Here is a 98,618-nt window from a genome sequence, read left to right as displayed (position 1 = left end):
ATGCCGGTTCGCTGCCCGGCCAGGGCGGTCTTAGCCGCTTGGACGGCATCGATCGGATCGGACTTGCCCTGGAAGCGACGGGTTCTGCGGTCTGGACGGTCGACCTCGACGATCTCGACGCCTTCATCGTCGAGAACACGAGCCAGTCCGGCGCCATAGGCGCCGGTGCCTTCTACCCCGACCCGCAACAGCCGCCCGAACGAGTGCACCCACGCCAGCAGCGCCGCATATCCGGCCGGGGTGGCGGGGGAACTGCTCGGTGCCCAGAACCCGCCCACCGCATCGATGACGGTGGCGGTGTGGGTCTCCTGGTGGGTGTCGACGCCACCGACAACCTCGAGAACGGGCACGTCATGTGGTGTAAATAGCAGGCATTGTCGTCCTGTCGCTCGTGACCATGGGGCAGGTCGGCACGCACCGGCCGAGCGGACGGATACAACAGTGACGGGGCCTCTGGCCAGGCTCCTATCAGGTCACACCGCACGCCGGTGAGTGCACGCGAGCACCTCCCGACAGAAGCCGACAAATCCGTTGAAGACCCCAAGGTCAGTTAAGCGGTGGGGCAGATTCGTATCGTTGACCACGCTCGAGGCTCTTCTATTGTGATCCTCTGTCTCGACAACAGGAATGAATGATCACTGACAGCCACGAGCTCCCTCAAGACGCCGACCACACCCGCCGTCGTCGGCCACCCCTCACCGCTCAACCCCGACTAACTTCGAAGAGCCGCGATCCCGAGATAAGTAAAGGCGGCCGAGCAGGTCCGCCACGCCAGCGCTCCGGCCGCCACCGTGAGCCCAACTTCCAGATACGGCACCGCCCGGCGGGTGTCCTCGCCGAGGCGACCCCACCTGGTGACCAGCAGTGGAACGACTGGGCTGGCCAAGATCCCGGCAAGCACGGCGACGATCACCACAAGGGCCAAACCGTAGGGTAAGTGCGACTGCTGATAGTAGTTACGCAGGCGTCCTGGATCGCGCGCAAGCAGGCGGCCATGCGGTGGTGGTTGAGACCCCGAATCCCGCTCCGAGCTCGGCGAACGTCTCGCCCTTGCGCAGGTAGACCAGCACCAGCAGGGCCTTTACAGACCTGCGGAGGCATGGTTCGGCGTGCGGCTTCCCGTCCGCCGGATCAACTTGGGCGCGCACTGGGCATCCAGATACTGTGGCAGTCGCCCATACCTGGGCACCAAACGTGCGCCCACCTCTATCCCATCCCGGCCGAAATGATGCGCCACCGTTCGCGCTCCGTATTCCTCGCGAGAAGATAGCCCCAAGCATTGGCCCCATTCCGGAAGCTCATCTCTTCGCATTGCTCAAGCTTAAAGTCAACATACACCCTCACCACGTATTTGTATTTTTCGGGATCATAGGTGTCCAGCATAGGCTTGCCGATACTAACGTCTGTAATATTAATCCAGTTCGTCAGCGGGTTGTCGGCATCATTCTGCATTCGCTCCCAGTATTTGGGGAATGTTAATTTCTGGATCGTGTTTGTATCGCGCGCGATGATCGCGGCAAGAAATGTTTTTACAACGACATCGGCGGACGCATTGGCGGCCGGGGCAGAAACCGCTGGCCCCTTGGTGATGCGGCTACATCCGCCACAGCCCGATATAACCGGCACGCATCCGATGAGGGTCAGCGCAAGAGTTACGCGAAGCAGCCAATTCGACCTAATTATCACGCGCACCAACAGAGTCCAATCGAGAAGAATGTTCGTGTGGGCGCATGGGCTCCTCCGCAGTGCCATTGCGGAGGAGCCCATGCGTGTAGGGCGATCTAGTACATTACCCTGATCGCGTACACCTTCGCGTTAGGATGCTTGATTTTCACACCCGGGAATGAGACAGCGAGTTTCCGGTACTGGTACGGGTCTGAATGTTGAGCATATTCAACACCATTCCATGATCCCGACGTCACTCGACTGACTACCGCCGCGTGACCGAAGTCTAGACTCCCTCCATCCCAGTCCCAGAGGAGGATATCGCCGACCTTGACATTCTTCCAGGATGTGACCCAGAACGCTCGCTTTCGCACCTGCATGAAGTGCTGGAAGAAAGGAGTCGCTCCTGACCAGGAGTACGTGCGGCTCAAGCCTGGTGGCCAAGCCTGCCACCACCACCTCAGGTCACCCCGTTGCGATGGGTCAGGAACCTCGGCAGCAAGCATCGCTGCCCCGCCTCCGTAGTGCAAGGCCTTCGAGACGAAGTTCGTGCAGTCGTCGTGGAAGTCGGTGTCGTCGTTGTAGTGGCGAACCGCCCACGCGGCCGCTGCCTCGCGGTTTACCCAGCCTGCACCGCCGCTTCCGCCGCCAGCTCCGTCCCCGTAATCAGGGAAGCCGTCGCCATCGGTCGGCAATTCCATCCCGTCCCCTGGTATTTGGCCAGGAGTTCCGTCGGGATAGGCATTCAGATCAGGCGAAACCGAGACGAGACGGCTTCCTTGCCACGAATCTGTCACCTGGATATCGCTACAACCGTGAACGGAGAAACGATACGTGTGAACTGTTTGAGTTTGATCAGTGCCCGGATCCTCTCCATTCATTCCTGCATAGGTGTAAGCAAGTGATACTTCCGCATGGACCGATGCCGTGTGACCGTCGGACTCGTAGAAGATCAGGGCATTGTCGACAGAAACTGAGGATCCGGTTTGCTGGATTCCCTTCGCTGCAGACTTGGAGGCCCAAGTGGATAGATTGGGTTGCTGAGTATAGAGAATGGCTTTGAGCGAACTTGCTTCTACATGACCGTTCAACGCCTCATCTACTGACGCGGCCTTACGCTCCAGAATCGTATTGCGGGATTCTTCGTAGGCCTTGATTGCGCCGGTAAACTGCGCCTTATCTGTGCAGGTAGCGGCAGGAGGAAGGGGAACCGTTACCTCAGCGCCTTCCCAAGGGCCAGCACCAAATTGCGTTACAGCCCTTACTTCTGTCCTGTATTTACTTCCCCCCGCGAGGCCGCTGACTGCTATGAACGGATTCTGTGTCGACTGCGTTTTAACTACCACGGAAGTATCCGACAAAACGCGTACGTCATAAGAATCGATCGCGGCCATAGAGCCACGATCGACAGGATCGGCCCATGACGCCAGCAAGCCTTCGGCAGCGCCGCTAACATGTAGGTTCTGCACAGCGCTTGGAGGCGTTGGCGTTCGATAGCTCAACGCTACGTCGATATTCGACTGGGTGCCGAACTCGATCTGCTGAGCACTGTTGGAAGTTAGAATCAGCCAGTCGGATACCGCAGTCGACACGTCCAGGTTTGGTGACGTGATGGTGGCCGATCTATCAGGTTGAGATCGAAGGGCACCCAGCACATCCGTCGAGGTCGACGTCGATGTTACCTGTCCCGACAAGGACGTGATTCCCACTGTTGCATCTGTTGGACACGGAGAGGGCGTACAGGATGCGTTACCTAGACGCAGATTGGCCTGAACCGGTATGGAACCCGGCGGAATATCGGCCAAGCTTATTTTGATCACCGAGAGTCGAGCGTCCGCCCCGGTTCCGCCTACCTTTATTTTAGAGTCATCGACTAACGCGCAGGATTGCGTTGAGCATGCCTCTGAGCTAGCGTATCCGGTCTTGATCGAGAGGTTTTCTTGCCTCAAGACTATATTCTGCAGAGCCCCCGGATCCGGCAATTGGACAGGCCCAGGGACTGAGAAGGTTTGCGCAGGCGTCTTTGAAGTACAGACTTCGGCCGAGCATGCTTGTATCTGCCAGGAATATTTCGAACCTGATCTCACAGTATTGGGTGGGACCCGCATGTTAATGCGCTGATCTCCGTCTACCGTGCCATACCCAAGGGGAGTGGCCCCAACGGGATTTCCAGCTTCGTCGTAGAGGTAGAACTTTCCGGTGACTGGCTTGCCCGACGGGCGCGTAATCAACGCCGAAAGAACCGGTTGGCCGGGATCATCGAGCAGCGTCTCCATGCCCGTCGGCAGCATCGGTGCATCCGAAGTGATCCGGTAGGCAGGACTCTCAGTGCATGAAGGTGGAGTGATGCCGCTGCGGCATGCTTTGACGACGAACTTGAAGCTGGCCGGGTTGTCCAGGGTGAAGATCTTGTCCAGGACCTGGCCGGAGGGGATGTTGTTGTTGGTGGTGGTGCCGGGCACGCCGACGATGGTGCGGATTTCGTCGGCGGTCAGGACGCGCTGGTAGACGTGGATGTCGTCCACGGTGCCGTCCAGGTCCTTGGCGATAACCCGTCCGCGGCCGATCTCGAAGTTGCCTCGGGCGTTCCAGGTGGGTGTGTAGTCGTGTTCCCCGGCCAGTGCGCCGTCCATGTAGAGGCGGGCCTTGTGAGCCGCCTGGTCGTACTGGATGGCGACGTGGGTCCATTCGCCGATCTTCACCGCGTTGTTGGAGATGACCGCGACTTCGTGGATCTCGTTTGCGGTGTCCTGGGTGAGCAGGCTCAGCCACCAGTGCTTGTCGACGTTGCTGACCACGCTGGAGGCTTCCAGCTTCAGGGAGAAGCCGGGCTGGTTGACGCCCATCTGGGAGAAGACGGTCTGCGGGTCGGTGCTGCTGTTGAGTTTCACCCAGCCGGCCACCGTGTAGCTCTGGTCGGTGTTGAGTACCGGCTTGGTGGTGGTCCCGTACCCGCCGCCCGATACTTTGAGGGCTTGGCCAAGCTGGCCGGGCACGTGGTTGTAGGTACCGTTCAGCGTCAGCGGCAGGTTCTTGCCGGAGGAGTCTGCCGCGGTGGCGCCGCTGGTCTCATCGAGCTTCCAGTAGGCCGCCTCGCCCGCGGGCAGTTGGGGGGCCGGGGGCGCCATGGTGGAGTCGTTGACCGTCACCGTGTAGTCGAGGTTGGCCGTCTCCGGCACGCTCGACTTATAGGTCACCTTGACGTTGGTGCTGCGCGCGATGGCGTCGTTGCCGGTCATCGAGTCGATCGACTCGGCCGTCACGGTGGGGATCTCCGGTGGCAGCACCCAGTCCACGCTGAGCTTGGGCACGTTCTGGCCGAACAGTTGCGGCCAGAAGCTGTAGCTGTCGGTGTAGTACTTGGGGGCGGGGAACTCGGAACCCAGGCTCAGCATGAGCCCGTTGTTGGCCGTCCCGGACGCCCATGCCTGGGTCATCTTGGTCAGGTCCCAGCTCCACACCGATCCGGCCGTGTGCGGCATCGCGCAGGCGTCGACGACGGAGCGCCCCTCGGCGGTGGTGCTGGGCTGGTTGCTCCAGAAGGTGTTGTCGGCCACCCATGCGGAGGTGATCTGCTGGGCGACGACGCTTTGCAGGCTCACACAGTCGGTGCCGTTCGTGCGCAGCATCAGCTGCATGGTGGACTTGACCACCTGGCGCCCGGCGACAGGGGAGGTGTCGAAGGCCATCAGCGTGCGGGTGACAACATCCCCCGACGACGTCGAGTTCCACCGAGACGCCGTCCCGGAGCCGGTCTGGCCGTTGGGGGAGCGAATTCCGACCTCTTTGGTCACCCCGAGCGTCGTGGTGGGGTCCACCGTGACGGGATAGGCGGTGGCCGGGTCGGCCAGCCACTTGGTGTCTGGCTTCAAGACGAGCGTGGTCGTGCCGCCCTTAAACTCCACTGACGTCTTCACCGCAGCCTGGCGGCCCGGCGCTTCCTTGTTTGGGTGCTCGGTAGCCGCGTCCCACATCTGCGGGGTGGGAGCCGACAGGACTGTCTTGCCCTTGTCGTTTGTGAGGGCCAAGCCGCCGGTCTTGGTGACGTCCAGCTTCAGCTTGTCGGCCTGCACGGGGATGCGGAACTCGACCGGTCCGGTCGGCTTCTGGCGGAGCACCACGTTGTGCTGGAAGCCGGTCGGCAGCGCTGTCACCACCAGATCTGCGCCGGGGCCTGCCGCGTCTCTGTAGGTGGCGACGTTACCCTGCACGTCCGGCTTAGGCAGGTCCTTCAGCCACGACAGGGCCAGTTTCTGTCCCTTGTCACGTTCCATGGTGACGAAAGGCGCACCGCCGCCAAGCGACAGCGTCACATCGGCCTTGGACAGTTTGGGTTTGAGGCTACCGCCGGACTCCACCAGCGTGGTGTCGATCCACGCCCACGAGCCGTCGGCCTGCTTCAGCTGGGTCGGCCCGTCGTAGGTTTCCGTGGTCAGGTGGGCGTCAGGATAAGCCCAGGTACGTGAGGATTCGGTGTAAGCCGCCTCGACCGGTACGGGCTTGTTCTGCTTCTGGGCTTCCGCGATCGCATCTCGCAGAGGCTGGTCGGGATCTTTCCTCTTCGGGAAGGTAGTGGCGGTGTGCGTTGAGCCCTTGGAGGGTGCGGCCGGCTTTGGTTCGGCCTGGGCGATGCTGGTTCCAGCGACGAGCAGTGATGCTGACACCGACAGCACCACTGCAGCAGCGAGACCCTTGTTCCCCGCACGTGGTCTCGCATTGCGTAATAACTTGCTCACTTATCACCCCAATTGACAGGTTTCGGACAATGGCCCCTACTTTTATCCCAGCTTTACCTGGCGTCACAAGAGCAATCAGGAACGTGTCCCTCCGCACCCACGCCGCCACCGAGTGCAAGCTAAGTGGTCCCGGCCGTAAGTCCTTCGGGGGTTCACCCGGCTGTTGGTAGTGCGGCAGGCTGGTGGTCGCAGCCGGGGTGCTGCTGGGAGTGGCGCTCGTTCTGTTCGTGTCGCTCGATCCGGGCCATCAGGTCCTCGAGGTCGGCCGGAGTGAACTCCCATCTGAAGGGCCGGGCGGTCTCGTTGTAGCGACGCTCGAAGGCGATCAGCCGGTCTTCGACCTGGTCAAGATGGGTGAAGTCGTTGGGTGTGACGACCTTGCGCTGCACGATGGAGAAGAAGATCTCTGTTTGGTTCAGCCATGACGCGTGCACGGGGGTGTGCACCATCACCGCGTTGGGGAACCGTGTGGTGAGCCGGTCGGCGGCCGTCTTGCCGCGGTGGGAGGAGCCGTTGTCGACGACCCAGAAGACGCGTTTGGCGGAGGCGTAAGGCTCGACGTTCATGACCTTTTCGACCAGAGTCATGAACGGCATGATCCCGGTCTTGGCCGCACAATGCCCGGTAACTTGGGCGTGGTGGGCGTCGTATGCGGCCAGGTAGGCCAGCGATCCGCCCCGTTCGTATTCGTGGTTGACCCGCATCGTGCGGGCGATGCCGGGCGGCAGGGTCGGGTGACAGCGGCAGCGGGCCTGGATGGAGGTCTTCTCGTCGGAGGAGATCACGTACTCGTCATCGCCGAGTGGGTGCCCGTCCCAGATGCGCTGGTAGAGATTGAGTACCCGGGCGGCCTTGGTGGTGAAGTCCGCGTCGCGGACGAACACCCATGACTGGTGCTGCCAGGGTTTGAGCGCGGCGGTGGACAGAATCCGGCGGACGGTCGATGCCGAGATCGCCGGCACGATGGCCTGCTTGACCGCCTCGGTGGCCAGGTCGGTGCTGCTCCATCGCGACAGGGGGATCCCGGTCGCGGCCGGCAGCTGGCAGGCCAGAGCTTTGATTCCGGCTCGCTGGAGCGGGGGTGAGGTGGGGTGGCCTGCCCGGGCGGGGCCGGTCTTTCAGCACGATCTGGCGGGCACGGGGAACGGGCACGGAGGGCTCTCTGGAGATCGTTGACCGGGGCCCGGCGACCTTACCCCGGATCGCCCGCTCCCGCCATAATCGACACGCCGGGGACGGAAAAATGGGCCTCATGGCTGCCATCCCCGACTCGACCAAGACCTCCCTGGCCCAGCGGTTGCGCCAGCACGCCCGCGACCAGTGGCCCCAATTGGCCGCCCTGTACGTCCGCTACCACGGCCAGTTCGCCTACGTCGAGGGAGAACTGGCCGGCGGAGACCAGTTGCCTCTGCTCCGGCTCCGCTACGGCGGGTCGGCCTCCACCTGGGGCTTCGGCCTCTACCTCGCCAGCAGCGGTAAGTACGAGAACCAGATCCTGCCGACCGGACTACCCATCGGCACCGCCCAAGAAGCCCTCGACTGCGCCTGCGCCCTCTACCTCAACTACTGACCCTCGACAAACTTACGGGCGGGACCACTAAGTCCAAGAGCCGCATTTGCATGCACAGTTATGTCGTGGTGAACCAAGAGGTGCTCATCGAGTGCCGCGCCACCAGATTCGGCGCACAGCTGCGGTCACCCCCATCGCCAGCAGCAAGCTCATCAAGTGCCCAGCTCACACATGCCGAACGCGTCCACTTCGGGTTGGCCGCAGGGTGCTGCCTCGCCCGGCCCCAAGCTTCGGCGTGGGTTCCGACCCGGGGCCACTAAGCCTGTATCGAAGTCGGTTGGAGCCGTTCGTGGCGTTCAGCGTGCCCGCATAATCGGCGCGACCGTGAGCACCGCCCTGCGGTAGCTTGATCCACATGCTTGCCTACCCCGACAAGCCGAAACCCGGCGACAAAGTGGCGATCCTGTCCCCCGGCGCGGCCCTGCCCGAGATCTTCCCGGCACCGTATGAACTGGGCCTCACCCGCCTCCGCGAAGATTTCGGGCTCGAGCCGGTGGAGTACCCGACCACCCGCAGGCTTGGGTCATCGGCGGCCGCCCGGGCCGCCGACGTCAACGCCGCGTTCGCCGATCCGGAGATCAAGGCCGTCCTCACCTCCATCGGCGGCGAGGACCAGATCAAGGTGTTGCGTCACCTCGACCCGGCCATACTCCAGGCCAACGCGAAGCCGTTCTTCGGGATCAGCGACAACACCAACCTGTGCAACTACCTGTGGAATCTCGGCATCGTGTCGTACTACGGCGGCACCGTCATGACGGTCTTCGGCCGTGGCGGCCGGACGAACCCGCGGGCCGCCGAGGCGCTACGGGCCGCTCTGTTCACCCATGACGAGTACGACCTGCACCCTGCCGAGTCCTATACCGACGTGGACCGAGACTGGAACACTCCAGCGTTGCTGGAAAGTGAGCCGGACATGTTCACCGGCGAAGGCTGGCAGTGGCACGGCCCACGTCGTACCGTGACCGGTCCGTCCTGGGGTGGCTGCCTGGAGATCGTCGACTGGAATCTGCGCGTCGGCACCCACATTCAGGATCCCGCCACCTATGACGGCTGCGTGCTGTTTCTGGAGACCTCCGAAGAGCTCCCCGACGCGAGCTATGTGTATCGCGTGCTGATGTGCATGGGCGAGCGTGGCCTGCTTGGCCGGTTCGGCGCCGCCATCGTGGGGCGGCCCAAGGCGTGGTCGATGGACAGACCACTCTCCGCGCCTGAGAAAACGGAGTTCATCGCCGCCCAGCGCGATGCCGTGCTCAGGGCTTTCGCCGAGTACAACCCGGACATTCCGCTCGTCCTCAACGTGGACATCGGGCACACGGACCCACAGCTGGTCGTTCCGTACGGAGGCACGGTCACCGTCGACGCCATCACCGGCCGCATCGCCGCGCGGTACTAGGAGCCCTGTACGGCGAGCGAGCGTGATCCGGTGTGCCCGGATCACGCAACGGCGTAACGGCGAGCAGCCCCGCATCGCCGGAGGAGCGTCTCCCCGGACAGGGGCCGGCCGGAGTGCGGCGGGTGGCGGAAGGGCGGCCCGCCGTACAAGATCAGCCGCCGATGGCGGACATCGGGCGGGCCGGCTGGAGGAAGGACGGGTCGTCGATGCCGTGGCCGGCGCGCTTGCGGGCGACCGCGGCGACCCAGCGGGCCGCGAGCTCCTCGTCCGTGGCGCCCGAGCGGAGCGCCGACTTGAGGTCAGACTCCTCCGTGGCGAACAGGCAGTTGCGGATCTGGCCGTCGGCCGTCAGCCGGACCCGGTCGCAGGCGCCGCAGAACGGCCGCGTCACCGAGCCGATGACGCCCACGCGCGCGGGACCGCCGTCGACCAGGAAGCGCTCCGCGGGCGCGCTGCCGCGCTCCTCCAGGTCGTCGGGCGACAGGTCGAACGCCGACGACAGCAGGTCCAGGATCTCGTCCGCGGTGATCATCGTGGCGCGGTCCCAGCCGTGCTGCGCGTCGAGCGGCATCTGCTCGATGAAGCGCAGCTCGTAGCCGTGCTCCAGGCAGAAGCGCAGCAGGGAGACCGCCTCGTGGTCGTTGACGTCGCGCATCAGCACCGCGTTGACCTTGACGGGACTCAGCCCGGTGCGGTCGGCGGCGGCCAGGCCCTCGATCACGTCGGTGAAGCGGTCGCGATGGGCCAGGCGCTTGAACGTCTCCTGCTCCAGCGTGTCGAGCGAGACGTTGACCCGGTCGAGCCCCGCGGCGGCCAGCGGCTCGGCCAGGCGGGCCAGGCCGATACCGTTCGTGGTGAGCGAGATCTGCGGGCGCGGGGCGAGCGCCGCGGTGCGGGCGACGATGTCGACCAGCTCACGGCGCAGCAGCGGCTCGCCGCCGGTGTAGCGGACCTCGGTGATGCCCAGCCGCTCGACGCCGATCGTCACCAGGCGCACGATCTCGTCGGCGGTCAGCAGCTGCGCGTTGGGCAGCCAGTCGAGACCCTCCGGCGGCATGCAGTACGTGCAGCGCAGATTGCACTTGTCGGTGAGGGACACCCGAAGATCGGTCGCCACCCTGCCAAACGCGTCCTTCAACACCGGGGGTCACCTCCTTTTCACCCGTGATGCCAGCCTACGACGATCTCGACCTGGCAGCAGACTCGACCGGGCGTTCGAAGTGTACTTGTTCTACGGGAGACCGCCCTTCACGGGGTGCGGAGCCAGTGCAGGGCGGCGGTGGTCATGGTAGTGGTGCCCACCTCCAGGGTGGGCGAGATGACGGGCGCGAAGGCGGGGGAGTGGTTGGTGGGGATGTCGTCCGCGACGGTGCCCTTCTCAGAGGCGGCCGCGTACGCGGCAGGGTCGGCGCCGCCGAAGTACCAGTAGACCAGCGGTATCCCCAGCGGCGTGGCCAGGTCGCCGATGTCCTCGCTGGCCATGGACGGAGGCGCCTGGGCGACGTTGGCCGGGCCGAGGACCGAGCGGAAGACGTCGGCCGTGCGGGAGATCGCCTCGGGGTCGTTGCGGAGCACGGGAAAGGTGTCGACGGTGGAGATGTCGGGCTTGAGGGTGGCGCCGGAGGCGAAGGCCTCGGCTTCGACGATGCGGCGGACCGCCGCCAGCACCCGCGACCGCACGTCCTCGGCGTACGTACGGATGGTGACGAGGAGCTCCGCCTCGTCGGGGATGACGTTGTCCTTGCCGCCCGCGTTGAGCGCCCCGACGGTCACCACCGCGGTGTCGGTCCCGGCGATCTCCCGCGAGACCACCGTCTGCAGCCGCATCACGATCGCGGCCGCCATGACGACAGGGTCCACCGTCCGCTCGGGCATCGAAGCGTGGCCGCCCCGCCCGAACAGCCGCACCCGCAGCGCGTCGGTGGCCGCCAGCGCGTCGCCGGGGCAGTAGGCCACCCTCCCCGCGGGGATCGGCGTCACGTGCTGCCCCAGCACCACCTCGGGCTTGCCGAACCGGTCGTAGAGCCCGTCGGCGACCATGGCCTTGGCGCCCGCGCCGGCCTCCTGGCCCGGCTGGAAGACGGCCATGACCGTGCCCGACCACAGGTCTCTGCGCCCCGCCAGCAGCGTCAGCGCCCCCAGCAGGCAGGTCACGTGCATGTCGTGCCCGCAGGCGTGCATCACCGGAGCCTCGTTGCCGTGCTGGTCGAGCGCCGTCACCATGCTCGCGTACGGCAGGCCGGTGCGTTCCCTGACCGGCAGCGCGTCCATGTCGGCCCGCAGCAGCACCGTGGGCCCGGGCCCGTTGCGCATCAGTCCGACGACGCCCGTACGGCCGATCCCGGTGGCGACCTCCACGCCGAGGACCGCCAGCCGCTTGGCGACCTTGTCCGCGGTCTGGGTCTCGGTGAAGGACAGCTCCGGATTGGCGTGCAGGTCGCGGTAGCAGTCCTCCAGGTCGGCGCGCAGGTGGGCGTTGAGCCCGCGCAGCACGTCCTGCGTGCGTTCGTCCATGACGGATCCCCCTGTGATCACAACCAGTTGTTGCGGCGAAACGATCGGAACAGCACCACGCACAGCACGGCCATCAGTCCCAGCACCGCGGGGTAGCCGAACGTCCAGCGCAGTTCGGGCATGCCGATGAAGTTCATGCTGTAGATCCCGGCGATCATCGTGGGCACCGTGATGATCGCGGCCCAGGCGGAGATCTTCCGCATGTCCTCGTTCTGCCACATGCTGATCTGGCCCAGGTGCGCGTTCAGGATGGCGTCGAGCAGGTCGTCACTTGATCGGACGGACTGGGTCACGCGGTTGAACCGGTGCGCCACCTCGCGGAACAGCGGGCGGCTCATCAGGTAGTCCGACACGCCCTCGATGGGCTCGACGGCGTCGCGGAACTCCAGCACCTCCCGCTTGAGTGAGTAGATGCCCGCGATGGCGTTCACGCGCGGCCCCGACAGCACCTTGCGCTCCAGCTCGGTCACGTCTCCCGTGATCTCGTCGGCGACGCCCAGGTAGTCCTCGATCACCTGCTCCGTGATCACGTGGACGGCGCCCCAGACGCCGTGCGAGAGCAGCAGCGGCCTGGCGGACAGGCCCTGCCGGGCGGGCGTGATCGGGTCCCCCTGCCCGTGCCTGACGCTGATCAGCAGCGTCTCGTCGACCACCATGATCACGTCCCCGGTCTCGACGGCCGAGGTCTCGCTCAGGTACCAGAGCGTCTTGACCACGAAGACGGTCTGCTCGCCGTACTGGTCGAAGCGGGCGCGCTGCTGGGGCCCCAGGTTGACCGCGATGAAGGGGTCGATCGGCAGCGCGGCAAGTTCCTGTGGGCTCGGGTCGACGGCCTCGATCCAGAGGAAGCCGCCGGCGGGCGGGCTCTGGCGGCCGTCCGCCTCCCGCACGCCGTCCTCCGCGCACACCCAGTACCTGAGCACATTCCGACGATGACATGCCGGACCCTGGTTGAGCTGGGAAGACGCGCCGTGCACGCCGGGTGTACCCGGAAGGTGTCTAGGGTGGGCGGCGTGGCGTATGACGCGGTGATCCTGGCCGGGGGACGGGCCCGGCGGCTGGGCGGGCTGGACAAGCCCGGCCTGACGGTCGGCGCGCGGTCACTGGTGGAACGGGTGGTGGCCGCCGTGCCCGGCGCCCGGCGCGTGATCGTGGCGGGGCCCGAACGGGACCTGCCCGCCGTCCGCTTCGTCCGCGAGGACCCGCCGGGCTCGGGACCCGTGCCCGCGCTGCGGGCGGCCATGGCCGAGGTGGCGGCCGAGTGGGTGGCGCTGCTGGCCGGCGACCTGCCGTTCCTGCGCCCCGCGCACGTGGCGGCGCTGCGGGAGGCGGCTCACGCCGGGGCGGGAGCCGTACTCGTGGACGACGACGGACGCGAGCAGTGGCTGGCAGGCGTGTGGCGGGCCGAGGCGCTGCGCCGGGCGCTGGACGGGTATGCCGGTGAGTCCCTGCGCGGCCTGCTGGGGCCGCTGGAACCCGCGCGGGTGGCGCTGGCGGGCAGGCCGTGGTTCGACTGCGACACTGAAGACGATCTGGAGGAGGCTCACATGAACGTGCTGGCCGAGTGGACCGCGCTGGCCTGCGAGGAACTGGGCATCGACCCCGCCCGCGTGGACAGGGACGCGATCCTGGACCTCACCAAGGAGGTCGCCCACGGCGTGGCGCGCCCCGCCGCGCCGCTCACCGCCTACCTGCTGGGCCTGGCCCAGGGCGCCGGCACCGCGCCCGAGGACGCCATCGCCCGCCTGACCAGGCTCGCGGCCAACTGGGAGCGCGCGACGACCGAGACGTTGACGGACGACTGACACCCGTACGAACTCCTGTTGTCAACCCAGGCGTCCAATCCTGAAGATTTCCTGTGAATTTCGGATGGAACGCCATGTAAACGATTTCGGGAAAGCGGCCCTATCCAACTGAGGGAGAGCTATCGGACCTGGAGTCCAAAGAATGATGTTCCTGGGAAAAGGGCGACGCCGGGTGGTTACGGGGGCAAACCACCCGGCGTCGCTTCATCGGCGTTCCGACGGGGGCCCGGAACGCCGGCACCAGCACTCCGACGGGGGACCGGAGCGCTATGGCTAAAGCGTACACCTACAACCCATGGGATGCGTCAAGACTTAGTCACGACCCGATCTCGCGTCGGTGGTGCGGTATCTCGCTTTGGTTAGCTGCAGGGCTATCAAAGGTCGGGGCGGGGGCATCCTTCCCCCTCTCATTGGCCCCGATTACGGCTATGTATGGCAAAAAGACCGCGCCCGCGATGAAGAGCAGCCGATAGGGCCACGGCAAGGGCACCACCACGGCCAGGATCAGGCAGATCGTGCGGATGCCCATCTTGATGAGGTAGCTGATCTCACGCTTGTGGATGTCCGCACTCAGGGAAGGCTTGGCGTCCGTTACGCGGTGGACGTCTGGCTTCCTGCGCCACCCCTTCATATGGTCCACCGTAGACCTCGGACGAGCAGGGCGCGACGGCGCTCCGTGGCGGCGGGAGGGGTCATGCGATCATGGCCTTCAAGTAAGGAGGATGCGGAGATGACAGATCGAACGTATCGGGTCACCGAGATAGTCGGGACTTCGGGGGAGAGCGTTGACCAGGCCATCCGCAACGGCGTCGCGCGAGCCTCGCAGACGCTGCGCCACCTGGACTGGTTCGAGGTCACGGAGGTACGCGGCTACATCGAAGGCGGGGAGGTGGCGCACTTCCAGGTCGGCATGAAGGTCGGGTTCCGGCTGGAGGACGCCTGACGATGGACCACGGCCCCGCCCGTCACCGTGGGGGGACGCGCGAGGCCGTGGTCATCGGGTGACGGCGCTCAGCTGGCCTGGCTCACCGTCGACATGTTGAAGTCCGGAACCCGTACGGCCGGCATCACGGTCCTGGTGAAGTAGTCGTTCCACTCCCGTGGCAGCGTCTGCTCGCTCGCGCCCACCTCCGACAGGCGCCCCAGCAGGTCCACCGGGCTCTCGTTGAAGCGGAAGTTGTTCACCTCGCCCACCACCTCGCCGTGCTCGACCAGGTAGACGCCGTCGCGGGTGAGCCCGGTGACAAGCAGCGTCTGCGGGTCCACCTCGCGGATGTACCACAGGCAGGTCAGCAGCAGGCCGCGCTCGGTCGAGGCGATCATCTCCTCCAGCGTGCGGCCCCCTGAGGGGCCGTGCATGAGCAGATTGTCGATGCCCGGTGTCACCGGTAGCCCGCTGAGCTCTGCCGAGTACCGCGTCTGGGTGAGCGCGGCCAGACTGCCCTCGGAGATCCAGTCCGTGGCCGGCAGCGGCAGCCCGTTGTCGAAGACGGAGTTGTCGCGGCTGGAGGCGTGCGCGATCACGAACGGCGCGCACTCGATCCCCTGGGCCGCGGGATCGCTGGACAGCGTGACGGGCAGGGTGGCCAGCCGTTCGCCCACCCGGGTGCCACCGCCGGGCTTGGCGAAGACCGAGCGGCCGTCCAGGGCGTCCCTGGCGCCCGCCGACCAGGCCAGGTAGATCATCAGGTCGGCCACGGCGCTCGGCGGCACCAGCGTCTCGTAGCGGCCCGCGGGCAGGTCGATGCGCGTCTTGGCCCACTCGAGGCGCTGGGCCAGCGCGGAGTCGAGCGCGGCCACGTCGACGTCGGAGAAGTCGCGGGTGGCCACGCCCGTCCACGCCGAGCGCTTCAGATCGGCCGACTTGGCGTTCAGCTCCAGCCGTCCCGTGGGCTGGTCGTGCCGGAGCCTGAGCCCGGTCGACGTGCCCAGGAAGGTGGAGGTCAGCGAGTGCTCCGCGAAGCCGTACAACTTCCTGCCGCCTGCCTCCGCGGCGGCGAACGCCTCGCCGAGCGCGGGCGCGAACCTCTCGAACACCCCGATGTCGGTCGGCGTCACGGGAGCGTCCCACGAGGGCGACCGCGGCACGCCCGAGACGAGCGGCCTGGCGTCCTCGGCGGGCTGCGCGGCACGGGCGGCGGCGTCTGCCTCGGCCACCACGCCGGCCACCTGCTCGGGCCGTACGGCGGCGCGGGACACCACCCCCACGCCCTCGCCCGCGATCGAGATCACGGTGAGCCGGGCCGTGCGGGCCACGCCGTTCGTGGTGAGCGTGTTGCCCGCGAAGCGCAGGTTGGCCGTCGAGCCCTCGTCGGCCAGCACCACGCAGCCGTCGTTACCCGACAGCTCGAGCGCCTTCTCCACCAGCTCCTGAGGAGAGATCTGGACCGGCAAGCCGGACTGACTTGTTCGCTCGCTACGCTCGCTCACTTCCCACCCTCCTGCACGGTGTTGAGGATCCGGACGCCGCGGAACAGCGCCGACGGGCAGCCATGGCTGACCGGCGCGACCTGGCCCGGCTGGCCCTTGCCGCAGTTGAAGGCGCCGCCGAGCACGTAGGTCTGCGGCCCGCCCACGGCCTCCATCGACCGCCAGAAGTCGGTCGTCGTCGCCTGGTAGGCGAAGTCCCTGACCTGCCCGGAGAGCTCGCCGTTCACGATCCGGTAGGCACGCTGCCCGGTGAACTGGAAGTTGTACCGCTGCATATCGATCGACCAGGACTTGTCGCCCACGATGTAGAGCCCGTGCTCCACCCGCGAGATCAGCTCCTCGGTCGACGGGCCGTCGGGGGCGGGCCGCAGTGACACGTTGGCCATCCGCTGGATCGGCATGTGCTCCGGCGAGTCGGCGAACGCGCACCCGTTCGAGCGGCCGAACCCCTTCATCAGCGCCATCCGCCTGTCCAGCTGGTAACCGACCAGGACGCCGTCGCGCACGATGTCGAAGCTCTGCCCCGCCACGCCCTCGTCGTCGTAGCCGATGGTGGCAAGCCCGTGCTCCACGGTCCTGTCGCCCGTCACGTTCATCACCGGCGAGCCGTACACCAGCTCGTTGAGCTGGTCGAACGTGGCGAAGCTGGTCCCGGCGTAGGCGGCCTCGTAGCCGAGGGCCCGGTCGAGCTCGGTGGCGTGGCCGATCGACTCGTGAATCGTCAGCCACAGGTTCGACGGGTCGACCACCAGATCGTGGTCGCCCGCCTCGATCGACGGCGCGGCCAGCTTCTCGGCCAGCAGCTCGGGCAGCCGGGCCAGCTCGGCGGCCCAGTCCCAGCCGGTGCCCGTCAGGTACTCATACCCGCGGCCGACCGGCGGCGCGATCGTGGACATGTCGTCGAACCCGGAGGCCGAGGCCTTCATCGCGTTCAGCTTGGGATGCAGGCGGACCCGCTGCTGCGTGGTCACCGTACCGGCCGTGTCGGCGTAGAACTTCTGTTCCTTGACCTGCATGAGGCGGGCGGAGACGTGGTCGGCGCCCTTGAGTAGCCCGGCCGACCACTCGGCCAGCAGCGCCACCTTCTCCGCCGACGGCACCTCGAACGGGTCGACCTCGTAGGACGACACCCACACGGTCTCGGCGTAGGACGGCTCGGGCGCCAGCTCGATGGGCTCCCTGTTGATCGGCGAGCTCACCTCTGCCACCCGGACGGCCTGCTCGGCCACGGTCGCGGCGGCCTCCGGCGTCAGGTGGATCCCGGCGGCGAACCCCCAGGTGCCACCCTTGACCACGCGCACCGCGTAACCCAGATCGTCGGCGTCCATGGCGCCCTCGAGCCGGGTGTCGTAGAGAGACAGCGTCTCCGCTCTGACGCGTTCGAGCCGGAAGTCCGCGTGCTCCGCCCCCAGTTCACGGGCACGTTGCAGGGCGGCATCCGCCAGCTGCCGCAGCGGCAGCTCCAGGAAATCGGGATCGATCTGGCGCATGTCCACGATCCTAACCCTGTGATCTTGTACCCCCCGGACAAGTGGCTACCGGCGGGTAGCAGATAGCGTCTGGTGCCATGGCACGCTCTGTACTCGTCACCGGGGGCAATCGCGGCATAGGCCTCGCGATCGCCCGTGAACTCGCCGCGTCAGGCGACGCCGTCGCGGTCACCTACCGATCGGGAGAGCCGCCCGAGGGCCTGTTCGGCGTCCGCTGCGACGTGACGAGCAGCGACGACGTCGACGCGGCCTTCGCCAAGGTCGAGGCCGAGCACGGCCCGGTCGAGGTGCTCGTCTCCAACGCGGGCATCACCAAGGACACGCTGCTGGCGATGATGAAGGAGGAGACCTTCACCGACGTCATCGACGCCAACCTCACCGGCGCCTACCGCGTCGCCAAGCGCGCCATCCGGCCCATGATGAAGCTCAAGCGCGGCCGGATCATCCTCATCTCCTCGGTCGTCGGCCTCTCCGGTCAGGCGGGCCAGGCCAACTACGCCGCCTCCAAGGCCGGCCTGGTCGGCTTCGGCCGCTCCCTGGCCCGCGAGTACGGCTCGCGCGGCATCACGGTCAACATCGTGGCGCCCGGCTTCGTCGAGACCGACATGACGGCCGAGCTCGACTCGGCGGCCATCATCAAGAACATCCCGCTCGGGCGGCAGGCCTCGCCCGACGAGATCGCACACGTCGTCCGCTTCCTGGCCGGCGACGACGCCTCCTACATCACCGGGGCAGTGATCCCCGTCGACGGCGGACTGGGAATGGGGCACTGAGCATGGGAATCCTCGAAGGCAAGCGCATCCTCGTCACGGGCGTGCTCACCGACGCCTCGATCGCCTTCTCCGTGGCCAAGCTGGCCCAGGAGCAGGGCGCCACGGTCGTGCTGACCGGCTTCGGCCGCCTCAGTCTCGTCGAGCGCATCGCCAAGCGGCTGCCGGCGCCGCCGCCGGTCATCGAGCTCGACGTGCAGAACACCGAGCACCTGGACACCCTGGCCGCCCGCGTGGGCGAGCACGTAGACGGCCTCGACGGCGTCGTGCACTCCATCGGGTTCGCCCCGCAGACCGCCCTGGGCGGCAACTTCCTCAACACCACCTGGGAGGACGTCGCCACGGCCCTGCACGTCTCGACGTACTCCTTCAAGTCGCTCGCGGTGGCCTGCCTGCCGCTGATGAAGGAGGGCGGCTCGGTCGTCGGCCTCGACTTCGACGCCAGCAAGGCCTGGCCGGTCTACGACTGGATGGGCGTGGCCAAGGCCGGGCTCGAGTCCGCCAACCGCTACCTGGCCCGCGACCTGGGCAAGCAGGGCATCCGCGTCAACCTGGTCGCCGCCGGGCCGCTGCGCACGATGGCCGCCAAGTCGATCCCCGGCTTCAAGGAGTTCGAGGACAGCTGGCCCGCCAAGGCGCCGCTCGGCTGGGACCTGTCCGACACGGTCCCCGCCGCCAAGGCCTGCGTCGCGCTCATGTCCGACTGGTTCCCCGCCACCACGGGCGAAATCCTCCACGTCGACGGCGGCGTCCACGCAATCGGCGCCTGACCGCGTTTCTAGTTGTCTTCTGTACGGCGGGCCACCGTCGTACAGACCTTTTCTGAGTACTTCTGTACGGCGGGCAGTCCCCGTACTGACCTTTTTCTGCGTGCTTCTGTACGGCGGGCCGCCCCCACCGGCCGCCCGCCGTACTCCGGCTGAGGGCCCGCTGGCGGCGCTTCCGGCGAGTCGGTGACACTGCCCCGCCGCCACGGCGCCCACAACCCGTTCACCGAGGCCCTCCGTCGGCCGCCGTACAAGGGCGCCGACCTCCGCCGTCCCACACCTCGCCGACCCGGCCCCACGGTGCGCCCCGCACCCAACCCACGTCCCCAGGGGTTCGTCTCACGCCCCCGGGCTTGTCTCACGCACCTAAGTGCTCGTCTCACGCCCCCAAGCTCGTCTCAGGCGCTCGCGGCTTGGCACAGGCGTCCTGCGGTGGTGCTTCTGGGCGCAGAGACGGGTGTGGAGCTTCCAGGGGCTCGGGGCGGTGGGGGTTTTCAGGCGCCGGGTCGGTGAGGAGGCGTATGGCGGGGGCGGCGCCATGTGCGGCGGGGAGCGGAGACCGTGGTGCCCGCGTCAGGAGCGCCGTGGCGGCGGGCAAGTGTCACCGACTCGCCGGAAGCGCCGCGTGCGGGCCCTCAGCCGGAGTGCGGCGGGCGGCCGGTCGCGGCGGCCTCGCCGTACGCGAAAGTCTAGGAAAGCCGCACAGAGCCTAGGAGAGCCTAGGAGAGCGAGCCTAGGAGAGGCTGCTAAGAGAGTCGTTGGGCGAGGCGGTGGCGGCCGGTGGTGGAGCGGCGTTCGAAGGGGATGGATTCGCCGCGCTGGCGGCGCTGCTGGACGATGCGGGTGGCCGCGACCGCCGACAGCAGGAGGGCGATCGTGAGGGACGTCCCGATGACGTCCGAGGCCGGCGTGACGGGCCGCACCACGCGCTGGTCGTTGAGCGGCGAGGTGAGCTCCTGCACGTTGGGGTTGGGCCACAGCAGGTCGATGCGCGGCTGGTCGGTGTCGGCCGTCGGGTCGTCCGTGACCGGCTTCTCGGTCGTGTCCAGCAGGTACGGCTCATTCTGCGGCATCGTGGGCGCCTCGGTGGGCAGCACCGGCGTGTTCTGGCGGTGCGTCCGCCGGGGCGAGGCCGTCGGCGTGGGCTTGACGGTGGCCGGCTGCGAGCTGGTCGGCCTGGGCGTCAGGGTGGCGAGCACGCTCTGGTCGCCGCAGGCCAGCACCGGCAGGCACACCTCGCTGATGGCGTCGGGCAGCAGTTCGCTCTTGCGCGCCGAGGGCGTGGGCTTGGCCGTGGCGGTGGGCGCGACCTGGCCGACCGTGCCGAGCAGGCCGTCCGTGGCGCCGTCGACGCCCTTGGTGACGGGTTTGAGCGAGTCGCCGGTGAGGTTGTCGACCGTGCCCGTGACCGCGCCCACCACGTCACACAGGCCGTTGGTCACGCCTGAGAGCAGCCCGCCGCCCCGGCTGCAGTCGCGGGCCTCGGCGCCGGCCGCCGTGGCGAGTGCCGGGATCGCCGACAGCGCCATGGCGAGAACTCCGGCCGAGATCGCGGTCCTGCTCCGCATCCGTCTCCGTCCTCTCCCACATCGCTTCAGGAGAGAATCTTTATGGACATCCCGGGGGGAACGCAGGGGTTTTCCGGCCAAAGTTGCGATTCGGTATCGACTAGTGATACGCGAGTTGGACTCTCGTTCGGTGTCAGTCGAGTGAGGACACGTCATCCAGGGCCTCGCGAATCTCGATCGGGAGCACCAAGTCCTCGGCCAGGAGGGCGCCGCTGAGCTGGGCATGCGTGCGGGCGCCGACGATCGCCGAGGCCACGCCCGGCTGGTCGCGCACCCATGACAGGGCCACCGCCAGCGGCGAGACGCCCAGCCCGTCGGCGGCCGTCATCACCGACTCGACGACACGGCGGCTGCGCTCGTCCAGGTACGGCCGGACGAAGTCGGAGAAGTGCGGCGTGGCCGCGCGCGAGTCGGCCGGGATCCCGGTGCGGTACTTGCCGGTCAGCACCCCGCGCCCCAGCGGCGACCAGGCCATGACGCCCGCGCCGACGTGGGCGGCGGCCGGCAGCAGCTCCCGCTCCGGCTCCCTGGCCAGCAGCGAGTACTCCACCTGGGCGGAGATGATCGGCACCCGCCCGGGTCCGGACTGCTGGGTGATCGCGGCCGCGGCCAGTTGCCAGCCGGAGTAGTCGCACACCCCGGCGTAGACGGCGCGGCCGGAGGTCACGATGGCGTCCAGCGCCGCGAGCGTCTCCTCCAGCGGCACCTCGGCGTCGTAGGTGTGCAGCTGCCACAGGTCGACGTAGTCGAGCCCGAGCCGGGCCAGCGAGGCGTCCACCGCCGCGATCAGGTGGCGCCGGGAGGCGTCGCGCGGCCTGCGCCCCGCGGGCGTCACCACCGCCTTGGTCGAGACGACCAGTTCCGAGCGCGGCACCGAGTCGCGCAGCATCCGCCCGAGCAGCCGCTCCGCGTCACCGGCGGTGTAGACGTCGGCCGTGTCGACGAGCGTGCCGCCCGCTTCCACGAACGTGCGCAGCTGGGCCGCCGCCTCGTCCGCGTCGGTGTCACGCCCCCAGGTCATCGTGCCGAGTCCGAGTCGGGACACCGACAGTCCGCTCCGGCCGACATAGCGCTGCTCCATGATCCCGCCAGGGTACCGCCCGGGCCGCTGAAACGCCGTGATCGACGCCTGCGACACTTACGTGATGACCACCTTGCTGCTCGTCCGGCACGGCCTCACCCATCTGACGGGTCCCGTGCTGGCAGGCCGTACCCCTGGAGTGCATCTGAGCGAGGCGGGACAGGCCCAGGCCGAGGCGCTGGCCGAGAGGATCAAGGGCGTGCGGCTCGACGCCGTCGTGTCCAGCCCGCTGGAGCGCTGCCAGGAGACCGCGCAGGCGGTGGCGGCGACCAGGGGCATGGCCGTGGAGACCGACGAGCGTCTCGTCGAGTGCGGCTACGGCGCCTGGACCGGCCGCCCGCTGAAGGAGCTGGCGGAGGATCCGCTCTGGCCGGTCGTCCAGGCCCATCCCAGTGCCGTGACATTTCCGGAAGGGGAGTCCCTGTCCGATATGCAGCACCGGGCCGTGGCCGCCGTCAGGGACTGGAATCAACGCCTGGGGGAGAAGGCTGTCTACCTGGCCTGCAGTCACGGCGACGTGATCAAGGCCATCGTGGCGGACGCTCTTGGGCTCCACCTCGATCAATTTCAGCGGATAACCGCCGATCCTGCGGCCCTCACGGTGATTCGCTATGCCCCCTTGCGTCCCTTTGTTCTCAAACTCAACGATATGGGGGAATTGCGGTTCCCCGAGGGTTCGGAGGAGAAAGACGGGGGAGAAAACATCACCGGGAGCGATGCCGCTGTCGGCGGAGGCGCAGGAACCACGTAAGGTCAGGCTATGCCGGTCTTCGACTACGACCCACCGGAGAGGTTCGTGGCCGGTGCCTTGGGGCAACCGGGGGCGCGAGCCTTCTTTCTGCAGGCCAGGGCCGAGGGCAGAGTGACCACGGTTGCGCTGGAGAAGCTGCAGGTGGCGGCGCTCGCGGGCAGGCTCGACGAGCTGCTCGACGAGGTGCTGCGCCTGAGCGGAGGCACCGCCCACGTGCCCGCGATGGCGCCCACCGACCTCACCGACGACGCGCCCCTCGACGCGCCCGTCGACGAGGAGTTCAGGGTGGGCACGATGGCACTCGCCTGGGACGAGGAATCCTCGAAGGTGGTCATCGAGGCCCAGGAGATCATCGACGAAGAGGACGAGGAAGCGCCCGAGCCCGCCGTGCTGCGCGTGCGCATCACCGCGGGGGCCGCCAGGGCCTTCACCCAGCGTGCGCTGCGGATCGTGGCCGCGGGACGGCCGCCGTGCCCGCTGTGCGGCCAGCCCCTGGACGCCGAGGGTCACGTGTGCGTGCGACTCAACGGTTACCGCGGAGGTGAAGTGGCCTCGTGAGCGCCCCCGAGAGCGAGCCCGCAGTCCGGCCGTCGCCCCCGTCCGTCGTGCACGACGGGGCGCTCGAGTTGCTGCGCGACGGCCGCCTCGAGGTGGCGGGCCGGCTGGTCGAGGCCACCAACATGACGCTCTACTGCTCCATCGCGCTCGGCGAGCGCACCGCCGCCTGCGTGTACAAGCCGGTGCGCGGCGAGCGTCCGCTGTGGGACTTCCCCGACGGCACCCTGGCCGCCCGCGAGGTGGCCGCGTTCGAGGTGTCGGAGGCGACCGGCTGGGGCATCGTGCCGCCCACCGTCTACCGCGACGGCCCCTTCGGCCCCGGCATGTGCCAGCTGTGGATCGACACCGAGCGCGAGATCGACCTGATGCGCCTGGTGCGCAGCCGCAACCCGGTCGTGCGCCGGATGGCGGTCTTCGACGCGGTGGTCAACAACGCCGACCGCAAGGGCGGCCACCTGCTGCCGATGCCCAGCGGCCACGTCTACGGCGTCGACCACGGCGTGTGCTTCTCGGCGGAGGACAAGCTGCGCACCGTGCTGTGGCAGTGGCGGGGCAAGCCGCTGGCGCGCGAGGCGGTGACCATGCTGGCCAAGCTCGAGCGCGAGATCGAGGATGGCGCGCTCGGCCGCCGGCTGCGGGAGCTGCTCACCCTGGCGGAGGTCGAGGCCACCTGGTCGCGCGTCAGGCGGCTGCTCGACACCGGCGTCCACCCCTACCCGTCCGAGGACTGGCCGGCCATCCCGTGGCCACCCATCTGAGGGCGTTAAGTACTCTTTGCCTTGTGTGTACGGTGATCGTGAGGACCGGAGGGCCGCTGACCCTCCTGGCGGTGCGTGACGAGCTCACCGACCGGCCGTGGGAGGGCCCGGGCCAGTACTGGCCCGAGCATCCCGGGATCCTGGGCGGGCGTGATCTGAAGGCGGGCGGCACGTGGCTGGCCGTCGACTCCGCGGCCAGGCGCGTGGCCGCCGTGCTCAACGGGCGGGGAACCCCCGCGCCCGAGGCCACCAAGATCTCCCGCGGCGGCCTGCCGCTACTGGCCGCCGCCACGGGGACCATGCCCGAGGTCGAGCTCTCCCGCTACGACCCGTTCCATCTGCTCATTGCGGACCGGTCCCAGGCAAGCCTCTTCTCCTGGGACGGGGTACGGCTCAGCCGCCAGGACCTCCCGCCGGGCCTCACCAAGATCGTCAACGATGGAATCGTGCCGGTCGACCCGGTCTTCGAGACGTCCGCCGACTGGCTGGCGCAGGCCAGGGTCGAGCCCCGCGACGACCCCGCGGCGCTGATCGTCAGGCACGAGCTGCCCGACGGCCGGATCTACGCCTCACTGTCGGCCACGCTGATCACGATGGACGAAGAGGGCATGTCATACGACTTCGCCGAGCTGGATAGGCTCCAAGCATGAGATCGTGGCCCGCCCCGAACGTTCCCAAGCTCCCCGGTCAGAGCGTCCCGCTGCGGCTCTACGACACGTCGGCCAAGCAGGTCAGGCGGACCGATCCGGGGCCGACCGCGAAGATGTACGTCTGCGGCATCACGCCCTACGACGCCACCCACCTGGGCCACGCCAACACCTACCTGGCCTTCGATCTGGTGGGCCGGGTCTGGCGCGACGGCGGCCACGAGGTGCACTACACCCAGAACGCCACCGACGTGGACGACCCGCTGCTGGAGCGGGCCGAGCAGACCGGCATCGACTGGCAGGCGCTGGCTGAGCGGGAGATCGAGCTCTTCCGTACCGACATGGAGGCCCTGCGCATCCTGCCGCCGCGCGAGTACGTCGGCGTGACCGAGGTCGTGGGCGAGGTCGCCGACCTGATCGCGCAGCTGTCGGCCAAGGGCGTGACCTACGAGCTGGACGGCGACGTGTACTTCAGCGTCTCCGACGCGCCCAAGTTCGGCCAGGTGTCGGGCTACTCGCAGGCCGAGATGCTGGGGCTGTTCGCCGAGCGCGGCGGCGATCCCGACAGGCCGGGCAAGCGCGACCCGCTCGACTGGCTGCTGTGGCGGGCCGAGCGGCCCGGCGAGCCGGCCTGGGACTCCACGCTCGGCCGGGGGCGTCCCGGCTGGCACGTCGAGTGCACGCAGATCGCGCTGGCCAACCTGGGCCCGGGCTTCGACGTGGCGGGCGGCGGCTCGGACCTGATCTTCCCGCACCACGAGTGCGGCGCCTCCGAGGGGCACGCGGCCACCGGCGAGTGGCCCTTCGCCCGCTTCTACACCCACGCGGGCATGGTCGCGCTGGACGGCGAGAAGATGTCGAAGTCCAAGGGCAACCTGGTCTTCGTCTCCAAGCTGCGGGGCGCGCACGACCCGATGGCGATCCGGCTGGTGCTGCTCGCCCACCACTACCGCGCGGACTGGGAGTACACCCCGGACCACCTGGCCGCCGCCGAGGCCCGCCTGGCCCGCTGGCGCTCGGCCGTCGCGCTCGAAGCCGGACCCGACGCCGAGGACGTGCTGGCCACCGTCCGCGAACGCCTCGCCGACGACCTGGACGCACCCGGCGCCCTGGCCGCGATCGACGCCTGGGCCGACCGCGCGCTCGCCGCAGGCGGCTCCGACACGTCGGCCCCTGACCTGGTGCGCGACCTGGCCGACGCCCTGCTGGGCGTCGCACTCTGAGCAAGCCGTACGGCCTGCCCCTCCTCCCCGCGCCTATCCGGCGGGGAGGGCGGCGGCCAGGAAGCGCTCACGCTCGGCGGCGTCGAGGTGGTCGCTGAACAGCACGCCGTCCAGATGGTCCACCTCGTGCTGCAGCACCCTGGCGAGCACGCCGAGCGCCCGCACCTTGACGGGCTTGCCGAACATGTCCCAGCCGCGGGCCATCACCATGAAGGAACGTTCCAGCGGCCACCACACGCCCGGCGCCGACAGGCACGCCTCGTCGGCGATGATCCGCCGCTCCGACAGCTCCAGGCGCGGGTTCACCAGATGCCCCGACTTGCCGTCGCAGGAGTAGACGACCACCCGCACCGGCTCGCCCAGCTGCGGCGCGGCCAGCCCGGCGCGGCCGCCGCCCGCGCGGATCGTCGCGGTCAGGGACTTCACCAGCCCCCGCAGTTCCCGATCGAACTCCTTGACCGGCTCCGCCACCGAGCGGAGGACCGGATCGCCGAACACACGGATCTGCCGGACCGTCACACGCAACTCCCCGAAACGTCACGACGCGTCATCACGGAAAGGTTTCCCGGGCTCCGCGATCGCAATCGTTAAATTCATGTTGCCGCGGTGAAACACATGCATTGCCTGTTACACCGGTGAGACGGATGTAACGCCCGCACGGTCACAGATCGTCAGTGTGCGTAACGGGCCCTGTCTACGGTCGGCGCCATGACCAGATGGATAGCGCAGTGGCACCCCGACGACCCGGCCTTCTGGCAGACCACGGGCAGGTCCGTGGCCAGGCGTAACCTCCTGTTCTCCATCCTGGCCGAGCATCTCGGCTTCACCGTGTGGACGCTGTGGAGCATCGTGGCCGCCAAGCTCGGCTCGTACTCCTTCTCCACCGACCAGCTGTTCTGGCTCGTGGCGGTGCCCAACCTGGTGGGCTCGGCGCTGCGCATCCCCTACACCTTCGGGCCCGCCAGGTTCGGCGGGCGCAACTTCACCGTGGTCAGCGCGCTGCTGCTGCTCGTGCCCGCCGTGCTGCTGGGCGTGGCGGTCAGCGGTCCCGGCACGCCGTACTGGATGTTCCTGGTGATCGCGGCGACGGCCGGGGTGGGCGGCGGCAACTTCGCCTCCAGCATGGCCAACATCACCTACTTCTACCCGCGGGATCGGCAGGGCTCGGCGCTCGGGCTGAACGCGGCGGGAGGCAACATCGGGGTCAGCTCGGTGCAGCTGGTGCTGCCGCTGGTGATCGGGGCGTTCGGGCTGGCCTGGGCGGGCTGGTTCTGGGTGCCGTTCATCGTGGTGGCCGCCGCGTGCGCGTGGCTGTTCATGGACAACCTGTCCGCGGCGCGTGCCCGGCCGCGCGAGCAGCTCGCGGTGGCGGGCAACGCGCAGACCTGGATCATGTCGCTGCTGTACGTCGGGACGTTCGGCTCGTTCATCGGCTACTCCACCGCGTTCCCGCTGCTGGCCAAGTCGCTGTTCCCCGGGGCGCCCTGGCAGGCGGTGGCCTTCGCGGGGCCGCTGCTGGGATCGCTGATCAGGCCGCTGGGCGGCTGGCTGTCCGACCGGCTCGGCGGGGCGCGCGTGACGCTGTGGAACTTCGCGCTGATGGCCGTGGGAGTGGTACTCGCCGGAGCCGCCACCACGTCCGGGAGCTTCTGGATCTTCTTCCTGGCCTTCCAGGTGCTGTTCCTGACCGCGGGCGTCGGCAACGGCTCCACCTACCGCATGATCCCCGCCATCTTCCTCGCGCTGGCCGGGCCCGACCGGGTCGAGGACGGCAAGCGGCAGGCCGCCGCCGCCGTCGGGATCATCTCGGCGATCGGCGCGTTCGGCGGCTTCCTCATCAACCGCGGCTTCGGCATGTCCTTCGCCGCGACCGGCGGCCCTGCCACGGCGCTGCTGGCCTTCGGCGCGTTCTACGTCGCCTGCTTCGCGATCACCTGGTGGTGCTACGTCCGCACGGCCGGCGCGCCCCGCCTGGCCCACGCACGGGTCTAACACAGCGGTAACAGAAGGGACCCAGGGGTGAAACCACCCGAAAGCACTATCGAGGGCGTGACTTCACCGCCCGGCACCGCGCCTGTGATGACGCACTGCCCGTACTGCGCCCTGCAGTGCGCCATGGGCGTCGCCCTGCGGGACGGCCACGTGGAGATCACCTCGGACCAGGGACTGTGCCAGAAAGGCTGGACCGCGGGGGAGTTACTGACCAACGGCTCGCGCCTGACCACGCCCCTGCTGTACGGCCGGGCCGCCCCGTGGTCCGCAGTGTTGGACCACGTCGCGGACCGGGTGAGGGAACTGCGGGCCGAGCACGGGCCCGACGCCGTCGCGGTGTTCGGCGGGGGCGGGCTCACCAACGAGAAGGCCTACCTGCTCGGCAAGTTCGCCCGGGTCGCGCTGGGTACGAGCCAGATCGACTACAACGGCCGCTTCTGCATGTCGTCGGCCGCGGCGGCCTCGATCCGCGCGTTCGGCATGGACCGGGGGATGCCGTTCCCGACCTCCGACCTGGCCGGGGCCGACGTGGCGCTGCTCGCGGGCGCGAACGTGGCCGAGACCATGCCGCCGTTCGTGCGCAGGCTGCCGCGGCTGATCGTGGTGGACCCCAGGCGCACTCCGACCGCCCGGCTGGCGGAGCTGCACCTGCAGCCGACCCCCGGCACCGACCTGGCGCTGGCGCTGGGGCTGCTGCACCTGGTGGTGGCCGAAGGCCTCGCCGACTCGGCCTACATCGAACAGCGCACGTCCGGATTCGAGGCGGTGGCCACGTCGGTGTCCTCGTGGTGGCCCGAGCGGGTCGAGCGGATCACCGGGGTGCCCGTGTCCCGCATGCGCGAAGCCGTACAGCTCCTGAAAAATGCTGATAAGGCGTACATCTTGACCGGGCGGGGGGCCGAGCAGCACGCCAAGGGCAGCGACACCGTCTCGGCCTTCATCAACCTGGCACTGGCCCTGGGGCTGCCGGGGCGCACCGGGTCCGGGTACGGGTGCGTGACAGGGCAGGGCAACGGGCAGGGCGGGCGCGAGCACGGCCAGAAGGCCGACCAGCTGCCCGGCTACCGGCGCATCGACGATCCGGCCGCCCGCGCGCACGTGGCGGCGGTCTGGGGCGTCGAGCCGGACGAGCTGCCGGGGCCCGGCCGGTCGGCCTACGAACTGCTGGAGTCGCTGGGGACCGCGGGCGGGCCGCGGGCGCTGCTGGTGTTCGGGTCGAACCCGGTGGTGTCGGCGCCCGCCTCCTCCCGGATCGCCGAGCGGCTGCGGTCGCTGGACCTGCTGGTCGTGGCCGACGTGGTGCGGTCGGAGACCGCGGCGCTGGCCGACGTGGTGCTTCCCGTGACGCAGTGGGCCGAGGAGACCGGCACGATGACGAACCTGGAGGGCCGGGTCATCCTGCGCCGCCAGGCACTGTCACGGCCCGCACAGGTACGCAGCGACCTGGAGGTCATCGCCGGGCTGGCGCGACGGCTCGGGCACGACTTCCCGTCGGAACCCGGCGCTGTCTTCGACGAGCTGCGGCGGGCCAGCGCGGGCGGCGTCGCCGACTACGCGGGCATCACCTACGAGCGGATCGAAGCCGAGGGCGGCGTCTTCTGGCCGTGCCCCGGCGAGGACCTGGCGGGCACGCCGCGTCCCATGCTCGACCGCTTCGCCACCCCCGACGGCAGGGCGCGGTTCGTGCCGGTCGAGCATCGGCCCGCGGTGGAGGAGCCGGACGAGGAGTATCCGATCTACCTGACCACGGGCCGGCTGCTGGCGCACTACCAGTCGGGTGCCCAGACGCGCAGGATCGGGCCGCTGGTCGACGCCGCGCCCGAGCCGTTCGTCGAGCTCCACCCCGACCTGGCCGAGCAGCTGGGCATCGCGAACGGCGACCTGGTGCGCGCGTCGAGCCGCCGCGGCGCCGTCGAGTGCGTGGCCCGCGTCACCGACGCCATCCGGCGCGACACCGTCTTCATGCCCTTCCACTGGGAGGGCGCCAACCGGCTCACCAACCCCGCCCTCGACCCGGTCTCCCGCATGCCCGAGTTCAAGGTGTGCGCCGTCCGCCTGGAGCGGCGCGACGACGCGGCGAGCGGAGTGGAGGCCGGATGAGGCTCGTCGTGGTCGGCAACGGCATGGCCGGGGCGCGCCTGGTGACGGAGGTACGCGCCAGGGACCGGGACGTGCGCATCACCGTGTTCGGCGCCGAGACCGCTCCGCCGTACAACAGGGTGCTGCTGTCCAACGTCCTGGCCGGGAGCTCGGGGCCCGCCCAGGTACGCCTCCTCGATCCCTCCTGGTACGCCGAGCACGGCGTCGAGGCGGTCACCGGGGTCCGCGTCACCCAGATCGACAGGGACACGCGCACCGTCGTCGCCGAGAACGGGCGGCGCGAGCCGTACGACGTGCTCGTCCTCGCCACAGGCAGCGAGCCCATGGTGCCGCCGATCCACGGCGTCGAGCGCGCGCTGCCGTTCAGGACGCTGGACGACTGCCACCGCATCCTCGCCCAGGCGCTCCCCGGCCGCCGGGCGGCGGTCATCGGAGGCGGCCTGCTCGGCATCGAGGCCGCCCGCGGCCTGGCCGGGCGCGGCCTGCCCGTCACGCTGCTGCACCTGGCCGACCACCTGATGGAGCGCCAGCTCGACCCGGAGGCGGGCGTCGTGCTCGGCGAGACACTGGCAGGCGTCGGCATCGAGGTCCGAACCCGCGTCAAGGTCACCGATGTGCTCCAGGAAGGCGTTGCGCTGGCGGACGGGGACCTGGTCCCCGCCGAGGTCGTCGTGCTCGCCTGCGGCGTGCGGCCCCTCACCGGACTGGCGGCCGACGCGGGACTCGAGGTACGGCGGGGCGTCGTCGTCGACGACGAGCTGCGCACCGACGACCCGGCCGTCTTCGCGATCGGCGAGTGCGCCGAGCACGACGGCACCGTCTACGGCCTGGTCGCGCCCGCCTGGGAGCAGGCCGCCGTGGTCGCCGACGTCATCACCGGCCGCCCGGCGCGCTACCGCGGATCACGCCTGGTCACCCGGCTCAAGGCCCGCAGCGTGGAGCTGGCCGCGATGGGCGAGACCCACCTGGGCGACGAGCACGCCGAGGTCGTCCGCTTCACCCACCGCGCCGCCGGCACCTACCGCAAGCTCGTCATCCGCGACGACCGCCTGGTCGGCGCGATCCTGCTGGGCGAGAGCGACGCCGTCGGCACGCTCACCCAGCTCTACGACCGCGGCCTCAGCCTGCCGGGCGACAGAGCGGGCCTGCTGTTCCCCGGCCTCGCGGGAGCGGCGGAGGCCGACACGCCGGTCCGGATGCCCGACGCGGCCAAGGTGTGCCACTGCAACAACGTCACCAAGGGAGAGATCCGCGCCTGCTGGGAGGCGGGCGCCAGGGACGTGGCCGCCGTAGCGGCCGCGACCAGGGCCACGACCGGCTGCGGCACCTGTCGCGACGCGGTCGAGGGCATCGTCGGCTGGCTGTGTGATCAGGAAGGGGTGTCGGCATGACCCGCGTCGTCGTCGTCGGAAACGGACCCGCGGCGCACCGGCTGGTCTCGACCCTGGAGTCGAAGGGCTTCGAGGGTTCGATCACGGTGCTGGGGGAGGAGCCGCGCCCCGCCTACGATCGGGTGGCGCTCACCTCGTACCTGACCGGGACGCCGGTGTCGGAGCTGACGTTCTCCGAAATACGGGCCGATGTCCGCCTCGGTGCCCGCGTGGTGGGGATTGACAGAGATGCCCGGGAGGTGCGCACCGAGAGCGCGGCCGTGCCGTATGACGTCCTCGTCCTGGCGACCGGGTCGGCGCCGTTCGTGCCACCCGTGCCGGGGGCCTCAACCGCGTTCGTCTACCGGACCATCGACGACCTGGACGCCATCAAGGCGGCCGCGCACGGCTCGACGGCCGGGGTCGTGGTCGGCGGCGGGCTGCTCGGGCTGGAGGCCGCCGACGCGCTGCGCGGCCTCGGCCTCAAGACGCACATCGTCGAGCTGAGCCCCTGGCTGATGCCGCGCCAGGTCGACCAGGGCGGCGGCGCCGTGCTCAAGGGCCTCATCGAGACGCTCGGCCTGAGCGTGCACACCGGCCGCGGCCTGGACCGCGTCGAACCCGGCCAGGTCGTGCTCGACGACGGCACCGCCATCGAGGCCCAGGTCGTGGTGTTCTCCGCGGGCGTCAGGCCGCGCGACGAGCTGGCCAGGGCGGCCGGGCTCGACGTCGGCGAGCGCGGCGGCATCGCCGTCGACTCCGGCTTGCGCACCTCCGATCCGCGCGTCTACGCCATCGGCGAGTGCGCGCTGTTCCAGGGCATGGTGTACGGCCTGGCCGCGCCGTGCTACGCCATGGCCGAGATCGCCGCCGACCGGATCATGGGCGGGCACGCCTCGTTCGCCGGGGCCGACCTGTCGACCAAGCTCAAGCTGCTCGGGGTGGACGTCGCGCAGTTCGGCGCCATGTCGGGGGCGCTGGACGTGACCTACCTCGACCCGGTGGGCGGCGTCTACCAGAAGCTGTTCGTCTCCGACGACGCCAGGACGTTGCTCGGCGGGATCTGCGTCGGCGACGCCACGCCGTACCAGACGCTCAAGCCGCTCGTCGGCAAGCCGCTGCCCGCCAACCCCAGCGAGCTGCTGTTCGCCTCCGCGCCCGGCGAGCTGATCTGCTCGTGCAACAACGTGACCAAGGACGACATCGTCGAGGCCATCACGGCGCAGGGGCTGACGGACGTCCCGGCGGTCAAGGCCTGCACCGGCGCGGGCACCTCGTGCGGCAGCTGCGTGCCGATGCTGAAGCGGCTGCTGGTCGAGGGCGGCGTCAACGTGGGCAAGGCGCTGTGCGAGCACTTCGACCAGAGCCGGGCGGAGCTGTACGACATCGTCCGGGTCCGCGGCATCACCACCTTCTCCGAGCTGATCGCATCCCACGGCCGCGGCAGGGGCTGCGAGCTGTGCAAGCCCGCCGTCGCCTCCATCCTGGCCTCGCTCGGCAACGGCCACGTCCTGGACGGCGAGCAGGCCGCGCTGCAGGACACCAACGACCACTTCCTGGCCAACCTCCAGCGCAACGGCACCTACTCGGTCGTCCCGCGCATTCCCGGCGGGGAGATCACCCCCGACAAGCTCATCGTGATCGGCGAGGTCGCCCGCGACTTCGGCCTCTACACCAAGATCACCGGCGGGCAGCGCATCGACCTGTTCGGCGCCCGCGTCGAGCAGCTGCCGCACATCTGGCGCCGCCTCGTCGACGCCGGATTCGAGTCGGGCCACGCCTACGGCAAGGCGCTGCGGACCGTCAAGTCGTGCGTGGGCTCCACCTGGTGCCGCTACGGCGTCCAGGACTCCGTCGGGCTGGCCATCGCGCTGGAGCTGCGCTACCGGGGGCTGCGCTCGCCGCACAAGCTCAAGTCGGCGGTGTCCGGCTGCGCCCGCGAATGTGCCGAGGCCAGGTCCAAGGACTTCGGCGTGATCGCCACCGAGCACGGCTGGAACCTCTACGTCGGTGGCAACGGCGGCTTCAAGCCGCGCCACGCCGACCTGCTGGCCACCGACCTGACCACCGAGGAACTGGTGCGGACCATCGACCGGTTCCTGATGTTCTACATCCGCACCGCCGACCGGCTCCAGCGCACCGCCGCCTGGCTGGAGGAGCTGGACGGTGGGCTCGACTACCTGCGGTCGGTGATCGTCGACGACGCGCTCGGGCTCTGCGCCGACCTGGACGCGCAGATGGCCGCGCACGTGGAGGGCTACGCCGACGAGTGGCGGGCCACGCTCGACGACCCCGACAAACTGCGGCGGTTCGTGACGTTCGTGAACGCGCCCGAGGTGCCCGATCCGAGCATCACCTTCGAAACCGTCCGCGACCAGATCAAACCCATCCCTCTGGAGGTGATAAGTCCATGAGTGCTGTGCAGGAGTGGGTGTCCGTGTGCGGATTCGCCGACCTCCTTCCGGAACGCGGGGTTTGCGCCCTCGTTCACGGCCACCAGATCGCGATTTTTCGGGACTTCGGTGGCGGTGTCTACGCCCTCGGCAACCTCGACCCCTTCTCCGGGGCCCAGGTCCTCTCACGCGGCATCGTCGGCACCCGCGGCGCGGAGCCCACGGTCGCCTCACCCATGCACAAACAGGTCTTCTCCCTGTCCAGCGGTGCCTGCCTGGACAACCCGGCGATAGCCGTACCGACGTATCCGGCCCGCGTGAACGGGGGAGAGGTGGAGGTCCTCGCATGAGTCTGAGAGCCGGCAGGGCGCTGGAAGGCGAGAGCCTCGGGGAAACGCGGGCGTCGAGCTTGCGAGATGCCGAGCCCTGGCCGACGGCGGTATCGGAAGGGCGGCCGCGTGGGTGCTCGTGGGACCAGTGACCTGTCTGGCGGTCGAGTCCGCGGTGGCGGTGGTCGCCTGAGCGAGTGCCGGGGCGGCGGAATCGAAGGGCGGCCGCGCGGGTGCTCGTGGGACCAGTCACGTGGAGCGGCTGAGCCCGCGGTGGCGGTGGTCGCGTGAGCGAGGCGCACGGTCGTGGGTTTGCCTGGAACGAGTGGTTTATGGAGGTGGAGGCGAGCGTATGAGCGCGATGCCTGTTGAGGGGGTGGAGACGGCGCAGGACTCGTTGTCGGGGTTCACCGTGGGGGTGACGGCGACGCGGCGGCGTGAGGAGTTCTGCGCGTTGTTGGAGCGGCGTGGCGCCCGGGTGGTGAGTGCGCCCGCGATCCGGCTCGTGCCGTTGGAGGAGGACACCGACCTGCTGGCCGCCACCCGCGACAGCCTGGCGGGGCCCATCGACGACGTGGTGATCACCACGGGTGTCGGGTTCCGCGGGTGGATGGCGGCCGCCGAGGGGTGGGGGTTGTCGGCCGACCTGGCCGAGCACCTGGCCAGGTCGCGGCTGCTCACCCGCGGGCCCAAGGCCAGGGGCGCTGTACGGGCCGCCGGGCTTAACGACCACTGGACCCCGGCCACCGAGTCGTGCGGGGAGGTCAAGCAGTACCTGCTCGACCAGGACCTGCGCGGCCGCCGCATCGCGGTGCAGCAGCACGGCGAGCCGCTCACGGACTTCGTCGCGGCACTGCGGGAGGCGGGAGCCGAGGTGATCGAGATCCCGGTCTACCGGTGGCTGCCCTACCGTGACGCCTCGCCGCTGCGCCGCCTGGTCACGCAGACGATCACCGGAGCGGTGGACGCCGTCGCCTTCACCAGCGCGCCCGCCGTGCATGCCATGCTCCGCTCGGCCCGCGCGGACGGGCTGGAGGACTCGCTGCTCGCGGCCTTCTCCGGCGCCGTCGTGGCGGCCTGCGTGGGCCCAGTCACGGGCGAGCCACTCACCTCGCGCGGGATCCGCACGCTGCAGCCGGAACGCGCCCGCCTCGGCGCCCTGGCCCGCGCGCTCGCCCGCCACCTGCCCGAGTTCGGCGTGACCCGCCTCGTCGCGGGTGGGCACCGCCTGGAGATCCGCGGCCACGCCGTCGTCGTGGACGGCGAGCTCAAGCCGCTCCCGCCCGCTCCCATGGCGGTGCTCAAGCGCCTGGCCGACAAGCCCGGCCACGTCGTCCCCCGGGCCGACCTCCGCACAGTCCTGCCCGGCGGGCCGAACCGCGACTCGGCTGAGCACGCGGTCGAGATGGCCATCACCCGCCTGCGCCGCGCTCTCGGCCCCGCCGGCATCGTCGAGACGGTCGTCAAACGCGGCTACCGCCTCGCCTGCCAACGCCCCCTCCCATGACCCCACTCCCACCTCCCACCCCGGCATGGAGCCCGTGTTGGGTCCTGTGACTGGGGTGGTGCGGTGGTTGGTCAGGGTGCTTGGGGAGGTCGTGTGACTGGGGTGGTGCGGTGGTCGGTCTGGCTGCTTGGGGAGGTCGTGTGACTGGGGTGGTGCGGTGGTCGGTCTGGCTGCTCGGGGAATTCGTGTGACTGGGGTGGTGCGGCGGGGGGTATGGCCTGCCCTGGTGTTGGCGGCGCATGGCACGCGGAGTGCGGCGGGTGAGGCGACGCTGGAGGGGCTGGCGGCGTTGGTGCGGGGGCAGCGGCCGGGGCGGCGGGTCGAGCTGGCCTATCTGGAGATCAGCCGTCCTCGCCTGGCCGACGTGCTGGCGTCGATGGCGGGGCCCGCGGTCGTGGTGCCGCTGCTGTTGGCCGGGGGGTATCACATTCATCAGGACATCCCGGGCATCGTCGCGGACACGGGCGCCATCGTCGCCCGACACCTCGGGCCGCACCCGCTCCTGACCTCTGCCCTGGTGCGGCGGCTGGCCACCTTGCAGCCCGCCGATGCCGTCATTCTCGGGGCGGCCGGCTCCTCCGACCCGGGCGCGCTGGCCGAGGTGCGTGCTGCCGCCCGCATGCTGGCCGTACGGCTGGCGCGTCCCGTGACGGCGGCCTTCGCCTCCGCGGGCACGCCAACCCTGGCCGAAGCCATGGAGCGAGCCCGCTCGGGTCCCGCTGCTCGGGTGGTGATCGCGTCCTACCTGCTGGCGCCGGGATACTTCCACTCCCGCCTCGAAGCCGCCGGGGCCGACCTCGTCAGCCCGCCCCTCGGCCCCGATGCGTCCCTCGCCGGCCTGGTCTGGCACCGCTACGACGAGTCCCTGGGAAACCGCTCCGCCGCCTGAACCCGCCGACCGGGCTTGTGAAGCCGGGAACCGGGTCCCGCAGGCTGGTGAAAGCCGGTTTCCGTGCGTCGTGTCGGCGGGCAGCCCGCATCACCGGAGGAGCGTCTCCCTGGACAGACCCCGGCCGAAGTGCGGCGACTGGCGGTAGGGCGGCTTGCCGTACAAGCGAAAGATCCGCACTAAGCGCAAGGTCCGCAAAAGGCGCAAAGTCCGCACCCGAGCCAGGTCCGCACTAAGCGCAAGATCTGCAAAAGGCGCAAAGTCCGCACCCGAGCCAGGTCCGCACTAAGTGCAAGATCTGCAAAAGGCGCAACGTCCACAGTCGAGCAAGGTGCGCACAGAGCGCAAGATCTGTCCAAAGAGCAGGGACCGCATGAATTGGGAGATTCGCGCTCAGGGTGGGAGTTACGACTCCAGGCGGAGTTCGCGGACGATCTCCTCGGCGCTCGTGTCGCGCGGCGGGACCGAGTCGGCGCCGAAGAACAGTTCGTTGTAGGCGTGGCGGAAGCAGCCCGCGAGCAGCAGCCGGGCGCTGGCCTCCGGGTCGACGCGCTCGGCGACCCGTCCGAGCCGCTGCTCCGCCTTGAGGTAGGCCGACAGCGGCAGGGTCTCCGACCGGGGCCCCAGTTCCAGGCCGCGCACCACCTCCCTGAAGCGCACCGTCACGTTGGGGGAGGTGAACGCCGGCAGGGCGGCGGATTGCACTTCGAGGTAGTAATCAATGCCATACCGGATGACAGGCAGCAGATTATCGCTTACCCGCCCTTTTCCGGCGCGGTGCGAGAGGTCGTGCAGAATGCGGAGCCAGAGCGGCAGCCGGTCCTGGAGCAGGGCGAGGAAATGGTCCACCGATCCGCCGTTGCGGTCTTCCCGCAGCGAGAGGGCCATCTCCAGGACGCGCCGCCGCGTGTCCTGACTTCTCTGGTGCGGGTCTACATGGGAAGTCGCCATGGTTGGCCTAACGTGCGCAGTCACATGGGTAGGTTCAACGTGGCACTTCGGCGAATCGCCGAGGTTTATCGAGCCGTGTTTCTCCCGGTGATGGAATCGTTGCGGGCTGGCGATCCAACTTGGTGCAAAGTTGGATAGTCACCGATTATTACCCGAAATCTCGGGAAAATGCTGAATATCGCGCCTGAAGGTTAGCTGTCAGTATCGGGGTCGCGGTGGCGCAGGTACCGCTCGAACTCGGCGGCGATCGCGTCGCCGCTGGCCTCGGGCAGCTCCGCGGCGTCCTTGCGCTCCTCCAGCTCCTTGACGTACTCGGCGACCTCGCTGTCCTGGGACGCCAGCTCGTCGACGCCGTGCTCCCAGGCACGCGCCTCCTCCTCCAGGTCGCCCAGCGGCATCGGGATCGCCAGCACGTCCTCCAGGCGGTGTAGCAGCGCCAGCGTCGCCTTCGGGTTGGGCGGCTGCGCCACGTAGTGCGGCACCGACGCCCACAGCGAAACCGCGCTCAGCCCCGCCTCGCCGAAGGCGTGCTGCAGCACCCCCACGATCCCCGTGGGGCCCTCGTAACGGCTCAGCTCGAGCCCGGTCGAACGCGCGAGCGCCTCGTCGGTGGCACCGCCCAGGATCGGCACGGGCCGCGTGTGCGGCGAGTCGTTGAGCAGCGCGCCCAGCATCACCGCCATCCCGACGCCCAGCTCGCGGGCGATCTCGATGATCTCGGCGCAGAACGAGCGCCAGCGCATGTTCGGCTCGATGCCACGCAGCAGCACCACGTCCCGCTCGACGCCCGGCGGCCTGGCGTGCAGCAGCCGCGTTGTCGGCCACACGATCGACCGGGTCAGCCCGTCGCCCATCTCCACGACGGGCCGCGTGACCTGGAAGTCGTAGTAGTCGTCAGGGTCGAGCGCGATCAGCGGCTCGGCCTTCCAGGCGGACTCGAGGTGGGCGATCACACCGCTGGATGCCTCGCCGGCGTCGTTCCACCCCTCGAACGCGGCTATGAGCACCGGGTCGACGAGCTCGGGGAGCCCTTCGAGCTCGGTCACGTGTCGCCTCCTCTCCTCGCCATCGCGCTAAGCCTATGCGGTGAGGAGTGGTCCGTGTCACCGATCTAGCTCACCACGGCCTGCCGCCCATGACACGGGCAAGACACGGCAAGGAGTACGGCTGGCCTCAGCGCCCGCCAGGGGTCGTGTGCACGATGAGAACGTCGCATCCGGCGCGGTGCGAGACGTTGGAGGGCACCGAGCCGAGCAGCCGCCCCGCCAGGCTGTTGAGCCCTCTGTTGCCCACCACGAGCAGGTCCGCCTCGACCTCGCCCGCCAGCCGGACCAGAACGTCGACCGCGTCTCCCTGCTCGGCGGCCAGCACGATGTCCTGTGCCCCCGCCGCCACCGCGTGCTCCCTGGCCGCCCGCAGCGCGTCGTCGGCCGGGGTCGAGCCGCTGACCTTGTAGGCCAGGTCGCCGAGCCGGTCCGCGGCCGCCGTGCGCTCGCTCTCGCGCATGGGCACATACGCGCAGGCCAGGACCAGCGTGGCCCCCGTCGCCGCGGCCAGGCCTGCCGCCGCGGAGACGGCACGGAAGGAGGAGGTGGAACCGTCGGTGCCGACAAGTACGGTGCTGTAGGCCATCGGGAACCCCAATTGGACGTGATGTTCAATTGCTCGTCCAGCAGAATAGCGGCCCAAGAGCACCCGATAAGCTTGCCCCCATGAGCAACGTCCCGACCTTCAGAGAAGTGCTGTCCCAGCGAGTGATCGTCGCCGATGGGGCCATGGGGACGATGCTGCAGGCTCAGGACCCGACGCTGGACGACTTCCACGGTCACGAGGGCTGCAACGAGGTGCTCAACGTCACCCGCCCCGACATCGTCCGCGGTGTCCACGACGCCTACTTCGAGGTAGGCGTCGACTGCGTCGAGACCAACACCTTCGGCGCCAACTTCGCCGCGCTCGGCGAATACGACCTGTCCGACCGCGTCTACGAGTACTCCGAGGCGGGCGCCCGCATCGCCCGCGAGCGCGCCGACCACTGGTCCACCCCCGACAAGCCGCGCTTCGTGCTCGGCTCGATGGGCCCCGGCACCAAGCTGCCCACCCTCGGGCACCTGCCGTACGCCAACCTCAGGGACTCCTACCGCGACAACGCGGCCGGCCTGATCGCCGGCGGCGCCGACGCGCTGATCATCGAGACCTGCCAGGACCTGCTCCAGGTCAAGGCCGCTGTCATCGGCGCCAAGCGGGCCATCGAGGCGGCCGGCAAGGACGTGCCGATCATCGCCCAGGTCACCATCGAGACCAACGGCGCGATGCTGCTCGGCTCCGAGATCGGCGCCGCACTGACCGCGATCGAGCCGCTCGGCGTCGACCTCATCGGCCTCAACTGCGCCACCGGCCCCGCCGAGATGAGCGAGCACCTGCGCTACCTGGCGCGCCACGCCCGGCTGCCGCTGTCGTGCATGCCGAACGCGGGCCTGCCGGTGCTGACCTCCGACGGCGCCTACTACCCGCTGTCGCCGCAGGAGCTGGCCGACGCGCACGAGACCTTCACCCGCGACTACGGCCTGTCGCTGGTCGGCGGCTGCTGCGGCACCACCCCCGAGCACCTGCGCCAGGTGGTCGAGCGGGTCAACGGCCGCGCGCCCGCCGCCAGGCGCCCGCACCCCGAGCCCGGCGCCTCCTCGCTCTACCAGACCGTCCCGTTCCGGCAGGACACCTCCTACCTGGCCATCGGCGAGCGCTGCAACACCAACGGCTCCAAGGCCTTCCGCGAGGCCATGCTGGAGGGCCACTGGGACGACTGCGTGGAGATGGCCCGCGACCAGGCCCGCGGCGGCGCCCACATGCTCGACCTGTGCATCGACTACGTGGGCCGCGACGGCGTGGCCGACATGAAGGAGCTGGCCTTCCGCTTCGCCACGGCCTCGACCCTGCCCATCATGCTCGACTCCACCGAGCCCGCCGTACTGCAGGCAGGACTGGAGATGCTGGGCGGTCGCGCGGCCGTGAACTCGGTCAACTACGAGGACGGCGACGGCCCCGACTCCCGCTTCCAGAAGATCATGCGTCTGGTCAGGGAGCACGGCTCGGCCGTGGTCGCGCTCACCATCGACGAGGAGGGCCAGGCCCGCACCGCCGACTGGAAGGTGCGGGTGGCCACCCGTCTGATCGAGGACCTCACCACCAACTGGGGCAAGCGGGTCGAGGACATCATCGTCGACTGCCTGACCTTCCCCATCGCCACCGGCCAGGAGGAGACCAGGCGCGACGGCCTGGAGACCATCGAGGCCATCCGGGAGCTCAAGCGCCGCTACCCGAGCGTGCAGACCACGCTGGGTTTGTCCAACATCTCCTTCGGTCTCAACCCGGCCGCCCGCATGGTGCTCAACTCGGTGTTCCTCAACGAGTGCGTCAACGCGGGGCTCGACTCGGCGATCGTGCACGCCTCCAAGATCCTGCCGATGGCGCGCATCCCCGACGAGCAGCGCCAGGTCGCGCTCGACATGATCTACGACCGCCGCCGCGACGGCTACGACCCGCTGCAGCGCTTCATGGACCTGTTCGAGGGCGTCGACGCCGCCGCCATGCGCGCGGGCAAGGCCGAGGAGCTGGCCGCGCTGCCGCTGTGGGAGCGGCTCAAGCGGCGCATCATCGACGGCGAGCGCAAGGGCCTCGAGGCCGACCTCGACTCCGCGCTCGACCAGCGGCCCGCCCTGGAGATCATCAACGACGTGCTGCTCGACGGCATGAAGACCGTCGGCGAGCTGTTCGGCTCCGGGGAGATGCAGCTGCCGTTCGTGCTGCAGTCGGCCGAGGTGATGAAGGCCGCCGTCGCCTACCTCGAGCCGCACATGGACCGCCTCGAGGGCGAGACCAAGGGCCGCATCGTGCTGGCCACGGTCAAGGGCGACGTCCACGACATCGGCAAGAACCTGGTCGACATCATCCTGTCCAACAACGGCTACCAGGTCGTCAACCTGGGCATCAAGCAGCCCGTCAGCGCCATCCTCGAAGCGGCCGACGAGCAGAAGGCCGACGTCATCGGCATGTCGGGCCTGCTGGTGAAGTCCACGGTGGTGATGAAGGAGAACCTGGAGGAGATGAACTCCAGGGGCATCTCCGAGAAGTACCCCGTGCTGCTCGGCGGCGCCGCGCTCACCCGCGCCTACGTCGAGCAGGACCTGGCCGAGCTGTTCTCGGGCGAGGTGCGCTACGCCCGCGACGCCTTCGAGGGCCTGCGCCTGATGGACGCCTTCATGTCGCACAAGCGCGACGGCGTCCCGCTGCCCGCGCTGCGCGAGCGCCGCGTCAAGACCGGCGCCGTGCTGCAGCGCACCCCGGTCGAGGAGCTGCCCGCCCGCTCCGACGTGGCTCTCGACAACGCCGTACCGGCGGCGCCTTTCCACGGCGACCGCATCGTCAAGGGCATCTCCCTGGCCGACTACTCCGCTTTCCTCGACGAGCGCGCGCTCTTCCTGGGACAGTGGGGCCTCAAGCCCACCCGCGGCGGTGACGGCCCCGGCTACGAGGAGCTGGTGGAGACCGAGGGACGCCCGCGGCTGCGCATGTGGCTTGACCGCATCCAGACCGAGGGCCTGCTGGAGGCGGCCGTCGTCTACGGCTACTTCCCGTGCGTCAGCGACGGCGACTCGCTGATCATCCTCGACGAGTCCGGGGGCGAGCGGACCCGCTTCACCTTCCCGCGCCAGCGCCGCGACCGGCACCTGTGCCTGTCGGACTTCTTCCGCACCCGCGAGTCGGGGGAGACCGACGTGGTCGCCTTCCAGGTCGTCACCATGGGCGGCAAGATCGCCCAGGCCACCGGCGAGCTGTTCGCCAAGGACGCCTACCGCGACTACCTCGAGCTGCACGGCCTGTCGGTCCAGCTCACCGAGGCCCTGGCCGAGTACTGGCACGCCCGGGTTCGCTCGGAATGGAGCATCGGCGGCGGGGAGTCCCTGGACGACATGCTCAAGGTCAACATCCAGGGCTGCCGCTACTCCTTCGGCTACCCCGCCTGCCCCAACCTTGAGGACCAGGTGCAGCTCTTCCAACTGCTCGAGCCTGAGCGCATCGGGGTGTCGCTGTCGGAGGAGTTCCAGCTCCACCCCGAACAGTCCACCTCCGCCCTGGTCGCCCACCACCCCGAGGCCAAGTACTTCAACGTCTGACCCGGTCTGCGGCGGGTTTCTCTGCTCAGGCAGTGTGCTGCCGTACGGCAAGCAGCCCTGCCGCCACCCGCCGCACTTCGGCCGCCTCTGTCCAGGGAGACGCCACGCCAGCAGGCCGTGGCGGGCCGTCGTCACGACGCTACGCAACCCGGGCACCGAGGTCCCGGGTTGCCCGCCGTACACGACGCCGCCCCCACATCCCGGCGCCTGGAGGTGCTGGGACTTGGGACGTGCGGAAGCTTGTTCTCCAGCGGCATGGCAACTCCAGGACAACGATCTGCGTCTAACCGGCCGTGGAATCGCTGAACTCGGGGGATCCGCAGCACATCGGTGAGTACTGGCTGGCAGGACGGCTCGGCTCGGGCGGTCAGGGCGTGGTCTACGAGGCGTACGACGCCGACGGCCGCCGGGTGGCACTCAAGATGCTGCACGCGACCGGCGCTGACGGCAGCCGCGAGCGCTTCGCCAAGGAGGCGACGGCCGCCGGCAGGGTGGCGTCGTTCTGCACGGCCAGGGTGCTGACTTCCGACCTGGACGGGCCCAGGCCGTACATCGTCTCGGAGTACGTGGCGGGGCCGAGCCTGGGACAGGCGGTGCGCGACGGACGCAGGTTCACCGGTGACGACCTGCACCGGCTGGCCACGGCCGTTGCGACCGCCCTGACAGCGATCCACGAAGCGGGCGTCATCCACCGCGACCTCAAACCCGGCAACGTTCTGCTGGGCCCCGACGGCCCGCGAGTGATCGACTTCGGCATCGCGCGGACCCTCGACATGTCGCTGACCAGGACTGGCGAGGTGTCGGGCACGCCCAGCTACATGGCGCCCGAGGTGTACACCGGGCAGCGGGCGGGCGCTCCCGCGGACGTGTTCGCGTGGGGCGCGATCATGGTGTTCGCCGCCACCGGCAAGGATCCGTTCGAGGCCGACAACCTGGGCGGCGTCATGCACCGGGTGCTGTCGCAGCAGCCCGACCTCAGCGCGCTGCCGCCCCGTTTGGCCGAGCTGGTCTCGGTCGCGCTGCGCAAGGACCCGGCGACCAGGCCGACCTCCCGCGACCTGCTGCTCGCGCTGGTCACCGGCAACGGCGCCGACACCCGGGGGCTCCTGACCCAGGGCAGTCGCGCTGCCGAGGGCGTGCGCGGGCAGGGCGAGGGCGACCCGGAGCTCGGCACCATCGCCGAGGACGCCTACACCGCGCTCGGCCCGCAGGAGCGCGACCTGGCCGCCGAGGTGTTCCTGCGCCTGGTCGCCGTCGACGAGCACGGCCATGAGACCGGTAGGTCGGCCTCCCATGAGGAGTTGTTCGGCGGACGTCCCGAGCATGAGGCCGCCGCCGTCCGGCGCGTCCTGCGCGCGTTCGCGTACGTGGTCGCCGTGGAGAACGAGTCGGTCGCGCTATCACGTCCGGCGCTTCTGCGCGCCTGGCCGCGCCTACGCATGTGGGTGGACGCCGACCGCGAGGGGCTCGCCGTACTGAGCCAGATCACCGCTGCGGCGGGGCACTGGATCGAGTACGGCAGGCGCGACGGCGACCTGCTGCAGGGCAGCCGTCTGGAAGAGGCGCTCAGTTGGGCCGCCACGGGCCGCCGCCATGTGACGCTCACCCCGCGCGAGCGCGACTTCCTTCAGGCGGGCACCGCGCTGGCCAGGAAACGCGCCAGGCGCAGAACCCTGACCATCACGGCGCTGGCAGGACTGCTGGTGGTGTCGCTCGTGGCGGGCGGGCTGGCGCTGTGGCAGCGCCAAGAGGCGACGAAGCAGCGTGATGTTCTCACCGCCAAGCAGGTGGCCGCGGAGGCGGATCGGACGCGCACCACCGACCCGGTCCTGGCCATGCTGCTCAGCGTGGCCGCCTGGCGCGTCTCCCCGCAGAGCGAGGCCCGCTCCGCGCTGACGGCCTCGTTCCAGCAGCGCGAAACCGCTGCCTTCCGCGACCCGCAGGTCAAGGGCGTGGCCAGCAGGGCGCTCAGCCGCGACGGCCGCACGCTGGTCAGCGTCAGCGAGGGCGGCGTCAACGTGTACGACGTCCGCACCCACAGGCGCACGGGCGGCTGGCAGGGGCCGGGGCTGAACGGGCGCATGCGTCAGGACCCGGTGCTGAGCAGGACCGGCCGGCTTCTCATGCTGGCCACGTACGAGGAGTTCGGCGTCTGGGACCTCGCCACCGGCAAGCGGCTGCTCAAGCAGAGCTTCCCGCCGGGCACCGCGGACATGCACGTCACGATGGGCGAGGACGAGGCCACCCTCGCCGTCAGCTACGACAGCACCCTCGACCACCTGGTGGACATCCGTACAGGCCGGACGTTCGGCAAGGGCGCCGACCTGCCCAGCTGGGCCCCGCTGATCGACCGGACCGGCAGGCACCTGTTGCTCCCCGACGATGACGGCCTCGCCGAGCGCGCGCTGCCAGGTTGGACCCCGGAGCACCGCTACCCCGGCTGCCACAGAGCCCATCTGGTCGCGTTCTCGCCTGATGGCGCCACCCTGGCTTGCGTGGGTAGCGACATGGTGCTCGTGGACGCGGCCACCGGGCACCGCCGCGACACGCGCGACTGGACCTGCGACGTCTGCGGCGACTCCCTCTCGCAGCTCCGCTTCAGCCCCGACGGCCGTTACCTCGCCGCGTTCAGCAAGCGGAACATCCGGGTCTGGAAGGTCGCCGACCACGAGCACGAGCTGCTTTCCTACCAGGCCGAGGGCGAGCTGTCCGACGTCAGGTTCGACGGCACGACTCTGCGCTACCTGGTGGACGACACCGTCATCAGCGTGGACCTCGCCTCACGCGCGGCCTCGACCAAGGTGGGAGGCAGCGCCGTCCTCAGCCCCGGCAGCCAGTGGGCCGCGATCGGGGGCTTCGAAGCCAAGAACGTCCGGCTGTGGGACGTGCGCGGGCATAAGGAGGTCGCCCGGTTCCCCATCGAGGCCGGCGGCGCATCCCAGCTGCTGGTCTTCGACCCGGCAGGAAGGCGGCTCATCATCGGGCAGGAGTCGGGCAGGATCGAGCTCATCGACGTCGGCACCCGCAAGCGGATCTGGTCGATCCTCTCGCCGCACGCCGACAGCCAGATGCCGTCACGGGCCGCGTTCAGCCCCGACGGCCGGACCATCGCCCTCGCACTCGGCCCGCGCGGCCAGGTCGATGACTACCGGCTGGCGGTGCTCGACGCCGCCACCGGCCGCGTCCTGCACGACAGCCGCACGATCGGCGACGGCGGCCCGTACCTGCCCGACGGCAAGCGGCTCGCCACCGGCTCCGGCAGGTTCGTGGACGTCGCCACCGGCAAGCCGGTCGGGACGGGCTACGACACGTCCTGGATGGGAGGCGCGGGCGTCGCCCTGAGCAGCCGCGGCCTCATGGCCGTCGCCTATGACGAGATGGGACGCATCTCGCTCTGGGACCCCACCGGGCCGACGGCGGTGCGGCCCATGCTGGCCAGATCGGATGGCGCGAACGGCGCCCTGGTCTTTTCACCGGGCGGTGACCTGCTCGCGTCGGGCGGCGGGGACAGCGTCCAGCTCTGGGATCCCGTCAACAGGCGGCGGATCGGCGGCTCCTTCGCCACCCAGACGGTCCAGGACATCGACTCGCTGACCTTCAGCGCCGACGGAACCCGGCTGTACTACTCGGGCGACGGCGCCATCCTGGAGTTCCCCGTCGGGCCGGAGCAGGTCGCGGCGGCGGTGTGCGGACGCGTCGGTCATGGGCTGAGTGAGTCCGACTGGAACCGCTACTTGAAGGACGTTCCATACCGGAAGGTCTGCTAGCCCCGTTTTCCGCACGTCCCTTTTTCTGAGCTGCGCCCGATTACACCAGTGCTGGATCAGTTATAGAAGCTGATTTGCGACGAAGCGTCATGTACGGAAACGGGGCTGGCCGGCCGCACGGGGCGCCGACTTCCGCCGTCCCCAGTCTCACCGACTCGGCGCCCGCGCGTGCCCGCCTGCCATGCTTGCGGTCGCGTCCGGGGCCCGCCGGACCGACGCCTGCCGTGCCTGCGGGTCGGGTCGGGAGCCCGCAGTATCAGGGTGTCGTGGCACCGCGCGCGGTCTTTCTGGCGCCGGGTCGGCGGGTTGCAGGTTGGCGCTTTGTGTGGTGGGTGACCGTCGAGCGTGGTTGCCGGGTGTGTTGGCGAGCCCGCCGTATCAGGGCGTCGTGGGGCCGCGCGCGGTCTCTCGGGGGCCTGGGCGGCGGGACGTGGGGCGGTGAAAGTCGGCGGCTTGGGTGGCGGGGACCCGTGGTTTGGGTGCCCGTGGTGTGGGGCGTTGCGGCGGGAAGCGGGCCGGGCTCCTCGAGTGGGGGATCCGGTGCTGGGGGATAGGAGGTGTTTGGGCGGGGTTGGGGCGGGGGAGAGGGTGGGTTCTTTGTGGGGGGCGAGAATCGGGGTGAGGTGGGGTGGTAGGTGAATGTGGGGTGGGTGGTGGGAATGGCTCAGGCGTGGGCGGTTGTTAAATCTTGCCCTAGGGAAAGCGGGGGACGGATGGAAGCGGTCTTCTTCGACATGGACGGGCTGCTGGTCGACACCGAGAAGGTGTGGCTGGAGCTCGAGACCGAAGTGATGGCCACGCTGGGCGGCGAGTGGACCCCCGAGCACCAGTCGCATCTGGTCGGCGGGTCGATGGAGCGTACGGTCGCCTACATGCTGGCCGTCTCGGGCTCCGACGTGCACCCGCAGACGCTGCGGCAGTGGATGGTCGACGGCATGGTGGCCCGCCTGGCGCGCGGGGTGCGGGTCATGCCGGGCGCGTCCGAGCTGCTGGACGCGCTGCGTGCCGAAGGCGTGCCCGTAGCGCTGGTCACCTCGTCGCTGAAGGAGATCGCCGAGGCGGTGCTGACGTCCGTCGGGCGGGACAGGTTCGACGTGATCGTCACCGCCGACGACGTCGAGCGCACCAAGCCGGACCCCGAACCGTACCTGACCGCCTGCAGCCTGCTGGGTGTCCAGCCTGTGCGGTGCGTGATCCTGGAGGACTCGCCCAACGGGGTCGCCGCCGGGACCGCCGCCGGTTGCGCGGTGGTGGCCGTGCCGAGCCTCCTGCCGATCGAGCCTGCCCCCGGCCGCCTGGTGATCGACTCCCTGACCGAGATCACCACCGACGACCTCCGCGCCCTGGTCGCCGACCCCACCCGCTGACCCGAACCCGGTCGCGTACACGGGCTCCATCCCCGTACAGGCCCGGATCCCGCTGTCGCGGGCTGCGTCCTCGTGCAGGCCGGTGGGATGACCGTCGGTTCTGATTCGGCGTGTGAACCGACCTCGGGAGGTGGCATGCGGTCCGATGGTGACCGGAAGGAGGAGCTCGGGAGTAGGCATGCGATCTCGGAAGGCGCTGGTCGGCTCCCCGGGTGAGCTAAGCCGGTCGGTGGGCACGCGATGGCCGGGGGGACTGTCGAGTGGCGCAGGACGGTTGACGGCGTCGGATTCTCGGGGTTTCGACCCCTAGGGGGAAAGCCGTTCTCGTGGAGGAGGAGCAGGCGGGAGACGGCGTGCCAGGATGGAGTCATGGGTTTCAATCAGATCGCGTGGCTGCCGTTGTGCGTCGCTGTGACCGCCGTGGGACTGGTGTTCAGCTACCTGGCGTTGCGCCGCAGGGGCGTGGCGGCGGGGCTGCGGATGGCGGCGTGGTCGCTGCTGCCGATGGCCGCCTACCTCACGGGCGCGCTGCAGTCCATCTGGACGATCGGCGCCACGGTCGTCTCGTTCGTGACCAGCCTGATCTTCAACCCCTTGGTGTGGGCGGGCGTCGCGGTAACCGGGCTGTCGGTGGTGCTGTTCGTGGTCTCCGGCGTGATGCGCGGCAGGAAGCTGCGCCGCACCGACGGGGGCAAGCAGCCGAAGCAGGCCGAGGCGGTTCAGCCCTCAGCGAAACCAGCCACGCCGGCAGGGCGGCCCGCCGTACAGGCTCCGAAGAAGGATGATGATTTTTCCGACATCGAGGACATTCTCAAACGCCGCGGTATCAGTTGATTCCGTGACTGTCACAGTTCCGAGACTGAACCGGGACTGGCCGTAGACATTCACTTCAAGATCGATACGAATGCGTTTCGCGTCAATCACAGTTAAGCCACATCGTGCCCTCAGGGACTGGTCACTCCAGCTCAGGCCATAGATTCTGCCCACGGAGACCGCGACGCGCGGTCTTGGCAATCTTTGGCGCACTATCCTGACCGGACTCGTGCCGCATTCGGACGACGTCGTCTGGAATCCAGGGGGCAATTGGTATGACCGCACCGCTCGATGTTCCGGGCTCAGCCATCGAGGCTGGTCCGGAGACCGTTCTGGAGGGGGCGGAAACCACAGCCATCCGAGGGCGTTCCCTTGGACAGATCGCGTGGATGAGGCTCAAGCGTGACCGGATCGCGATGATCGGTGGCGTCGTGATCATCCTGCTGATCCTGGTGGCCGTCTTCGCGCCGCTGCTGGTGTCATGGCTCGGCCACCCGCCCGCCGAATGGCACCGTGATCAGGTCGACCCGAGCATCGGGGCGCCGCTGGGCAGTTTCGGCGGTATCAGCCACGACTTCCTGCTCGGCGTCGAGCCGACCACCGGACGCGACCTGTTCAGCCGCATCCTCTACGGGGCGCGCGTGTCGCTGCTGATCGCGTTCCTGGCCACGCTGCTGTGCGTGGTGCTCGGCACCGTGTTCGGGATGATCGCCGGTTTCTTCGGCGGCTGGATCGACACGGTGATCAGCCGGGCCATGGACATCTTCCTGGCCTTCCCGCTGCTGGTGTTCGCGCTGGCGCTGGCGGGGGTGATCCCGGACAAGGCCTTCGGCCTGTCGGGAGACTCGCTGCGGATCAGCCTGCTGGTGTTCATCATCGGCTTCTTCAACTGGCCCTACATCGGCCGAATAATCCGCGGTCAAACGCTCTCCCTGCGCGAACGGGAGTTCGTCGACGCCTCGCGGAGCCTGGGCGCGCGCAGCCACGTCATCCTGTTCAAGGAGATCCTGCCCAACCTGCTGGCGCCGATCCTCGTCTACTCCACGTTGCTGATTCCCTCCAACGTGCTGTTCGAGGCCGCGCTGTCCTTCCTGGGCGTGGGCGTGCGCCCGCCCACTCCGACGTGGGGAGGCATGCTGGCCGAGGCCGTCCACAACTACGACGTGGCGCCGAACTTCATGCTCTTCCCCGGCCTCGCGATCTTCATTACCGTGCTGGCCTTCAACCTGCTCGGTGACGGTCTTCGGGACGCGTTCGACCCGAAGGCCCGATGACCTCGTGAGTTTTCCGAAATGTTCAGGACTCCTACATTCAAGGGGTGTGCAAGGTCGATGAAGATGAGATCCACGGCGTCTGCGGTCGCACTGACCGCTGCTCTCGCCCTGGTCGTCTCCGCGTGTGGCGGTGGCGGCGGTAACAAGAACACGGGTGGTGGCGGCAAGGAGCCCACGAGCCAGTTCAACGCCGGCGTGGAGCAGGTCGTCAACCCATCCGACAAGACGGGCGGCACCCTGCACATGGGTATGCCCGGTGACTTCGACTCGGTCGACCCGGGCGACATGTACTACGGCTACGCCTGGAACTTCGCCCGGCTCTACACCCGGGCGCTGACGATGTTCAAGGCGGTCCCGGGCAAGGAGGGTCTGCAGCTCGTCGGTGACCTGGCCGAGGACGTCGGCAAGCCTTCCGACGGCGGTAAGACCTGGACCTACAAGCTGCGTCAGGGCATCAAGTTCGAGGACGGCACCCCGGTGACCTCCAAGGACGTGAAGTACGCCGTGGCCCGCGAGCTGGACAAGGACATCCTGCCCAGCGGCCCCACGTACTTTGGCGACATGCTCGTGACCGACGGCTACACCGGCCCTTACAAGATGAAGGGCAAGCTGGACAGCTGGAAGGGCGTCGAGACCCCCGACGACAGCACGATCGTCTTCCACCTGAAGAAGCCGTTCGGTGGGTTCGACTACCTGGCGATGCTGCCGCAGACGGCCCCGGTTCCCGAGGCCAAGGACACGGGCGCCAAGTACAAGGAGCACCCCGTCTCCACCGGCCCGTACATGTTCAAGGCGCATGAGCTGGGCAAGCGGATCGAGCTGGTCAAGAACCCCACCTGGGACGCCTCGACCGACCCCAACCGCAAGCAGCTGAACGACTCCGTCGAGGTGCTCCTCGGCCAGAACGAGGACGACCTGGACCAGCGTCTGCTGTCCGGCAAGATCGACATCAAGATCAACAGCACCGGTGTGGCGGCCAACGCCCGCAAGACGGTCCTGACCGACCCGAAGCGCAAGCAGTACGCCGACTCCGCGCCGCTCTCCCGTACCTGGTTCACCAACATCAACGGTGACGTGCCGCCGTTCGACAACATCCACTGCCGCAAGGCCGTGATGTTCGCCGCGGACAAGTCGGCCATCCAGGGTGTCTACGGTGGCCCCGAGGCCGGTGGCGACGTCGCGACCAGCCTGATGCCGCCGATGATGCCGGGCTACAAGCCGATCGACCCCTACAACGTCAAGGCGCAGCCGACCGGCGACATCGAGAACGCCAAGAAGGAACTGCAGGCCTGCGGCCAGCCCAACGGCTTCAGCACCACCATCTCCTTCCGCAACGAGCGTTCCGCCGAGAAGCAGACCGCCGAGGCGCTGCAGCAGTCGCTCGGCCGCGTGGGCATCAAGCTGGAGCTCAAGGGCTTCCCGCAGGGTGACTACTTCAAGCTGTACGCCGGCAAGCCGGACTACGCCAAGAAGAACGGCCTGGGCCTGATGGTCTACGGCTGGGGTGCCGACTGGCCGGAGAGCTTCGGCTTCTTCCAGCAGATCGTCGACAGCCGGGTCATCCGCGCCGCTGGTAACACCAACCTCAGCGTCAAGGACCCCGAGATCGACAAGCTCGTCGACCAGGCGGCTGCCGAGCTGGACGAGACCAAGCGCAACGACACCTGGGCGCAGGTCGACGCGAAGGTCATGGACGACGCGTTCATCCTGCCCTACGTCTGGGCGCACGGCCTGTTCTACCGGCCGCCGACAGTGAAGAACATCTTCGTCAGCCAGAACTGGGGCATGTACGAGTTCCTCACCCTCGGTACCCAGTAAGAAAGCCAGTTCGTACGTCGAAAGCAGGTGAAGGCTCGACGGCCGGGCTCACAAGGCCCGGCCGTCAAGGCCGAGATCAGTGGTCACATACATCATCAGACGGTTGATTGCGGCCGTCATGCTGCTGTTCGTGGTGAGCATCGCGACGTTCGCCATCTTCTTCCTGGTACCGCGCATGGCGGGCATGTCGTCAGACGACCTGGCCTCCCGGTACGTGGGTAAGGCGGCCAACGCGCAGGTCATTCACGACACCGCGATCAGGCTGGGCTTCAACGACCCGCTCGTCGTCCAGTACGGGCGCTTCGTGAAGGGCATCTTCACCGGCATCGACCGGAACTACGGGCCGGGCGTGGAGCACTGCCCCGCGCCCTGCCTGGGCTTCTCCTACGTCAACCAGAACCCGGTCCTGCCGGACCTGCTCGACCGCCTGCCCACCACACTCGGGCTGGCGCTGGGCGCGGCGGTGATCTGGGTGCTGTTCGGCGTGGCGACCGGCGTGCTGTCGGCGCTACGGCGAGGCAGCTTCTTCGACCGCTTCTCCATGGGCATCGCCCTGGCAGGCGTGTCGCTGCCCATCTTCTTCACCGGCATCGTCTCGCTGGCGATCTTCCGTGACCAGCTCGGCCTGGTGCCCGACGTCTCCGAACTCGAAGGCGCCGACCCGGTCACCTGGATGGGCGTCATGCTGATGCCCTGGATCACGCTGGCGTTCCTGTACGCGGCCGGTTACGCCCGCCTCACCAGAGCGGGCATGCTGGAAACCATGTCAGAGGACTACATCCGCACCGCCAGGGCCAAGGGCCTCAACGAGCGGACCGTAGTGATCAAACACGGGTTGCGCGCCACGCTCACGCCCGTGCTGACCATGTTCGGCCTCGACCTCGGCCTCCTGCTCGGCGGCGCCGTACTGACCGAGAGCACGTTCTCGCTGCCCGGTATCGGCAAGTACGCCGTGGACGCCATCAACAACAACGACCTGCCCCAGGTGATGGGCGTGACGCTGGTCGCGGCCACCTTCATCATCCTGGCCAACCTGGTCGTCGACCTGCTCTACGCGGTCGTGGACCCGAGGGTGAGGCTCGCGTGACCGAGAACCCCTTTCTCGACGTCAAGGACCTGAAGATCCACTTTCCGACTGACGACGGCCTGGTCAAGTCCGTCGACGGGCTGTCGTTCTCCGTGGAGCGCGGCAAGACGCTCGGCATCGTCGGCGAGTCCGGATCCGGCAAGTCCGTCACCAGCCTCGGCGTCCTCGGCCTGCACAAGCGGGGCGGGGCCAAGATCTCCGGCGAGATCTGGCTCGACGGCGAGGAGCTCGTCGGCGCCTCCGAGGAGCACGTGCGCGGCCTGCGCGGCAAGCGGATGGCGATGATCTTCCAGGATCCGCTGTCGGCCATGCACCCCTTCTACTCGGTCGGCGACCAGATCATCGAGGCCTACCGGATCCACCACAAGGTCACCAAGGCCGTCGCCCGCAAGCACGCCATCGACATGCTGGAGCGGGTCGGCATCCCCGAGCCGGGCCGCCGCGTCGACTCCTTCCCGCACGAGTTCTCCGGCGGCATGCGGCAGCGCGCCATGATCGCGATGGCGCTGTCGTGCGACCCTGAGCTGCTCATCGCCGACGAGCCCACCACGGCGCTCGACGTGACCGTGCAGGCCCAGATCCTCGACCTCATGCGCGACCTGCAGCGCGAGTTCAACTCCGCACTGATCATCATCACCCACGACCTGGGCGTGGTCGCCGAGCTGTCCGACGACATCCTGGTGATGTACGGCGGCAAGTGCATCGAGTACGGCACGACCGACGACATCTTCTACCGTCCCGAGCACCCCTACACATGGGGTCTACTGGGGTCGATGCCCCGCCTCGACCGCGAGCGCACCGAACGGCTGCTGCCCATCAAGGGCTCGCCGCCTTCGCTGATCAACGTGCCCAAGGGCTGCGCCTTCCACCCCCGCTGCCCGTACTCCGACCAGACCGAGGGCAGGTCGAAGTCCGAGGTCCCCGCCCTGCTCGAGACCGAGGGCGGCCACCTGGTGCGCTGCCACCTGAGCCGCCAGGAGCGGCACAGGCTGTGGGAGACCGAGATCAAGCCAGTGCTGGAGACGCAGTGACTAGCCAGAACGAGCCGCTTCTTTCCGTGCAGAACATGGAGAAGCACTTCCCGGTGACCAAGGGCCTGCTCAAAAAGCAGGTCGGCGCCGTCAAGGCGGTCGACGGGATCAGTTTCGACGTCTTCAAGGGCGAGACCCTGGGCCTGGTGGGCGAGTCCGGCTGCGGCAAGTCGACCACCGGCCGCCTGGTGACAAGGCTGCTCGAGCCGACCGGCGGCAAGGTGATCTTCGAGGGTGCGGACATCACCCACATGGGCCAGGGCCGGCTGCGCCCGCTCCGCCGCGACATGCAGATGATCTTCCAGGATCCGTTCTCGTCGCTGAACCCCCGCCACACCGTCGGCACCATCGTCGGCGCCCCGTTCCGCATCCAAGGCGTGCAGACCGAGCACGGCGTCAAGAAGGCCGTGCAGGACATCCTGGAGCTGGTCGGCCTCAACCCCGAGCACTACAACCGCTACCCGCACGAGTTCTCCGGCGGCCAGCGGCAGCGCATCGGCATCGCCCGCACGCTCGCGCTCAAGCCCAAGCTGATCATCGCCGACGAGCCGGTCTCCGCGCTCGACGTGTCGATCCAGGCGCAGGTGGTCAACCTTCTCGAAGACCTGCAGAACGAGCTGGACCTCACCTACGTGGTGATCGCCCACGACCTGTCGGTGGTCCGCCACATCAGCGACCGGGTCGCGGTCATGTACCTCGGCAAGATCGTCGAGATCGCCGACCGCAAGCAGCTCTACAGCTCGCCCATGCATCCCTACACCACCGCCCTGCTGTCGGCGGTGCCGATCCCCGACCCCAAGGCGCGCCGCGAGGGACGCGAGCGCATCCGCCTCACCGGCGACGTGCCCAGCCCGCTCAACCCGCCGCCCGCGTGCCGCTTCCACACCCGCTGCTGGAAGGCGCAGGAGATCTGCAAGACCGTCGAGCCGCCGCTCGAGGAGCTCGCCAGCGGCCACCGGGTGGCTTGTCACTTCCCGGAGAACGCCGCAGACGTCGCGAAGCCGGCTGCCGCCTCGGCGTGATCTTCTAGTACGGCAGGGCTTCGGGCCCGGTCTTCAGTGTGATCTTGTACGGCGGGCCGCCGCCTCCAGCCGCCCGCCGTACTTCGGCTTCGGGCCCGATCTTCGGTGTGATCTTGTACGGCGGGCCGCCGCTACCGGCCGCCTGCCGTACTTCGGCTGAGGGCCCGCGGCCGGCGCTTCCGGCGAGTCGGTGACTGTTGCTCGCCGTCACGGCGATTCGGTATGCGGGCACCACGGTCCCCCTGGCCCGCCGTACCCGGGATGTCAGGAAAGCGCGCCCGGGGTGATCAGGCCGGTCTCGTAGGCCAGGACGACCGCCTGGACGCGGTCGCGGAGGCCGAGCTTGGTCAGGACGTTGCCGACGTGCGTCTTGACCGTGGTCTCGCTGACCACGAGCTTGGCGGCGATCTCGGCATTCGACATGCCCTTGGCGATCAGGCGGAGCACCTCAAGCTCCCGCTCCGTCAGCCGGTCGAGCCGCGCCGGCGTGGCCTGCTCGTAGGCCGACGGCAGCCGGGTCGCGAAACGGTCGAGCAACCGCCGCGTCACCGACGGCGCCACGATCGCGTCGCCGGCCGCCACCACCCGGATCGCCTGCACCAGCTCGTCCGGCGGCACGTCCTTCAGCAGGAACCCGGACGCGCCCGAGCGCAGCGCCTCCACGATGTACTCGTCCAGGTCGAACGTGGTCAGCACGAGCACCTTCGGCACGTGCGCCCCCGAGGCGGCCTCCCGCACGATCCTGCGGGTCGCCTCGATGCCGTCGACGCCCGGCATCCGGATGTCCATCAGCACCACGTCGGGCAGCAGCGCCCTGGTCTGCTCCTGCGCGTCCTTGCCGTCGCCGGCCTGGCCCACCACCGTGATGTCGGGCTCGGCCTCGAGTATCAGGCGGAAACCGGTACGCAGCAGCGGCTGGTCGTCCACCAGCAGCACTCTGATCGTCATTGTCCGTCCTTCAACGGGAACCTCGCCCGCACCTCGAAACCGCCCCCTGATCGCGGACCGATGTTCAGAACTCCACCATAGAGGGCGACCCGCTCGCGGATGCCCACCAAACCGTGACCTTGCCGCTCGGACAGGGTAGCGGTTCCCGTGCCGTCGTCCTCAACCCGCACGTCGAGTTCCCGTTCGGCATGCCGTACGGTCACCACCGCCTTGGCGCCGGGACCGGCGTGCCGCAGGCTGTTGGTCAGGCCCTCCTGGATGAGGCGGTAGGCGGCCAGGTCGACGCCGGCCGGGATCGCGCCGGGCTCGCCCTCGATCTCCAGCCGGGTGGGCAGGCCCGCCTCACGCATCTGCTCCACCAGCCTGGGCAGGTCCTGCATGCCCGGCTGGGGGCCCAGCTCGGCGGGGGAGTCGGTGCGCAGGACGCCCACGATGTTGCGCATCTCGTTCATCGCCATCCGGCCGGTGTGCTCGATCGCCGACAGCGCCTCGCGTGCCAGGTCCGGATCGGCGGCCAGCACCTTGCGCGCCGCCGCGGCCTGCACGGTCATCACGCTCACGTGGTGGGCGACCACGTCGTGCAGCTCGCGCGCGATCCGGGACCGTTCCTCGGCCCGTGCCGCCCGCGTGTCGGCGGCGTGCGCCCGCTCCAGCCGCGCGGCCCTGTCCTTCAGCTCGTCCAGGTAGGCCCGCCGCAGCCGGATGCTGCGGCCCGCGCCCCAGACGGCCACCACCAGCAGCAGTACGACCAGATGCTTGCTCGGGCTCTCCGCCGCCTCGCCGAACCTGGCGCCCGCCACGTAGACCAAGACGGTCAGCAGCAGCGCCCCCAGCGCCACCGCCAGCCCCCGGTAGGCGGACACCGAATAGATCAGGATCAACCCGCCCAAGCCTGCCTGGCCAGAGCCGTACCCCATCACAGCCAGCAGCCACCCGGGCACCAGCCCCGCGCAGAACGCGGCCAGCGGCCACAGCCTGCGCACGGCCACCGGCGCGCACCCCAGCCCGACCAGCACGCCGCCGAACACGTCCGGGGCCTTGAGCTGCGGCGGCTGGTAGTAGACGAACATCGCCACGGACACCGCCGACGCCGCCACGGCCAGGACCGTGTCGTTCAGCAAAGCCCGGTCGATGCGCACGGCCCCACTGTAAGACCAGGTAAGAGCCCCAAGCCTCCTCCCAGGGGAGGAATCCCCCTCCCTGCGGCGATCTTCCCCCTTCTGCCATGAGGCAGGCGGCCTGCTGTACGACAGGCCGCCGACCGCACTCCGGCTGAGGGCCTGCCGCCGGCGCTCCCGGCGAATCGACGCACCTACCGCACCCCGCGCCCCCGAACCCACCTCGCTCGCCGTATGCGGCGCCGGGGTGGCCGGCCGTAGCAGGGAAGGGTTAGAGCTCGTCGGTGGCGGAGCGGCGGGTGCGGACGGTGTCGCCGGGCTGGCGGTCGGGGACCGGGGGCGGGGTGCCGCCGTATTCGGGGCAGAGGGACTGGTGGTCGCACCAGTCGCACAGGCGGGATGGGCGGGCGCGCCACTCGCCCGTCTCGAGGGCGCGCTGGATGGCCACCCAGAGGGCCTGCACCTTGCGCTCCGTGGCGCGCAGGTCGGCCTCGTCGGGCGCGTAGCGCAGCACCTCGCCGCCGCCGCCCAGGTAGACCAGCTGCAGCAGCCGGGGCACCTCGCCGCGCAGGCGCCACAGAACCAGCGCGTAGAACTTCATCTGGAACAGCGCCTTGGCCTCGAAATCGGGCCCCGGCGCGCTGCCCGTCTTGTAGTCGACGACGCGGACCTCGCCGGTGGGCGCCACGTCGAGCCGGTCGACGTAGCCGCGCAGCATCAGGCCGCTGTCGAGCACGGCCTCGACGTAGAGCTCGCGCTCGGCGGGCTCGAGCCGGGTCGGGTCCTCCAGCGTGAAGTAGCGGCGCAGCATGTCGCGCGCCTGCGCCAGCCACGCGGCCTGCTCCTCGGCGTCGGCGAACATCTCGCCGAAGGCCGGCTCCTCACCCAGCAGCCGCTGCCACTGCGGCTCCAGCAACTCCAGTGCCGCCTCGACTGAGCGGCGCGGCGCCGGCAGATCGTAGAGCCGCTCGAGCACCGCGTGGACCACCGTGCCCCGCACGGCCGCCTGGGAGGGCTTCTCCGGCAGTTGGTCGATCACCCGGAAGCGGTAGAGCAGGGGGCAGGTCATGAAGTCGCCCGCCCGGGATGGGGAGAGGGCTCCGATGATCTCGGGCTCGGTCAACGTCATGCACCGCACTCTAGGTCAAGAGCCCGACAGAATAGGGGGCACGAAACGAGGATCACGTGATCGGGCGCGTAGCATCAAGGGCAGAGGCGACGTCAGGAGCAGTGTGAGCGAGCAGGACCCGCGGCAGGAATTCTCCGGCTTCCGTATGGGCAAGCCCTTCGGCATCCCGGTCTACGTGTCGTGGACGTGGTTCATCGTGGCGGCTCTGATCACGTGGAGCTTCGGCGAGCAGTGGCGGCACATGCTGCCCGACCTCGATGTGACGGCCGTCTACGCGATCGCGTTCGTTTTCGCGGTGCTGCTGTACGTGTCAGTGCTGCTGCACGAGCTGGCGCACAGCGTGGTTGCCAAGTGGTACGGCCTGCCGGTGCGCCGCATCACGCTCTACCTGCTCGGCGGCGTGTCCGAGATCGAGAAGGAGCCGCCGACGCCGGGCAAGGAGTTCATGGTGGCGGCCGCGGGGCCCGCGCTGAGCCTGGGACTGGCGGGGCTGGGCGGGCTGGCCGACCTCCTGCTCGTCAACGGTGGCGGCATCCCCGAGGTGCTCGTCAGGCAGCTGTGGGTGTCGAACCTCATCGTCGGCGTGTTCAACATCCTGCCCGGTCTTCCGCTGGACGGCGGGCGGATGCTGCGGGCCGGGGTGTGGAAGCTCACCCGCAGCCCGGGCGCCGGCACCGTAGCGGCCGCCTGGGTGGGCAGGGCGCTGGCGGTGGCGCTGGTCGTGGTGCCGCTGGCCATGACGATGGCCCGCGGGCGCAACGCCGAGTTCACCAGCCTGATCTGGCCGCTGATCCTGGCCTCCTTCATCTGGATGGGCGCCAGCCAGTCGCTGCGCGTGGCGCGCATCAGGGCGCGCATCCCGCGGGTGCAGGCGCGCAGCCTGGCCCGCAGGGCGATCCCGGTCACGGCCGAGACGCCGCTGTCGGAGGCGCTGCGCCAGGCGGCGGAACGCGGGGCGGGCGCCATGGTCGTGATCGACCACGAGGGCCGTCCGGTGGCCATCGTCAACGAGGCCTCCGTCCAGGCCACGCCCGAGCACCGCCGCCCATGGGTGAACGTGGGCTCGCTGGCCAAGTCGCTGGAGCCCGCGATGGTGCTGTCGGCCGACCTGTCGGGAGAGCCGCTCATCGACGCGATGCGCGAGACGCCCTCCGCCGAGTACCTGCTCGTCGAGCGGAGCGGTGAGATCTACGGCGTGCTGGCCACTGCAGACGTGAACCGGGTTTTCAGCGGCGTCTGAATTGTCCCACTCGTCTAAGGGACGAGCCCCGGCTAGTGTCGTATCGAGTGATCGGCTGATTACCACGATTCGAGGATCCGTGGCCTGACCGATAGTGTTCGGTTTAGTCACGCTTGGCACACTTAGGGCGTGATCCAGCGGTTCATCGAATCGAGACGGTGAACGGGCGACAGCCCGCCGCCGTCTGGGTATGCGTATGGCTGGTGGCGCCGTGACATCGCCGGCTTCCGGGGAGGAGAGTTCAGTGACGGACCAGGGCTTCGGGGTGGTGCGTCCGCTTCCGGGGAAAGGGCTGGTCGCCCACACGGGCGGGCTGCTGCTCGTGTGTGACGAGACGGAGGCCGCCGGCACTGACCTGCTCGAGGCGTTGCGCGAGACCGTGGCCTCCGGCGGAGACGGCAGGGTGCTGGCCCGCAGGGCCGCCCAGGTGCTCGCCGCGAACATGGCCGACGACCCCGTCACGTGCGCCGTGGCGGGACCGGTGGGCAGCGGCTTCGCCGTACTGGTGAGCGGATCGGCGGCCGCGACCGTCACCACCGCCGATGGGGAGACGCGCCTGGCCGGCAGCGACTCCATGACGTGGGCCGACCGCCTGATCAACGGGCCGGTGCACAGCGTGCGACTGAGCTTGCCCGACGCCGGCGAGCCGCACCCGGCGGTGCGGCTGGACGGCGGCGTCGTGCCCGGCGGAGGCATCGTCTGCGACCTGTCCGACGCGGGTCCCGCCCCCTCGCGCCCGGCCACGGTCGACCTGCCCAACACGGCCCGCTTCGAAGACCCCGAGCTGTTCCAGCCGAGCCCGCCGCCACAGCCGGCACCGTACCCGATGCCCGAGCCGCCGATCAGCGTGCAGGGCCCTCCGCCGCAGGACTTCGCCGCGGGTCCCCCGTCGCAGGACTTCGCCGCAGGCCCCCCGTCGCAGGACTTCGTCTCGGGGCCGCCGAGTCAGGACTTCGTCGCGGGCCCGCCGTCGGGGCCGCAGCCGCTGATCCCGCAGGACCACCCGCCGTTCCTGCCGCCCCAGGAGCCGCCGCCGCTGCCGCAGCAGCCGGGCCACTTCCCCTCCTACGACGACCAGCCGGCGGTGGGCAACGGCACCGTGCCCGACCAGTACGAGCCCGCGCAGCCGCCGCCGATGGAGCAGCACTTCGACCAGCCGCCGATGGGCCCGCCCGAGCAGGGTCCGATGGGCCCGCAGGAGCACTTCGAGCAGCCCGGGCCGCCCCCGATCGAGCAGGAGCAGCAGGGCGACCGGCCCCTGGTCTACGGCGTCGACTGCAAGAACGACCACTTCAACGACCCGCGCGCGCCCTACTGCGCCGTCTGCGGCATCGCCCTGGTGCAGCGCACGCTCGTGCCGTACCGGGGGCCGCGGCCCTCGCTCGGCGTGCTCATCCTCGACGACGGCACGGCGCTGCCGCTGGAGACCGACTACCTGCTCGGCCGCGACCCCGAGCGCGCGCCCGAGGTGGCCGACGGCTCGGCCCGCCCGGCCAAGGTGACCAGCCCCGACGGCTCGGTGTCGCGCCGCCACCTGCGGGTCCGCCTCAACGGCTGGGACGTCAACCTGGTCGACCTCGGCTCGGTCAACGGCACCCAGATCCAGCCCCCGGGCGACCCGAACTTCTACGACATCCCGCCCAACGAGGACGTCACCATCGCCCCCGGCACCACCGTCCGCGTCGGCGTCTCCCGCACGATGCGCTTCGAGGGCCACCGGGGCTAACTTCTTCTCTCACGGCGGGCCGACTTCTTTCCTCGGCCCGCCGTAGCCTTTTGTGCGCTTGTGCGACGAGTCCTTGGTGCGCTTGTACGGCCAGTTCTTGGTTCGCTTGTACGGCGAGCCGCCGCTCACGGCCGCCCGCCGTACTCCGGCTGAGGGCCCGAGCCCGGCGCTTCCGGCGAGTCGATGACTGTTGCTCGCCGTCACGGCGATGCGTGATCCGGGCACCATGGTCTCTGGCGGGCCGCCGCATAGGGCGCCGACCTTCGCCGACCCACGTCCCGCCGCCCGGAAGCCGAGCCGCGGGTACGCCCGCAGGAGCGCAGCCGTGGGTGCCCGGAGGCGGGACCGTGGGTGTCTCGGCAGGAGCGGAGTCGTGGGTGTCCGGGAGTGGAGCTGGGGGTGCCGCCCTGGGGCGCTACCGGGGTGGGCAGGGGTTGTGGGGGTGCGGCTGTGGGGGTCCAGGCGTCGTGGCAGTGCGGTGGTGGGTGCCGGGGGTCCCGTAGGAGTGTGGTCGTGGGTTCTGGGGGGCGTCAGGGCTCAGGGGTGGGTGTCTGGGGTGTGCCGGGGATGGGGGCTAGGTGAAGCGGGTGAGGGCTCGGGCGAGGTCGGTGGGGGAGTTGACGCCGAGTTTCCAGTAGGCCTGGTTGCGGTGGTTCATGGCGGTGCGGAGGGCGATGCCGAGGCGGTCGGCGATCTCCCGGTGGGAGAGGCCGGCGGCCGTGAGCTTGGCCACCTGGAGTTCCCTGCCCGTGAGCGTGGGGGCCGCGAGGCCGCGTAGGGCGGGCGTGTCGGGGCTCTGGCAGGCGCCCGCCAGCGACCACGCCTCGGTGGCCGCCGAGCGCGCCGCGCGGCCCGACCCGGCGCCGGTGAGGAGTGCAGCGGCCTGGGCGGCCGCCTCGGCGGCGAACAGGCGCATCCCCAGGGACTCGAACCCGGCCGACACCTCCATGAGCCCCGCCGCGTCCCCGGCGGCCAGGGCGCGCGCGTGCCGGGCGGCCAGCCGTACCCGGGGACCGTCCTGGACGGCGGTCAGCTCCTCCAGCCGGGGCAGCGCCGAGACCGGAGACCCGAGCCGGACCGCGTCGTGCAGCGCCACCGACTCGAACGAGGCCAGCCCCGCCTCCCGGCAATCCGCGGCCGCCGCCAGCGCCAGCTCGACCGCCCGGTCCACCTCGCCGGAGGCGGCCGCGATCCACACCCGGGTCAGCGCCACCCAGCGCACGAACCCGGTCCACGTGGCACGGTTGCGCGCCAGCGCCTCCTCCAGGCTGTGCCGGGCGGCCGCCGCCTCGCCGCGCAGGGCGAGCACCAGCGCGTAGGCGCCCATGCACCCGCCCACGGTCAGCGCGGTCTCGTGGTTGGCGGGCGCGTGCAGGATCAGCAGCGCCGCGCCCAGCTCGCCGCGCAGCGTGGCCGCGTGCCCGCGTGACAGCGCCAGGCTGCCCTCGCCGCGCGACCAGCCCCGCTGCCCGGCCAGCTCGGCCCGCATGGAGGCGATCGCCTCGTCGGCCACGTTCAGCTCGCCGGCGAAGTAGCCGCACATCGCCCACGTCGAGTGCAGCGGCGACACCAGCGCCGGGATCTCGTCCCGCCACGCCGCGGCCCCGTCCAGCGCCTCCCGCACCAGTTCGACCGCCTCGGTGGTACGGCCGGCGTAGCAGAGCGCCAGCGCCCGCGAACTCAGCACCTGCGCCCGCGACCCGGCCCCAGACCTGACACGGGCACGTCCAGCCGCACCGGTCAGGGATCCGGCCTCAGACGGGGTGGCGGAGGCCTCAGGAGACCTGGCCGCGAGGAGGGTGTCGCTGAGGCGGAGCGCGGCGGCGGGGCGGGCGGCCGAAGCCGTCAGGGACAGGCGGCGGACCGCGAGCTCGGCGCGCAGCGCGGGCGAGGTGAGCGACTCCCCGGAGGTCGCCAGCAGTTCGAGCGCGTCGCCGAGCCGGTCCACGCCCCAGGCCAGGTTGCTGGCCCGCGCCAGGACGAGCCTTGCCCGGGTGGGCTCGTCGGCGGGCTCGGGCGTGGCGTCCAGGACGGCGCGCGCCCGGTCCGGCTGCTGCGCGTAGTCCAGAACGGTCGCCAGCTGGATGGCGGCCGCCGTGCCGCCGCCCGCGTCAAGAGCGGCCTGGCCGAGCCGGATCGCCGTCGGGTAGTCGTGCGCCGCCCACGCCAGCCGGCAGGCGGCCAGCAGCGGCTCGGGCGCCGCGCCGAGCCCCGCGGCCAGCCGCCACACCGTGATCCGCAGCAGGTCCTCCCCGCGCCGCAGCCCGGTCGGCTCCAGCGCCGCCACGAGATCCGCGTGCCGGCGACGCCGGCGCAGCGGCGGGCACCGTTCCCGCGACACCTCCCCATACAGCGGGTGGCCCAGCCGCACGACCTCGCGCCGCCCCTCCACGCCCACCCTGACCAGCCCGCGTTCCTCCGCCTCGAGCACCACCTCTTCCGTGCAGAGCTCCGACAGGGGCCGCACCCCGATCGGCTCGGCGAACGACACGTACTCCAGCGCCGCCTTCAGCTCCACCGACAGCGCGCCGATCCGCTCGTGGATCAGGTCGGCCAGCCGCGGCGCCATCGGCGGGTCGCCGGTCAGCTTCCACACGCCCTGGATGGGGTGGAGCGCTCCAGAGGCGCGCGCCGCCGCCACCGCCTCGACCAGGAACAGCGCGTTGCCCTCGGTGATCTCGGCCAGCCGCTTCACGGTCGCGTCGTCGGGCGGCCCGCCGAGCACGGCGGCCAGCACGGCCGCCAGGTCACCCTCGCTGAGCGGCTCCACGTCGAAGCGCCGCACGTGCCCGTCGCGCCACAGCCCGGTCACCGAGTCGGGCGCGGGCTCCCCGGTCCTGACCGTGGCCACCAGCCGGGCCTGCCCCGCCCGCACCAGCGCGCTGATCACCTCGGCCGAGTGGCCGTCGAGCAGGTGCGCGTCGTCCACGGCCAGCACCAGCACCCTGCCCTGGGCGTGCCGCAGCAGTTCCTCGCCCGCCCAGCGCAGCGTGTTGACCAGGTGCGGAGGGTGGTCGCGGGGGATCAGGTCGGCCAGCGCGCCGTTGGGGATGGCACTGGCCGCCTTGGTCGCCCGGATCGGCAGCAGCCGCACCTTCTCCGGGCGGAAGGCGCCGAGTACCTGCCCGGAAAGCCGGCTCTTGCCCACCCCGGCGGGGCCCGCGATGAGCACGCCCTGCGCGGTGGGGTCGCGCGCCAGCCGTACGAGGTGCTCCAGCTCCTGCTTGCGACCGGCGAACGGCCAGGTCCTCATAATCGGAGGTTACGCCCTTGATGCTCCGTATGTGATCGAATATCTTGCGTTCTGTGGCGCGGTGGGGGGCGAAATTCGACGTCGATTGCCCGGGATGCGATCGTCACACTCTGGCGCGTGAACCGGACGGCCCGCACAAGTCATTCCTGCCCGCCGAATTACGGCCGTATTCGCTGGCCGTCTGCCAGAGCTGCAGGCAGGTGCTCCTGCTGTTGTCGAGCGAGCCCGCGCCGGACGCCGACCCCGAGGATCTGCCCGCCAGGCCCGCCCGCGTGTTGTGGCCCAGCCCCGGCCGCGAGATCGGCCAGGACGTGCCGTCCGCGATCCGCGAGGAGCTCGTGCACGCCAGGACCTGCCTGCGCGCCGGGTCGCCCGCGGCGGCCGTGGTGCACGTCAGGCGCCTGCTCGAGGCGGTCTGCGCCGAGCACGGCGTCACCGGGCGCACGCTCTTCCACGCCCTGCGCGAACTGCGCAGACGCGGCGTGATCGACGGCTGGCTGCTGAACTGGGCCGAGGAACTGCGCGAACTCGGCAACGCCGCCGCCCACCTGGGTGGCCACAGCCTCGGCAGGGGCGAGGCCGCCGGCGCGGTCGAACTCGCAGAAGCACTCATCGATTACCTTTACCTCTTTTCCCCGAAATTTCGGGAATTTCAGGTACGGCGGGCAAAACCCCCGAAAAACCTCCAGAAAAGCATGGCCATGGAAACGGCGGCCACGAGGCTTCTCCGCAGAACCCGGACCCCATTCGTCGCCCATCCGTATTCCCACGATCCGGCCCATACCAAATCCCGTGGCGCGGTCGCCGAGGCGCTCGGCGTGCCCGCCCCCCGGATGCTCAAGGCCGTGATCCTCTACCTCGGCGAGCACGCCGTCCAGGCCATCGCCCCCATCGAGGGCCGCGTCGACGAGCACGCCCTGGCCGCGGCGTTCGGCGCCAGGCAGGCCAGGCTCGCGGAACGCGCCGATGTGGCCCGCTTCGGCGACGCCGTGGCCGCCGACGTGCTCAGCCCGCTGGCCCTGCCGTACCTGCCGTCGGTCATGGAGAGCGCCGTGGCCGGCCAGGAGAGCGTCTACGTCGCCAGCGGCAGGCACGGCCTGGAGCTGGAGCTGGCCCCCGCCGACCTGATCCGGCTGACGTCGGCCAGGACCGCCGCCATCGTGAAATGAGGACGCCCGTGCCCGACGTGAGCCTGGAAGGCGAGCCCGACCTGCTGTACTCCCTGGAGGAGTGGCTGCGCGACGTCGACGCGCTGCGCGGCCGGGTCAGGCTCGAGCAGCGCGCGCCCGCGCCCGGGCGGATGGGCGCCGACCCGGCGCTGCTGGTGACGGTCGAGTCCGACCGGCAGCGGGCCGCGCTCACGCGGACGGTGGAGCTGTGGCTGCGGATGCGCGGCGGCGAGGTGACGCTCAAGTTCCGCGTGGGCCCCCGCGTGACCGAGCTGGACCTGCGCGGCGACGTGGACCTCGACCTGGTCCTGCGCCAGGTCGACACGCTGATCAGGCAGGCGATCCGAGACGGCTGAAGGCCTGCACCCCGCGCAGCATCCGGGCGGCCGCCTCCAGCTCGCAGGCCGCCTCCAGCGCCCGTCCCGCCGCGGCCGACAACCGGCCGAGCAGGTGCTCGTCGCGCTCGCAGAAGCCGCGCCCGGCCGCCCACAGGTAGCCGTGGTCGAGCGTGGCCATCGGCACCGGCGTGGCCAGGAAGCCGGGCTCGCCCACCGACGGGTCGCGCGCCAGCCGTACCGGATCGGAGGACAGTGCCAGCTCCTTGAGCACCCCGGACTCGGCCAGCCACGCGCGCACCCGCAGCGGATCGCCTGGCGGCGCGAGGACGTGCAGCGGGTGTGCGGCCTCCCGCAGCCGATCGATCCGGACGAATCCGGCGTAGTCCACGGCCAGCACGGCCGCCGCGAAGGCGGTCAGCTCCGACATCAGCTCGGCGCCGTCCAGGCGGGAAAAGGCCGCGATGAACTCGATCCTGGCTGAAGGCATGGGAATCCTCGATGCGAGAGCGCGCATGGGCGGTGACTCGGAGTATCACTCCGCCGACGGCGCTTGACCAGACCTCAACCGGAAAGTCGGATTTTTCACATGTTCTTGGGACGAAGGCGGAGCCATTCCACGTCGTCGGCGTACGTGCCGTCCTGGGCGGGGAACAGCTCGCGCTGCAGGCCCTCACGGCTGAAGCCCGCCCGCGTCAGCACCATCTGGGAGGCGGTGTTCGCCACTTCGGTGCCGGCCACGATCCTGCGCACCGCGGTGTTGGCGAAGACCCACTCCACCAGCAGGTTCACCGCCCGCGTCATGAAACCGCGGCCGCGGAACTCCGGGACCAGCGAGTAGCCGACCATGCCCTGCCCGAGCACCTGCGTCACCTGCGCCAGCTGCAGGTGCCCGGCGAACGCGCCGGACGCGGCGTCTCTGACGGCCAGCTCGATCCGCTGGCCCGACGCCCACCAGTAGCCGGTGTAGCGCATGCGGCGCTCGTCGTCCTCCAGCGTCGACTCCCGGCCCACGGTGTAAGCGGCCACGCTCGGTTCGTTCATCATCCGGTGGTAGTCGGCGGCGTCCTCGATGCCGATCGGCGTCAGCCGTACCACGCCGTCGCTCAGCTCGCCGCCCGGGAAGAACGGCAGATACGGCTCGGCCGGCTCACCGGAGTCGCGCGGGACGCGCCCGAAGGTCACCAAATCGGCCAGGCGGCCGTCGCGCAGCCGCTTGGCGTCCCGCCTGCGGCCCTCCTCGTGGAAACCCGCCTTGAGGGCCACCCGGAGGCCGGCCACGTTCTCCACCTCCGTCTGGAGCTCCACCCGCTGCAGGCCGTGGTCGAGCGCCCACTCGGCCACCGCCCTCGCGGCCGTGCCGGCCACGTCCTGGCCGCGCGCCCACGGCGCGACCAGATAGCCCATCTCGGCGGAACCGTGGGCGTCGGGCGACCGCAGGCCGATCGCGCCCACGTAGGCGCCGTCGCGGGTGATCGTGAACTCCGCGCACTTGTCCGCCGCGATCTTCAGATACGCCTCGGCGTCCTGCCTGCCGTACGGGGAGGGCAGCAGCGGCAGGAAACGCTGAATCTCGGGGTCGTTGCAGGTCCGCACGATCGCATCGAGGTCCTCGGCGGACGGCGGCCGCAGCACGAGCGGGCCGGCGGAGAGCACTTGGCGCGGGAGCATCCTCCATAGATATCGCGCGTCAGGGCACGTCCGAAAGCCATTAACCTTGCCGCCATGGGTTTCCGCAGGCATGGGCCGTTTCAGGTGGGGGATCAGGTGCAGCTCACCGACCCCAAGAACAAGCGCCACACGATCACGCTCAAGCAGGACGGCGTCTACCACACGCACAAGGGCGCCATCCCGCACAGCGACTTGATCGGGCTGCCTGAAGGCTCCGTGGTGCGCTCCTCCGGCGGCACCCAGTACCTGGCCTTCCGCCACCTGCTGCAGGACTACACCCTGGCCATGCCGCGCGGCGCCGCCGTGGTCTACCCCAAGGACGCCTCGATGATCGTCGGCATGGCCGACATCTTCCCCGGCGCCCGGGTCATCGAGGCCGGCGTCGGGTCCGGCGCGCTGACCTGCTTCCTGCTGCGCGCCGTCGGGCCCGAGGGCCACGTCACCTCCTACGAGCGGCGTGACGACTTCGCCGACATCGCGCGCAAGAACGTGGAGAAGTTCTTCGGCGGCGAGACGGACAGCTGGCGCCTGGTGGTCGGCGACCTGGTCGAGGCCATCGACGAGATCGACGTCGACCGCGTGATCCTGGACATGCTCGCCCCCTGGGAGTGCGTGGACGCCGCCGCCAAGGCCCTGACGCCCGGCGGCGTGATCTGCTGTTACGTCGCCACGACCACCCAGCTGTCCAAGACGGTGGAGACGATTCGCGATCACGGGAGTTTCACCGAGCCGCACGCGTGGGAGACCCTCCTTCGCGACTGGCATGTCGAACAGCTCGCCGTACGACCCGACCATCGGATGATCGGGCACACGGGGTTCCTCGTCACCGCCAGGCGCATGGCGGACGGCGTCACGGCGCCGCCGCGGCGTCGACGACCGAAGGGGACCACGGAAGAACTATGACAATTTGGCCACGAGGGTGCGTTGGTGCGTGACACGGGAACAGATCGCCGTGTTCATATGCTGGGTGTATTAAACGCACTATTAGGGATTATTCGCCGAGTACTGATTGTCACTCTACGAACACTGCCCGGCCAGGTTACGGAGGGGCCCGAGATAGGTAAGGTCCTTAGTAGTCGCCCTCGACTGGGAAGGAGGTGACGGGGCGTGGCAGCTCGCGATGATGCTGAGGCTCGAGCCGCGCAGCGCGAACGGGAGGTCGCTGATCTCACAACACAGGTCTCCTTCCTCCAAGAGGAGATCACCGCGCTGAGGCGGAAGCTGGCCGAGTCACCCCGTCAGGCCAGAGTCCTCGAAGAACGTCTCCACGAGGCACAGGCGAATCTCGCGGCCGTGACAGGCCAGAACGAGCGCCTGGTGGCAACACTCAAGGAGGCCAGGGACCAGATCGTCGCCCTCAAGGAGGAGGTCGACCGGCTGGCGCAGCCGCCATCCGGTTTCGGCACCTTCCTGGAGGCCAGAGAAGACGGCACGATCGAGGTGTTCACCGGCGGACGCAAGCTGCGGGTGAACGTCAGCCCCGCCGTCGACGTCGACTCGCTCAGGCGTGGCCAGGAGGTCATGCTGAACGAGGCGCTCAACGTGGTCGAAGCGCTCGGCTACGAGTCCGTCGGCGAGATCGTGATGCTCAAGGAGATGCTGGAGGACGGCCAACGCGCCCTCGTCATCTCGCACGCGGACGAGGAACGCATCGTCCGCCTGGCCGAATCACTGGTCGGCCAGCCGATTAGGGCGGGCGACTCGCTGCTGCTGGAGCCGCGCTCCGGCTACGTCTACGAGCGCATCCCCAAGTCCGAAGTGGAAGAGCTGGTGCTGGAGGAGGTGCCGGACATCTCCTACGAGGAGATCGGCGGCCTCAGTCGGCAGATCGAGCAGATCAGGGACGCCATCGAGCTGCCCTACCTGCACGCCGACCTCTTCCGCGAGCACAAGCTCCGTCCCCCCAAGGGCGTGCTGCTGTACGGGCCTCCCGGTTGCGGCAAGACGCTCATCGCCAAGGCCGTCGCCAACTCGCTGGCCAAGCAGGTCGCCGAGCGCACCGGCCAGGAAGGCAAGAGCTTCTTCCTCAACATCAAGGGCCCGGAGCTGCTCAACAAGTACGTCGGTGAGACCGAGCGGCACATCCGGCTGGTCTTCCAGCGGGCGCGCGAGAAGGCCTCCGAGGGCACCCCGGTGATCGTGTTCTTCGACGAGATGGACTCGATCTTCCGGACCCGAGGATCGGGCGTGTCGTCCGACGTCGAGAACACCATCGTGCCCCAGCTGCTGTCGGAGATCGACGGCGTGGAGGGCCTGGAGAACGTCATCGTCATCGGTGCCTCCAACCGCGAGGACATGATCGACCCGGCGATCCTGCGGCCCGGCCGCCTGGACGTCAAGATCAAGATCGAGCGGCCGGACGCCGAAGCGGCCAAGGACATCTTCTCCAAGTACCTCATCACCGAGCTCCCGCTGCACCCGGACGACCTGGCCGAGCACAGCGACTCGCGCGCGGCCACCATCCACGGCATGATCCAGTCGGTCGTCGAGCGCATGTACACCGAGAGCGAGGAGAACCGCTTCCTCGAGGTGACCTACGCCAACGGCGACAAGGAAGTCCTGTACTTCAAGGACTTCAACTCCGGAGCGATGATCCAGAACATCGTCGACCGGGGCAAGAAGATGGCCATCAAGCAGTTCCTCGAAAGCGGGCAGAAGGGTCTGCGGGTGCAGCACCTGCTGACGGCCTGCGTCGACGAGTTCTCCGAGAACGAGGACCTGCCCAACACCACCAACCCCGACGACTGGGCCCGCATCTCCGGCAAGAAGGGCGAGCGGATCGTCTACATCCGCACGCTGGTCTCCGGAAAGCAGGGCACCGAGGCGGGTCGCTCCATCGACACGGTCGCCAACACCGGCCAGTACCTGTAGCCGTTTCATCGAAGGGCCGTGCGGGATCCTCTCCCGCACGGCCCTTTCGCTTGGGCCGCCGGCGCCCCTTCGCTTGTCCTGCCGTTCTGTCGCGCTGCTGCTGTACGGCAAGCCGCCCCACCGCCACCCGCTGCACTTCGGCCAGGCCTTGTCCAGGGAGACGCTCCTCCGGTGTTCTGTCGCGCTGCTGCTGTACGGCAAGCCGCCCCACCGCCAACCGCCGTACTTCGGCTGGGCCCTGTCCAGGGAGACGCTCCTCCGGTGATGCGGGGTTGCGCGCCGCCACGACGCACGGAACCGGCCTGGGCCGGACCCAGGCACCCACGAAGGCCCTCCCACGAGCCGGATACGCCGAAAGTCCTACGGCGGGTGAGGAAGACCGTGGTGCCCGGGTCATGGAGCGCCGTGGCGGTGAGCAAGCGTCACCGACTCGCCGGTAGCGCCGGTCGCGGGCCGTCAGCGCACGACGGCGGGCGGCCGGTGGGGCGGCTTGCCGTACCGGCTAGCAACCTGAGTTGACTATCGGAGGTGTAGTCAACTATGGTTGCTTGTATGCCCGAGGTTGAGAATCCCGCATCGCAGGACCCCGGTGACGGGCTGGCGGCCGTGGTGGCGTTGCGGCGCCTGGCCGACCAGCTGGAGGACGCCGCCGTCGAGCAGGCGATGCGTGCGGGATGGAGCTGGCCACTGGTCGCCGAGGCGCTCGGCATCACGCGCCAGGCAGTGCACAAGAAGCACGCCAAGCGGCTCATCGCCGCGGGCGTCACGCTGAGGAGACGACAGTGAGCGCGTTCGACAAGTACCTCCACACGATCATCGTCCAAGCGGGGGCCGAGGCACAGAAGGAGGGGTCGGCGACGGTCGAGGCGCAGCACCTGCTGCTGGCGATCGCCGCCAACTCCGGGAGTTCGGCCCAGCGGGTCCTGGCCGGGGCGGGGCTGGACGAGCGGGCCATCAGGGACGCGCTGGCGCGCGAGTTCGACCACAGCCTGGCCGTGGCCGGGGTGTCGCGCGCCGCCTTCGACCTGCCGCCCGCCACCCCCGACCACACCCGCGACCCGGACCTGGGCGCTTCGGCCAAGCTCGCCCTCGAGCGTGGCTTCGCCTCGGCCTCCCGCAAGCGGGACCTGCGCTCGGGCCACCTGCTCCTCGGTATCCTGCAGGCCGAGGTGGGCACTGTTCCCCGAGCCCTGGCCCTAGCCGGTACCGACCGCACCGCCCTCCTCGACGAGGTCCACCAAACCCTCACAAGCCCCACCCCCTAACCCTCAAGCCCAGCCCGTCGGCCTGCCCCCTCGCCCTCCGACCAGCGCTCCCGCCCGCCTCCCGCTGAGCGCGACCTGTCGCGCGGCCACACCCTCGCGGCTCGCGCCTCGGGCGTCGGGTGTGGGGAGTGGGGTGTGGGCGGGTGGTCTAGCTTCGCGCTTGGGCCGCTATCTCTTGCGCTGTCGCGCCTGGATGCCGCCCGCAATGCGTCCGCGCTGGAAGCCTGCGCTTCACGCAGCGGCAGGCGGTCACTCGCCCGTCGGCCGCTGACCCTCGCGCTGTCGCGCCTGGCTGGTCTCGCACTTCGTACGGGCTGGCGCTTCGCGCAGCGGCAGGCAGGCATTCGCGCGTTGCATGCTGGCCCTCGCGTTGTCGCGCTTGGCTGGCTCTCGCACTTCGCGCGGGCCGGCACTTCAAGTATTGGCCGGTCCTTCGGCGGCTCATGCACGCGTGGCACCTGCCGTCGCGGGCGGAATCTCGGGCGCAGCCGCCGATGGCGCTCACAGCCGCACCCAGGCAACAACCTCAGCCTGGCCAGGGCGCTGGGCCGGAAGCGGGGGGCGGCTTGCGTGCTCAGGACGCCACCCCCGTCCATCGGGCCCGGGACGCCACCCCCGTCCATCGGGCCTGGGACGCCGACCTTCAGGCCTCCGCTGCGAGCCGTAGTGCTTCGTGCGCCGCAGGCAAGGCTCTTGCGCTGACCAACCAAGACGACCCGCCGTGGATGCGGCGCGGTCGCGATGGCTCCTGCCCCGAAACGGAGGAGCCGGGTCCCGGGCATGCCCGGCTTCTCACCCCCCAAGTACCGCCAGAGAAAGGTGAAGTGATGACGAGCGACCAGCTAGCGCTGGACGTCGCAGGACTGCGGATGCGCTACGGCTCCACCGACGTCCTGCACGAGGTGACCTTCCGGGCCCGCCAAGGCGAAGTCCTGGCACTCCTGGGCCCGAACGGCGCGGGGAAGACCACCACGATCGAGATCCTGGAGGGCTTCCGGATGCGCTCGGCCGGCCGTATCCAGGTGCTGGGCACAGACCCGGCCAGGGGAGACGAGCGGTGGCGCGCCAGGCTGGGGATCGTGCTGCAGTCGTGGCGCGACCACGGCAAGTGGCGCGTACGCGAGCTGCTGGCCCACCAGGCCCGCTACTACCCCGACCCGTGGGACCCGGACAGGCTCATCGACGCGGTCGGGCTCACCGAGCACGCGGGCAAGAAGATCCGCACCCTGTCCGGCGGGCAGCGCAGGCGGCTCGACGTGGCGATCGGGATCGTGGGACGGCCCGAGGTGCTGTTCCTCGACGAGCCGACCGCCGCCTTCGACCCGGTGGCGCGCAGCGACTTCCACGACGTCGTACGGAGCCTGGACACCACGATCCTGCTGACCACGCACGACCTGGACGAGGCCGAGAAACTGGCCGACCGCATCGTCATCCTCGACGGCGGCCGCATCATCGCCGACGGCACCGCCGCCGAGCTGGCCCGCCAGATCGCCGGGCAGGACGAGGTCCGCTGGACGCTCGACGGGCGGCGCCGTGCCGAGTCGACGCCGGACTCCACCGCCTTCGTCCGCGAGCTGTTCGCCCAGTACGGCGAGCGGGTCAGGGAACTGGAGGTCCATCGGGCCTCCCTGGAGCAGACCTACCTGGCGCTGGTCCGCCAGGCCGAGAACGAGGGGACGAGGCGATGAATGCCTTCCGGCGCGGCCTGATCGAGCTGAGGCAGTCGTTCACCAACGTGGGCGACGTGCTCAACCACCTGCTGTGGCCCGTGATGACGCTGGCCGCCGTCTACTTCCTGCGCGACACCGGCTTCCGCGCCACCGGGCTGCCGCTCGGCACGCTGGCGCTGCCCAGCATCCTCGGGCTGAACGCGGCCATGGGCATGGTGAGCATGAGCCAGTACCTGACCGCCGACCGTGAGGACGGCACGCTGCTGCGGGCCAAGGCCACCCCGGGCGGCATGCGCGCCTACCTCGTCGGCAAGGTCGTCCTGGTGGCAGGGAGCGTCCTGGCCGATCTGGCGATCTTCCTGATCCCGGGCACGTTCCTCGTCGACGGGCTCCGCTTCGACGTCGTGGCGCTGGGCTGGGTGCTGGTGCTCGGGCTGGTCGCGAGCCTGCCGCTGGGCGCGGTGCTGGGATCGGCGTTCACCAGCGTGCGCAGCCAGGGGCTGCTCCAGCTGCCGATCTTCAGCCTGATCGCGATCTCCGGCATCTTCTACCCGGTCACCGCGCTGCCGGAGTGGGTGCAGGCCGTCGCCCAGGCGTTCCCGTTCTACTGGCTCGGCCTGGGCATGCGCTCGGCGCTGCTGCCCGATGCCGCGGTAGCCGTGGAGATCGGGCAGTCGTGGCGGCACCTGGAGACCGTCGCCGTACTGGGCGCGTGGGCGGTCCTCGGGCTGGTGCTGGCGCCGATCGTGCTGCGCAGGATGGCCAGGCGCGAGTCGGGATCCGTCGTGGCCGCCCGCCGCGAACGCGCCCTCCAGCGAGTGGTGTAACTGTACCGGTCAGCCGGTATAGTTTCAGGTGTGCCGAGACCGAGTTCGCGTGAACGCCTCCTCGACGCAGCCGGGGAAGTGCTGCTGACCCAGGGCGCCGGCGCGTTGACGCTGGAAGCCGTCGCCCAGCGGGCAGGAGTGTCCAAGGGCGGCCTGTTCTACCACTTCCCCACCAAACAGGCCCTCGTCGACGGGCTGGTGCGCCGCCTCACCGAGGCGTTCGACGCCGCGCTGGCCCAGGCGGGGGACAGACCGGGCGACTACCTGCGCTCCTACCTGGACGCCACTATCCCGGAGGAGCACACCGCCGTGCCCGCCGACCGGCTCACCGCGGCGCTCCTGGCCGGGATCCTGGTCGACCCGGCGGGCCTGGAGCCGCTCCGTCAGCGGTTCGCCGCCTGGCAGGACCGCCTCACCCGCGACGGACTCGACCCCGCCGCCGCCACCGCGATCCGGCTGGCCGTGGACGGCTGGTGGGCGGTCCGCATGTTCGGGCTCGGCGAGCCCGGGCCCGAACTGCACGCCCGCACCCGCCGCTACCTGCTGGAGCTGATCGAGCGTGCTCAGAACGACTAAGGCGCTGATGCTCGCCACCGACCTGGGGTTCGTCGCCTACTTCCTGGTCACCGGGTTAGGCCTCGTCCCGGCCGCGTGGGCGTTCGCCGACTACGGCGACCCGCTCATGGTGGCGTGGAACTGGTCCTTCCTCTGGATCGACCTGCTCGCCTCCGCCACCGGGCTGACCAGCCTGTGGCTGATGCGCAGGCGCTCGACCAGCGGCCCGCCGCTGATGCTCGTCTCGCTCGCGCTCACCATGGCCTCCGGGCTGATGGCGGTCGCGTTCTGGACCCTGCGCGGCGACTTCACGCTCCAGTGGTGGATCCCCAACCTCTACCTGCTGCTTTTCCCCTTGCCGGCCATGGCGCTGCTGGTACGGCGGGCCTTCTAGGCTGGCGATGTGCTCAGCAGCAACAGGCTCCGCATCCTGCTCGAGGTGTTCAGGACCGGCAGCATCGCCGGCGCCGCCCGGATACTGAAACTGTCGCCGTCGGCCGTCTCCCACCAGCTGTCCAAACTGGAGGACGAGGCCGGCGTCGGCCTGGTGGAACGCAACGCCCAGAGCCTGCGCCTGACCGAGGCGGGGCGGCGCCTGGCCATCCGGGCCCAGGAGGTCGTCGACATCATCGAGGCCGCCGAGAAGGACCTGCTCGCCCAGGCCCGGGTCGACGCGGGGCAGCTGCGGATCGGCTTCTTCGCCTCGGCCGGTTACCGGCTGCTGCCGCTCGCGCTGTCACGCTTCGCCGCCCGCTACCCCAGCGTCGCGCTCGACCTGGTGGAGGGCCAGCCGTACGAGCTGCTGCCCGACCTGGAGCGGGGCGCGCTCGACGTGCTGGTCGTCTTCGAGCACGCGCTCGACCCGTGGCAGTGCCCCGAAGGGGTCGAGGTGCTGCACCTGTTCGACGAGCCGCAGCTGCTGGTCGTCCCCACGGGCCACCAGGCCAGCCTCCGCCCCCGGGTACGGCTGGCCGACCTGGCCGCCGAACCCTGGATCACCACCTTCGGCGCCGAGCACCCGGTGTCGATCCTGGAGCGTGCCAGCACGCTGGAGGGCTTCACTCCGCAGATCCGCTGCCGCAGCGACCACTACGAGGTCACCATCGGCCTCGTCCGCGCCGGCCTCGGCGTCGCCCTGGTCCCCAGCCTCGGCCTCCAGGGCGTCACGGGCGTCGGGATCTGCCGCTTGGTCACCCCGCAACTCTTCCGCCGCATCGGCGTGGCCCGCCGACCCACCAACCCCAACCCCGCCGCCAGATCCTTCCTCGCCTACCTCCGCACCGCCGCCGCCCAACTCCGCAACTCCTTGGCCCCCGACCTCCGCTAACCCACCCTGCCACCACCAAACAACGCCCCGCCACGCATCCCAGCCGCGACATCCCCCTGAACCGACGCCCCTCCAGGCACGCCCACGCGCCCCGTACGGCCGGGCGACCAGCGCGCGGTTCAGGAGGGCTGGCAGAGCGACGGGAGCTGCGGCTAGGTGGTTTCTCCAGGCGTGGCGGTGGCGCTCTTCGCCCTGGTGGGGTCCACCCAAGGCGCCGCGTCGGCGAGACGTGGTACGCCGGTGTCCGGCGCCCCGTACGGCGGGCGACCGGAGCGCGTTGCGGGTATACCGCGCCGGGTTGGCGTTTTGGGTGGCTAGGGGTTGGGGGGTTGGGGGAGGTGGGAGAGGGTTAGGCCGGCTTGGCGTACTGCTGCGACGAGGGACTGGTCTGAGCCGGGTGGGCCCGAGGCGAGGACCGCGTAGGCCAGGCCGCCCATGATGCCGACGTCCGTGCGGATGCCGTCATCCGTGCCCGTCTTGTTGGCTATCCAGGCCGCCTCCTGGTCGTGGCGTACCAGGGCGGGGACCAGGCCGTGGTCGGTGTTGGCGAGCATCCACTCGCGCAACTGCACCTGCCAGCCCTGCCCGCCCGCCACCAGGGCCGCCAGGCCCGCCAGCTCCGACGCCGTGCCGAGCGCGAACGTCGGCGGGTCGGCGTCCGTGCGGGGCTCCCTGATGCGGTCGAGCAGGCGGGTACAGGTCAGGCCCAGAGCGGCCGCGGCGGCGTTGACGCGGTCCAGGCCCACGCGGCGGAGCAGCGCGTTCGTGGCGGTGTTGTCGCTGACGGCAGCCGTCAGCAGGGCCAGGTCGCCCACCGTCCACTGCCGCTGCGACAGCCCCAGCAGCAGCCCCGAGCCGCCGCAGTAGTCGTCGTCCTCCAGCGCCACGCGCTCCTCGGCGTCCAGGATGCCGCCCTCGAGGCTCATCGCCACCTCGGCCAGCAGCAGCAGCTTGCCCACGCTCGCCAGCGGCAACTCCACATCTTCATGTACGCCAAGGAGCAGCCCGCCCGGCTCGCCCACGGCCCGTACGGCTACCGCCAGCGTCCCCGGGCACTCGGCCGCGACCTCCGCGATCCGCGCCACCGCATCCACGTACCCTGCCTCCGTTCGTAGCGCCCCCTTTCCTTCCACCTCAGAGACCTCCACCGATCCTCATGGGGTCACCACGGTTCCAGGGCGGGCGGGGGTGACCGTGCCGTCCTGGACGGCGATCCGGCCCGCGACCACGACCGTGTGCAGCCCGACCGGCGGCAGCAGCGGCTCAGCGTACGTGGCGCCGTCGGCGATCGTGCGAGGGTCGAAGAGGACGAGATCCGCGTGCGCCCCGTCCCTGAGGACGCCGCGGTCCGTGAGGCCGAAGCGGTCAGCGGCCATGCCGGTCATCTTGTGGATCGCCGTTTCGAGCGAGATCAGGGACTGCTCCCTGACGTAGCGCCCGAGCACCCGCGGGAAGGTCCCCGCCAGACGCGGGTGCGGATGGCCGGGCTTGGGCACGCCGTCCGAACCGATCATGGAGAAGTCGCTGGCCAGCACCCGCCGCACGTCGTCCTCGCGCATCGAGTGGCTGATGATGGTCACCTCGCCGTCCTCCGCGAGCAGCAGGTCCGCCGCGGCGTCCAGAGGGTCGCCGCCCAGCGAGGCGATCGTGCGGCCCTCCACCGACGGGTTCCGTACGGCGCAGGCCACCGAGATCCGGTCCCAGCCGCCGTTGCCCACCGTGTTCTCCCAGCCGGGGACACCGTCCGAGATCGCCTGACGCATGCGGTCCCGCTCGGCGGCCGAACGCAGGCGGCGCAGCAGGGCCTGGGTGCCGCCGGAGTTGGCCCAGGGCGGGAGCATCGCCGACAGCGACGTCGACGCCTCCGTGTAGGGGTAGACGTCGCAGGTGAGGTCCATGCCCGAGGAGCGCAGCGAGGCGATCGTGACCAGCGTCCGCTCGGTACGGCCCCAGGCGTGCTTGCCCGCCGTCTTGTGGTGCGAGACGTGCAGCGCCGCGCCGCTCCTGCGGGCGATCTGCACCGCCTCCTCCAGCGCCTCCTCCACGCGCGCCATCTCGTCGCGCAGGTGCGTCACGTACGGCTTGCCGTGCCGCGCCGCCACCTTCGCCAGCGCGACCACCTCGTCCGTGCCGCCGTACGTGCCCGGCGTGTAGATGAGCCCGGTCGACAGCCCGGCCGCGCCCTGCGCCAGCGCCTCGTCGAGCAGCGAGCACATCATGTCCAGCTCGTACGGCGAGGCCGCCCGATCCTCGTAGCCCACCACGCCCGCGCGGAGCGTGCCGTGCCCGACGAGCGAGGCCAGATGGTTCGACCGGGGAGCGCTCCCATGAGCCGCCGCAAACCCCGAAAAGTCGCGAAAAATCGGGACGTCGCCGCCGAAGCCTGCCCGGCTGGACCCGCGCATGTCCGGAATCCGCTCCGGTAGCGCGGGAAACAGCCCGGACCCGCAGTTGCCGCAGATCTCCACGGTCACGCCCATCCGGACCGGCGCCACGGCCAGCTCCCACGCGTCGGGACCCAGCAGCGTCACCGCGTCGGAGTGCGTGTGCACGTCGATGAACCCGGGCGCCACGACCAGCCCCTCGGCCTCGACGGTCTCCGCCGCGGTCCGCCGTACCAGGTCGGCCCGCGGGGGAAGCAGCACCACGCGGCCCTCGCGCACGCCCACGTCGGCGGGACGCAGGGGAGAGCCGGTGCCGTCGGCGAGCAGGGCACCGCGTATCAACAGGTCGAGGTTCAAAGCACCTGCCCCAGGAAGGCGCGGGTGCGCTCGTGGCGCGGGCTGGACAGGACCTCGCGGGGCGGGCCCTCCTCGACGATCACACCGTCGTCGACGAACACCAGGTGATCACCCGCCTCCCTGGCGAAGCCCATCTCGTGCGTCACCACGATCATCGTGATGCCGCTGGTGGCCAGGTCGCGCATGACAGTCAGTACCTCCTGCACCAGCTCCGGGTCGAGGGCGCTGGTCGGCTCGTCGAACAGCATCACCTTGGGGTCCATGGCCAGGCTGCGGGCGATGGCCACCCGCTGCTGCTGGCCGCCCGACAGCTGCGCCGGGTAGTGGTGGGCGCGGTCGGCCAGCCCGACCCGGTCCAGCAGCTCGCGCGCCCGCTGGGTCGCCTGGGCGCGCGGGGTGCGCAGCACCGAGCAGGGACCCTCGATCACGTTCTCCAGCGCAGTCATGTGGGGGAACAGGTGGAAGCGCTGGAACACCATACCGATCTTCCTGCGCTGGAGGCACAGCTCCTCAGGCCGCAGCAGGTGCAGCTTGTCGCCCTGCTCGCGGTAGCCGATCAGCTCGCCGTCCACCCAGATCCTGCCCGAGTCGATCGTCTCGAGCCGGTTGACGCAGCGCAGCAGCGTCGACTTGCCCGAGCCCGACGGGCCCACCACGCACACCACGCCGCCCTCGGGCACCTCCAGGCTGACGCCCTTGAGCACCTCGACCGGCCCGAACCGCTTGCGGACCGACTGGATCCTCACCATGGTCATGACGCCTCACCCCGGCTGAACCGCTTCTCCAGGAAGTGCTGGCCCACGCTGGCCACGCTGGTCAGCACCACGTACCAGACGGACGCCACGATCAGCAGCGCGATCACCTCGAAGTTCCCCAGATAGATGCGCTGCGACACGGTCAGCAGCTCCGCGCCCGCGATCACCGACACCATCGACGTGGTCTTCAGCATCGAGATGAACTGGTTGCCCGTCGGCGGGATGATCACCCGCATCGCCTGCGGCAGCACCACCCGCCGCAGGATCTTCCTGTGCGACATGCCCAGCGACTCGGCCGCCTCCCGCTGGCCCGGGTCGACCGAGCGGATGCCCGCCCTGACGATCTCGGCCATGTAGGCACCCTCGTTGATCGTCAGGCCGAGGGCCGCCGCCACGAACGGCGTGATGACCATGTTGGCCTGCCAGTGCACGAACATCGGCCCGCCGAACGGCACGCCGATACCGATCACCGGGAACACCAGCCCGATGTTGAACCAGAAGATCAGCTGCACCAGCAGCGGCGTGCCGCGGAAGAACCACGTGTACAGGGCGGACGCGCCGCGCAGCACCGGGCTGTCCGACAGCTGCATCACCGCGGCCAGCACGCCGAGCGCCACCCCGAGCACCATCGACAGCAGCGTCAGCGCGATCGTCACCAGCAGCCCGCCCAGGATCCTGGGATCGAACAGGTAGTCGACGATCACGTCCCAGTGCAGGTTCTCGTTGACGATGATCGTGTAGGCCAGCCAGATCAGCACCAGCCCGGCCACCGCGGCGGCCACCATGCGGCCCGGCCGCCGCGGCTTGACCGCGTCGATCGGCAATTCGGTCATGACGCGCCGGTGTTGATCGTGACCTTCGGCACCGCGTTGGCGGCCGTGCCGTACTTGTCGAGGATCTTCTTGTACTCGCCGCTGTCGACCAGCTCCTGCAGCGCCTTGGCCACCGCGTCGCGCAGCGCCGGGTTGCGCTTGTCGATCGCGATGCCCCACGGGCCGGCGTCGTACTGCTCGGACAGCACGTCGTACTTGCCGGTGTCCTTGGCGTACATGTGGCCGACGGGGGAGTCGACGATCGTGGCCACGGTGCGGCCCGAGTCGATCGTGAGCAGGCCGGTCGGGGCGTCCTCGCTCTGCATGATCTGCATCTTCTGCGCGCACTTCTCGTTCTGCCGCATGCCGATGTCCAGGTTCGAGCTGCCCTTGGCCAGCACGACCTTCTTGCCGCACAGGTCCTCGAGAGTCTTGATGCCCTCGGGGTTGCCCTTCTTGACCATGATCGAGCCGCCGGCGTTGAAGTAGTCGACGAAGTCGACCGCCTTGCGGCGCTGCTCGGTGTCACTGAGCGAGGACATCGCGACATCCCACCGCCCGCCCTGCAGGCCCGGGATCAGGCCGTCGAAGGCGGCGTTGGTCGTCTTGACCGTCAGCCCGAGCCGGCCCGCGATGGCCGCGGCGAGGTCGATGTCGACGCCGGTCAGCTCCTGTGTACCCGGCTTGTACATCTCCATCGGCGGATAGCCTTCCGAGGTCGCCATCCGCAGCTCGCCCGACTGGCGGACCTGATCGGGCACGAGCTCCTTGGCGCTCTTGCCCGCCGACGACGCGTCCACGTGTGCGGCCGTGCCCGAGTTGGACCTGCCGCAGCCGGCGCTCAGCGCGCAGATCGCGGCGACCGCGATGACCAGGTGTTTTCGCATGGCCGACATGCTGACCGGACCCGTCTCGGCAGCCCAACGAACGTGAACGCTTACGGCTCTGACCCTCGAATCCGTCGATGCTCGTGAAAACCGCGACATCTCCGTTCTTAGGGTGGGCCGTCATGGAGAATCTCTGGCCACGTACCGCCACCTGGACCGGGGGAGAGCTGTCGATCGGCGGCCTGGGCGTGCGGGAGCTCGCCGAACGCCACGGCACCCCCGCCTACCTGCTGGACCAGGCCGACTTCGAGGCCCGCTGCCAGGCCTGGCTCGACGCCCTGCCCGACGGGGACGTCCACTACGGCGGCAAGGCGTTCCTGTGCCCGGAGATCGTCCGCTGGATCTCCCGCCTCGGGCTGTCGCTCGACGTGTGCACCGGCGGCGAGCTGGCCGTCGCCCAAGCCGGCGGGATGCCCCCGGAACGCGTCGTCTTCCACGGCAACAACAAGTCCGCCGAAGAGCTGCGCCGCGCGGTCGAGTGGGGCATCGGCTGCATCGTCGTCGACTCCTTCGCCGAGCTGGACCGGCTCGCCGAACTCGTCGGCGGCACCACGACCCAGCGCGTCATGATCCGCGTCACGCCCGGCGTCGACGCCGCCACCCACAAGGCCATCGCCACCGGCGGCGAGGACTCCAAGTTCGGCTTCTCGCTGGCACGCGGCGACGCGCTCCAGGCCGCCCGCCGGGTGCAGGACACCCCCGGGCTCGAGCTGTACGGCCTGCACTCCCACATCGGATCCCAGATCTTCGACACCACCGGGTTCGCCCAGGCCGCCGCGAAGATGGCGGCATTCGCCGGCGAGGTGGGCGTCGACCGGCTCGACCTCGGCGGCGGGCTCGGCGTCGCCTACCGGCCCGGCGACCCCGAGCCGCCCACGCCCTTCGACGTCGTCACCGCCCTGCGCAAGGAGATCGGCGACCTGCACTTGGCCGTCGAACCCGGCCGCTCCATCGCAGCGCCCACCACGGTCGCCCTCTACCGGATCGGCACGATCAAGGACGCCTACGTCAGCGTCGACGGCGGCATGAGCGACAACCCCCGCCCGGCCATGTACGGCTCGCCGTACACCGCCGCCCTCGCCTCCCGGCACTCGGACGCGCCGCCGCGGGAGGTCACGGTCGTCGGCAAGCACTGCGAGAGCGGCGACATCCTCGTCCGCGACCTGCCCCTGCCCGCCGACCTCGCGCCGGGGGACCTGATCGCGGTGCCCGTCTCGGGGGCCTACCAGCGCTCGATGGCCAGCAACTACAACCATGTGCCCCGCCCGCCGGTCATCGCCGTCCACGAGGGGGTCAGCAGGGAAATCGTCCGTCGAGAGACGGAATCCGATCTTCTGCGGCTTTACGTATGACTTTTCCTGTACGGCGGGCCGCTGCTCGGCTTCACGCCTGAGCTTCTTGTACGGCGGGCCGCCGCTCACGGCCGCCCGCCGCACTCCGGCTGAGGGCCCGCGCCCGGCGCTTCCGGCGAGTCGGTGACTGTTGCTCGCCGTCACGGCGCTTCGTTCCGCGGGCACCACGGACCCCCTGGCCCGCCGTACCGGACGCCGACTTTCGCCGTACATCTCCTCGCCGACGCGGCGCCTGGGAGTGCGCCCATGTATGCCAAGTGAGTCGTTATGCGGGCGGGGCGTTGGTGGGGGTGGGAAGGTGGCGATAGCCGTACGGATGGGTGGTTTCGGGGTGAAACGGGAGTGATGGGAGGGAACCAAAGGTAAAGGAGTGGCGTCCAATACCCGTGCACTCCCCCTCTCGATCGCGGCGCGCGCGGAGTGACGGCCGGCTGGCCGAACTCGACCTGCTGCGGTTCATCGCCGCGCTGAGCGTGGTCGCCTTCCACCTCCTCGTCGCCTTCGCCTCCGTCTGGGGCGCACGGCCCGCCGCCCTGTTCCCCGGGCTGGCGCCGGTGGCGGGGTTAGGCATCCTCGGGGTCGAGCTCTTCTTCGTCATCAGCGGGTTCGTCATCCTGATGACCGTGTGGGGGAAGGGGCTGGGGGCGTTCGCCTGGTCCAGGTTCGTCCGGTTGTATCCCGCGTACTGGCTGAGCCTGGCCGCGGTGGCCGCGCTCTACGGCGTGATGGGGGCCAAGGCGCTCGACCCCAAGCTGACCGGCGGCGAGTACGCCGTCAACGCCACCATGCTCCAGCGCCTGTTCAAGGTCACCGACGCCAACGGCGTCTACTGGTCGCTCTGGGCCGAACTCCGCTTCTACCTGCTGATGGCGATCCTGGTCGTCATCGGCGTCACCTACGGGCGCGTCCTGGTCTTCGCCGGCATCTGGCTGGCGGCCGCGATCGGCGCCGAACTCCTGGGCAACCCGGTGCTCAACGAGATCGTCATGCCCCGCTACGCGCCCTACTTCATCGCCGGCATGTCGCTCTACCTGATCCACAAGCACGGATCCCGCTGGCTGCCCTGGCTCTACGTCGTCGCCGGCTGGGCCATCTCCCTGCACTCCGCGCTCGAGCGCGTGCACAGCAGGATCAAGGTGGCCGGATTCGCCAACATGCCCGTCGGCGACGTCAGCGTCATCGTGACCATCACGCTGATCTTCGCCGCCATGTCGCTCGTCGCCCTCGGCGTGCTGCGGATGCGCCCCTCCAGGCTGCTCACCGCGCTGGGCGGCACGACCTACCCGCTGTACCTGTTCCACTCCGTCGTCGCGGTGGCCCTCATCCCCCTCCTGACCAAGACTTTGCCCGCGTGGGCCGTCGCCCTCGTGACCGTTCTGACCGCGATCGTCCTGTCCTACCTTGTCTACGCGCTCGCCGAGCGTCCCATCCAGCGGATACTCCGTCCGCGCAGACGCCAACAAACACCCGCAACGTCCGCCGTACAGGTTCAAAAGGCGTCGGTGCCATAACTCTGTGGCCTTGAGGCGCTGTGAAGGGCATAGGCTCGGGCATATAAACGGCGGATAGACAGAACCGGACTGTTCGGCCGGACTGTTCCCGGCGGGACGACGAGAGGTGCGCATGACGGTGCGTCGGGTGATGGGCATCGAGACCGAGTACGGCATTTCCGTACCAGGTCAGCCAGGCGCCAACGCGATGGTGACCTCATCACAGGTCGTGAACGCCTACCTGGCTGCCTCCGCGGCCCGGGCCCGCAGGGCCCGATGGGACTTCGAAGAGGAGAACCCGCTCCGCGACGCCCGAGGCTTCGACCTCGCCCGCGAGGTCGCCGACCCCAGCCAGCTGACCGACGAGGACCTCGGCCTGGCCAACGTCATCCTCACCAACGGCGCCCGCCTCTACGTCGACCACGCCCACCCCGAGTACTCCACGCCCGAGTGCACCAACCCCCGCGCGGCCGTCATCTGGGACAAGGCCGGCGAGCGCGTCATGTACGACGCCGCCCAGCGAGCCTCCGCCGTCCCCTCGAACGCACCCATCCAGCTCTACAAGAACAACACCGACGCCAAGGGCGCCTCCTACGGCTGCCACGAGAACTACCTGATGCGGCGGGCCACGCCCTTCGCCGACATCGTGCGTCACCTGACGCCGTTCTTCGTGTCGCGGCAGGTCGTCGTCGGCGCGGGCAAGGTCGGGATCGGGCAGGACTCGCGCGGCGAGGGCTTCCAGATCTCCCAGCGGGCCGACTTCTTCGAGGTCGAGGTGGGCCTCGAGACGACGCTGAAGCGCCCGATCATCAACACCCGCGACGAACCGCACGCCGACCCCGAGAAGTACCGGCGCCTCCACGTCATCATCGGCGACGCCAACATGTCGGAAATTTCCACATACTTGAAGCTCGGGTCGACCGCGCTCGTCCTCGCCATGATCGAAGACGGCTTCCTGACGCGCGACCTCGCCGTCGAGAACCCCGTCCAGGCGCTCAGGGCCGTCTCCCACGACCCCACCTGCCGCTACGAGATCGCCATGCGCGACGGCCGTAAGCTCACCGCCATCCAGCTCCAGATGGAGTACCTGGAGCAGGCCCGCAAGTACGTCGAGGAGCGCGGCACCGCCCAGGAGGAGCTGAACAAGGACATCCTCGACCGCTGGGAGTCCGTCCTCACCCGCCTCGCCGAAGACCCCATGCAGCTCTCGCGCGAGCTCGACTGGGTCGCCAAGCTCGAACTCCTCGAGGGCTACCGCACCCGCGACGGCCTGTCCTGGAGCCACCCGCGCCTGCAGCTCGTCGACCTGCAGTACTCCGACATCCGCCCCGACCGCGGCCTGTACAACCGCCTCGTCGCCCGCGGCCGCATGCAGCGCCTGGTCACCGAGGAGCAGGTGCAGCGGGCCGTCGAGAACCCGCCATCGGACACGCGCGCCTACTTCCGCGGCCGTTGCCTGCGCCAGTACAGCGAGTCGGTCGCCGCCGCCTCCTGGGACTCGGTCATCTTCGACATCCCCGGCCGCGAGTCGCTCCAGCGCGTCCCCACTCTGGAGCCGCTGCGCGGCACCAAGGCCCACGTCGGCGAACTCTTCGACCGCTGCCGCACCGCCGCCGACCTGGTAGCCGCCCTAACCGGCGACTCCTAACCCGCCGCGCAGCCCCGCCGCCAGTCGTGACCTTCTTGCGGCCATGACAGAGCGACGCCAGGCAGGCGGCGAGAGTGACGGGATCCTTACTCGACGCGCTGTGCGGGGCGATGCCGGTCGCGCGCGGCCTTCTCGCCGTGGAAGCTGCCGTCTTTCTCCTGACGTGTGGGTCGTGCTCGTCTCGCGGGGCTTTCCCTTGTCTTCTGGTACGGCGAGCCGTGCAGCCGCCACCCGCCGACCTGGGAGCGCGTCCTGCGGGGACGGTACGCATGGGTGGGTCGCGGGCCCGCCGTAACGCGGCACGAGGGGCGTGGCCGGTGGTGAGACCGCGACCGGGGTTCATGGCGGGGTCCCCCGTGTGGGGGAGGGGGTTCACTCGTTCTGGTGAGGGGTGGGTGGGGTGATTTCGGCAGGCTGGGGCGCATGAGACGGAGTTGGGCGCCACCGCTGGCCGTGGTGCTGGCAGCGGCGTATGCGATCCTGCAGGTCACCTGGCTGCTCACGGGCACGCCGACCTGGGTACTGAGCCACAGCGACCTCACCACACCCCGAGAGCTGGTGATCGGAGCCTGCCTGGCCGTCATCGCGGTGGTCGTCGCGCTGAAGGTCGTCGGCGGCCGGTGGCCGCTCGTGGTGGCCGCCTGGGCGCTGAGCCTGCTGCTGACCTGCTCGGCCGCGATGATCCTGCTCGACTTCGTGGGCGGGATCCTGCCCGGCCTCGGCATCCCGCACGACCCGGCCGGGCTCGCCAGCCGGGTCGCCTGCCTGGCCGTGGCCGCCTGCTCGGCTGTGACCGCGCTGTCCTACCAGCGGGAGCTGCGCGGATGCGCCCGCTGCAGCCGCATCCCGAGGCTGGCCGCGACCCCGCGCTGGGCCTACGTGGCCGCCTACGCCGCCGTGGCCGGGTTCGCGCTGCGGATCTTCGCCCAGGCGGCGCTCTTCGGGCCCGTCCCGTTCGAGGCGGGGCCGCAGACGCTGGTGTTCGAGGTCGGGTTCGGGCTCGGCGGGGTGCTGCTGCCTCTGGCCCTCGTGCACGGGTGGGGCAAGGTGTGGCCACGCTGGGTGCTACCGCTGGCCGGGCGCCGGGTGCCGCGCTGGCTCGTGGTCGGGCCCGGGTTCGCCGTGGCCGCCGCGCTGCTGGCCTACTTCGGTGCCGGCCTGGGCCAGATGATCCGGGAGACGATCGCCGGGACGCTCGAGATGCCCGTCTTCATGTGGACGGCCGTGCCCGCCTACGTCCTGTGGGGCCTCGGCATCGCCTTCGCCTCGGCCGCCTACTACCGCGTGACCAAGCCCATGTGCCCCGCCTGCAACACGTGAGAGGCCCAGGGCGGTACCCCTGCTTGCCGTACGAAGGAAATCTACAATGTAAAGGCAATCGCGCGAGTGCGATACGGTCGCCCCGCTGTACGGCAGGCCACGGCCACCAGCCGCCCGCGCGATGCCCAGGCTGAGCGTGGCGGCGGCGAGGGCTGAACCGCGCCAGCACGCCCGCCAGAGCTCGCGCCGGACAAGTAGCTGCGGAGCTGCGCCAGGAGCGTCATAGGCGGCCAGCGGGACTGTGATGAGCAGCACACCCTCGGTATGCAACGACACCGGAGTCTCCTGCGTGGCCGGGGCTCCAATATTGGATAGTGGTGCTATCCAGTTAAGTGGCCGAGATCGCAGGATGATCGGCGCGAAATGTCGCTCGGTTCGGGGAAGATATCCCTAGAGGGCAGTCCCCCGAAGCGGAGGTTCACATGGCAACCAAGGACACGGGCGGCCAGAAGCAGGCCGGCCGCCGCGACGCCGACGTTGAAGAGACCGAGGCGTCGACGACGTCAGACGTCCAGGAGCGGCAGGAGAAGCTCACCGACGACGTCGACTCGATCCTGGACGAAATAGACGAAGTTCTCGAAGAGAACGCAGAGGAATTTGTCAGGTCTTACGTCCAAAAGGGCGGAGAGTAGGGCAAAACGGACACTAAAAGCGGACTAAACGGGTGGAAACGCCGGAGGGGTTGAAGCGGTGCCCGGACTGCGGAGAGGTCAAGGACGTCTCCGAGTTCGGGCGTAACAAACGACTGGCCGATGGCCTCGCTCGCTACTGCAAGGCATGCTTCCAGGGGCGGCATGCCAAGAGCTATCGGCGGCGAGCTGCCGCAGCGGGGAAGGTGGTTCGCGAGCGCCTTGAGGTGCCAGAGGGGCAGAAGTTCTGTCCGCGATGTGCGGAGATCAAGCCTCGCGAGGAGTTCGGCCGAAATCGTGCGACCAAGGATGGGCTGACCAGCTACTGCAAGCCCTGCCACACGGTGGTCATGCGCGAAATCAAGATCAAGAATCACGGTAGCGAGCGCAACTACCTGCTGAAACACCGCTATGGCATCACCGAGGAGGACTTCGAGCGCATGCTCGCCATCCAGGGCGGCCTCTGCGCGATCTGCCGTGTCGTCCCGGGCACCTTCGTGGATCACTGCCACGACACAGGAAAGGTCCGTGGCATCCTCTGTTTCAACTGCAACAACGGGCTCGGCCACTTCCGCGACAACGAGGCCGACCTGCAGCTGGCAGCTCTGTATCTGATGGGCGAGCCCTATCGTCCGGACTTCGTGATCGTGCCAGAGCAGCGGACCAAGTCAGAAGCGCCGTCCCGGCGCTACCACCTGTCGCAGCGCTACCGGATCCGTGAGGCGGACGTCGACAGGATGATCGACGAACAGCACGGGCTGTGTGCGGTGTGCTGGTCGAGGCCGCCCGAGCACGTCGATCACTGTCACGACACCGGCGCGGTGCGCAAGGCGCTCTGCTTGCCGTGCAACACGGGGAGCGGTCAGTTCAGGGACGACCCTGATGTGGTGTGGCGGGCTCTGTCGTACCTCGAGCCTGTCTGCGAGGAGGACGCGCTGTCCGAGGACGAGCTGGTGGCGCTGGGCCGGGTCGAGGACGCGAGGTGTTCGGCCCTGATGGCGGGGGCTATGCCGATCTAGGCATGGTGTATTCGACGCCCACGCCGAGCAGGCGGATGGGGCGGTCGAGGGTGAAGCGGGCCAGGGCTGCGAGGGCGGCCGATTCGATGGGGTCCGGGTCGGTGGTGGGGGCTTCGAGCCTGGTCTGGCGGGTTTGCGTGATGAAGGGGACGAAGCGCACCTTGACCGTGACCCGGATGACCGTGCGGCCCGCGTCGACGGCCTCGGAGGCGAGGCGGCGGGCGAACGTGCGCACGTGGTCGGCCATGATCACGGGGTCGGAGATGTTCCTGGGGAACGTGGTCTCGTGGCTGTGGCCGCGCGGGACCCACGGGGTGTCGGTGACGGTGGCCTCGCCCTTGCCGAGCGCGAGGTAGCGCAGCCAGGGGCCGTTGGTGGGGCCGAACCGCCCGGCGAGCTCGGTGGGGTCGGCGGCGGCCAGCTGGTTGACGGTGTGCAGGCCCATGTCTGCCAGCTTCTTGGTGGTTTTGGCGCCGATGCCCCACAGGGCGGAGGTGGGGCGCTCGCCCATGACCTGCACCCAGTCGGCGCTGGTGAGTGTCGAGACGCCGGCCGGCTTGCGGAACTGGGCGGCCAGCTTGGCCTGGTGCTTGTTGTCGCCGATGCCGATGGAGCAGGTCAGCCCGGTCTTGTCGAGTACGGCCTGCTGCAGCTTCCGTGCGAGGGCGACGGGATCGTCGGTGTCGGCGCCGATGAACGCCTCGTCCAGCCCCCAGACCTCCAAGGTGACGGGGAAGTCCCGCAGCACGTCCATGACCTGGGCGGAGGCGGCCTCGTAGGCGGGCATGTCGCTGGGCAGGAAGACGGCGTCCGGGCATTTGCGCAGCGCGGTCCGCATCGGCATGCCGGAGTGGACTCCGTGCTCGCGCGCGGCGTAGGAGGCGGTGGCCACGACGGTCCGTGGCTGGGTGGGATCGCCGTTGCCGCCGACGATGACCGGCTGGCCGGCCAGCTCCGGGTGCCGCAGGATCTCGACGGAGGCCATGAAGGAGTCGAGATCCAGATGCAGGATCCACACGCCCCCAGTATCACGCACCGCTCCCCGGGCGCATCGCTGTGCGTCAGGGGAGGAGGGTGTCGTCGCGGTAGATGAGGGAGCGGCGGGGGACGGCCCAGCCGCGTGTCCCGATGGTGGGTTCCTCGCCTTCGGGGACGACCACCTGGATGAAGATGTGGTCGGTTTCGAGGGTGACGAGGGTGCTGGTGCCGAGGTTCTCCAGGACGGAGACCGTGCCGGGGAAGGCGTCCTCGCGTTCGGCCGTGGACAGGGTCATGTATTCGGGGCGCACGCCGTACACGATCTCGTCGCCGTCGGTGACGGCGGCGGGGGAGGGCAGGACGGCGCCGGCGACCTGGAGGTGTCCCGAGACGGCCTTGCCGGGCAGGAGGTTCATGGGCGTCGAGCCGATGAAGGAGGCGACGAACGTGGTGGCGGGGCGTTGGAAGATCTCGGCGGGGCTGCCGACCTGGATCATGCGGCCGTGGGACATGACGGCGATGCGGTGGGCCAGGGCGAGCGCCTCGGCCTGGTCGTGGGTGACGAAGACGGTGGTGACGGCCAGGTCGCGCTGCAGGCGTTTGAGGAAGGTGCGGGCCTCGAGGCGGAGCCGGGCGTCGAGGTTGGACAGCGGCTCGTCGAACAGGAACGCGGCCGGGTGGCAGGCGATGGCGCGGGCCAGGGCGACGCGCTGCTGCTGGCCGCCGGACAGCTGGTTGGGGCGGCGGTCGAGGAGTTCGGCGAGCGACAGCGTCCCGGCGACCTCGCGGGCCTTGGCGACGCGGTCGGCGCGAGGGACCTTCTTGATGCGCAGCGGGTAGGCGATGTTGTCGGTGACGTCCATGTGCGGGAAGATCGCGTAGTCCTGGAAGACCATGGCGAGGTCGCGGCGCCCGGGCGGCAACCCGGTCACATCATCACCATTTATCGCGATGCGTCCGGAGGTGGGGGTCTCGAGGCCCGCGATCGTCCGCAGCAGCGTGGTCTTCCCGCACCCGGACGGCCCCAGCAGGGCGAAGAACTCCCCGTCGCCGATCGTCAGGTCGATCCCGTCGAGCGCGCGGACCCCGCCGGGGAACACCTTGGTCAACCCGTCCAAGGCGATCATGCCTTTATCCCTCCGTGGAAGCGGAAGCCGTACCGCTTGGAGACGAACAGGTACATCAGCACCACCGGCAGCGAGTACAGCAGCGAGAACGTCGAGATGAGGTCCAGCTTGGGCGAGCCGCCCTCGGTGTAGAGGGTGTAGATGATGACCGAGCCGGGCAGCTTGTCCGGGTCGCGCAGCAGGATGAACTGGAACAGGAACCCGCCCCAGACGCTGGCCAGCGACCACACCGCGATCGTGGCCAGGCCGGGCCGTACCAGCGGCACCGCGATGTGCAGCAGGATCTGCAGCGGCGAGGCGCCGAAGACGCGGGCCGACTCCTCGTAGCTGGTCGGCGTCTCGTCCATGAAGTCCTTGAGGATGAAGATCGCGGCGGGCAGCAGGCCGCTGGAGACGACCAGGATGACGCCGAGGTGGGTGTCGACCAGGTCGAGCCGGGTGGCCAGCTCGAAGATCGGCACCATCGCCGCCGTGCCGGTCACCACGGACGACAGCAGCAGGAGCACGTAGAGCAGCACGTCGCGGCCGGGCACGCGGACGCGCGACAGCGCGTACGCCGCCAGCGCGGCCAGCACGACCACCAGCGCGGCGGCGCCGCCCGCCTGGATGAGGGAGTTGCGGATGGAGCTGAGCGCGTAGGGGTTGTCGAGGATGGCGGCGAAGTTGCGCAGCGTGAACTCCGGCACCGACAGCGACATGCCGGGGCTGTCGTCGAAGGGCGCGGTGGCCAGCCAGAGCATGGGCAGGGCGGCCAGCCCGAGCACGAGGGCCAGGACGGTGGTGGAGGCCAGGCGGCCGAGGGTGTGCCTGATCATGTGAGGCGTCCTCCTCGCTGCCCGCGCAGCAACCGCAGGTAGGCCAGGGCGAAGACGAGGTTGATGAGCAGGATGAGGAAGGAGATGGCGGCTCCGAGCCCGAGCTGCCCGCCGCCCGCCTTGAGCGCGATGTCGTAGACGTAGATGGGCAGGATCTCCGAGCGGTTCTCCGGCCCGCCCGCGGTCAGCACGAACGGCGTGAAGTCGTTGAACGTCCACAGGCTGATGAGCAGCAGGTTCGTCAGCACGTGCCGCCTGATGAAGGGGAAGACCACGTCGCGCAGCTGCTGCGGGGTGCTCGCGCCGGCCAGGCGGGCGGTTTCCAGGTGGGAGGGCGGCACGTTCTGCAGCGCGGCGGCGTAGAGCATCATCGAGAAGGCGGTGCCGCGCCAGACGTTGAAGACGACGATCGACAGCAGCGGATGCTCGATCAGCATGTCCAGGCCGGGGAACACGGCGTTGACCGTGCCGTCGTCGGAGTCGAGCAGCGCGTACCACAGGAAGCCCACGACGGTGCTGGGCAGGATCCACGACAGCAGGATCACGCCCTCGACCGCGCTCTTGAACCAGCCGCGGCGCTCGCGCAGCAGCCAGGCCAGGGCGAAGCCGAGCCCGGCCTGGCCGATGATGGCCGAGCCGCCGACGTAGACGACGGTCAGCCACAGCGAGCTCAGGAAGCGTGGATCGGTCAGCGCGGTGGCGTAGTTGCCGGCTCCGACGAAGGACGGGTTGGCCGCGGCCAGCCCGGTGAGCCGGTAGTCGGTGAGCCCGAGATAGATCGTCCAGAGGCCGGGGATGACCAGGAAGACGCCGATGAGCACCAGGGCGGGCAGGACGAAGGCGGCGGCCCGCGTCCTGCCCAGCCCGGCGGCGTCAGCCGCTGACGTTGGCCGCGCCACCGACCAGTCCCTCCAGCTTGGTCTGGTAGGCGGCGGCCGCCTGGTCGGCGCTCTTGCCGCTGACCACCTCGGCGGTGGCCTCCTGCAGGGCGGTGGAGACCTGCGGGTAGACGGCCAGGCCTGGACGGTAGGCGGTGATGGGCAGCACCTGGTCGGCCACGAACTTCAGCATCGGGTCGACGCCGAGGACCTCGTTGTTGACGTCGGTGCGGGAGCTGATGCGTGCCTGCCCGTTCAGCTGCGACTTGGTGGCGGCGGCCGAGTGCATGAACGCCAGCAGGTCCCAGGCCAGCTTGGGGTTCGTGGAGAAGGGGTTGAGCACCCGTACCGCGCCGCCGGACATACTGACGAAGTCCTGGCCGCGGATCCCGGCGCCGGGCTGCTTGGCGGGGATCTTGGCGTAGCCGACGACGGTGTCGCGGTCCTGCATGGGGGCCACGCCCGCCTTGGGCTCGATGACCGAGCGCCAGAAGTAGTCGCTTTCGGCCAGGATGCCGATCTTGCCGGAGGCGAACTCGGCGAAGGACTTGTCGCGGCCCTTGGCCTCCTGCTGCAGCCTGGGGTCGCCGAGGCCGCTGCCGCCGTAGATCTGCTGGTAGAAGCCGAGCACGTCCTTCATCGCCTGGGAGGCGCCGGTCCACTTTCCGCCGGAGTAGACCTCGGCGCCCGCGCCGGCCAGCAGGGGGAGCACGCCCTGCATGGTGGTGGCCTCGCCCATGGCGGTGCCGGCGTTGATCTGGATCGGCACGGGGACGCCCGCGGCCTTCAGCTTGGTGCCGGCGTCGATGATCTCCTGCCAGCTCTTGGGCTGCCACGGCTCGGGCAGGCCGGCCTTCTTGAACAGGGTCCTGTTGTAGAACAGGACGCGGCCGTCGGTGCCCTGCGGCATGCCGTACTTCTTGCCGTCGAAGATGCCCAGCCCCTGCACGGCCTGCGGGATCTGGGACCAGCCCTCCCAGCTGTCGACGGCGGGCCCGCCCACCTCCGCCAGCGGCTTGATGTAGCCCGCCTGGGCGAACTCGCCCACCCAGATGCCGTCGATGTCGATGACGTCGGCGCCGCGCTTGGACTTCAGGTCGAGCGCGATCTTGGTCTTGTACTGCTCGTCGTCGACGCCGCTCGGCTCGAACAGCACGTGCACGTTGGGATGGCTCTTCTGGAACTCCGGGATGACGTACTGCTTGATCCAGTCGGCTGACTCGGAGTTCTTGCCGCCGGAGATGGCGTTGGCGGCGATGCGCAGCGTGGTGGACTCCTGTGCGGGGGTGCCCGAGCCGCAGGAGGTGAGCGCGAGGGCGGTGGATAAGGCGATGAGGGCTCGCCGCATGTCGGCCTCCTGTTCAGGACGTGCAGACATACCGACAATCGCACGGGTGGTGCCGGGCGTAAAGAAACGATCTGGTGAACCGGTTCGCCGTGAGCTGATCGAGGGAAGTGCAAGCATCAAGTGAACATGAGTAGGGTCGCCCTAGGAGTAGTGACGTTTGGGAGGGAGTCGCGTGGCATCGCACAGGGATCTGCCCGCCGGCTTGGTGACACAGTTTTTCCAGAACACCGGGAGTTCCTCGTTCACCGAGTTTGTCGGGTCGTATGCGCCCGAGTTGCTGCCGCACCGTGACACGGCGCTGGCCACGCCCATCGGCGACCAGGTTCCGCACGCCACGACGATCGTCGCCGCGACGTTCGACGGCGGTGTGATCATGGCCGGTGACCGGCGGGCCACTTCGGGCAACATCATCTCGCAGCGCGACGTGGAGAAGGTGTTCCGCGCCGACGACTACTCGTGCATGGGCATCGCCGGCACCGCCAGCACGGGCATCGAGATGGCCCGGCTGTACCGGGTGGAGCTGGAACACTACGAGAAGATGGAGGGGCGGACGCTGTCGGTGGCGGGCAAGGCCAACCGGCTGGCGACGATGATCCGCGGCAACCTCGGCATGGCGATGCAGGGCCTGGTCGTGGTGCCGCTGTTCGCCGCCTACGACCCCGACAAGAACGAGGGGCGCATCTTCAGCTACGACGTGGCGGGCGGGCCGTACGAGCGTGAGCGCTTCGACTGCATCGGCTCGGGCTCGATCTTCGCGCGCGGTTCGCTGAAGAAGCTCTACCGCGACGAGGCCAGCGCCGACGACATGACGATGACCCTGATCCAGGCGCTGTACGACGCGGCCGATGACGACTCGGCGACCGGCGGTCCCGACGTCACGCGCAAGATCTGGCCCATCGTGTCGGTGATCGACGCCGACGGTTACCGCCGGCTGTCGAACGAGCAGGTGGCCGAGTACGTCGACCAGATGCTCGAGGCCCGCCTGATCTCGCCCGACGGCCCGATCGCCCCGCTGCGCTAGAAAGGACCTTCTTCCGGTGTCCATGCCTTTTGGATATGCGTCCCCTGAGCAGATCATGCGGGACAAGGCGGACTACGCGCGCAAGGGCATCGCGCGGGGCCGCTCCGTCGTCGTCCTGCAGTACGCGGACGGCATCGTGTTCGTCGCCCCGAACCCGTCGCGGGCGCTGCACAAGATCAGCGAGATCTACGACCGGATCGGGTTCGCCGCGGTCGGGCGCTACAACGAGTTCGAAGAGCTGCGCCTGGGCGGCATCCGCTACGCCGACATCAACGGCTACACCTACGACCGCTCCGACGTGACCGGCCGCGGCCTGGCCAACCTGTACGCCTCCAGCCTGGGCCGCATCTTCACCGAGTCGATCAAGTCGCTGGAGGTGGAGGTCGTGGTCGCCGAGGTGGGCGACACGCCCGAGGCCGACGCGATCTACCGGCTCACCTTCGACGGCTCGGTCTTCGACGAGCACGGCTACGCCGCGATGGGCGGCCAGGCCGACGCGGTCGCCACCCGGCTCAAGGAGCGCTACCGCGAGAGCATGCCGCTGGCCGACGCGCTGGAGGTGGCGCTGACCGCGCTCACCGAGCCGGGCGGCGAGCGGACGCCGGTGGCGCAGCTCGAGGTGGCGGTGCTCGACCGCAACCGCGAGCACCGCAAGTTCCTGCGCCTCACGGGCGCGCGCCTGGAGCGCCTGCTGGCCGAGGCCACTCCGCCGCCACCGCCGCCCGCCGAGGAGCCCGAGGCCGACGACCAGCCTCCCACGGCGCCCCCGGGCGACATCGACGACGGCAGCGCCTGATCCGCGACGATCGCCGTGTGACCCACGTCACGGCGATCGTCGCGAACCGCCGCACGCGATGGGGGATCGTAGGAATCGTGCAGATTCTCAAGCGTTCCCTCATCGCGGGCGGCGCGGCCGCGGCCGTGCTCCTGGCCGGAGGCGTCGCCGCCGACGCGGCCTCCTCTCCCAAGTACAAGGCGCCCAAGGTCTTCGGGACCACCTTCCAGAAGGACCCGCAGCACGACTTCACCAAGCACATCTCCTCCCGCCACAACGGGATCCTGCGCGGCTGGATCACCCACGTCAGCGGCGGCACCGCCGAGTACACCCCGATCCGGTGGAAGAAGGGCACCCAGGACGAGGGCTACTTCGAGGGCCCGCCCGAGGGCGATGTGATGGCCTACGCCTCGCCCGTCGCCAAGGACGTGCTGTTCCTGTCGGCCTACGGCTGCAAGTCCACTCCGTCGGCCATGACGGTCGACCGCAACACCGGCCTGGGCTCCAAGAAGTGCACGCGCGCCGCCCTGATCAAGCGGGCCAGGTCCTACAAGCAGCCCGCGCTCATCACGGTCTATAAGGGGCAGATCGTGCAGCTCCAGGAGATCTACACCCCCTGACGCGGCGCCGGGCGGCCGCAACCGGCCGCCCCGCGGGAAAACACACGGGAAAGATCTCTCCCGCTTGTCGGCGGGTGGGCATAGTGTGAGGTGATGGATCGTCGCATCTTCGGGCTGGAGAACGAGTACGGCGTGACCTGCACGTTCCGTGGGCAGCGCAGGCTGTCACCGGACGAGGTCGCCCGCTACCTGTTCCGGCGGGTCGTGTCCTGGGGCCGATCGAGCAACGTCTTCCTCCGCAACGGCGCGCGTCTCTACCTGGACGTGGGCAGCCATCCTGAGTACGCAACCCCCGAGTGTGACAACGTCGTCGAACTCGTCACCCACGACAAGGCCGGAGAGCGCATCCTCGAAGGCCTGCTCGTGGACGCCGAGAAGCGGCTGCGCGAAGAGGGTATCGCCGGCGACATCTACCTGTTCAAGAACAACACCGACTCCGCCGGCAACTCCTACGGCTGCCACGAGAACTACCTGGTCGGCCGGCACGGCGAGTTCGGGCGGCTGGCCGACGTGCTGATCCCGTTCCTGGTGACGCGGCAGATCATCTGCGGCGCCGGCAAGGTGCTGCAGACGCCGCGCGGCGCCGTCTACTGCGTCTCCCAGCGGGCCGAGCACATCTGGGAGGGCGTCTCGTCCGCCACGACCAGGTCCAGGCCGATCATCAACACCCGCGACGAGCCGCACGCCGACGCCGAGCGCTTCCGCCGCCTGCACGTGATCGTGGGCGACTCCAACATGAGCGAGAGCACGATGCTGCTCAAGGTGGGGGCGACCGACCTGGTGCTGCGCATGATCGAGGCGGGCACCGTGATGCGCGACCTGTCGCTCGAGAACCCGATCAGGGCCATCCGCGAGGTCTCGCACGACATGACGGGCCGCCGCCGGGTGCGCCTGGCCAACGGCCGGGAGGCCTCGTCGCTGGAGATCCAGCAGGAATACCTGTCCAAGGCCAAGGACTTCGTCGACCGGCGCGGCGGCGACCCGATCGCCCACCGCGTGCTCGAGCTGTGGGAGCGCACGCTGCACGCGGTCGACACCGGCAACCTCGACCTGGTCGCCCGCGAGATCGACTGGGTGACGAAGTACCAGCTGATCGAGCGCTACCGCAAGAAGTACGACCTGCCGCTGTCGTCGCCGCGGGTGGCCCAGCTGGACCTGGCCTACCACGACGTGCACCGCAAGCGCGGCCTGTTCTACCTGCTGCAGAAGCGCGGCTCGGTGGAGCGGGTGGCCTCCGACCTGAAGATCTTCGAGGCCAAGTCGGTGCCGCCGCAGACGACCAGGGCGCGCCTGCGCGGCGAGTTCATCCGCAAGGCCCAGGAGAAGAGGAGAGACTTCACCGTCGACTGGGTCCACCTCAAGCTGAATGACCAGGCACAGCGCACCGTGCTGTGCAAGGACCCGTTCAGGAGCGTGGACGAGCGGGTGGACAAACTCATAGCCGGAATGTAGGGAGGCCGTTTACCTCGGGCCTACTCGAAAGTCGGATAGGGTGACGCGAATCTGCCGTCTTTTCCGAGGGAAACCCCATGCGCCGCGCTATGGCCGCTCTGGCCGCCGTGCCATTGATCTTCTTCGCCGCCGCGTGCGGCTCGTCCGACGCCGGAGCCAACGGCAACCCCGCCAGCCCGACGGCGGCTGCGGCCGGCCAGCTGAAGGTCACCGGAGCCGTGGGCGCCAAGCCCACGGTGACCTTCCCCTCCGGAGCGCCGGCCACCAAGTCGTCGGTTGAGGTGATCAACCCCGGGACGGGCCCGGCGGTCAAGAGCGGCGACAAGCTGATCGTGAACCTGACCGTCTACAACTGGGACGGCAAGCAGAACGCCCTGCAGGGCTCGTCCTACGACACCAAGCAGCCGGAGACCATCCCGGTCGACCAGCAGATCCCCAAGGTGCTCCAGGACGGATTCGCGCAGGTCAAGCACGGTGGCAGGCTGCTCGCCGTGCTGGCCGCCGACAGCGGGCAGCCGCCGCAGCAGGGGCAGCAGGCGCAGCCGACCAAGGTGTTCGTGATCGACGTGGTCAAGGCCGCGCCCAAGCCGCTGGCCGCCGCCACCGGCAAGGAGACCGGCGACAGCATCAAGGGCGTCAAGGTCGTCAACCCGGGCGGCGACAAGGCGCCCGTGCTCACCACGAAGACCGACGAGAAGGCGCCCAAGGACCTGGTCGTCAAGACCGTCATCCAGGGCAAGGGCGACAAGGTCCAGCCGACCAACACGATCGTCGCCCACTACACGGGCAAGATCTGGGGCACCGACAAGGAGTTCGACTCCAGCTGGACCAAGGGTCAGCCGGCCACGTTCCCGCTCAACCAGGTCGTCCAGGGCTGGCAGAAGGGCCTGGCGGGGGTGCCGGTCGGCAGCCGCGTGGTCATGAGCATCCCGCCGGAGCTCGGCTACGGAGCGCAGGAGCAGCAGGGCATCCCGGCCAACAGCACGCTGGTGTTCGTGGTCGATGTCCTGGCCGCGTACTGAGGTAACCCGGTAGCATCACGGCCTCTGGGCCGTGATGCTCGCTGGGGAGGCATGCCGATGCGCCGCTGGGCCGCGCTGCTGCTCGTACCGCTCGTCGCGGCGTGCACGGCCACGGGCGGCGGCGACCCCGATCTGAAGGTGGGCGGCGCGTTCGGCGGCAAGCCCACCGTCGTCTTCCCCGCCGGCAAGCCGTCGGCCGAGCTGCAGGTCGACCAGCT

Annotated in this window: 85 protein-coding genes and 2 pseudogenes (1 of these 87 running past the window's edge); 53 read left to right on the top strand and 34 right to left on the bottom strand. The window is 69.6% G+C overall.

The annotated features are described in order from the left end of the window. From ACIBHX_RS33180 to ACIBHX_RS33160, 5 genes and pseudogenes are all read right to left on the bottom strand, one after another. Positions 1-350, bottom strand: a 350-nt coding sequence (locus ACIBHX_RS33180; protein WP_397071313.1) for a transposase, incomplete at its 3' end; no start/stop codon positions are given. 642 nt (positions 351-992) lie between these two features. After that, a pseudogene (locus tag ACIBHX_RS33175) lies at positions 993-1,082 on the bottom strand (transposase family protein); the annotation flags it as partial. Positions 1,083-1,206: 124 nt separating this feature from the next. Then, entirely contained in the window at positions 1,207-1,626 is a 420-nt protein-coding gene (locus tag ACIBHX_RS33170) for a hypothetical protein (RefSeq protein ID WP_397071312.1), read from the bottom strand. 155 nt (positions 1,627-1,781) lie between these two features. After that, complete coding sequence (locus ACIBHX_RS33165) at positions 1,782-6,401, bottom strand: LamG-like jellyroll fold domain-containing protein (protein ID WP_397071311.1); 4,620 nt, start codon at positions 6,399-6,401, stop codon at positions 1,782-1,784. A gap of 152 nt (positions 6,402-6,553) precedes the next feature. Continuing rightward, a pseudogene (locus ACIBHX_RS33160) lies at positions 6,554-7,492 on the bottom strand (transposase); the annotation flags it as partial. 161 nt (positions 7,493-7,653) lie between these two features. Here ACIBHX_RS33160 and ACIBHX_RS33155 point away from each other — a divergent pair. Then, entirely contained in the window at positions 7,654-7,971 is a 318-nt protein-coding gene (locus ACIBHX_RS33155) for a hypothetical protein (protein WP_397071310.1), read from the top strand. A gap of 355 nt (positions 7,972-8,326) precedes the next feature. After that, on the top strand, positions 8,327-9,364 hold the full coding sequence (locus ACIBHX_RS33150) for an LD-carboxypeptidase (RefSeq protein ID WP_397071308.1): 1,038 nt from the start codon (positions 8,327-8,329) through the stop codon (positions 9,362-9,364). A gap of 151 nt (positions 9,365-9,515) precedes the next feature. Here the strand turns inward: ACIBHX_RS33150 and moaA are convergent, their stop codons facing one another. From moaA to ACIBHX_RS33135, 3 genes are all read right to left on the bottom strand, one after another. Beyond that, complete coding sequence (gene moaA / locus ACIBHX_RS33145) at positions 9,516-10,505, bottom strand: GTP 3',8-cyclase MoaA (RefSeq protein WP_397071307.1); 990 nt, start codon at positions 10,503-10,505, stop codon at positions 9,516-9,518. A gap of 107 nt (positions 10,506-10,612) precedes the next feature. After that, positions 10,613-11,878, bottom strand: coding sequence for an amidohydrolase (locus ACIBHX_RS33140; protein ID WP_397071306.1), 1,266 nt, complete (start codon positions 11,876-11,878; stop codon positions 10,613-10,615). A gap of 17 nt (positions 11,879-11,895) precedes the next feature. Beyond that, positions 11,896-12,801: a magnesium and cobalt transport protein CorA gene (locus ACIBHX_RS33135; protein ID WP_397071305.1), complete on the bottom strand. Its 906-nt coding sequence runs from the start codon at positions 12,799-12,801 to the stop codon at positions 11,896-11,898. A 90-nt stretch (positions 12,802-12,891) separates the two neighbouring features. On the opposite strand from ACIBHX_RS33135, the gene ACIBHX_RS33130 reads away from it, so the two are divergent. Next, positions 12,892-13,683 carry an NTP transferase domain-containing protein gene (locus tag ACIBHX_RS33130; protein ID WP_397071304.1) on the top strand — a complete coding sequence of 264 codons (792 nt, stop codon included), beginning with the start codon at positions 12,892-12,894 and terminating at the stop codon, positions 13,681-13,683. Between the two features lie 316 nt (positions 13,684-13,999). Here ACIBHX_RS33130 and ACIBHX_RS33125 read toward each other — a convergent pair whose 3' ends face one another. Next, the gene (locus tag ACIBHX_RS33125) at positions 14,000-14,314 is read right to left on the bottom strand and encodes a DUF3099 domain-containing protein (protein ID WP_397071303.1); all 315 of its coding nucleotides are present in this window, start codon (positions 14,312-14,314) and stop codon (positions 14,000-14,002) included. Positions 14,315-14,413: 99 nt separating this feature from the next. Between ACIBHX_RS33125 and ACIBHX_RS33120 the strand changes: the two genes are divergently transcribed. Then, on the top strand, positions 14,414-14,626 hold the full coding sequence (locus tag ACIBHX_RS33120; protein ID WP_397071302.1) for a dodecin: 213 nt from the start codon (positions 14,414-14,416) through the stop codon (positions 14,624-14,626). Between the two features lie 68 nt (positions 14,627-14,694). Here ACIBHX_RS33120 and ACIBHX_RS33115 read toward each other — a convergent pair whose 3' ends face one another. Together ACIBHX_RS33115 and ACIBHX_RS33110 are read right to left on the bottom strand one after the other, a co-directional pair. Continuing rightward, positions 14,695-16,113 (bottom strand): metallopeptidase TldD-related protein, encoded by a 1,419-nt coding sequence (locus ACIBHX_RS33115; RefSeq protein WP_397071301.1) that lies wholly within the window; start codon positions 16,111-16,113, stop codon positions 14,695-14,697. Beyond that, on the bottom strand, positions 16,110-17,603 hold the full coding sequence (locus ACIBHX_RS33110; protein ID WP_397071300.1) for a TldD/PmbA family protein: 1,494 nt from the start codon (positions 17,601-17,603) through the stop codon (positions 16,110-16,112). Before ACIBHX_RS33110 ends, ACIBHX_RS33115 begins: the two co-directional genes overlap by 4 nt. A 77-nt stretch (positions 17,604-17,680) precedes the next feature. On the opposite strand from ACIBHX_RS33110, the gene ACIBHX_RS33105 reads away from it, so the two are divergent. Together ACIBHX_RS33105 and fabI are read left to right on the top strand one after the other, a co-directional pair. Then, positions 17,681-18,376, top strand: coding sequence for a beta-ketoacyl-ACP reductase (locus ACIBHX_RS33105; protein WP_397071298.1), 696 nt, complete (start codon positions 17,681-17,683; stop codon positions 18,374-18,376). Positions 18,377-18,378: 2 nt separating this feature from the next. Continuing rightward, on the top strand, positions 18,379-19,143 hold the full coding sequence (fabI, locus tag ACIBHX_RS33100) for an enoyl-ACP reductase FabI (protein WP_397071297.1): 765 nt from the start codon (positions 18,379-18,381) through the stop codon (positions 19,141-19,143). A 743-nt stretch (positions 19,144-19,886) separates the two neighbouring features. On the opposite strand, the gene ACIBHX_RS33095 is transcribed toward fabI, so the two are convergent. Then, on the bottom strand, positions 19,887-20,708 hold the full coding sequence (locus ACIBHX_RS33095; RefSeq protein ID WP_397071296.1) for a hypothetical protein: 822 nt from the start codon (positions 20,706-20,708) through the stop codon (positions 19,887-19,889). 133 nt (positions 20,709-20,841) lie between these two features. Next, positions 20,842-21,789, bottom strand: coding sequence for an aldo/keto reductase (locus ACIBHX_RS33090; RefSeq protein WP_397071295.1), 948 nt, complete (start codon positions 21,787-21,789; stop codon positions 20,842-20,844). A 64-nt stretch (positions 21,790-21,853) separates the two neighbouring features. On the opposite strand from ACIBHX_RS33090, the gene ACIBHX_RS33085 reads away from it, so the two are divergent. Genes ACIBHX_RS33085 through mshC form a run of 5 tightly spaced genes read left to right on the top strand, consistent with a single transcriptional unit; the run spans position 21,854 to position 25,726 of the window. After that, positions 21,854-22,540, top strand: a complete 687-nt coding sequence (locus ACIBHX_RS33085) for a histidine phosphatase family protein (protein WP_397071294.1) — start codon at positions 21,854-21,856, stop codon at positions 22,538-22,540. A 9-nt stretch (positions 22,541-22,549) separates the two neighbouring features. Continuing rightward, the gene (locus ACIBHX_RS33080) at positions 22,550-23,098 is read left to right on the top strand and encodes a DUF3090 domain-containing protein (RefSeq protein WP_397071293.1); all 549 of its coding nucleotides are present in this window, start codon (positions 22,550-22,552) and stop codon (positions 23,096-23,098) included. Further along, complete coding sequence (locus ACIBHX_RS33075; RefSeq protein ID WP_397071292.1) at positions 23,095-23,856, top strand: SCO1664 family protein; 762 nt, start codon at positions 23,095-23,097, stop codon at positions 23,854-23,856. Before ACIBHX_RS33080 ends, ACIBHX_RS33075 begins: the two co-directional genes overlap by 4 nt. A 38-nt stretch (positions 23,857-23,894) precedes the next feature. Next, the gene (locus tag ACIBHX_RS33070; protein WP_397071291.1) at positions 23,895-24,506 is read left to right on the top strand and encodes an NRDE family protein; all 612 of its coding nucleotides are present in this window, start codon (positions 23,895-23,897) and stop codon (positions 24,504-24,506) included. After that, entirely contained in the window at positions 24,503-25,726 is a 1,224-nt protein-coding gene (mshC, locus tag ACIBHX_RS33065; protein ID WP_397071289.1) for a cysteine--1-D-myo-inosityl 2-amino-2-deoxy-alpha-D-glucopyranoside ligase, read from the top strand. The genes ACIBHX_RS33070 and mshC overlap by 4 nt, the downstream gene beginning before the upstream one ends. 33 nt (positions 25,727-25,759) lie before the next feature. On the opposite strand, the gene ACIBHX_RS33060 is transcribed toward mshC, so the two are convergent. After that, complete coding sequence (locus ACIBHX_RS33060; RefSeq protein ID WP_397071288.1) at positions 25,760-26,245, bottom strand: peptide deformylase; 486 nt, start codon at positions 26,243-26,245, stop codon at positions 25,760-25,762. A 189-nt stretch (positions 26,246-26,434) separates the two neighbouring features. On the opposite strand from ACIBHX_RS33060, the gene ACIBHX_RS33055 reads away from it, so the two are divergent. The 7 genes from ACIBHX_RS33055 (at position 26,435) to ACIBHX_RS33025 (ending at position 36,306) form a co-directional block, all read left to right on the top strand. Continuing rightward, positions 26,435-27,718, top strand: coding sequence for an MFS transporter (locus ACIBHX_RS33055; RefSeq protein WP_397071287.1), 1,284 nt, complete (start codon positions 26,435-26,437; stop codon positions 27,716-27,718). Between the two features lie 87 nt (positions 27,719-27,805). Continuing rightward, the gene (locus ACIBHX_RS33050; RefSeq protein ID WP_397071316.1) at positions 27,806-29,818 is read left to right on the top strand and encodes a molybdopterin oxidoreductase family protein; all 2,013 of its coding nucleotides are present in this window, start codon (positions 27,806-27,808) and stop codon (positions 29,816-29,818) included. Continuing rightward, entirely contained in the window at positions 29,815-31,209 is a 1,395-nt protein-coding gene (locus ACIBHX_RS33045; protein ID WP_397071286.1) for an FAD-dependent oxidoreductase, read from the top strand. The genes ACIBHX_RS33050 and ACIBHX_RS33045 overlap by 4 nt, the downstream gene beginning before the upstream one ends. Continuing rightward, positions 31,206-33,602: a nitrite reductase large subunit NirB gene (gene nirB, locus ACIBHX_RS33040; RefSeq protein WP_397071285.1), complete on the top strand. Its 2,397-nt coding sequence runs from the start codon at positions 31,206-31,208 to the stop codon at positions 33,600-33,602. Before ACIBHX_RS33045 ends, nirB begins: the two co-directional genes overlap by 4 nt. Beyond that, positions 33,599-33,931 (top strand): nitrite reductase small subunit NirD, encoded by a 333-nt coding sequence (gene nirD / locus ACIBHX_RS33035; protein WP_397071284.1) that lies wholly within the window; start codon positions 33,599-33,601, stop codon positions 33,929-33,931. The genes nirB and nirD overlap by 4 nt, the downstream gene beginning before the upstream one ends. A gap of 331 nt (positions 33,932-34,262) precedes the next feature. After that, positions 34,263-35,417 carry a uroporphyrinogen-III synthase gene (locus ACIBHX_RS33030; protein ID WP_397071283.1) on the top strand — a complete coding sequence of 385 codons (1,155 nt, stop codon included), beginning with the start codon at positions 34,263-34,265 and terminating at the stop codon, positions 35,415-35,417. A gap of 226 nt (positions 35,418-35,643) precedes the next feature. Then, complete coding sequence (locus ACIBHX_RS33025; protein WP_397071282.1) at positions 35,644-36,306, top strand: sirohydrochlorin chelatase; 663 nt, start codon at positions 35,644-35,646, stop codon at positions 36,304-36,306. 405 nt (positions 36,307-36,711) lie between these two features. On the opposite strand, the gene ACIBHX_RS33020 is transcribed toward ACIBHX_RS33025, so the two are convergent. From ACIBHX_RS33020 to ACIBHX_RS33010, 3 genes are all read right to left on the bottom strand, one after another. Further along, entirely contained in the window at positions 36,712-37,194 is a 483-nt protein-coding gene (locus ACIBHX_RS33020) for a hypothetical protein (RefSeq protein WP_397071281.1), read from the bottom strand. 254 nt (positions 37,195-37,448) lie between these two features. Then, on the bottom strand, positions 37,449-38,303 hold the full coding sequence (locus tag ACIBHX_RS33015; protein ID WP_397071280.1) for a PAC2 family protein: 855 nt from the start codon (positions 38,301-38,303) through the stop codon (positions 37,449-37,451). A 127-nt stretch (positions 38,304-38,430) separates the two neighbouring features. Next, positions 38,431-38,889, bottom strand: a complete 459-nt coding sequence (locus tag ACIBHX_RS33010; protein ID WP_397071279.1) for a universal stress protein — start codon at positions 38,887-38,889, stop codon at positions 38,431-38,433. An 80-nt stretch (positions 38,890-38,969) separates the two neighbouring features. Here ACIBHX_RS33010 and metH point away from each other — a divergent pair, with 80 nt between their 5' ends. From metH to ACIBHX_RS32965, 9 genes are all read left to right on the top strand, one after another. Then, on the top strand, positions 38,970-42,428 hold the full coding sequence (metH, locus tag ACIBHX_RS33005) for a methionine synthase (RefSeq protein ID WP_397071278.1): 3,459 nt from the start codon (positions 38,970-38,972) through the stop codon (positions 42,426-42,428). Between the two features lie 293 nt (positions 42,429-42,721). Then, the gene (locus ACIBHX_RS33000) at positions 42,722-46,195 is read left to right on the top strand and encodes a protein kinase (RefSeq protein WP_397071277.1); all 3,474 of its coding nucleotides are present in this window, start codon (positions 42,722-42,724) and stop codon (positions 46,193-46,195) included. A 713-nt stretch (positions 46,196-46,908) separates the two neighbouring features. After that, positions 46,909-47,562, top strand: a complete 654-nt coding sequence (locus ACIBHX_RS32995) for an HAD family hydrolase (RefSeq protein WP_397071276.1) — start codon at positions 46,909-46,911, stop codon at positions 47,560-47,562. Between the two features lie 369 nt (positions 47,563-47,931). Next, a complete protein-coding gene (locus ACIBHX_RS32990) occupies positions 47,932-48,396 on the top strand; it encodes a cellulose synthase (protein ID WP_397071275.1) in 465 nt (154 codons plus the stop codon). 254 nt (positions 48,397-48,650) lie between these two features. Then, a complete protein-coding gene (locus ACIBHX_RS32985) occupies positions 48,651-49,649 on the top strand; it encodes an ABC transporter permease (protein WP_397071274.1) in 999 nt (332 codons plus the stop codon). Between the two features lie 63 nt (positions 49,650-49,712). Continuing rightward, entirely contained in the window at positions 49,713-51,467 is a 1,755-nt protein-coding gene (locus ACIBHX_RS32980) for an ABC transporter substrate-binding protein (protein ID WP_397071272.1), read from the top strand. Positions 51,468-51,546: 79 nt separating this feature from the next. Beyond that, positions 51,547-52,554 (top strand): ABC transporter permease, encoded by a 1,008-nt coding sequence (locus tag ACIBHX_RS32975; protein WP_397071271.1) that lies wholly within the window; start codon positions 51,547-51,549, stop codon positions 52,552-52,554. Then, entirely contained in the window at positions 52,551-53,585 is a 1,035-nt protein-coding gene (locus ACIBHX_RS32970; protein ID WP_397071270.1) for an ABC transporter ATP-binding protein, read from the top strand. The genes ACIBHX_RS32975 and ACIBHX_RS32970 overlap by 4 nt, the downstream gene beginning before the upstream one ends. Further along, complete coding sequence (locus ACIBHX_RS32965; protein WP_397071269.1) at positions 53,582-54,607, top strand: ABC transporter ATP-binding protein; 1,026 nt, start codon at positions 53,582-53,584, stop codon at positions 54,605-54,607. The genes ACIBHX_RS32970 and ACIBHX_RS32965 overlap by 4 nt, the downstream gene beginning before the upstream one ends. A 4-nt stretch (positions 54,608-54,611) precedes the next feature. Here ACIBHX_RS32965 and ACIBHX_RS32960 read toward each other — a convergent pair whose 3' ends face one another. The 4 genes from ACIBHX_RS32960 to ACIBHX_RS32945 form a co-directional block, all read right to left on the bottom strand. Next, positions 54,612-54,839, bottom strand: a complete 228-nt coding sequence (locus ACIBHX_RS32960; RefSeq protein WP_397071268.1) for a hypothetical protein — start codon at positions 54,837-54,839, stop codon at positions 54,612-54,614. Positions 54,840-54,871: 32 nt separating this feature from the next. Then, entirely contained in the window at positions 54,872-55,555 is a 684-nt protein-coding gene (locus tag ACIBHX_RS32955; protein ID WP_397071267.1) for a response regulator, read from the bottom strand. Further along, a complete protein-coding gene (locus ACIBHX_RS32950) occupies positions 55,552-56,694 on the bottom strand; it encodes a sensor histidine kinase (RefSeq protein WP_397071266.1) in 1,143 nt (380 codons plus the stop codon). Before ACIBHX_RS32950 ends, ACIBHX_RS32955 begins: the two co-directional genes overlap by 4 nt. Before the next feature lie 250 nt (positions 56,695-56,944). Continuing rightward, positions 56,945-57,802, bottom strand: a complete 858-nt coding sequence (locus ACIBHX_RS32945) for a RecB family exonuclease (protein WP_397071265.1) — start codon at positions 57,800-57,802, stop codon at positions 56,945-56,947. Positions 57,803-57,905: 103 nt separating this feature from the next. Between ACIBHX_RS32945 and ACIBHX_RS32940 the strand changes: the two genes are divergently transcribed. Continuing rightward, a complete protein-coding gene (locus tag ACIBHX_RS32940) occupies positions 57,906-59,042 on the top strand; it encodes a site-2 protease family protein (RefSeq protein ID WP_397071264.1) in 1,137 nt (378 codons plus the stop codon). Positions 59,043-59,286: 244 nt separating this feature from the next. Beyond that, the gene (locus ACIBHX_RS32935) at positions 59,287-60,768 is read left to right on the top strand and encodes an FHA domain-containing protein (RefSeq protein WP_397071263.1); all 1,482 of its coding nucleotides are present in this window, start codon (positions 59,287-59,289) and stop codon (positions 60,766-60,768) included. A 574-nt stretch (positions 60,769-61,342) separates the two neighbouring features. Here ACIBHX_RS32935 and ACIBHX_RS32930 read toward each other — a convergent pair. After that, on the bottom strand, positions 61,343-64,021 hold the full coding sequence (locus tag ACIBHX_RS32930) for an AAA family ATPase (RefSeq protein ID WP_397071262.1): 2,679 nt from the start codon (positions 64,019-64,021) through the stop codon (positions 61,343-61,345). A gap of 200 nt (positions 64,022-64,221) precedes the next feature. Between ACIBHX_RS32930 and ACIBHX_RS32925 the strand changes: the two genes are divergently transcribed. Together ACIBHX_RS32925 and ACIBHX_RS32920 are read left to right on the top strand one after the other, a co-directional pair. Further along, a complete protein-coding gene (locus ACIBHX_RS32925) occupies positions 64,222-65,190 on the top strand; it encodes a DUF4145 domain-containing protein (RefSeq protein WP_397071260.1) in 969 nt (322 codons plus the stop codon). Further along, positions 65,187-65,546 carry a hypothetical protein gene (locus tag ACIBHX_RS32920; RefSeq protein WP_397071259.1) on the top strand — a complete coding sequence of 120 codons (360 nt, stop codon included), beginning with the start codon at positions 65,187-65,189 and terminating at the stop codon, positions 65,544-65,546. The genes ACIBHX_RS32925 and ACIBHX_RS32920 overlap by 4 nt, the downstream gene beginning before the upstream one ends. Here the strand turns inward: ACIBHX_RS32920 and ACIBHX_RS32915 are convergent. Both ACIBHX_RS32915 and ACIBHX_RS32910 read right to left on the bottom strand, forming a co-directional pair. Continuing rightward, positions 65,521-66,015 carry a hypothetical protein gene (locus tag ACIBHX_RS32915; protein ID WP_397071258.1) on the bottom strand — a complete coding sequence of 165 codons (495 nt, stop codon included), beginning with the start codon at positions 66,013-66,015 and terminating at the stop codon, positions 65,521-65,523. The two genes, ACIBHX_RS32920 and ACIBHX_RS32915, sit on opposite strands and share 26 nt — an antisense overlap. A 95-nt stretch (positions 66,016-66,110) precedes the next feature. Further along, on the bottom strand, positions 66,111-67,196 hold the full coding sequence (locus ACIBHX_RS32910; protein WP_397071257.1) for a GNAT family N-acetyltransferase: 1,086 nt from the start codon (positions 67,194-67,196) through the stop codon (positions 66,111-66,113). 54 nt (positions 67,197-67,250) lie between these two features. Here ACIBHX_RS32910 and ACIBHX_RS32905 point away from each other — a divergent pair, with 54 nt between their 5' ends. The 10 genes from ACIBHX_RS32905 (at position 67,251) to ACIBHX_RS32860 (ending at position 75,711) form a co-directional block, all read left to right on the top strand. Further along, a complete protein-coding gene (locus tag ACIBHX_RS32905) occupies positions 67,251-68,099 on the top strand; it encodes a tRNA (adenine-N1)-methyltransferase (protein ID WP_397071256.1) in 849 nt (282 codons plus the stop codon). A gap of 204 nt (positions 68,100-68,303) precedes the next feature. Continuing rightward, a complete protein-coding gene (gene arc, locus ACIBHX_RS32900) occupies positions 68,304-70,067 on the top strand; it encodes a proteasome ATPase (RefSeq protein WP_397071255.1) in 1,764 nt (587 codons plus the stop codon). Positions 70,068-70,140: 73 nt separating this feature from the next. Further along, positions 70,141-70,332 (top strand): hypothetical protein, encoded by a 192-nt coding sequence (locus ACIBHX_RS32895; protein WP_397071254.1) that lies wholly within the window; start codon positions 70,141-70,143, stop codon positions 70,330-70,332. Between the two features lie 275 nt (positions 70,333-70,607). Further along, on the top strand, positions 70,608-70,853 hold the full coding sequence (locus ACIBHX_RS32890) for a hypothetical protein (RefSeq protein WP_397071253.1): 246 nt from the start codon (positions 70,608-70,610) through the stop codon (positions 70,851-70,853). Further along, positions 70,850-71,332: a Clp protease N-terminal domain-containing protein gene (locus ACIBHX_RS32885; protein ID WP_397071252.1), complete on the top strand. Its 483-nt coding sequence runs from the start codon at positions 70,850-70,852 to the stop codon at positions 71,330-71,332. Before ACIBHX_RS32890 ends, ACIBHX_RS32885 begins: the two co-directional genes overlap by 4 nt. Before the next feature lie 827 nt (positions 71,333-72,159). Further along, a complete protein-coding gene (locus ACIBHX_RS32880) occupies positions 72,160-73,020 on the top strand; it encodes an ABC transporter ATP-binding protein (RefSeq protein ID WP_397071251.1) in 861 nt (286 codons plus the stop codon). Then, entirely contained in the window at positions 73,017-73,829 is an 813-nt protein-coding gene (locus ACIBHX_RS32875) for an ABC transporter permease (RefSeq protein ID WP_397071250.1), read from the top strand. Before ACIBHX_RS32880 ends, ACIBHX_RS32875 begins: the two co-directional genes overlap by 4 nt. Before the next feature lie 30 nt (positions 73,830-73,859). Continuing rightward, positions 73,860-74,405, top strand: coding sequence for a TetR/AcrR family transcriptional regulator (locus ACIBHX_RS32870; protein WP_397071249.1), 546 nt, complete (start codon positions 73,860-73,862; stop codon positions 74,403-74,405). Then, positions 74,389-74,778 (top strand): DUF5360 family protein, encoded by a 390-nt coding sequence (locus tag ACIBHX_RS32865; protein WP_397071248.1) that lies wholly within the window; start codon positions 74,389-74,391, stop codon positions 74,776-74,778. Before ACIBHX_RS32870 ends, ACIBHX_RS32865 begins: the two co-directional genes overlap by 17 nt. 9 nt (positions 74,779-74,787) lie before the next feature. After that, positions 74,788-75,711, top strand: a complete 924-nt coding sequence (locus ACIBHX_RS32860; protein WP_397071247.1) for a LysR family transcriptional regulator — start codon at positions 74,788-74,790, stop codon at positions 75,709-75,711. Positions 75,712-76,025: 314 nt separating this feature from the next. Here ACIBHX_RS32860 and ACIBHX_RS32855 read toward each other — a convergent pair whose 3' ends face one another. From ACIBHX_RS32855 to ACIBHX_RS32835, 5 genes are read right to left on the bottom strand one after another with little or no spacing between them, the layout of a single operon-like run. Continuing rightward, positions 76,026-76,805, bottom strand: coding sequence for a serine hydrolase (locus ACIBHX_RS32855; RefSeq protein WP_397071246.1), 780 nt, complete (start codon positions 76,803-76,805; stop codon positions 76,026-76,028). A 60-nt stretch (positions 76,806-76,865) separates the two neighbouring features. Then, the gene (locus tag ACIBHX_RS32850) at positions 76,866-78,452 is read right to left on the bottom strand and encodes an amidohydrolase family protein (protein ID WP_397071245.1); all 1,587 of its coding nucleotides are present in this window, start codon (positions 78,450-78,452) and stop codon (positions 76,866-76,868) included. After that, a complete protein-coding gene (locus ACIBHX_RS32845; protein WP_397071244.1) occupies positions 78,449-79,207 on the bottom strand; it encodes an amino acid ABC transporter ATP-binding protein in 759 nt (252 codons plus the stop codon). The genes ACIBHX_RS32850 and ACIBHX_RS32845 overlap by 4 nt, the downstream gene beginning before the upstream one ends. After that, entirely contained in the window at positions 79,204-80,040 is an 837-nt protein-coding gene (locus tag ACIBHX_RS32840) for an amino acid ABC transporter permease (RefSeq protein ID WP_397071243.1), read from the bottom strand. The genes ACIBHX_RS32845 and ACIBHX_RS32840 overlap by 4 nt, the downstream gene beginning before the upstream one ends. Next, the gene (locus ACIBHX_RS32835; RefSeq protein WP_397071242.1) at positions 80,037-80,906 is read right to left on the bottom strand and encodes an ABC transporter substrate-binding protein; all 870 of its coding nucleotides are present in this window, start codon (positions 80,904-80,906) and stop codon (positions 80,037-80,039) included. The genes ACIBHX_RS32840 and ACIBHX_RS32835 overlap by 4 nt, the downstream gene beginning before the upstream one ends. Before the next feature lie 122 nt (positions 80,907-81,028). Between ACIBHX_RS32835 and lysA the strand changes: the two genes are divergently transcribed. From lysA to ACIBHX_RS32805, 6 genes are all read left to right on the top strand, one after another. Next, positions 81,029-82,258, top strand: coding sequence for a diaminopimelate decarboxylase (gene lysA, locus ACIBHX_RS32830; RefSeq protein WP_397071241.1), 1,230 nt, complete (start codon positions 81,029-81,031; stop codon positions 82,256-82,258). A 386-nt stretch (positions 82,259-82,644) separates the two neighbouring features. Further along, entirely contained in the window at positions 82,645-83,769 is a 1,125-nt protein-coding gene (locus tag ACIBHX_RS32825) for an acyltransferase family protein (protein ID WP_397071240.1), read from the top strand. 112 nt (positions 83,770-83,881) lie between these two features. Next, a complete protein-coding gene (gene dop / locus ACIBHX_RS32820; RefSeq protein ID WP_397071239.1) occupies positions 83,882-85,396 on the top strand; it encodes a depupylase/deamidase Dop in 1,515 nt (504 codons plus the stop codon). 423 nt (positions 85,397-85,819) lie between these two features. Continuing rightward, a complete protein-coding gene (locus ACIBHX_RS32815; protein ID WP_397071238.1) occupies positions 85,820-86,716 on the top strand; it encodes a hypothetical protein in 897 nt (298 codons plus the stop codon). 422 nt (positions 86,717-87,138) lie between these two features. Continuing rightward, positions 87,139-87,348: a ubiquitin-like protein Pup gene (locus tag ACIBHX_RS32810; protein ID WP_397071237.1), complete on the top strand. Its 210-nt coding sequence runs from the start codon at positions 87,139-87,141 to the stop codon at positions 87,346-87,348. Between the two features lie 32 nt (positions 87,349-87,380). Further along, positions 87,381-88,364 (top strand): endonuclease VII domain-containing protein, encoded by a 984-nt coding sequence (locus ACIBHX_RS32805; RefSeq protein ID WP_397071236.1) that lies wholly within the window; start codon positions 87,381-87,383, stop codon positions 88,362-88,364. On the opposite strand, the gene ACIBHX_RS32800 is transcribed toward ACIBHX_RS32805, so the two are convergent. The 5 genes from ACIBHX_RS32800 to ACIBHX_RS32780 are packed head-to-tail and all read right to left on the bottom strand — an operon-like array spanning position 88,351 to position 93,510. Next, on the bottom strand, positions 88,351-89,382 hold the full coding sequence (locus ACIBHX_RS32800; protein ID WP_397071235.1) for a DNA polymerase IV: 1,032 nt from the start codon (positions 89,380-89,382) through the stop codon (positions 88,351-88,353). The two genes, ACIBHX_RS32805 and ACIBHX_RS32800, sit on opposite strands and share 14 nt — an antisense overlap. A 43-nt stretch (positions 89,383-89,425) precedes the next feature. Beyond that, positions 89,426-90,469 (bottom strand): ABC transporter ATP-binding protein, encoded by a 1,044-nt coding sequence (locus ACIBHX_RS32795; protein ID WP_397071234.1) that lies wholly within the window; start codon positions 90,467-90,469, stop codon positions 89,426-89,428. Then, positions 90,466-91,284: a carbohydrate ABC transporter permease gene (locus ACIBHX_RS32790; protein ID WP_397071233.1), complete on the bottom strand. Its 819-nt coding sequence runs from the start codon at positions 91,282-91,284 to the stop codon at positions 90,466-90,468. Before ACIBHX_RS32790 ends, ACIBHX_RS32795 begins: the two co-directional genes overlap by 4 nt. Next, positions 91,281-92,183 (bottom strand): carbohydrate ABC transporter permease, encoded by a 903-nt coding sequence (locus tag ACIBHX_RS32785; RefSeq protein ID WP_397071232.1) that lies wholly within the window; start codon positions 92,181-92,183, stop codon positions 91,281-91,283. Before ACIBHX_RS32785 ends, ACIBHX_RS32790 begins: the two co-directional genes overlap by 4 nt. Next, complete coding sequence (locus tag ACIBHX_RS32780; protein WP_397071231.1) at positions 92,158-93,510, bottom strand: extracellular solute-binding protein; 1,353 nt, start codon at positions 93,508-93,510, stop codon at positions 92,158-92,160. The genes ACIBHX_RS32785 and ACIBHX_RS32780 overlap by 26 nt, the downstream gene beginning before the upstream one ends. Positions 93,511-93,682: 172 nt before the next feature. Here ACIBHX_RS32780 and prcB point away from each other — a divergent pair, with 172 nt between their 5' ends. The 6 genes from prcB to ACIBHX_RS32750 form a co-directional block, all read left to right on the top strand. After that, entirely contained in the window at positions 93,683-94,531 is an 849-nt protein-coding gene (gene prcB, locus ACIBHX_RS32775; protein ID WP_397071230.1) for a proteasome subunit beta, read from the top strand. Positions 94,532-94,553: 22 nt separating this feature from the next. Then, positions 94,554-95,327, top strand: a complete 774-nt coding sequence (gene prcA / locus ACIBHX_RS32770; RefSeq protein WP_397071315.1) for a proteasome subunit alpha — start codon at positions 94,554-94,556, stop codon at positions 95,325-95,327. Positions 95,328-95,404: 77 nt separating this feature from the next. After that, positions 95,405-95,926: a hypothetical protein gene (locus ACIBHX_RS32765; RefSeq protein WP_397071229.1), complete on the top strand. Its 522-nt coding sequence runs from the start codon at positions 95,405-95,407 to the stop codon at positions 95,924-95,926. Between the two features lie 93 nt (positions 95,927-96,019). Continuing rightward, positions 96,020-97,378: a Pup--protein ligase gene (gene pafA / locus ACIBHX_RS32760; RefSeq protein ID WP_397071228.1), complete on the top strand. Its 1,359-nt coding sequence runs from the start codon at positions 96,020-96,022 to the stop codon at positions 97,376-97,378. Between the two features lie 77 nt (positions 97,379-97,455). Next, positions 97,456-98,400, top strand: a complete 945-nt coding sequence (locus ACIBHX_RS32755) for an FKBP-type peptidyl-prolyl cis-trans isomerase (protein ID WP_397071227.1) — start codon at positions 97,456-97,458, stop codon at positions 98,398-98,400. A gap of 57 nt (positions 98,401-98,457) precedes the next feature. Then, positions 98,458-98,618: the beginning of an FKBP-type peptidyl-prolyl cis-trans isomerase gene (locus tag ACIBHX_RS32750; protein ID WP_397071226.1), read on the top strand. Its footprint extends 730 nt past the window's final position; the window shows 161 of its 891 coding nt (coding positions 1-161); the start codon lies at positions 98,458-98,460; its stop codon lies off the right edge, out of view.

The sequence above is a fragment of the Nonomuraea sp. NPDC050536 genome (genome assembly GCF_044457685.1).
GTDB lineage: Bacteria > Actinomycetota > Actinomycetes > Streptosporangiales > Streptosporangiaceae > Nonomuraea.
Note: the sequence above shows the minus strand (reverse complement) of the source record. Positions and strands in the feature narration are given on the sequence as shown.

Bases quoted from the DNA above. Each gene is read 5' to 3' on its own strand.
- ACIBHX_RS33155 (WP_397071310.1), top strand. From the start codon at position 7,654: ATGGCTGCCATCCCCGACTCGACCAAGACCTCCCTGGCCCAGCGGTTG.
- ACIBHX_RS33150 (WP_397071308.1), top strand. From the start codon at position 8,327: ATGCTTGCCTACCCCGACAAGCCGAAACCCGGCGACAAAGTGGCGATC.
- ACIBHX_RS33140 (WP_397071306.1), bottom strand. From the start codon at position 11,878: ATGGACGAACGCACGCAGGACGTGCTGCGCGGGCTCAACGCCCACCTG.
- ACIBHX_RS33125 (WP_397071303.1), bottom strand. From the start codon at position 14,314: ATGAAGGGGTGGCGCAGGAAGCCAGACGTCCACCGCGTAACGGACGCC.
- ACIBHX_RS33120 (WP_397071302.1), top strand. From the start codon at position 14,414: ATGACAGATCGAACGTATCGGGTCACCGAGATAGTCGGGACTTCGGGG.
- ACIBHX_RS33110 (WP_397071300.1), bottom strand. From the start codon at position 17,603: ATGCGCCAGATCGATCCCGATTTCCTGGAGCTGCCGCTGCGGCAGCTG.
- ACIBHX_RS33105 (WP_397071298.1), top strand. From the start codon at position 17,681: ATGGCACGCTCTGTACTCGTCACCGGGGGCAATCGCGGCATAGGCCTC.
- fabI (WP_397071297.1), top strand. From the start codon at position 18,379: ATGGGAATCCTCGAAGGCAAGCGCATCCTCGTCACGGGCGTGCTCACC.
- ACIBHX_RS33095 (WP_397071296.1), bottom strand. From the start codon at position 20,708: ATGCGGAGCAGGACCGCGATCTCGGCCGGAGTTCTCGCCATGGCGCTG.
- ACIBHX_RS33090 (WP_397071295.1), bottom strand. From the start codon at position 21,789: ATGGAGCAGCGCTATGTCGGCCGGAGCGGACTGTCGGTGTCCCGACTC.
- ACIBHX_RS33085 (WP_397071294.1), top strand. From the start codon at position 21,854: ATGACCACCTTGCTGCTCGTCCGGCACGGCCTCACCCATCTGACGGGT.
- ACIBHX_RS33080 (WP_397071293.1), top strand. From the start codon at position 22,550: ATGCCGGTCTTCGACTACGACCCACCGGAGAGGTTCGTGGCCGGTGCC.
- mshC (WP_397071289.1), top strand. From the start codon at position 24,503: ATGAGATCGTGGCCCGCCCCGAACGTTCCCAAGCTCCCCGGTCAGAGC.
- ACIBHX_RS33055 (WP_397071287.1), top strand. From the start codon at position 26,435: ATGACCAGATGGATAGCGCAGTGGCACCCCGACGACCCGGCCTTCTGG.
- ACIBHX_RS33050 (WP_397071316.1), top strand. From the start codon at position 27,806: ATGACGCACTGCCCGTACTGCGCCCTGCAGTGCGCCATGGGCGTCGCC.
- ACIBHX_RS33045 (WP_397071286.1), top strand. From the start codon at position 29,815: ATGAGGCTCGTCGTGGTCGGCAACGGCATGGCCGGGGCGCGCCTGGTG.
- nirB (WP_397071285.1), top strand. From the start codon at position 31,206: ATGACCCGCGTCGTCGTCGTCGGAAACGGACCCGCGGCGCACCGGCTG.
- nirD (WP_397071284.1), top strand. From the start codon at position 33,599: ATGAGTGCTGTGCAGGAGTGGGTGTCCGTGTGCGGATTCGCCGACCTC.
- ACIBHX_RS33030 (WP_397071283.1), top strand. From the start codon at position 34,263: ATGAGCGCGATGCCTGTTGAGGGGGTGGAGACGGCGCAGGACTCGTTG.
- ACIBHX_RS33020 (WP_397071281.1), bottom strand. From the start codon at position 37,194: ATGGCCCTCTCGCTGCGGGAAGACCGCAACGGCGGATCGGTGGACCAT.
- ACIBHX_RS33010 (WP_397071279.1), bottom strand. From the start codon at position 38,889: ATGGCCTACAGCACCGTACTTGTCGGCACCGACGGTTCCACCTCCTCC.
- metH (WP_397071278.1), top strand. From the start codon at position 38,970: ATGAGCAACGTCCCGACCTTCAGAGAAGTGCTGTCCCAGCGAGTGATC.
- ACIBHX_RS32995 (WP_397071276.1), top strand. From the start codon at position 46,909: ATGGAAGCGGTCTTCTTCGACATGGACGGGCTGCTGGTCGACACCGAG.
- ACIBHX_RS32990 (WP_397071275.1), top strand. From the start codon at position 47,932: ATGGGTTTCAATCAGATCGCGTGGCTGCCGTTGTGCGTCGCTGTGACC.
- ACIBHX_RS32985 (WP_397071274.1), top strand. From the start codon at position 48,651: ATGACCGCACCGCTCGATGTTCCGGGCTCAGCCATCGAGGCTGGTCCG.
- ACIBHX_RS32980 (WP_397071272.1), top strand. From the start codon at position 49,713: ATGAGATCCACGGCGTCTGCGGTCGCACTGACCGCTGCTCTCGCCCTG.
- ACIBHX_RS32955 (WP_397071267.1), bottom strand. From the start codon at position 55,555: ATGACGATCAGAGTGCTGCTGGTGGACGACCAGCCGCTGCTGCGTACC.
- ACIBHX_RS32945 (WP_397071265.1), bottom strand. From the start codon at position 57,802: ATGACGTTGACCGAGCCCGAGATCATCGGAGCCCTCTCCCCATCCCGG.
- ACIBHX_RS32930 (WP_397071262.1), bottom strand. From the start codon at position 64,021: ATGAGGACCTGGCCGTTCGCCGGTCGCAAGCAGGAGCTGGAGCACCTC.
- ACIBHX_RS32920 (WP_397071259.1), top strand. From the start codon at position 65,187: ATGAGGACGCCCGTGCCCGACGTGAGCCTGGAAGGCGAGCCCGACCTG.
- ACIBHX_RS32915 (WP_397071258.1), bottom strand. From the start codon at position 66,015: ATGCCTTCAGCCAGGATCGAGTTCATCGCGGCCTTTTCCCGCCTGGAC.
- ACIBHX_RS32910 (WP_397071257.1), bottom strand. From the start codon at position 67,196: ATGCTCCCGCGCCAAGTGCTCTCCGCCGGCCCGCTCGTGCTGCGGCCG.
- ACIBHX_RS32905 (WP_397071256.1), top strand. From the start codon at position 67,251: ATGGGTTTCCGCAGGCATGGGCCGTTTCAGGTGGGGGATCAGGTGCAG.
- ACIBHX_RS32890 (WP_397071253.1), top strand. From the start codon at position 70,608: ATGGTTGCTTGTATGCCCGAGGTTGAGAATCCCGCATCGCAGGACCCC.
- ACIBHX_RS32880 (WP_397071251.1), top strand. From the start codon at position 72,160: ATGACGAGCGACCAGCTAGCGCTGGACGTCGCAGGACTGCGGATGCGC.
- ACIBHX_RS32875 (WP_397071250.1), top strand. From the start codon at position 73,017: ATGAATGCCTTCCGGCGCGGCCTGATCGAGCTGAGGCAGTCGTTCACC.
- ACIBHX_RS32845 (WP_397071244.1), bottom strand. From the start codon at position 79,207: ATGACCATGGTGAGGATCCAGTCGGTCCGCAAGCGGTTCGGGCCGGTC.
- ACIBHX_RS32840 (WP_397071243.1), bottom strand. From the start codon at position 80,040: ATGACCGAATTGCCGATCGACGCGGTCAAGCCGCGGCGGCCGGGCCGC.
- ACIBHX_RS32835 (WP_397071242.1), bottom strand. From the start codon at position 80,906: ATGCGAAAACACCTGGTCATCGCGGTCGCCGCGATCTGCGCGCTGAGC.
- lysA (WP_397071241.1), top strand. From the start codon at position 81,029: ATGGAGAATCTCTGGCCACGTACCGCCACCTGGACCGGGGGAGAGCTG.
- dop (WP_397071239.1), top strand. From the start codon at position 83,882: ATGACGGTGCGTCGGGTGATGGGCATCGAGACCGAGTACGGCATTTCC.
- ACIBHX_RS32815 (WP_397071238.1), top strand. From the start codon at position 85,820: ATGAGACGGAGTTGGGCGCCACCGCTGGCCGTGGTGCTGGCAGCGGCG.
- ACIBHX_RS32810 (WP_397071237.1), top strand. From the start codon at position 87,139: ATGGCAACCAAGGACACGGGCGGCCAGAAGCAGGCCGGCCGCCGCGAC.
- ACIBHX_RS32795 (WP_397071234.1), bottom strand. From the start codon at position 90,469: ATGATCGCCTTGGACGGGTTGACCAAGGTGTTCCCCGGCGGGGTCCGC.
- ACIBHX_RS32790 (WP_397071233.1), bottom strand. From the start codon at position 91,284: ATGATCAGGCACACCCTCGGCCGCCTGGCCTCCACCACCGTCCTGGCC.
- ACIBHX_RS32780 (WP_397071231.1), bottom strand. From the start codon at position 93,510: ATGCGGCGAGCCCTCATCGCCTTATCCACCGCCCTCGCGCTCACCTCC.
- prcA (WP_397071315.1), top strand. From the start codon at position 94,554: ATGCCTTTTGGATATGCGTCCCCTGAGCAGATCATGCGGGACAAGGCG.
- pafA (WP_397071228.1), top strand. From the start codon at position 96,020: ATGGATCGTCGCATCTTCGGGCTGGAGAACGAGTACGGCGTGACCTGC.
- ACIBHX_RS32755 (WP_397071227.1), top strand. From the start codon at position 97,456: ATGCGCCGCGCTATGGCCGCTCTGGCCGCCGTGCCATTGATCTTCTTC.